The organism is Polaromonas sp. P1_F1 (genome assembly GCF_056405795.1).
Map to the genome: position 1 here is coordinate 1 of NZ_JBFUBJ010000012.1, position 103,390 is coordinate 103,390.

At 62.7% G+C, this 103,390-nt stretch carries 88 protein-coding genes, 1 other RNA gene, 1 pseudogene and 1 riboswitch; of the genes and pseudogenes, 44 read left to right on the top strand and 46 right to left on the bottom strand.

Features of this window, described 5'->3' with window-relative positions; genetic code table 11:
• A pseudogene (locus tag AC1DZE_RS22170) lies at window positions 1-222 on the top strand (porin); the annotation flags it as partial.
• A gap of 115 nt (window positions 223-337) precedes the next feature.
• Here AC1DZE_RS22170 and AC1DZE_RS22175 read toward each other — a convergent pair.
• A complete protein-coding gene (locus tag AC1DZE_RS22175; RefSeq protein WP_477670497.1) occupies window positions 338-1,015 on the bottom strand; it encodes a TetR/AcrR family transcriptional regulator in 678 nt (225 codons plus the stop codon).
• Between the two features lie 147 nt (window positions 1,016-1,162).
• On the opposite strand from AC1DZE_RS22175, the gene AC1DZE_RS22180 reads away from it, so the two are divergent.
• From AC1DZE_RS22180 to AC1DZE_RS22200, 5 genes are read left to right on the top strand one after another with little or no spacing between them, the layout of a single operon-like run.
• Window positions 1,163-1,636: a VOC family protein gene (locus AC1DZE_RS22180; protein WP_477670496.1), complete on the top strand. Its 474-nt coding sequence runs from the start codon at window positions 1,163-1,165 to the stop codon at window positions 1,634-1,636.
• Window positions 1,637-1,686: 50 nt separating this feature from the next.
• On the top strand, window positions 1,687-2,091 hold the full coding sequence (locus tag AC1DZE_RS22185; RefSeq protein ID WP_477700573.1) for a VOC family protein: 405 nt from the start codon (window positions 1,687-1,689) through the stop codon (window positions 2,089-2,091).
• Between the two features lie 39 nt (window positions 2,092-2,130).
• On the top strand, window positions 2,131-2,562 hold the full coding sequence (locus tag AC1DZE_RS22190; protein ID WP_477673697.1) for a VOC family protein: 432 nt from the start codon (window positions 2,131-2,133) through the stop codon (window positions 2,560-2,562).
• 13 nt (window positions 2,563-2,575) lie between these two features.
• Window positions 2,576-2,923, top strand: a complete 348-nt coding sequence (locus tag AC1DZE_RS22195) for a YciI family protein (protein WP_477673698.1) — start codon at window positions 2,576-2,578, stop codon at window positions 2,921-2,923.
• Between the two features lie 24 nt (window positions 2,924-2,947).
• The gene (locus tag AC1DZE_RS22200) at window positions 2,948-3,568 is read left to right on the top strand and encodes a glutathione S-transferase family protein (protein ID WP_477670493.1); all 621 of its coding nucleotides are present in this window, start codon (window positions 2,948-2,950) and stop codon (window positions 3,566-3,568) included.
• A 77-nt stretch (window positions 3,569-3,645) separates the two neighbouring features.
• On the opposite strand, the gene AC1DZE_RS22205 is transcribed toward AC1DZE_RS22200, so the two are convergent.
• On the bottom strand, window positions 3,646-3,987 hold the full coding sequence (locus AC1DZE_RS22205; protein ID WP_477673699.1) for a collagen-like protein: 342 nt from the start codon (window positions 3,985-3,987) through the stop codon (window positions 3,646-3,648).
• 395 nt (window positions 3,988-4,382) lie between these two features.
• Between AC1DZE_RS22205 and AC1DZE_RS22210 the strand changes: the two genes are divergently transcribed.
• From AC1DZE_RS22210 to AC1DZE_RS22230, 5 genes are all read left to right on the top strand, one after another.
• Window positions 4,383-5,174: an SDR family NAD(P)-dependent oxidoreductase gene (locus tag AC1DZE_RS22210; protein WP_477700561.1), complete on the top strand. Its 792-nt coding sequence runs from the start codon at window positions 4,383-4,385 to the stop codon at window positions 5,172-5,174.
• 115 nt (window positions 5,175-5,289) lie between these two features.
• The gene (locus AC1DZE_RS22215) at window positions 5,290-6,240 is read left to right on the top strand and encodes an ABC transporter ATP-binding protein (protein ID WP_477700562.1); all 951 of its coding nucleotides are present in this window, start codon (window positions 5,290-5,292) and stop codon (window positions 6,238-6,240) included.
• A complete protein-coding gene (locus tag AC1DZE_RS22220) occupies window positions 6,237-6,998 on the top strand; it encodes an ABC transporter permease (RefSeq protein ID WP_457281963.1) in 762 nt (253 codons plus the stop codon). The genes AC1DZE_RS22215 and AC1DZE_RS22220 overlap by 4 nt, the downstream gene beginning before the upstream one ends.
• Before the next feature lie 204 nt (window positions 6,999-7,202).
• A complete protein-coding gene (locus AC1DZE_RS22225; protein ID WP_477700563.1) occupies window positions 7,203-8,261 on the top strand; it encodes a pirin family protein in 1,059 nt (352 codons plus the stop codon).
• Window positions 8,262-8,459: 198 nt separating this feature from the next.
• Window positions 8,460-8,906 carry a hypothetical protein gene (locus AC1DZE_RS22230; protein ID WP_477670488.1) on the top strand — a complete coding sequence of 149 codons (447 nt, stop codon included), beginning with the start codon at window positions 8,460-8,462 and terminating at the stop codon, window positions 8,904-8,906.
• Window positions 8,907-8,914: 8 nt separating this feature from the next.
• Here the strand turns inward: AC1DZE_RS22230 and AC1DZE_RS22235 are convergent, their stop codons facing one another.
• From AC1DZE_RS22235 to tkt, 3 genes are all read right to left on the bottom strand, one after another.
• Window positions 8,915-9,151, bottom strand: coding sequence for a hypothetical protein (locus AC1DZE_RS22235; protein ID WP_477667081.1), 237 nt, complete (start codon window positions 9,149-9,151; stop codon window positions 8,915-8,917).
• 89 nt (window positions 9,152-9,240) lie between these two features.
• Window positions 9,241-10,239 carry a type I glyceraldehyde-3-phosphate dehydrogenase gene (gene gap, locus AC1DZE_RS22240; RefSeq protein ID WP_457281959.1) on the bottom strand — a complete coding sequence of 333 codons (999 nt, stop codon included), beginning with the start codon at window positions 10,237-10,239 and terminating at the stop codon, window positions 9,241-9,243.
• 64 nt (window positions 10,240-10,303) lie between these two features.
• Window positions 10,304-12,346 (bottom strand): transketolase, encoded by a 2,043-nt coding sequence (gene tkt / locus AC1DZE_RS22245; RefSeq protein ID WP_477672174.1) that lies wholly within the window; start codon window positions 12,344-12,346, stop codon window positions 10,304-10,306.
• Window positions 12,347-12,479: 133 nt separating this feature from the next.
• Here tkt and speD point away from each other — a divergent pair, with 133 nt between their 5' ends.
• A complete protein-coding gene (gene speD, locus AC1DZE_RS22250; protein ID WP_477672175.1) occupies window positions 12,480-12,857 on the top strand; it encodes an adenosylmethionine decarboxylase in 378 nt (125 codons plus the stop codon).
• A 6-nt stretch (window positions 12,858-12,863) separates the two neighbouring features.
• Here speD and AC1DZE_RS22255 read toward each other — a convergent pair whose 3' ends face one another.
• Entirely contained in the window at window positions 12,864-13,679 is an 816-nt protein-coding gene (locus AC1DZE_RS22255) for a nucleotidyltransferase domain-containing protein (RefSeq protein ID WP_477672176.1), read from the bottom strand.
• A 31-nt stretch (window positions 13,680-13,710) separates the two neighbouring features.
• Between AC1DZE_RS22255 and AC1DZE_RS22260 the strand changes: the two genes are divergently transcribed.
• Complete coding sequence (locus tag AC1DZE_RS22260) at window positions 13,711-14,475, top strand: nucleotidyltransferase family protein (RefSeq protein ID WP_477672177.1); 765 nt, start codon at window positions 13,711-13,713, stop codon at window positions 14,473-14,475.
• A 12-nt stretch (window positions 14,476-14,487) separates the two neighbouring features.
• On the top strand, window positions 14,488-15,891 hold the full coding sequence (locus AC1DZE_RS22265; RefSeq protein WP_477670483.1) for an aminopeptidase P N-terminal domain-containing protein: 1,404 nt from the start codon (window positions 14,488-14,490) through the stop codon (window positions 15,889-15,891).
• Between the two features lie 25 nt (window positions 15,892-15,916).
• Here AC1DZE_RS22265 and AC1DZE_RS22270 read toward each other — a convergent pair whose 3' ends face one another.
• The 11 genes from AC1DZE_RS22270 to AC1DZE_RS22320 all read right to left on the bottom strand — a co-directional run bounded on the left by AC1DZE_RS22270 (window position 15,917) and on the right by AC1DZE_RS22320 (window position 39,599).
• Window positions 15,917-16,345, bottom strand: coding sequence for a hypothetical protein (locus AC1DZE_RS22270; protein ID WP_477670482.1), 429 nt, complete (start codon window positions 16,343-16,345; stop codon window positions 15,917-15,919).
• Window positions 16,346-16,433: 88 nt separating this feature from the next.
• Window positions 16,434-17,513, bottom strand: coding sequence for a hypothetical protein (locus AC1DZE_RS22275; RefSeq protein WP_477670481.1), 1,080 nt, complete (start codon window positions 17,511-17,513; stop codon window positions 16,434-16,436).
• 94 nt (window positions 17,514-17,607) lie between these two features.
• Complete coding sequence (locus tag AC1DZE_RS22280) at window positions 17,608-19,242, bottom strand: FAD-dependent oxidoreductase (protein WP_477670480.1); 1,635 nt, start codon at window positions 19,240-19,242, stop codon at window positions 17,608-17,610.
• Window positions 19,221-20,771, bottom strand: coding sequence for a polyamine aminopropyltransferase (locus tag AC1DZE_RS22285; RefSeq protein ID WP_477672180.1), 1,551 nt, complete (start codon window positions 20,769-20,771; stop codon window positions 19,221-19,223). The genes AC1DZE_RS22280 and AC1DZE_RS22285 overlap by 22 nt, the downstream gene beginning before the upstream one ends.
• A gap of 62 nt (window positions 20,772-20,833) precedes the next feature.
• Window positions 20,834-20,909, bottom strand: a non-coding RNA gene (locus AC1DZE_RS22290) — sX9 sRNA.
• Between the two features lie 53 nt (window positions 20,910-20,962).
• Complete coding sequence (locus AC1DZE_RS22295) at window positions 20,963-21,184, bottom strand: DUF350 domain-containing protein (protein WP_007871890.1); 222 nt, start codon at window positions 21,182-21,184, stop codon at window positions 20,963-20,965.
• A gap of 48 nt (window positions 21,185-21,232) precedes the next feature.
• Window positions 21,233-22,750 carry a DUF4178 domain-containing protein gene (locus tag AC1DZE_RS22300; RefSeq protein WP_477700564.1) on the bottom strand — a complete coding sequence of 506 codons (1,518 nt, stop codon included), beginning with the start codon at window positions 22,748-22,750 and terminating at the stop codon, window positions 21,233-21,235.
• Between the two features lie 119 nt (window positions 22,751-22,869).
• Entirely contained in the window at window positions 22,870-23,907 is a 1,038-nt protein-coding gene (locus tag AC1DZE_RS22305; protein WP_477700565.1) for an SPFH domain-containing protein, read from the bottom strand.
• Window positions 23,908-23,971: 64 nt separating this feature from the next.
• The gene (locus tag AC1DZE_RS22310; RefSeq protein ID WP_477700566.1) at window positions 23,972-36,052 is read right to left on the bottom strand and encodes a YDG domain-containing protein; all 12,081 of its coding nucleotides are present in this window, start codon (window positions 36,050-36,052) and stop codon (window positions 23,972-23,974) included.
• A 32-nt stretch (window positions 36,053-36,084) separates the two neighbouring features.
• The gene (locus tag AC1DZE_RS22315) at window positions 36,085-37,824 is read right to left on the bottom strand and encodes a ShlB/FhaC/HecB family hemolysin secretion/activation protein (RefSeq protein ID WP_477700567.1); all 1,740 of its coding nucleotides are present in this window, start codon (window positions 37,822-37,824) and stop codon (window positions 36,085-36,087) included.
• Window positions 37,825-38,483: 659 nt separating this feature from the next.
• A complete protein-coding gene (locus AC1DZE_RS22320; protein WP_457281944.1) occupies window positions 38,484-39,599 on the bottom strand; it encodes a 5-methyltetrahydropteroyltriglutamate--homocysteine S-methyltransferase in 1,116 nt (371 codons plus the stop codon).
• 144 nt (window positions 39,600-39,743) lie between these two features.
• Between AC1DZE_RS22320 and AC1DZE_RS22325 the strand changes: the two genes are divergently transcribed.
• From AC1DZE_RS22325 to AC1DZE_RS22375, 11 genes are all read left to right on the top strand, one after another.
• Window positions 39,744-40,838, top strand: a complete 1,095-nt coding sequence (locus AC1DZE_RS22325; RefSeq protein WP_477670474.1) for an aromatic ring-hydroxylating dioxygenase subunit alpha — start codon at window positions 39,744-39,746, stop codon at window positions 40,836-40,838.
• 15 nt (window positions 40,839-40,853) lie between these two features.
• Window positions 40,854-41,648 (top strand): GntR family transcriptional regulator, encoded by a 795-nt coding sequence (locus AC1DZE_RS22330; protein ID WP_477670473.1) that lies wholly within the window; start codon window positions 40,854-40,856, stop codon window positions 41,646-41,648.
• 110 nt (window positions 41,649-41,758) lie between these two features.
• Entirely contained in the window at window positions 41,759-42,745 is a 987-nt protein-coding gene (locus AC1DZE_RS22335; protein WP_477670472.1) for a PDR/VanB family oxidoreductase, read from the top strand.
• Window positions 42,746-43,010: 265 nt separating this feature from the next.
• Window positions 43,011-44,183, top strand: coding sequence for an ABC transporter substrate-binding protein (locus AC1DZE_RS22340; RefSeq protein ID WP_457281940.1), 1,173 nt, complete (start codon window positions 43,011-43,013; stop codon window positions 44,181-44,183).
• A 96-nt stretch (window positions 44,184-44,279) separates the two neighbouring features.
• Window positions 44,280-45,152 (top strand): branched-chain amino acid ABC transporter permease, encoded by an 873-nt coding sequence (locus AC1DZE_RS22345; protein WP_477670471.1) that lies wholly within the window; start codon window positions 44,280-44,282, stop codon window positions 45,150-45,152.
• Complete coding sequence (locus AC1DZE_RS22350; protein WP_477670470.1) at window positions 45,153-46,121, top strand: branched-chain amino acid ABC transporter permease; 969 nt, start codon at window positions 45,153-45,155, stop codon at window positions 46,119-46,121.
• Window positions 46,118-46,897 (top strand): ABC transporter ATP-binding protein, encoded by a 780-nt coding sequence (locus AC1DZE_RS22355; protein WP_477670469.1) that lies wholly within the window; start codon window positions 46,118-46,120, stop codon window positions 46,895-46,897. The genes AC1DZE_RS22350 and AC1DZE_RS22355 overlap by 4 nt, the downstream gene beginning before the upstream one ends.
• The gene (locus tag AC1DZE_RS22360) at window positions 46,890-47,606 is read left to right on the top strand and encodes an ABC transporter ATP-binding protein (protein WP_477670468.1); all 717 of its coding nucleotides are present in this window, start codon (window positions 46,890-46,892) and stop codon (window positions 47,604-47,606) included. Before AC1DZE_RS22355 ends, AC1DZE_RS22360 begins: the two co-directional genes overlap by 8 nt.
• 241 nt (window positions 47,607-47,847) lie before the next feature.
• On the top strand, window positions 47,848-50,178 hold the full coding sequence (locus tag AC1DZE_RS22365) for an NADP-dependent malic enzyme (protein ID WP_477670467.1): 2,331 nt from the start codon (window positions 47,848-47,850) through the stop codon (window positions 50,176-50,178).
• A 178-nt stretch (window positions 50,179-50,356) separates the two neighbouring features.
• Window positions 50,357-50,752: a guanyl-specific ribonuclease gene (locus AC1DZE_RS22370; protein ID WP_457282089.1), complete on the top strand. Its 396-nt coding sequence runs from the start codon at window positions 50,357-50,359 to the stop codon at window positions 50,750-50,752.
• 54 nt (window positions 50,753-50,806) lie between these two features.
• Window positions 50,807-51,256 (top strand): barstar family protein, encoded by a 450-nt coding sequence (locus AC1DZE_RS22375; RefSeq protein WP_348050784.1) that lies wholly within the window; start codon window positions 50,807-50,809, stop codon window positions 51,254-51,256.
• Window positions 51,257-51,522: 266 nt separating this feature from the next.
• Here AC1DZE_RS22375 and AC1DZE_RS22380 read toward each other — a convergent pair whose 3' ends face one another.
• The 4 genes from AC1DZE_RS22380 to AC1DZE_RS22395 form a co-directional block, all read right to left on the bottom strand.
• Window positions 51,523-52,224, bottom strand: a complete 702-nt coding sequence (locus tag AC1DZE_RS22380; RefSeq protein ID WP_477674066.1) for a glycosyltransferase family 25 protein — start codon at window positions 52,222-52,224, stop codon at window positions 51,523-51,525.
• A 17-nt stretch (window positions 52,225-52,241) separates the two neighbouring features.
• Window positions 52,242-53,021 (bottom strand): 16S rRNA (adenine(1518)-N(6)/adenine(1519)-N(6))-dimethyltransferase RsmA, encoded by a 780-nt coding sequence (rsmA, locus tag AC1DZE_RS22385; RefSeq protein WP_477670465.1) that lies wholly within the window; start codon window positions 53,019-53,021, stop codon window positions 52,242-52,244.
• A gap of 127 nt (window positions 53,022-53,148) precedes the next feature.
• Window positions 53,149-54,567, bottom strand: coding sequence for a peptidylprolyl isomerase (locus tag AC1DZE_RS22390; RefSeq protein WP_477670464.1), 1,419 nt, complete (start codon window positions 54,565-54,567; stop codon window positions 53,149-53,151).
• Window positions 54,560-57,016, bottom strand: coding sequence for an LPS-assembly protein LptD (locus tag AC1DZE_RS22395; protein ID WP_477670463.1), 2,457 nt, complete (start codon window positions 57,014-57,016; stop codon window positions 54,560-54,562). Before AC1DZE_RS22395 ends, AC1DZE_RS22390 begins: the two co-directional genes overlap by 8 nt.
• A 117-nt stretch (window positions 57,017-57,133) precedes the next feature.
• Here AC1DZE_RS22395 and AC1DZE_RS22400 point away from each other — a divergent pair, with 117 nt between their 5' ends.
• From AC1DZE_RS22400 to AC1DZE_RS22410, 3 genes are all read left to right on the top strand, one after another.
• Window positions 57,134-58,324: an aminoglycoside phosphotransferase family protein gene (locus tag AC1DZE_RS22400; protein WP_477670462.1), complete on the top strand. Its 1,191-nt coding sequence runs from the start codon at window positions 57,134-57,136 to the stop codon at window positions 58,322-58,324.
• Window positions 58,325-58,426: 102 nt separating this feature from the next.
• On the top strand, window positions 58,427-59,191 hold the full coding sequence (locus tag AC1DZE_RS22405; RefSeq protein WP_477670461.1) for a 16S rRNA (uracil(1498)-N(3))-methyltransferase: 765 nt from the start codon (window positions 58,427-58,429) through the stop codon (window positions 59,189-59,191).
• Window positions 59,188-60,357: an MFS transporter gene (locus AC1DZE_RS22410; RefSeq protein ID WP_477670460.1), complete on the top strand. Its 1,170-nt coding sequence runs from the start codon at window positions 59,188-59,190 to the stop codon at window positions 60,355-60,357. Before AC1DZE_RS22405 ends, AC1DZE_RS22410 begins: the two co-directional genes overlap by 4 nt.
• A gap of 152 nt (window positions 60,358-60,509) precedes the next feature.
• Here AC1DZE_RS22410 and AC1DZE_RS22415 read toward each other — a convergent pair whose 3' ends face one another.
• Window positions 60,510-61,439: a lysophospholipase gene (locus AC1DZE_RS22415; protein WP_477673400.1), complete on the bottom strand. Its 930-nt coding sequence runs from the start codon at window positions 61,437-61,439 to the stop codon at window positions 60,510-60,512.
• A 73-nt stretch (window positions 61,440-61,512) separates the two neighbouring features.
• The gene (locus tag AC1DZE_RS22420) at window positions 61,513-62,988 is read right to left on the bottom strand and encodes a M20 family metallopeptidase (protein ID WP_457281927.1); all 1,476 of its coding nucleotides are present in this window, start codon (window positions 62,986-62,988) and stop codon (window positions 61,513-61,515) included.
• A gap of 209 nt (window positions 62,989-63,197) precedes the next feature.
• Here AC1DZE_RS22420 and AC1DZE_RS22425 point away from each other — a divergent pair, with 209 nt between their 5' ends.
• Window positions 63,198-64,064, top strand: a complete 867-nt coding sequence (locus AC1DZE_RS22425) for a DUF72 domain-containing protein (RefSeq protein WP_477670458.1) — start codon at window positions 63,198-63,200, stop codon at window positions 64,062-64,064.
• Here the strand turns inward: AC1DZE_RS22425 and asd are convergent.
• The gene (asd, locus tag AC1DZE_RS22430) at window positions 64,061-64,915 is read right to left on the bottom strand and encodes an archaetidylserine decarboxylase (RefSeq protein WP_477670457.1); all 855 of its coding nucleotides are present in this window, start codon (window positions 64,913-64,915) and stop codon (window positions 64,061-64,063) included. The two genes, AC1DZE_RS22425 and asd, sit on opposite strands and share 4 nt — an antisense overlap.
• 74 nt (window positions 64,916-64,989) lie before the next feature.
• On the bottom strand, window positions 64,990-65,178 hold the full coding sequence (locus tag AC1DZE_RS22435) for a heavy-metal-associated domain-containing protein (protein WP_477670456.1): 189 nt from the start codon (window positions 65,176-65,178) through the stop codon (window positions 64,990-64,992).
• 167 nt (window positions 65,179-65,345) lie between these two features.
• Here AC1DZE_RS22435 and AC1DZE_RS22440 point away from each other — a divergent pair, with 167 nt between their 5' ends.
• The 4 genes from AC1DZE_RS22440 to alkB all read left to right on the top strand — a co-directional run bounded on the left by AC1DZE_RS22440 (window position 65,346) and on the right by alkB (window position 69,702).
• Window positions 65,346-67,787, top strand: coding sequence for a heavy metal translocating P-type ATPase (locus tag AC1DZE_RS22440; protein ID WP_477670455.1), 2,442 nt, complete (start codon window positions 65,346-65,348; stop codon window positions 67,785-67,787).
• Window positions 67,780-68,193 (top strand): Cu(I)-responsive transcriptional regulator, encoded by a 414-nt coding sequence (gene cueR / locus AC1DZE_RS22445; RefSeq protein ID WP_477670454.1) that lies wholly within the window; start codon window positions 67,780-67,782, stop codon window positions 68,191-68,193. The genes AC1DZE_RS22440 and cueR overlap by 8 nt, the downstream gene beginning before the upstream one ends.
• 101 nt (window positions 68,194-68,294) lie before the next feature.
• Entirely contained in the window at window positions 68,295-69,038 is a 744-nt protein-coding gene (locus AC1DZE_RS22450; protein ID WP_477674185.1) for a 2OG-Fe(II) oxygenase, read from the top strand.
• Between the two features lie 10 nt (window positions 69,039-69,048).
• Window positions 69,049-69,702, top strand: a complete 654-nt coding sequence (gene alkB, locus AC1DZE_RS22455) for a DNA oxidative demethylase AlkB (protein ID WP_477670452.1) — start codon at window positions 69,049-69,051, stop codon at window positions 69,700-69,702.
• Between the two features lie 15 nt (window positions 69,703-69,717).
• Here the strand turns inward: alkB and otnI are convergent, their stop codons facing one another.
• From otnI to AC1DZE_RS22505, 10 genes are all read right to left on the bottom strand, one after another.
• Complete coding sequence (otnI, locus tag AC1DZE_RS22460; protein ID WP_477670451.1) at window positions 69,718-70,551, bottom strand: 2-oxo-tetronate isomerase; 834 nt, start codon at window positions 70,549-70,551, stop codon at window positions 69,718-69,720.
• A 5-nt stretch (window positions 70,552-70,556) separates the two neighbouring features.
• Window positions 70,557-72,434: a SulP family inorganic anion transporter gene (locus tag AC1DZE_RS22465; RefSeq protein WP_477700568.1), complete on the bottom strand. Its 1,878-nt coding sequence runs from the start codon at window positions 72,432-72,434 to the stop codon at window positions 70,557-70,559.
• Between the two features lie 103 nt (window positions 72,435-72,537).
• Complete coding sequence (locus AC1DZE_RS22470; protein WP_477670449.1) at window positions 72,538-73,575, bottom strand: Cj0069 family protein; 1,038 nt, start codon at window positions 73,573-73,575, stop codon at window positions 72,538-72,540.
• An 18-nt stretch (window positions 73,576-73,593) separates the two neighbouring features.
• Window positions 73,594-74,520: an amidohydrolase family protein gene (locus AC1DZE_RS22475; RefSeq protein WP_477670448.1), complete on the bottom strand. Its 927-nt coding sequence runs from the start codon at window positions 74,518-74,520 to the stop codon at window positions 73,594-73,596.
• A 10-nt stretch (window positions 74,521-74,530) separates the two neighbouring features.
• Window positions 74,531-75,439 (bottom strand): Fe-Mn family superoxide dismutase, encoded by a 909-nt coding sequence (locus AC1DZE_RS22480; protein ID WP_477672232.1) that lies wholly within the window; start codon window positions 75,437-75,439, stop codon window positions 74,531-74,533.
• Window positions 75,440-75,449: 10 nt separating this feature from the next.
• Entirely contained in the window at window positions 75,450-76,799 is a 1,350-nt protein-coding gene (gene chrA, locus AC1DZE_RS22485; RefSeq protein ID WP_477670446.1) for a chromate efflux transporter, read from the bottom strand.
• Entirely contained in the window at window positions 76,796-77,740 is a 945-nt protein-coding gene (locus AC1DZE_RS22490) for a chromate resistance protein ChrB domain-containing protein (protein ID WP_477670445.1), read from the bottom strand. Before AC1DZE_RS22490 ends, chrA begins: the two co-directional genes overlap by 4 nt.
• A 217-nt stretch (window positions 77,741-77,957) precedes the next feature.
• On the bottom strand, window positions 77,958-78,566 hold the full coding sequence (metW, locus tag AC1DZE_RS22495; protein ID WP_477672231.1) for a methionine biosynthesis protein MetW: 609 nt from the start codon (window positions 78,564-78,566) through the stop codon (window positions 77,958-77,960).
• Window positions 78,563-79,726: a homoserine O-succinyltransferase MetX gene (metX, locus tag AC1DZE_RS22500; protein ID WP_477672230.1), complete on the bottom strand. Its 1,164-nt coding sequence runs from the start codon at window positions 79,724-79,726 to the stop codon at window positions 78,563-78,565. The genes metW and metX overlap by 4 nt, the downstream gene beginning before the upstream one ends.
• A gap of 254 nt (window positions 79,727-79,980) precedes the next feature.
• The gene (locus AC1DZE_RS22505; RefSeq protein WP_477670442.1) at window positions 79,981-80,544 is read right to left on the bottom strand and encodes a TMEM165/GDT1 family protein; all 564 of its coding nucleotides are present in this window, start codon (window positions 80,542-80,544) and stop codon (window positions 79,981-79,983) included.
• A gap of 5 nt (window positions 80,545-80,549) precedes the next feature.
• Window positions 80,550-80,736, bottom strand: a riboswitch (yybP-ykoY riboswitch).
• Between the two features lie 159 nt (window positions 80,737-80,895).
• On the opposite strand from AC1DZE_RS22505, the gene AC1DZE_RS22510 reads away from it, so the two are divergent.
• The 4 genes from AC1DZE_RS22510 to AC1DZE_RS22525 all read left to right on the top strand — a co-directional run bounded on the left by AC1DZE_RS22510 (window position 80,896) and on the right by AC1DZE_RS22525 (window position 84,197).
• Complete coding sequence (locus tag AC1DZE_RS22510; protein WP_477672228.1) at window positions 80,896-82,098, top strand: ammonium transporter; 1,203 nt, start codon at window positions 80,896-80,898, stop codon at window positions 82,096-82,098.
• A gap of 157 nt (window positions 82,099-82,255) precedes the next feature.
• On the top strand, window positions 82,256-82,837 hold the full coding sequence (locus AC1DZE_RS22515; protein ID WP_477700569.1) for a sigma-70 family RNA polymerase sigma factor: 582 nt from the start codon (window positions 82,256-82,258) through the stop codon (window positions 82,835-82,837).
• A gap of 1 nt (window position 82,838) precedes the next feature.
• On the top strand, window positions 82,839-83,090 hold the full coding sequence (locus tag AC1DZE_RS22520) for a zf-HC2 domain-containing protein (RefSeq protein ID WP_477673903.1): 252 nt from the start codon (window positions 82,839-82,841) through the stop codon (window positions 83,088-83,090).
• 639 nt (window positions 83,091-83,729) lie between these two features.
• Window positions 83,730-84,197: an RNA recognition motif domain-containing protein gene (locus AC1DZE_RS22525; protein WP_457281904.1), complete on the top strand. Its 468-nt coding sequence runs from the start codon at window positions 83,730-83,732 to the stop codon at window positions 84,195-84,197.
• Window positions 84,198-84,348: 151 nt separating this feature from the next.
• On the opposite strand, the gene AC1DZE_RS22530 is transcribed toward AC1DZE_RS22525, so the two are convergent.
• The 4 genes from AC1DZE_RS22530 to AC1DZE_RS22545 form a co-directional block, all read right to left on the bottom strand.
• The gene (locus AC1DZE_RS22530; protein WP_477673902.1) at window positions 84,349-85,125 is read right to left on the bottom strand and encodes an SDR family oxidoreductase; all 777 of its coding nucleotides are present in this window, start codon (window positions 85,123-85,125) and stop codon (window positions 84,349-84,351) included.
• 31 nt (window positions 85,126-85,156) lie between these two features.
• A complete protein-coding gene (lptC, locus tag AC1DZE_RS22535; RefSeq protein WP_477673904.1) occupies window positions 85,157-85,822 on the bottom strand; it encodes an LPS export ABC transporter periplasmic protein LptC in 666 nt (221 codons plus the stop codon).
• A 77-nt stretch (window positions 85,823-85,899) separates the two neighbouring features.
• Window positions 85,900-86,496 (bottom strand): KdsC family phosphatase, encoded by a 597-nt coding sequence (locus AC1DZE_RS22540; RefSeq protein ID WP_477700570.1) that lies wholly within the window; start codon window positions 86,494-86,496, stop codon window positions 85,900-85,902.
• A gap of 38 nt (window positions 86,497-86,534) precedes the next feature.
• The gene (locus tag AC1DZE_RS22545; protein WP_477670437.1) at window positions 86,535-87,527 is read right to left on the bottom strand and encodes a KpsF/GutQ family sugar-phosphate isomerase; all 993 of its coding nucleotides are present in this window, start codon (window positions 87,525-87,527) and stop codon (window positions 86,535-86,537) included.
• A 116-nt stretch (window positions 87,528-87,643) separates the two neighbouring features.
• On the opposite strand from AC1DZE_RS22545, the gene AC1DZE_RS22550 reads away from it, so the two are divergent.
• Window positions 87,644-89,638: a cation:proton antiporter domain-containing protein gene (locus AC1DZE_RS22550; RefSeq protein ID WP_477670436.1), complete on the top strand. Its 1,995-nt coding sequence runs from the start codon at window positions 87,644-87,646 to the stop codon at window positions 89,636-89,638.
• An 81-nt stretch (window positions 89,639-89,719) separates the two neighbouring features.
• Window positions 89,720-90,292: an adenine phosphoribosyltransferase gene (locus AC1DZE_RS22555; RefSeq protein WP_457281899.1), complete on the top strand. Its 573-nt coding sequence runs from the start codon at window positions 89,720-89,722 to the stop codon at window positions 90,290-90,292.
• Between the two features lie 117 nt (window positions 90,293-90,409).
• Here AC1DZE_RS22555 and AC1DZE_RS22560 read toward each other — a convergent pair whose 3' ends face one another.
• The 7 genes from AC1DZE_RS22560 to rpmH form a co-directional block, all read right to left on the bottom strand.
• Entirely contained in the window at window positions 90,410-91,201 is a 792-nt protein-coding gene (locus tag AC1DZE_RS22560) for a hypothetical protein (protein WP_477670435.1), read from the bottom strand.
• 248 nt (window positions 91,202-91,449) lie between these two features.
• Window positions 91,450-91,941: a Crp/Fnr family transcriptional regulator gene (locus AC1DZE_RS22565; RefSeq protein ID WP_122954706.1), complete on the bottom strand. Its 492-nt coding sequence runs from the start codon at window positions 91,939-91,941 to the stop codon at window positions 91,450-91,452.
• Between the two features lie 185 nt (window positions 91,942-92,126).
• On the bottom strand, window positions 92,127-93,539 hold the full coding sequence (mnmE, locus tag AC1DZE_RS22570; RefSeq protein ID WP_477672669.1) for a tRNA uridine-5-carboxymethylaminomethyl(34) synthesis GTPase MnmE: 1,413 nt from the start codon (window positions 93,537-93,539) through the stop codon (window positions 92,127-92,129).
• A gap of 119 nt (window positions 93,540-93,658) precedes the next feature.
• On the bottom strand, window positions 93,659-95,377 hold the full coding sequence (gene yidC / locus AC1DZE_RS22575; protein ID WP_477672670.1) for a membrane protein insertase YidC: 1,719 nt from the start codon (window positions 95,375-95,377) through the stop codon (window positions 93,659-93,661).
• Window positions 95,374-95,691 (bottom strand): membrane protein insertion efficiency factor YidD, encoded by a 318-nt coding sequence (yidD, locus tag AC1DZE_RS22580; RefSeq protein ID WP_477670432.1) that lies wholly within the window; start codon window positions 95,689-95,691, stop codon window positions 95,374-95,376. The genes yidC and yidD overlap by 4 nt, the downstream gene beginning before the upstream one ends.
• Window positions 95,688-96,107, bottom strand: coding sequence for a ribonuclease P protein component (locus tag AC1DZE_RS22585; protein ID WP_477650022.1), 420 nt, complete (start codon window positions 96,105-96,107; stop codon window positions 95,688-95,690). The genes yidD and AC1DZE_RS22585 overlap by 4 nt, the downstream gene beginning before the upstream one ends.
• Window positions 96,108-96,158: 51 nt before the next feature.
• A complete protein-coding gene (gene rpmH / locus AC1DZE_RS22590; RefSeq protein WP_007862708.1) occupies window positions 96,159-96,293 on the bottom strand; it encodes a 50S ribosomal protein L34 in 135 nt (44 codons plus the stop codon).
• Window positions 96,294-96,717: 424 nt separating this feature from the next.
• On the opposite strand from rpmH, the gene dnaA reads away from it, so the two are divergent.
• The 5 genes from dnaA (at window position 96,718) to AC1DZE_RS22615 (ending at window position 103,149) form a co-directional block, all read left to right on the top strand.
• Window positions 96,718-98,112: a chromosomal replication initiator protein DnaA gene (dnaA, locus tag AC1DZE_RS22595; RefSeq protein WP_457281893.1), complete on the top strand. Its 1,395-nt coding sequence runs from the start codon at window positions 96,718-96,720 to the stop codon at window positions 98,110-98,112.
• A gap of 318 nt (window positions 98,113-98,430) precedes the next feature.
• Window positions 98,431-99,537 (top strand): DNA polymerase III subunit beta, encoded by a 1,107-nt coding sequence (dnaN, locus tag AC1DZE_RS22600; protein ID WP_457281892.1) that lies wholly within the window; start codon window positions 98,431-98,433, stop codon window positions 99,535-99,537.
• A 114-nt stretch (window positions 99,538-99,651) separates the two neighbouring features.
• Window positions 99,652-102,276: a DNA topoisomerase (ATP-hydrolyzing) subunit B gene (gene gyrB / locus AC1DZE_RS22605; RefSeq protein WP_477700571.1), complete on the top strand. Its 2,625-nt coding sequence runs from the start codon at window positions 99,652-99,654 to the stop codon at window positions 102,274-102,276.
• 27 nt (window positions 102,277-102,303) lie between these two features.
• Window positions 102,304-102,561 (top strand): DUF3297 family protein, encoded by a 258-nt coding sequence (locus AC1DZE_RS22610; protein ID WP_092129824.1) that lies wholly within the window; start codon window positions 102,304-102,306, stop codon window positions 102,559-102,561.
• 132 nt (window positions 102,562-102,693) lie between these two features.
• Complete coding sequence (locus AC1DZE_RS22615; RefSeq protein ID WP_477700572.1) at window positions 102,694-103,149, top strand: DNA cytosine methyltransferase; 456 nt, start codon at window positions 102,694-102,696, stop codon at window positions 103,147-103,149.
• The last annotated feature ends 241 nt before the right edge of the window (window positions 103,150-103,390 follow it).

Here is a 103,390-nt window from a genome sequence, read left to right on the forward strand (position 1 = left end):
TCGTGGGACATCACGCCCAGCAGCAAGGTCATGGCCAACTACATCCGCAAGGATGTCCAGAGCGATCCTGCGGCCAAGCTCAAGCGCTTCCAGGCGGGCTACTCCTACAAGATGAGCAATCGCACTTCGCTGTACGGCTTCTATGACCGCTCGGACCCGAACAACCGCGTTGCCAATGACGTGATCCGTGTTTACGGGGTCGGCATTCAGCATAACTTCTGAGCGCACAAAGGCACGCGATCAGTATCTCGTCCGCAAAGCCCGCCTCCGGCGGGCTTTTGTCATCAATGCACCGGCCAAGCCTTAGGCAAATTCAATCAATGGGTGTCAACTCCCCTTAGTCCCCGCACAGGCCCTTTTCAACCATGTCCAGCAGGCGCTCGCCGATCTGCTGCATCTGCGGGCCGATGAGGGGGCCCAGCGGGCCGTCAATCACCAGCATGGCCAGGCCGTGTACCGCCGACCAGGCGAGGAACTCAGCCCCGGGGCGGCGCTCGGGCGGCAACACGCCGGCGCCCACAAGTTTGTCGAGCGCGGCACCCAACAACTCGAAGGGGTCCAGGCCGCTTTCCCCTTTGCGCTCGGTGTCTGCCGGCGCGCCCTGGGCTCTTTCTTTCAGATCATCCGAGGGGCCAAAGGCCGTACGGAACAACCCGCTCTCTGCCTGCGCAAACCGCAAATAGCCGGCGCCAACCGCGCGCACGTTGGCGCGGGCGAATTCGGCTGGCGGCAAACCCTGGGGCAGCGCAGCCAGTTCGGCCTCCATCGCGCGGGCCACGGCCGCCAGCGCGGCTGAACGAACCGCATACAGCAAAGCTTGGCGGTTTTCAAAATGGCGGTAGGCCGCATTAGGCGCAACGCCCGCGCGGCGCGTGGCTTCGCGCAACACCACAGCCTCGGGCCCGCCGGCGCGGGCCAGTTCCACCCCGGCCTCCAGCAAGGCACGCCGCAGGTCCCCGTGGCGGTAAGTGCTGCGGGGCGGCGGGACTGGCTGGGAGGGAGGCGCGGTCGACATGGCTTGTTACTTATTTATGTGGACAGTGTTCATTATCTTTGCTATTCTTTTGTGGACGGTGTACACAATACTGCTGATTTGGCCACCGCACAAGGCCCGCAAGCCTTTAACGATTCTTTAAACGCTCTTCTTTCAAGGAACCAGACCATGCAGAAAATCACCCCCTTCCTGTGGTTCAACGACCAGGCCGAGGAAGCCATGAATTTTTATGTTTCGATCTTCAAGAACTCGAAGATCACCATGCTCAGGCGCTACGGCAAGGAAGGTCCGGGCCCGGAGGGTTCCGTCATGACCGGCAGTTTCCAGCTCGAAGGCCAGGAATTCATGGCACTCAACGGCGGCCCGCACTTCAGCTTCACACCGGCGATTTCGCTGTTCGTGGACTGCAAGACGCAGGAAGAGGTGGACGAGCTCTGGGACAAGCTCTCGGCCGGGGGCGCGCCCAACCAGTGCGGCTGGGTCCAGGACAAATTCGGCCTGTCGTGGCAGATCATCCCCACCGCGCTCGGCGACATGCTGGGCGACAAGAACCCGGCCAAGGCCGGCGCCGCCATGAGCGCCATGCTGAAGATGCGCAAGATCAATATCAAGGAACTCCAGGAAGCCTATGACAGGGCCTGAAGAAGCACCTACTCATTCAATCATTCAAGGAGAAACCCGTGACGACCAAGATGTTTGTGAACCTGCCCGTGAAAGACCTGGGCAAATCAGTGAAGTTTTTCACCGCGCTGGGCTTCAAATTCAACCCGCAATTCACCGATGAAAACGCCACCTGCATGATCGTGAGCGAGGAAAGCTTCGTCATGCTGCTGGTCGAGAAATTTTTCAAGACCTTCACGCCCAAGCCGGTGAGCGACGCACGCAAAAGCACCGAGGTGCTGATCTGCCTCTCATGCAACAGCCGCCAGGAAGTTGACGAGATGGTCAGCAAGGCCGTGGCCGCCGGCGCGACCACGCCCAACAAGGCGCAAGACCACGGCTTCATGTACCAGCACGGCTTCGAAGACCTGGATGGTCATCTCTGGGAACTCGCCTGGATGAACGTTGAAGCCCACGCTGCGCAAATGAGTGCCTGAAAAATCCCCCAGCCTTATCAACCCACGAAGGAGTCAATCATGCTGATCCAGTCTTATCTCTTTTTTAACGGCCGCTGCGAAGAGGCCATCGAGTTTTACCGCAAGGCGCTTGGCGCCGAAGTGAAGATGATGATGCGCTTCAAGGAGAACCCGGAACCCATGACCGAAGGCTGCGGGCCGGACGGCGGTGCCATCCCGGGTGAGAACATCATGCACGCCAGCTTCAGGATCGGCGAAACGGAAGTGATGGCCTCTGACGGCATGGGCAACGGCAAGCCGGAATTCAAGGGCTTCTCGCTCTCGTTGACTGCGGCCAGCGACGCCGAAGCACAGCGCCTGTTCAAGGCATTGAGCGACGGCGGCAAGGTAGAGATGCCGATGATGAAGACCTTTTACGCTTCGTCTTTCGGCATGGTGGCCGACCGTTTCGGCGTGTCGTGGATGGTCATCAAGCCGCTGCCTATGCCTTGAGAGGGAAAAGCCCATGCAATTCCTGCTGATCATTTGCCACGACGCGGCCTTCGCGCCCACGCCGGCGCTGGTGGCCGACATAGGCGCCTGGGTAAAGGACATGGGGAGCCGCGGCATCCTCAAGCACGGCAACCCGCTGCGACCCCCCGACGACGCCATGACGGTTCGGGTGCGCGGCGGCAAGCGCGCGGTAACCAACGGCCCTTTCACCGATAGCGCAGAAAAAATGGCGGCCTACGGGCTGATTGAATGCGCCGGCATGCAGGAGGCGATCGACATTGCAGCCGGCCATCCCATGGCCAGGGCCGCAACCATAGAGGTCAGGCCGGTGTGGTCCGACCTTCCCCGCATGGCGGCCTGAAAATTAACGATGAAGTGAGTCAGCATGAAGCTTTATTACTCGGACACGCTGAACCCGCGAAAAACCTGCGCCGTCGCCAGGCACTTGAAGCTGCCGGTGGAGTTCATTTACGTCGCGCTCGAAAAAGGCGAACACCGTACGCCACAGTTCCGCGCAATGAACCCCAATGCCAAGGTGCCGGTGCTGGTGGACGGCACCACGACCTTGTGGGAGTCGAATGCCATCATGTGCCACCTGGCGGAGAAAGCCGGTTCTGACCTGTGGCCACGCGACCAACGCCAGACCGAGGCGATGCGCTGGCTGATGTGGGATGCCACCGAGTTCGCGCCAGCCGCCGGGACTTTTTATTTCGAACACATCATCAAGCCGCGCTTCCTGCAGCGCGAGGCCGACCCGGCCGAGATTGCGAGGGTGACACCCGACTTCGAGCGCTACGCCAGCGTGCTCGAAGCGCACCTGAAGGGGCGCGAATACCTCGTCGGTGACGCACTGACGGTAGCCGACTTTGCGGTGGCCATCACCTTGCCATACGCTGAAAAGGCACGCTTGCCGCTGGACAATTTCCCGGAAATCCGGCGCTGGCACGACCGGCTTAATCAGCTGCCGGCGTGGCGTGAGCCCTTTCCGGAATTGCGGGCCGGTTAAACGCCTTGTCCCCGCCGCTGAAAACAAAAAAGGCCGGCGAGCATTCACGCGCTCGCCGGCCTGTACAGCCGAAAACCTTATCGTGCGGGCGCGGGAACGATCACGACCGTATCGCCCGTGGCACCGGTCCTGCCGGTCTTTCCGGTGTCGCCTGTGGCGCCGGTAGCACCGGTTGCGCCCTCATAACCGGTAGAGCCCGTCGCTCCAGTCGCACCGGTAGCGCCGGTCGGGCCTGGAATACCGACGCCAGCGCCCGTGGCCCCCTTGGCGCCGTCAGTGCCGGCGGCACCCGTGGCGCCCGCAGGACCTGCAGGCCCGGGCACGGTGACAACTGCCGCAGGCGGCGCGACAACCGTCCGCTCGCAAGCAACAAGGCCCAACGTTGCGACCAGTGTGGATAAAAGGAATGCGTGTTTCATTGTCATAGTGATCCTCTGGGAAAATTCGCACCAAGGTGCGTCAACAGTTCGTTCCTGCCTTGACCGTGAACTGTTTTTTTTACGGATCATGTGCATGAAACCGATACCAGCCACAACGCTTTTGCTGAAGGTCACACATTCGAAAACCGCAAGCGGTTGTCGCATGCCTGGCCATCTTGAAAGAATCATTTCTGATGCAGACAACAGGATGAGTGCTCAAGGTACCCATTGGCGAGCGCGCATGCTGTAGGACGGGCCCACGACAGCGTGTCCCGAATCGGCAGCATCGCAAACGCGCGTAAACACGTCCAATAGTGCAAACTTCAACCTGAACTTTCGCCCACACCGCCAAAGCCCTTTCTTCATTCACACCAGACAACAAGGCAAGGACATCCATGACCGCAACTTCTTCAACCAGCCCCGTGGCCGTCGTGACAGGGGGTGCTCGCGGCATTGGCCTTGCCATCGGGAAATGGTTTCTGGCCAACGGGTACCGTGTGGCGCTTCTGGATATCGACAGCGACACGCTGCTCCCAGCCGCTGGCGCCATTCAGGATGCAGGCCGCGTACTGGCGGTGCATTGCGACGTGGCCGACCCGGCGCAGGTGCAATCGGCCATGGAGGAGGTGGACGCCCGCTTTGGCCGTATCGATGCGCTGGTCAATAACGCCGGCATCGCGGTATTCAAGCCTATCGGTGAGACAACATTTGAAGAATGGCGCCGGGTTTTGGGCGTCAACCTGGATGGCGCGTTTTTGTGCAGCCAGGCTTGCGTGCCCATCATGAAGCGTACGGGCGGTGGCAGCATTGTCAACATCGCGTCGATCTCGGGCTTGCGTGCAAGCACGCTTCGCGTGGCGTACGGCACCAGCAAGGCCGCGCTCATCCAGCTGACCAAGCAGCAGGCGGTTGAGCTGGGCACCCTCGGCATCCGGGCCAACGTGATCGCGCCCGGGCCGGTGGACACGGAAATGGCCAAGCTGGTTCACAGCGTGGCGATCCGCTCGGACTACCACGACGTGATTCCGCTGGGGCGCTACGGCACCGTGGAAGAAATCGCGTCGGCCGTGGGCTTTTTGTGCAGCCCGGCAGCCAGCTATGTCAATGGCCAGGTGCTGGCTGTGGATGGTGGCTTTGAGTCTGCCGGTGTCGGCTTGCCGACGCTGAGAAAAAACCAGACGGCCTGAGCGCACCGTCCTGAAAACCCTAGTCCCGGCTTTTTCACGAGCGCTCTATAGAATGATTCGGGTCTCTTCTGGCGCCGAAGAATCTTCCGGCGCCACTTTCACATCAGGATGCCGCGTGCAACCCATTATTTCCATCCAAAAACTCAGCAAGACCTACGCTTCGGGCTTTCATGCGCTCAAGTCGGTGGACCTGGATATCCAGCGCGGCGAGATTTTCGCCCTGCTCGGCCCCAACGGCGCAGGCAAGACCACCTTGATCAGCATCGTCTGCGGCATTGTCAATCCCAGCTCGGGCAGCGTGACGGCCGATGGACACGACGTCGTGCGTGACTACCGCGCCGCTCGCGCCAGGATCGGGCTGGTCCCCCAGGAGCTTTCGACCGATGCGTTTGAAACCGTGTGGTCCACCGTGAGCTTCAGCCGGGGCCTGTTCGGCAAGCCGCCGAACCCCGCCTACATCGAGAAAGTACTGCGCGACCTTTCGCTGTGGGACAAGAAGGACAGCAAGATCATGGCGCTCTCCGGCGGCATGAAGCGCCGGGTATTGATTGCCAAGGCGCTGTCGCACGAGCCCACCATCCTGTTCCTCGATGAGCCCAGCGCGGGCGTCGACGTCGAGCTGCGCAAGGGCATGTGGCAAATGGCGCGGGAGCTGCGCGACAGCGGCGTCACCATCATCCTGACCACGCACTATATTGAGGAAGCCGAGGAGATGGCCGACCGCATTGGCGTCATCAATAAGGGCGAGCTGATTCTTGTCGAAGACAAAACGGTGCTGATGCGCAAGCTGGGCAAGAAGCAACTGAGCCTGCAACTGCAAACACCGCTGCAAAGCATTCCGGATGCGCTGGCAGGGCTGCCGCTTGAGTTGACGAAAGAGGGCCACACGCTGGTCTACACCTTCGATACACAAACCGAGGAGACGGGTATTGCGGCGTTGCTCAAGCAGCTGGCCGAACTCGGCATTGACTTCAAGGACCTGCATTCAAGCGAGAGTTCGCTCGAAGACATCTTCGTGAGCCTGGTGCATGCCGACAAACCTGGCGCCCAGAAGGAGGCCGCATGAACTGGCACGCCATCCGCGCTATTTACCGCTTTGAAATGGCGCGCACCTTCCGCACGCTGATGCAATCCATCGCCTCGCCGGTGATCTCGACCTCGCTGTACTTCGTGGTGTTCGGGGCGGCCATCGGTTCACGCATGGGAGACATCGACGGCATCCGCTACGGTGCCTTCATCATTCCCGGCCTCGTCATGCTGTCGCTGCTCAACGAGAGCATCTCGAACGCCGCCTTCGGCATCTACATGCCGAAATGGTCGGGGACAATTTACGAGCTGCTGTCGGCGCCGGTGTCATCGATGGAGGTGGTGATGGGCTATGTGGGCGCCGCGGCGAGCAAATCCGTCATGCTGGGGCTACTGATTCTGGCAACGGCGCGCCTCTTCGTGCCTTATGAGATCGCGCACCCTTTCTGGATGCTGTGCTTCCTGCTGCTGACCGCGCTGACCTTCAGCCTGTTCGGTTTCATCATCGGGCTGTGGGCCGACAACTTCCAGAAGCTGCAGATTGTGCCGCTGATGGTGGTGACGCCGCTGACTTTCCTCGGTGGCGCGTTTTATTCGATCAACATGCTGCCTCCGCTGTGGCAGAAGGTCGCCCTGTTCAACCCGGTGGTCTACCTGATCAGCGGATTTCGCTGGAGTTTTTACGGGGTGGCCGATGTCAACGTAGGCATCAGCGTGGCGGCCATCATGGGCTTTCTGGGGCTGTGCCTCGGCGCGGTGTGGTGGATCTTCCGCACGGGCTGGAAACTGAAGGCCTGAGGAAGGGGCAGGCGGCTGGTGGAGAGCGTCCTGCAAATGCTATTGATTTTATAGCTGCTTGCGCTCACCACATAAGGGCTACAGGCATATTTCCCTTAAATCTCCGAGGCCAGGCCCGCCGCATGGGTTGGCGGCGCAACTTGAAAGGACAGCGGCCAACCTCATATGTGTTCTTTGAAAGTTTCACGCCAGAAAGGCCTCCTCATGCCTGCCGACCTCGCCGCAAGCCCCACCACTCATCCCGTCCTCCAGATCAAGCCACTCGGCTTTCCGTGGGCAACGCTCGACCCGTTCCTCTTTTGCGTGTATCACGACGACGCCTATCCCAAAGGCAATGCGCAGATGGGCCCGGATGCTTCATTCGCGGGGCGCAACATCGGCCAGGACTTTGCCCGCAAGGACGGCTGGAACATGTACCACGGCAGCACGGTGCCGGGCTTTCCCGCGCACCCGCATCGCGGCTTTGAAACCGTGACCATAGTGCGCAAGGGACTGATCGACCATTCCGACTCCCTGGGCGCGACAGCGCGCTTTGGCCGCGGCGACGTGCAGTGGCTGACGGCCGGCAAGGGCGTGGTCCATTCCGAGATGTTCCCTTTGCTGGACCAGCAAAATCCCAATCCACTGGAGCTGTTCCAGATCTGGCTGAACCTGCCGGCGGCCGGCAAGATGAGCGAGCCGCATTTCACCATGTTCTGGTCGCAGGACATTCCGCGCCTGGACATCAAGGATGCCGAAGGGCGCGGCACCGAAGTGGCCGTGATTGCCGGCCGTATTCAAAATACCCAAACCGCGCCGCTGGCGCCGCCGCCGGATTCGTGGGCCTCGCAGGCCGAGGCCGACGTGGCGATCTGGACGATTCGCATGGTGCCCGGCGCCCGCTGGACGCTGCCCGCCGCAACGGGCGAAGGCACGCGGCGCCAGCTCTATTTTTTCAAGGGGCAGTCGGCGACGCTGGGCGGTCAGGCGGTGAGTGTGGACAGCGCCATCGAGCTGCGGGCCGGCGTGGACGCAGAGATCATCAACGGCAGCGAGGAGGCCGAATTCCTGATGCTGCAAGGCAAGCCCATTGGTGAGCCGGTGGTGCAGTACGGCCCGTTTGTCATGAACACGCAAGCCGAAATCGCGCAAACCATGGCGGACTACCAGCGCACGCAGTTTGGCGGCTGGTCGTTTGGCGATGACGCGCCGGTGCATGGGCGGGAGCCGGCGCGCTTTGCGCGGCACCCGGGCGGACGCGAAGAGCGGCCGACGGGCGACTGACGGCCGAGCAGCACCTCGCTGCTATATTTTTAATAGCTGCCCGCGCTTGTTCTTAGCTGCTCCGGGGCACTTTTCGCATAACTCCGGCATTACCAGTCAACCTCCCCGCAGTACCCCCAGGCAATATCGGGTTTCGCAAACGCCGCCTGTGGGGTGCGGCAGCAGACGCCTACACTCCCGCCAACACAAGGAGATGCCATGAGCCAGGAGCCCAACTCCCAGGCGGTCAAAAACGAACTGAATGCGCTGGCGCAGGCGTTCTTTCGCGCCGTCTCGTTTGAGCCGGGCAGCGTGCCGTCGTACGATGACATTCACGCGCTCTTCATCGACGCAGGCCTCCTGATCAAGAACACAGGAACCGCACCCGAGATTTCCAGCGTGCGCGAATTCATCGCGCCGCGGCAGGCTCTGGTGGACAGCGGTGCACTGACGCGCTTCAGGGAATGGGAGCTGTCGGAAACCACACAAATCTTCGGCAACATTGCCCATCGCTACAGCGCTTACGGCAAGGCCGGCACGATGAACGGCGAGGCATTCGAGGCGCGCGGCATGATCTCGACGCAGTTCGTCAAAACGCCTGAAGGCTGGAAGATGAGCGCGATGGCCTGGGACGATGAACGGCCCGGCCTGCACTTGCCTGATTGACCTGCCACTCAGGGAGGCATCAGCCCCGCATTGACCACCACCTCGTCCAGCGCGGCGAAAGTCATGTTGTGGCGATCCGTCAGCGGCCCACCGCCGGGCACTACATGGCCGTCTGCGGTGTAGCCAATGGCCTTGAACTTCCACACGCCGCCAATCAGTTTGAGCTGGCCCACCAGCTCGCCGCTGCTCAGATGAACACTCACCACTTGTTCGTTGAGTTTTTTGAACGTCAGGGGCATCAGCATGAACCTTTCAGGGCGACTGGTCGCCGAGTATTGCACTGACAATAAAAAAGCGCCCGGAGGCGCTTTTTTATTGGCGATGTTGAAGTGAATTACTTCGCCACCACGCGGACCATTTCGAGGCACTTGTTGGAGTAGCCCCATTCGTTGTCGTACCAGGCGACGACCTTGATGAAGGTGCCGTCGAGCGCGATGGACGCATCGGCGTCAAACACGCTGGTGCAGGTCTCGCCGCGGAAGTCGGTGGCAACGACCTTGTCTTCGGTGTAGCCCAGGATGCCCTTGAGTGCGCCTTCGCTTTGCGCTTTCATTTCGGCGCAGATTTCCTTGAGCGTGGCTTCCTTGTTGAGCTCGCAGGTCAGGTCAACCACCGACACGTCGGAGGTGGGCACGCGGAAGGACATGCCGGTCAGCTTCTTGTTGAGCTCGGGGATCACCACGCCCACAGCCTTGGCAGCGCCGGTGCTGGAGGGAATGATGTTTTCCAGGATGCCGCGGCCGCCGCGCCAGTCTTTGTTCGACGGGCCGTCCACGGTTTTCTGCGTGGCAGTGGCCGCGTGCACGGTCGTCATCAGGCCGCGCTTGATGCCCCACTTGTCGTTCAGCACCTTGGCGATAGGCGCCAGGCAGTTGGTGGTGCAGCTGGCGTTGGAAATGATGGCCTCGCCCTTGTAGGTCTTGTCGTTGACGCCGAAAACGAACATCGGGGTGTCGTCTTTCGACGGTGCCGAGAAGATGACCTTCTTCGCGCCGGCGGCCAGGTGCTTCTCACCGGAAGCCTTGTCGAGGAAGAGGCCCGTGGACTCCAGCACCACGGTGGCGCCGATATCGCCCCACTTGAGGTTGGCGGGGTCACGTTCCTGCGTCAGGCGGATCTTCTTGCCGTTGACGATCAGCGTGTTGCCTTCAACGGACACGTCGCCTTCGAAGCGGCCGTGCACCGAGTCGTACTTCAGCATGTAGGCCAGGTACTCAGGCTCGAGCAAATCATTGATGCCGACGATTTCAATGTCGCCAAAGCTTTTGATGGCCGAGCGAAACACGTTGCGGCCGATACGGCCAAAACCATTAATGCCAAGTTTGATAGTCATCTGCTGTTGCTCCTGGAAGTTGAAATCTTGTTGAATTGGGCGGCCGTGTCCGTTATCCGCGTGTTTACTTGCGCAGCACCTTGCGCACGGTGTCGGCCACGTTCTCGGCGGTAAAGCCAAAGTGCTTGAACAGCACTGGCGCGGGCGCCGATTCACCGTAGCTGTCGATGCCCACCACGGCGGCACAGCCGTATTTCCACCAGCCGTCCGTCACGCCCATTTCCACCGCGATGCGGGGGATGCCTTCGGGCAGCACTTCGGATTTGTACGCCGTTTTCTGTTTGTCAAAGGTCGTGGTGCTGGGCATGGAAACCACGCGCACAGCGATCTTGTGAGCGGCGAGCAGCTCTTGCGCCTTGAGCGCGAGTTGCACTTCAGAACCCGTGGCGATGATGACGGCCTGGGCCTTCTTGTTCAGGCCCACTTCGGCGGGCTCGGCCAGCACATAAGCGCCCTTGCTGATTTCACCGAGGTCGTTCTTCGGTGCGTAAGGCAGGTTCTGGCGGCTCAGCAGCAGCGCCGTCGGCTTGTTCTTGTTCTCGAGCGCGACGGCCCAGGCAACAGCCGTTTCAGCCGTGTCGCCCGGACGCCAGACGTCGAGGTTGGGAATCAAACGCAGGCTCGCGGCGTGCTCGATGGACTGGTGCGTCGGGCCGTCTTCACCGAGGCCGATGGAGTCGTGCGTGAAGACGTGGATGACGCGGATCTTCATCAGCGCGGCCATGCGGATGGCGTTGCGGCTGTAGTCGCTGAAGGTCAGGAAGGTGCCGCCGTAGGGAATGAAGCCACCGTGCAGCGCAATGCCGTTCATGATGGCGGCCATGCCGAATTCGCGCACGCCGTAGTTGATGTGGCGGCCACCGGCGCTCACGCCTTCGGCATTGGCCGTCAGCACGACTTCGCCGTTCATGTCAAAGCGCAGGTTGGGCGTGGACTTGGTGTTGGTGAGGTTGGAGCCGGTCAAATCGGCCGAGCCGCCCAGCAACTCTGGCAGGCCGGCGGTGAAGGCTTCGAGTGCGAGCTGCGAAGCCTTGCGCGAGGCCACGGTTTCGGCCTTGGTGTGTGCGCCGATGACAGTGTCGACAGCCAGTTGCGAGAAGCTCTTGGGCAGGTCGCCCTTCATACGGCGGGCCAGCTCGGCGGCCAGTGCGGGGTGCGCGGCCTTGTAGGCAGCGAATTTCGCGTCCCAGGCGGCCTCAAGAGACAGGCCCTTGGCCTTGGCGTCCCAGGCGTCGTAGGTTTCTTTCGGCACTTCAAACGGTGCGTAAGGCCAGTTGAGGGCTTCGCGCGTGAGCTTGATTTCTTCGGCGCCCAGCGGCTCGCCGTGGGCCTTGGCGGTGTTGGCGCGGTTGGGCGAACCTTTGCCGATATGCGTCTTGCAGATGATCAGCGTGGGCTTGTCGTTGGACTTCTTCGCGCCTTCGATGGCCTGCGAGACCAGCTCGGCGTCGTGGCCGTCGATGGGGCCCAGCACGTTCCAGCCGTAGGCGGCAAAACGCACGGCGGTGTTGTCGATGAACCAGGGCGCGACCTGGCCGTCGATGGAGATGCCGTTGTCGTCATACAGCGCGACCAGCTTGTTGAGCTTCCACGCACCGGCGAGCGCGGCCGCTTCGTGGCTGATGCCTTCCATCAGGCAGCCGTCGCCCATGAACACATAGGTGTTGTGGTCGACGACGGTGTGGCCTTCGCGATTGAACTCTTTGGCGAGCAGCTTTTCAGCCAGCGCCATGCCGACCGCATTGGTCAGGCCCTGGCCCAGCGGGCCGGTGGTGGTTTCAACGCCGGGGGTGTAACCGTATTCGGGGTGGCCGGGGGTTTTGCTGTGGAGCTGACGGAAGTTCTTGAGTTCGCCGATGGGCAGCTTGTAGCCGGTGAGGTGCAACACGGCATAAATCAGCATGGAGCCGTGGCCGTTGGACAGCACAAAACGGTCGCGGTCGAACCAGTTGGGGTTGTGCGGGCTGTGCTTGAGGTGGCTGCCCCAGAGGGCGACTGCCATGTCGGCCATGCCCATGGGGGCGCCGGGATGTCCGGAATTGGCTTGTTGAACGGCGTCCATTGCGAGTGCGCGTATCGCATTCGCCATCATTTGCGTATTGGCCATGTAGGCAGCTCCGGGAGGGGGAAAGATCAGGGGTAACCCGGTATTTTACCGTTTGGGCCCTGCCCGCCGGTTTGGCGGGGGTTTGAACCCGATTTGGCTGGACAGCACCCCGCCATGCACTAAAGTCAGGGGCATGCAAGGCCTTCACCTGACCGCCGACCTTTACAAATGCCGCTGCGACCCGGCCTGGCTGACCGACGCCACCCGGCTGGGCGACTGGTGCGTGCAGGCTGTGCGGGCGGCCGGCCTGCAGGCCGTTAACCAGCTGTTTCACACTTTTCCAGACACCGTGCACGGCCCCGGGGGCATCACGGCTACCGTGCTGCTGGCCGAGTCGCATGTGTGCGTGCACACCTGGCCTGAGCAAAAAGCAGTAACGCTGGACGTCTATGTGTGCAACTTCGGCGGCGACCACTCCGCCAGGGCGCGCGGCCTGATGGACGCGCTGGTGCGGCGCTTTAATCCGGAATGGACCGAGCAGCGGTCGCTGGACCGGGGAGATACGCAGTAGGCCGGCTCACCACTTCTCGCGCACGGTCGTCAAAAAGAGCGCGTTGAGGGTCGGCAGCACGGGCCGAAGATCATCGCGTTCCGGGATCGCCGCATCCAGCCTGGCAAGCTCAACCTCAATAAAGGCATTGACTCGCGGGAAAGGCGCCGACAGGCCCAATTCAGGCGCGCCGCGTTTTTTCTCCAGCATTTCGTCGATGTCGGCGAGCAGGTCCGTCTCACCCTCGATCAGGTGCAGCAGGCTGGCGAACTCGATAGGCGCGGCTGTGCCGTAGCGCTCGAGCCAGCGCACCGCGAGCAGCGGCCGCAGCACATAAAAATACTTCTTGAGCCGCACCATCTCACCCTGCAGGTGTTCGCGGTAGTTGCCCTTGGCCGAACTGCGGTAATGGTGTATGCCCCGCTCGCACGAGTAGACCAGGGGCAACAGCCGCCTCGCCTCTTCGGCAAAGGGACCGTTTTCCATATATTTGATCGGCGACTGGATCCACTCGACAAATTCCGGATTCGACTTCCAGAACAGGCGCAGCGCTTTACGCAGGTCCCAACCGTTGAGGTCGATGTCGTCGACGATGGGGTACTCGATGACGTCACGGCGGTCCTCAAGATCAAGCGAGAGGTAGTCGTCGGCCGGCCGCGCGTAAATAAAGCGCACGTCGAAATCACTGTTCGGCGACGCAAAGCCCCAGGCCCGGCTGCCGGACTCGATCGCCATCAGGATGCGCACACCGTGCTCCCGTTCGGTGGCCGCGAGGCGGCTCATGATTTCAGCGTGGATCTCGGGAGGAATCATCGGCAGGCTTTCGAATTTTGGTTCATCCATTCTGCATGAGCGGCCCCGTTAAACTGCCGTCATGCCCTCTGCACCCATCAAAGCCATGATCATGGCCGCCGGCCGCGGCGAGCGCATGCGCCCGCTGACCGACACCACGCCCAAGCCCCTGCTGCCGGTGCGCGGCAAGCCGCTGATTGACTGGCAGGTTACTGCGCTGGTGCGCGGTGGTTTTACCGGCCTGGTCATCAACACGGCCTGGCTGGGTGAACAGGTTCCGGCCCATTTTTCGGCGCTTTCTTCAAGCCATTTCGGGCTACAGCCCAATAAGGACGGGCGCAAGCAGCTATCAATTTCATACTCACACGAAGGCGTGGATTTTGGCGGCGCACTGGAAACCGCCGGAGGCATTGCGCGTGCGTTGCCGCTGCTGGGTGACATTTTCTGGGTGCTGGCGGGTGATGTGTTTGTGCCCGGCTTTGAGTTCACCCAAGCCGCCGTTGCCCGGTTTGCCGCCGGCAACACGCTGGCCCACCTCTGGCTGGTGCCCAACCCCGCACACAACCCGAAAGGCGACTTTGGCCTCAGCCCCGACGGCCTGGCGTTGAACCTGCCCAAGGACAACCCGCAGCCCAAATTCACCTACAGCACCATCGGCCTGTACCGGCGCGAGTTGTTCGACAGCCTGCCCTTCGGCAACCCCCAGGGCCTGAAAGCCCCGCTGGCACCGCTTTTGCGTACGGCGATGGACAATCAGGCCGTGAGCGCCGAGCTGTATGAAGGCGCCTGGACCGATGTCGGCACACCGGCGCGGCTGCACGAGCTGAATCAAACCACCACAAACTGAAGCGGAACGCATATGAGCACCACCACGATCTACGAAAAACGCCGCGCTGCCATTGCCCGCGCCCTGAAGGCGGCCGGCGGCGGCATCGCCCTGCTGCCCACCGCGCCCGAATACCCGCGCAACCGCGACAGCGACTTTCCCTACCGCCACGACAGCTATTTTTATTACCTGACCGGCTTCAGCGAACCCGACAGCTGGCTGGTGATTGAGGCCAGCGGCAAGACCACGCTGTTTTGCCGGCCCAAGGACCTGGAGCGTGAGATCTGGGACGGCATTCGCCTGGGCCCCAAGGCCGCGCCCGCCGCGCTGGGTGTGGACGCCGCCTTCAGTGTGGAAGCGCTGGAAGAAAAAATGCCTGGGCTGCTGAGCAACCAGAGCGCCGTGTGGTTTCCATTTGCCACACACAAGGGCCTGGAAACCCAAGTGGACGGCTGGTTGAACAAGGTGCGCGCCCGCGTGCGTTACGGCGCCGAGTGCCCGCAAAGCCAGCACGATTTGTGCAAGCTGCTCGACGAAATGCGGCTGGTCAAAGACAGCCATGAAGTCGCCATCCTCAAGCGCGCCGGCAAGATTTCAGCCGGTGCCCACGTACGCGCCATGCAGACCTCGGCAGCGATGCTGCGCAACGGTGCCAACGGGAAACTGAAGGGCGGCCTGCGTGAATACCACCTCGAAGCTGAACTGCTGCACGAGTTCCGCCGCCATGGTTCGCAGTTTCCGGCTTACGGCAGCATCGTCGCGGCCGGCGCCAACGCCTGCATCCTGCATTACCGCGCCGGCGATACGGAACTCAAACCCGGCCAGCTGTGCCTGATCGACGCCGGCTGCGAACTGGACGGCTACGCCAGCGACATCACCCGCACCTTCCCGGCAGACGGCAAGTTCACGCCGGCCCAGCGCACGCTGTACGACATCGTGCTGGCCGCGCAGGTCGCCGCGGTGAAAGTGACAAAGCCCGGCAAACGCTTTTTAGATCCGCACGATGCTGCGACGCGTGTACTGGTGGAAGGCATGCTGGACACCGGCCTACTCGACAAAAAGAAGCACGGCAAGGTCGACGACGTGCTCGAGTCCGGCGCCTACCGCCAGTTTTACATGCACCGCACGGGCCACTGGATGGGCATGGACGTGCATGACTGCGGCGACTACACCGAGCCCGGCAGCAAGCCGCGCGAGGAAAAAGACGCCCTGGGCCAGACCGTGATGCGCAAGCCCTCACGCATCCTGCGGCCCGGCATGGTGCTGACCATCGAGCCCGGTATTTATGTACGCCCCGGCAAGAACGTGCCCAAGGAGTTCTGGAACATCGGCATCCGGATTGAGGACGATGCGCTGGTGACCGCCAAGGGCTGTGAGCTGATGACGCGGGGTGTGCCGGTGGATGGGGATGAGATTGAGGCGTTGATGAAGGGGTAAGAGCGCTTTGGGAATAGCGTTTCGCTCAGGGGCAATCGCTTGCCTCTATCGCCGAACCTGGTTCCACCAACGTGTTGGTCATCAAGGGATTGATGCTTTTCCAGGCACGCATTTTTTCGGCCGTCAGGTAGACCTTCACACAACTGCCAACGGCAAAATTCTGACTGGTCCGAAAAAAGAGCTGCTCGGTATTGGTCTGGCGTATCAAGAAAAGACACTCTCGCGGTGCCAAGGCCTTGTCGATTGGCTTGAGCAGAGGCTCCATTGCCCTGCCGATGGCCGCTATGCCGGGTGGCTGCTCAACATTGGCCGTGAAGTTATTGGTCAGGGATTGGGTGCAGGGGTCATAGACCTTTTCCACGCGCCCCGTCAGCACCACTGTATCGGCCGCCTGTTTGTTGACCGCACAGGATGCAAGCAGCGTTGCCAGTACACCGCACGACAACAAAGACATGGGCCTTGCCCGGTAAACCACAAAGTCCGGCATGAGTTTCCTTCTGGATTAGCCATTTGCCATGGCGCAACGAGATTATCCGGCCTGCCTACTTAGCCTCAACGGCTGGCCGCACAAGTTCTCCCCGCAAGGGTAGCGCGCCCATCGGCAACTGAAACGTGATACTGACCTTCTGCACCACTCCCTCGTCCGGCCACCCCACACGACGGTAGCCCTGCATCAGGCAGTCGTTCTGCGACGTCTCCCCCGGTTGCAACGGATTGAGCATATTGGTGTACATCGTGCCATCCCGCTGAAGAATGCCCAGGTAGGCGCGCACGCGGGGAATCGGCGCCACCGGGTCAAACCCGTCGGGACGAAAAGCGATTGAAAACTCAGGGGTGTCTGCGGACGCCGTCCGAGGGTCCGCAAAAAACTCTCCCTTCACACGCCGGCCGTCTGCTTGCACCCAGTGCAGGCGCAATTGCGGCGCCGGCTCGCTCGCTGACCACATCAAGTGCAAATCCTCGCCCTGTCTGCAGAACACCGGATGCGTGGTGCCCCGCGTGTCGTACCAGGGCCCGTTGCGTCTGTCATCGACCCGCTCCAGCCGGATGCCGACCGGGGCGGTCAACGACTGCGCGTAAACCTCGCCGGCCCCCGGCACCGTAAAACGCCGGAGAGGGCCGGCCGTATGCGCAAGCGGCGTGGAGCCAGGTGCTTTCTGCCGCTGGGTTGCCAGGCGCCGCGCCGCATCTTCCATCGGAAATTGCGCGGCCATGAATGCGGTGGCGGGAATCGCCAGGATGCCGATGCCCACAATGGCGAGCACCATGCATTCGCTGGTCGTCAAGGCGGGCCGCAAGCCGCGGCCCACCAGCAGATGGCCGCCAAACCATAAAAGCGGCACGGCAGTGAAAAGGGCTACATAAAAAACAGCAAGGGCTTCCATGCCCGATACAGACCGGGCCGGAACCACCACGGCGGCAAAGGTGAGCGGCGCCAACAACGCCGATGCCAGCCTCAACGCGATCCAACTGCCGGTTCTCTGGCTTCTTTTGAAGTAGCGGCGCTCAACAAGGAGCACCAGCGCCATGGTGGCGAGAACGCCCAGCACGGCCAGCGCCCACTGCCGTTGCTCCGCGGCCGGCAAGGCGGCCAGGGTTTCAAACATCTGGTCGAATTCCATCCATACCTCCCACCGGGTCACGCCTGGCTGGCTCTCATGCTAAGCCAAGTTGCCATCCGGTCCAAGGGCCTCCATCCATCTGGCCGACACGCGGTCAGGCCAGTGAAGTCCCTCTGTGATGCCCCTGCGTAAAAGCCTCCTCAAACACCGAATACCCCGATAAATCACTGTGCGCAAAATGCAGCCGCTGCCAAGGCGCCTGCAAACGCCCTTGCAGCGCCCGCAAAGCCGCACTGTTGCGCACACCCGGCACCGGCGTGCTCATCGCATGGCCATAACGCATGATTTCCATGCGCGTGACCTTGCCGGGCAGATCAGGATGCGGCGCCGACAGCTCGGCCAGCACGCTGTCACGCCAGTGCGTCCAGGGCTTCTCGTACAAGGCTTTGCGGCCCGCCGGTTCAATGCCAAAGGCGCGGTAATACGTGAGCACCGTGGCGCCGGGCACGGCCTGCAGGCTCTGGTGCATGGCGTCGACGTAACCCAGGCCTGCCTGCGCAACGCTGCCTGCTGCGTCCCCGCCGTAGATGACGTTGTCCCAGCTGGGTGCGGCACCGGGCCGGTCGTGCAGCGCGGCCTTGATGTGCAGGTTGGCCACCAGCCAGGGTGCGTAACGCAGCTGGCCGGCGGCTTCGCGCAATGCGGGCGGCGGGCTTTCCACCACACGCGCCGCCACAAACAGCGGCATCGCCAGGATGCATTGCTCAGCCTGCCAGCGCTCGACGGTCTGGGTCGCCGCATTGAAGGCATCGACCTCTACACCATGACGGCCCGCAGCCACGCGAACCACGGTGCGGCCGGCGTACAGGCGTTCACCGAGTGGTGCAGCCAATTGGCGGGTAAGCCAGCCGTTGCCCTCGGGCCAGGTGAGCACACCCGCTTCGCGCTCCGCAGAAGCTGCGTCGCCGGGCGCTTGAAAACCATGCCGGCTGGCGAAGTAATGGATGCCGGCCCAGGCCGATACCGTGTCCAGGCCCGCGCCGTAATCGTCGCGGCAGCAATAGTCGAGGTACCAGCGCAGTGGCGTACTGGTGAGTTGCTGCTGGTCCAGCCATGCCTTGAACGTCACGGCATCCAGCGCGCGGTGTTGCGGTGCCAAGGGCACTCCGGCAACAGGAATCGGGAATGCGGCTGCAGACGAGGTCTGCTGCACCAGCACCGCAAAGCGCCGGTACTCGGCCAGCACGGCAGCACCGGCATCCTGCAGGGGCAGCAGCCCTTCCTGCCACTGGCCATTGATGAACAGCCGCTCCTGCGGGCTGTGGCACAAATGGCGTTCGTCATACACCCAGCGGCCGGCCACGCGCTGGCGCAGTGAAAGTTCTTCGAGCAAATCCTGCACATCACGCGCCGCATCCCCGGGCACCGGCAGGTAGTGCGCGCCCAGCGGGCAAGGCACGCCATTGACCACGCCTGCGCGGCTGTTGCCACCGGCCTGGTCTTCCAGCTCCAGCAGCGCGAAGTCCTGCATGCCGCGCAGGCGCAGCGCACGCGCCGCCGCCAGGCCGGCGACACCGCCGCCGGCAATTAGTACGCGGGTGCGCCGGGTGACGGAAGGGGCCGGCCAGGCACGGGCTCTGCCGGTCTCGTCAGGCCGAAGCAGATGGCCGCGCTCATGGTTCGCACCCACAAAACCGCCTTCGACATGCGTGGCCTCCTTGCAGCCCAGCAGCGGAAGTGCGGAGGCGGCCAGGAAATCCCGGCGCTTCAATGCAGCACCTTGCCCCATTCCTGCTCGTAACTGTGCACCAGTTCCTGGCTGGAGAGCCGGTTGACGGGCGCCGGCACGCGTGCCATGTCCACAGGGAAATCAAACAGCAAGGGCAAGGTCTGCGGGTCCAGAAAACGCAGGCCGGCGGGCAAGGCGCCGCTTTGCGTCGTGGGGCTGAAAGGCCGTCGGCTGGCGACCACAAAACCCCATTCGCCAAAACTGGGCACATTGGCGTGATAGGGGGCGGCCTTGAGCCCGACGGATTCCAGCGTGCTCACCACCGTCCAGTAGCTGCGCCGCGCCACCAGGGGAGACGTGGTCTGGATGACCGCATAGCCGCTGGCCGAAAGGTGCTGGTCGAGCAGCGCATAAAACGAGTTGGTGTAGAGCTTGCCGATGGAAAAATTGGTCGGGTCGGGGAAGTCCACGATGATGATGTCGAACATGCCGGCGTTTTTGTCCAGCCACTGGAAGGCGTCGGCATTCACGATGCGCACCTTGGGCGACAGCAGCGCATCGCCGTTCAGGCGCTTCAAGGCGGGCTGCTGGCTGAACAGCTGCGTCATGGCCGGGTCCAGCTCTACCAGTGTGACGCTTTCCACACTCGGGTATTTCAGGACTTCGCGCACCGCCATGCCGTCGCCGCCGCCCAGCACCGCGACTTTTTTCGGCGCACCGTGCGCGCTCATCACCGGGTGCACCAGCGCTTCGTGATAACGGTATTCGTCGCGCTCGGCGAACTGCAGGTTGCCGTTGAGGAACAGGCGGTGGCCGGCGCGGCCGTTCGTCACCACGATGCGCTGGTAAGGCGTGGTGGCGGTGAAGATGACACGGTCCTGGTAGAAATGGTCTTCGGCCAGTGTGGTGATCTGGTTCGCACCCGCAAAGCCGGCGCCCAGTGCGCACAAGACACCCAGGCAAGCCAGGGCATGCGACTTGACGTGCCGCAGCTCATGGCGGAACAGCCACAGCGCCCACACCGCGACAGCCGCGTTCATGAGGCCAAACAGCAGGCCGGTGCGTATCAGGCCCAGATGCGGCACCAGCACCAGCGGAAAAGCCAGCGACACGGCCAATGCGCCCAGGTAGTCGAAGGTGAGCACCTGCGACACCAGCTCCTTGAGCGCCACGTTGCGCCGCAGGATGCGCATAACCAGCGGAATCTCCAGCCCCACCAGCGTGCCGACCAGCAGCACCAGAGCGTAAAGTAGAAAGCGAAAGGCGCCGGGCACATAGGCATTCGCCAGAAACAGCGTGGCCGGCAGCGCACCGCCCACCAGCGCCACCATCAACTCAATGCGCAAAAAATGGGCCGGCAATTGCCGCTCGAAAAACCGCGACAACCAGGACCCAATACCCATGGCAAACAGATAGCTACCGATGATGGTGGAAAACTGCAGCACCGAATCGCCCAGCAGATAAGAAGCCAAAGCCCCTGCCGCCAGCTCATACACCAGCCCGCACGCCGCGACCACAAAGACGCTGGCCAGCAGCGCGACCTCAAGAGGGCGCGGTGTGGCAACGGTGGAGGGGGGTTTAGTGTTCAAAACGAGGGTGCCGATGGATGGGATATGCAGAACTGCGATGCGAAGCGAGCCGGTATCACGACGGCGTCAAGGGCGTAGCGAGCGAGCTGCGGGCAAGGCGGACGGCGCGCAGGAACCGGAATGTACCTGCGGGTACATGAGGATTCCGAGCACCGGCCAACGCCGCCCCCAGTTCGCGCAGTAGCCGGGAACTACCCGTGGATGGCGGCGGCTACTATTACGCAGATGCCCAGCGCCATCGCGGCAACCACCAGCGCCAGCGCCACGTTCTGCTTCTCGACAATCTCCAGCCACAGGTCGTACGGCGTCATTTTGTCAATGATGACAAAGCTCAGCCAGAAGATGATCACGCCGATCAGCGCGAACAAAATCGAGCCGAGGAAAGCGGCGGGTTTAAGCCATTCAAGTCCCATGATGTTCTCCAGAAAAAATCTGCCAGGTTGAATAGAAAGGGGCCGGCTTCATTTATGGCCGCCTCCGCCGGAAAATCCACCGAATGAGCCGCCTGAACTGCGCGAGCTGCTGGACGAAGAACAGTTCTCGACATTCGGGTCGCAGCGCGAGCAGCGCGTGACCAGCAACAGAACCACCAGTATCACCAGAACCACCACAACAATGGTGCCGCAACCCATGCCCGACGCACTGCTCAGGGGCTTGGCATCCGCGCGCTTGAAGAGGTCTTTCTTGCCTTCAAGCTTGAAGGCCCTGGCCACCAGGCCGCCGTCCAGCTTGCTGCCGCTGGACCAGGTGACTTCGTTCGGCGCCTCTTCCTGGGACAGCAGCGCGCTGCCGCTGGCGAAATCGCGGTTAAAGGTTTTTTGCCCGCGCTGAACCTGCCAGTAGAACTCGCCGGCGGCATACGTGGTCTCGGCGCGGTAGCTGCTTTGCAGGCGGTAGGTGGTCTTGAGGTAGGTGGCGCTGTCGCCACCCGTCTTGAAGGTGGGCGCGCCGGTCAGGGGCTTGACCACGCTCCAGCCGTCGGTGGCGTCCACCAGAAAGGTAAAGCCGCGCTTGCGGTTGTAGAGCAGGTATTCATCCCAGCCGAAGTGCTCGTCCGGGTCGTCGGGCTCGTACCCCATGCGGTGCTGGAACCCAACGACCTGCCATTGCGTGCCCAGCAACTGGCCCGTGCTTCCCAGCGTGATCAGCGGGGCAACCGGTTCGTCCTGGATCGCATGCTGAAGCGCGGCGCCTGTGCCCTGGCTCAGGTCGATGAGGCTGTTGCAGGAACTGCAGGTGATGCTTTTGCTGGCAGCCAGCGTAACCGCCACCGTCGCTCCGCAGTTGGGGCAGCTGAACTGCCTGCCGCTTTCTTCCTTGGCAGACTCGTCCTTCAGGCCAGCCAGCTTCAGCTCGTCAAGCAGCACCGAACGGCCCAGCGAGAGTGCCGGCGCGCCGCCACCAGATGCCGTGCCGTAGTCAACACTGAGCACATCGCCATCCGTGCTGCGCAGTTCGACCACAGCAAAAGGCATGCCCAGCGCTGGCAGGCGCGGCAGCTCGCCCTGTGCCGACAGCAGCACAACGCTCTCGTTGGAGGCCACACTGAATGGCTTGGCATTGATCGCCGTGGTGGCGCCGATGCGAAAGTTTTCTGCGGGCGGTACGGCGCGCTGCAGGCTGGTGGGCCGGCTGAACACATACGCGCCGTTGTCCTCGCTCAGGAAGGCCGCGCTGCCGTCATCCAGAATGGCATACCACTCGGTCCAGGTTCCCTGGGCGTACTTGTATTGCAGCCGGCCGACCAGCGTGAAGTTGCGGCCCTGCCAGACCCCGGAGGCCTGCAGCTGCAGGGGACTGAAATCGTTGAACAGTTCGGCCATCTTGCCGATGCGCGATAGTGTGTCACCATCGCGCACGACAGTGCTCTGGCAGTAGCCGCACACCGCATGGGTGGACTGCGCGCTGCGGAATTCAACAGGCGCACCGCAGCCGGGACACGGCGCGCGGTAGGCGCGTTGCTGGGTGACGTCAGTCACAGCAGATGAAGCTCAGTGCCGGACAGAAGGCACGCGCAGCGAAGGGCCGCCCCGAGCAAGCGACGGCCCCCTCGGGGGGCAGCGCAGTACACGAAGTGACAAGCGTGGGGGCCACATACTTAAACTAACTTTTTGAGCAACTCGGCCTTCTTGGCGTCGAACTCTTCCTGCGTGAGGATTCCCTTGGCCTTGAGTTCCCCCAGCTTCTCGAGCGTTGCCATGACATCGTCTGGCTTGACCGCCGCGGCGGCGGCAGCCGAAGCCGCCTGGGCTGCGCCGCCCTGCAGGCCCTGCTGCAGGTTTTGCGCCAGCACCTGGCCCAGCGCCACACCAGCACCCAGGCCCATGGCGTCGCCGGCAATGCCGCCGCCCGACCCGGCACCCTCGGCGAACTTGGGAATGGCCTGCGCCGTCTGGTACTGCATGAACTTGCCCATGTCGTTGCCGACCATGCCCATGCCGATTTTCTGGTCGAGGATTTTTTGCAGCTCTTCGGGCAGCGAGAGGTTCTGCACCGTCATGCCCTCGAGCTTCAGGCCGATCTTGGCAAATTCGGGCACGAGCTGCGCCGCCAGCGCCTGTGCAAACACGAGCTGGTTCGCGGCCAGATCGAGGAAGGCAATGTCGCTGGCTGCAATGGCGGCGGAAATGTTCTGCAGCACCAGGCCGCGCAGCTGTCCGTCAAGGTCGGCCGTGGTGTAGCGGTCGCGCGTGCCTGAAATTTCGGTGTGGAAAAGCTTGGGGTCGGCAACACGGAAGTTGTAGTTGCCGAAGGCGCGCAGCCGGACAGCACCGAAGTCCTTGTCGCGAATGGTGATGGGCTGGGGCGTACCCCACTTCTGGTCGATCTGCTGGCGGGTGCTGAAGAAGTAGACGTCGCTCTTGAAGGGAGACTCGAACAGCTTGTCCCAGTTCTTGAGGTAGGTCAGCACCGGAATGGTCTGCGTCGTCAGCTTGTACATGCCGGGACCGAACACGTCGGCGATCTTGCCCTCGTTGACGAAGACCGCCATTTGCGATTCGCGCACAGTGAGCGAGGCGCCGTACTGGATTTCCATGTCGGCCATCGGAAAACGCCAGGCCAGTGTGCCGTCGTCGTCCTCGGTCCACTGGATGATGTCGATGAACTGTTTCTTGATGAAGTCCATTAAGGCCATAGCGCGCTCCCTTGAGTGGTTGTCGGCCACATGATACCCGCCGATAACGACTTTTTTACGTTATTTACTGGCCCTGACCGCCTCCAGTGCAGTTCAGGCCGCGGCCCTGCTCCGCGCAGTCCTGCGGGACCAACCCGGCACTGCGCGGATCAGGGAACCCTGCCAGGCGGAAAGTCGGCCCATCGGCCGCAACGCCGCCTTCATCCTTGATGCCGAAGGCGCGCAGGGACTGCTGACGGCGCTCATCGCCTTCCAGGACTGGCAGCGCCGTACCGTTCACAATACGCGCGTCACCGGTACGCTCCGCGGTACTGGCCGGGGCAGGCGTGATATTGGCTGTCGTGACGGCCGCCGTATTCTGCAAGGTGTAGTTGCCCGCGTCGGCGCCTGACAGGGTGATACCGGTAATGCTGACGGGCTTGCCGTTGCCGACGGCGGGTGTGTCGAAGTTGCCGGTCGCGGCGCCCACCGTCAGCACGTCCGCGCCTATGCGGCCGGCAAAGGCCGCGCCGCCGGTCGCCAGCGTGGCTGATGTGGTGCCGTCCTGCACCTTGTTCGCGGCGGTGATGCCGCTGACATTCGCAATCGAAGCCGGCGTGATGCTGGCCGTGGTGGCGGCCGTGCTGTTGACGCTGTAGTTGACCGCATCGGTGCCGGTGATGGCAATGCCGCCGACGTTGACGGTTTTACCCACGCCTGCATTCTTGTCGGCAAAGCTTGCCGACGTGTTGCTGGCCGCGAGTACATCGCCGGCAACCCGGTTGTCGGCCAGTGTCACGGTTGCGGCAGTGCCGCCGTCGTACACCTTGTTTTGGGCCGCGGCGCCCACGGTGAGCGCGCGCTGGGTGATGTTTGCCGTGGTCGCCGTCGTCGTGTTGAACGTGTAATTGCCAGCATCGGTGCCGGTGATGCCGATGCCGCTGACGCTGACGGCCTTGCCGGTGCCCACGTTCTTGTCGCCAAAGCTGGCCGCCGTGTTGCTGGTGGTGAGCACGTCACCGGCGACGCGGTTATCCGCCATGGTAACGCCGGCTGCCATGTTGCCGTCGTAAACCTTGTTGGTTCCCGTGGCGCTGACCGTGAGAGCGCGCTGCGTGATGTCGGCCGTGGTGGCAGCCGTGGTGTTGGCCGTGTAGTTCCCGGCGTCAGTGCCGGTGAGAGCGATTCCGGTGACGTTGACCGTCTTGCCGATACCCGCGTTCTTGTCGGTGAAATTCGCGGCCGTATTGCTGGCGGTCAGCACATCACCCGCGATGCGGTTGTCGGAAAGCGTCACGGTGGCAACGGTTCCGCCGTCATACACACGGTTCTGGCCGGTGGCGCCGACCGTGAGCGCGCGCTGTGTGACGTTGGCCGTGGTGGCTGCCGTGGTGTTGGCGCTGTAGTTGCCCGCATCGGCGCCGGTGAGGGCAATGCCGCTGACGTTCACGGTCTTGCCGGTGCCGACGTTCTTGTCGATAAAGCTCGCGGCGGTATTCGTGGCGGTCAATACGTCGCCGCTGAGGCGGTTGTCGGTGAGCGTGACGGTGGCTGCGACGCCGCCGTCATAGACACGGTTCTGGCCGGTGGCGCTGACCGTCAACGCGCGCGGCGTGATGGTCAGCGCGCCATTGGTCAAGGCCAGGGTGTAGTTTTCGCTGTTGGTACCTACACCGGCAGTGATAGCCACCGGTCCGGCCGCCACGGCTGTCCGGTCAACGGCTGTGGTGGTGTAGTTCACGCCCAGGCCGGCGATCGTGTCACCGTCGATCAGCCCGCTTACCACGCCCGTCAGCAGCGGGTTGGTGTCGCCATACACCTTGGTCTTGTTGTCGGCCGTAACCGTCAAGGTCGGCGCGACGCGGTAGAGGAAAGTATTTGCGCTGCCGGCCGGTACATAGCTGGCGTCGCTGTTGTAGCGCTTGCTGTAGCCGGCAACGCCCTCAAGCGTGGTGCCGGGGTCGCCGCTGTAGACCAGGTAGCGGCCGGATGCGGCCACGATGCCGCCCGCGCCCACATTGTTGACGAGCTGGCCGCCGGTGCTGACGCCGGCCGCGTTGGCGCTGCCGGCCTTGAGGACCACGGCATCGCCGGTGGCGGAAGAATTCACGGCATTGTTCAACGTGAGATTTGACGCCGCGCCGGTGGTTTCAATTTTGACCGCGCCTGTGGCGGTTACGCCTGCTGTCGCGCCGACCGTGCCCACAACCATTGCGCCGGCCTGCCTGTAGTCGACGCTGCCGGTGCTGGCGGCGAGCGTGGTGACGGCATTGCCCGCGTTTGCCAGGGTGTAGGCGCCGGCGGCGCCCGTCAGCGCAAGTCCCGAGGCCGCGATGGCGCCAGACTGGCTGACAGCACCGCCTGCAGACAGGGTGACGTTGCCGGTGGTCGCAATGGCTGCCACGTCGAATCCGGCCGCGCTGCTGTACTGGATGGCCCCCGCCGCATTGGCCGTGTCTGCGGCATTGCGGGCCTGCAGGTTGATGGCGGTGTTGGTGTTGCCGCTGTTGTTGAGCGTGATGCCACCGCCGGCGTTGACCAGCGTTTTGACCTGCAGCGTGCCGGCCGTGATGTTGCCGGTACCTGCAGTCTGGGTGACCGCGCCCAGTGCTGTCAGGTTCAGTGTGCCGCTGCCGACGTTTGAGGCCGTGCTGCCCACACCCAGGTTGACGGCGCCCGTGCTGCGCACGAAGGCGTTGGCATTACCGGTGGTGTTGACACTCAGGTTGCCGGCCGCCACGTCGATGCCGTTGCTGGCGTCGGTGCCGATCTGGCCGTTGGCATTGAGGGTGAGGTTCTGCGCGGTGATGGTTTGCACACCCACATCGGTGATGGAGCCGGCATTGAGCGTCAGGGTCTTGCCGGCCAGGCCGACCGCGCCGCCTATGGTCATGGCGCCAGTGCTGGCCGTATCGCCGATGATGATGGGGCCGGTGGCACCCGTGGCGAAGGCGCTGACTTCCGCGGCCGTGAGGTCAAAGCCCGAAGCGCCCGACAGTGACATGGTGCGGCTCGCGGTTTTCGCCTTGAGCGTCAACGCGCCACTGGTCGCCAGCGCGTTGTTGCCGGTGTTCGCGGCGATGGCGACCGTGTCGGCCGTGATCGTGATGGGCCCGCTGCCGGCAACCACGTCGACGTTGTTCTGCGTGTACGCGCCGGTGCCGGTGTCTATGGCGACAGCGTTGTTGACGGTGCTGATGTTGCCAGCCACCGTTGTGCTGTTGTTGCCGTTATTCAGTGTGAAGCCGCCCGCCGCCGTGATGGCATTGAGGGTGGCGATGTTGTTGGCCTGGGTGCCAAGGTTCAACGAGCCTGCGCCCGTGCCGGCCACTGCCAGCGAGGCCGTCGTCACAGCGCCCGACTGCGTAATGTTGCCGCCGGATTGCAGCGTCAATGCCCCTGTGGTGTTGACAGCGGCCACGTCGAAGCCGGTGGCGTCGCGATAGCTGACTGCCCCATTGGCATTGGCTGTGTCGGTGGCATTGCGGGCACGCAGATCGACCGTGGCGACCTCGTTGGCGGCATTGTTCAATGTGATGTTCGCCGTGCCTGCGGACAGCGTTTTGGCCACCAGCGTGGGCGCGGTGATGGCACCCGTCTGGGTGATGGTCGCGCCGGCCACCACTGTCAGGCTGCTATTGGCAACGGAGGTGCCCAGCACCACGGCATTGGCATCGCGCAGCGAGACGTTGTTGCCGCTGGTGATGGCCACGCTGGAGAAATTGTTGGCGGCATTGGCCAGCGTGATGTCGTTGGCCGCGCCGGCGGCCAGCGTGGTGGCGCCGGTGACCGTCACCGCGCCGGTCTGTGTGATGGCGCCGGCCGTATTCAGCGCCAGAGAGCCCGACACCACTGAGGTCCCCATCACCAGCGCATTGCTATCGGTGATGCTGACGTTATTGCCCGTGGTAACAGCCACCGCCCCCGTGAAATCGTTGCCGGCGTTGGTCAGCGTGATGTTGTTGCCGGCGCCGGCCGCCAGGGTCGCAGTGGTTGCCTTGATGGCGCTGGTTTGCGTGAGCGCGCTTCCGGCCGTCAGGGCCAACGCACTGACGTTGAGCGCGCCATTGAGGCTGATGTCGCCGGTGTCGGCGCCGGCGGTAGTGGCCGTCAGGGAAGTGGCGCCTGTGACGCCCACCGAAGCACCGCCCATGGCGCCCACGGCGATGTCGTTGGCGGTTACGGTCAGCGCCGACAGGGCCAGGCTGGCGCCCGTGGCGCCGGCAATGCTCACGTCGCCGTTGCCTGCCTGCAGGATCAGCGTACGGCCCGAGGCCTGGCTGTTGACCGCTCCGTCGAACTGGATATTGGCGCCGGCACCCGCGCCGGCATTGCCGCCGCGCGAGTCCACAGTGATGCTGGCCGTATTGAGCAGTGCGTCATCCTTGATACGGATCGCACCGCCAGCACCGGAGACCGCGCCGCCGACCTGGTTGCCACCTAACGCTGTAAGCCCGCCGGCAAGGGTGATGGTCGGCGTGGCGCCCGCTGCGTCGAGTGTGATGGCGCCTGCGTTGCCGCCCGCCGCCACGCCTGCGCCGCCGTTGCCGCCGGTGGTGGTGATGGCGGCGACCGATACATTGCCGCCGGTGGAAGCCATCGACACCGCGGCGCCCTGCCCGCCAGCCTGGTTGACGCCCGCGCCGTTGCCGCCAATGGCGCTGATCACGCCGGTGCTGCCGATGGCTGCCGTGGAATTGACTGTGACCGCACCACCGTTGCCGCCGGCACCCGCGGTGCTGGCGTTGGTGCCGTTGGCCGTGATGGCCGCCGTGGTGACGCCTGCGCCGGAGATGTCTACCGTGCCGGCATTGCGCCCGTTGGCCGTGCCGGCAGTCGTGCCGCCGCTGGTGACTATGGCGCCGACCGCCACTGCGCCGCCGGATCCGCTGACGCTGACATTGCCGCCGTGGCCCGAAGTGCCGCCCGTAGTGGTCAGCGTACCCGCCGTGAGGTTGCCAGCCGTGTTGCTCAGGGTAATGCTGCCTGCCGAACCGCCTGCGCCCGTGCCGGCTGCATTGCCGCTTTGCGCAGCCAGTGCACCCACCGTGACAGCACCGGCAACGGTGTTGGCCACGCCGATGCTGCCCGCGTTGCCGCCGTCGCCGTTGGTGGTTCCGCCTGCCCCCCCGCTGGCCGTCATGCCTGCGGTAGTGACCGCCCCCGTGGAGGTGATGCTGACGGCGCCGCCGCTGCCGCCCTTTTGACTGGACGTGGCCGCTGCCGCACCGCCGCTAGCGGTGATGATGCCGGTGCCCATGTTGAGGCCGGCGCCGCTGATGGTGACTGTGCCCGCATCACGGCCAGCCAGACCACTGACCGTGGTGCCGCCGCTGGTGGTGATGTTGTTATTGACGATAGCTACCTGGCCCAGCGCCGAAAGGCTGACGTTGCCGCCGTTGCCCTTGGCACCACCGGTGGTGGTGACAGCCGCAGTGGACAGTGTTCCCGCAGCGGCGGTGTTGCTCACGGAAACACCGCCGGCCGTGCCGCCCGCGCCGGTGCCCAGCGCGTTACCGGTTTGCACCGTCAGCGTTCCGGTGGTGATATTGCCGCTGCCGCTGTTGTTGACGGTGATGCTGCCGGCATTGCCCCCGGCCGCATTGGTGCCGACCGCTGCGCCGCCGCTCGCCACGAGATTGGTGACCGTGATGCCGTTGTTGCCGCTAATGGAAATCGCCGCACCGTTGCCGCCGGCCTGGTCACCCGTCAGCGTGCCATTCGTGCCGCTGGCAGTCACGGTGGTGCCGGTCAGCAGGCCTCCTGTGGCCTGCAGCGTGACGGAACCTGCGTTGCGTCCCGTCGTGCCCGCGTTGGCGGTGCCGCCGCTGGAAACAACCGCGCCTGTCGTCAAAACACCGCCCGTCGAGGTGACGCTGATGTTGCCGCCGTTGCCGTTGGCGCCACCCGTGGTGGTAAGCGCACCGACTGTCAGCGCCGTTCCGTTCAGCGTGATGCTGCCGGCCGTACCGCCGGCGCCCGTTCCGGTCGCGCCACCCGTTGAGGCCGTCACTGCCGCGGTGCCCAGCGTACCGCTGCCCGTGATGCTCACCACACCGGCATTGCCGCCGGCCTGGTTGGTGCCCAGGCCCGCGCTGCCACTGGCGCTGACCAGACCCGTGACCGAGCGGTTGACGCCCGTCACCGTAATATTGCCCGCATTGCGGCCAGCGCCGGTGCCACCGGCCAGCGCCGTGCCGCTGGTGTTCAGCGTGCCGGTAACCGTCACGCCGCCCTGCGAGGCCAGTGCGACCGAGCCGCCGTTGCCGCCTGCCGTGCCGCTGCTGTCTATCGCGCCGGTTCCGATGTTGGCGCCGGCCGCGTTGTTGGTCACGCTGATGCCGCCGGCCGCGCCGCCGGCACCTGTACCCACTGCCGCGCCCGTACGTGCCGTAAGCCCACCCAAGGCAATCGCGCCTGCCGATGTGGAATTGTTCTGCACCGTGATGCTGCCGGCATCACCACCGTCACCGTTCGTGGTGCCACCCGTGCCGCCGCTGGCGGTGAGCGCGCCCGTGGTCACGGCATCGGTGGTCGTGATGCTGACGGCCGCGCCGCTGCCACCTTTCTGGTTCGACGTGGCAGCTGCCGCGCCACCGCTGGCCGTGATGGTGCCCGTTCCCATATTGAGGCCGCCGCCGCTGATGGTGACGGTACCGGCATTACGGCCGGCCAGGCCACTGACCGTGGTGCCACCGCTGGTGGTGATGTTGTTGTTGACAATGGACACCTGACCCAGCGCCGACAGATTGACATTGCCGCCGTTGCCCTTGACACCACCGCTGGTGAGGATGGCCGCGGTGGACAAGGTACCGCCGGCCGCCGCGTTGGCCACGCTGACGCTACCGGCCGTGCCGCCTGCACCTGTGCCTACCGCATTGCCGGTTTGCGCCGTCAGCGTTCCGGTGGCGATATTGCCGCTGCCGCTGTTGTTGACCGTGATGCTGCCGGCATTGCCGCCGGCCGCGTTGGTACCCACGCCTGCGCCGCCACTGGCTGTGAGGTTGGTCACCGTGATGCCGCTGTTGCCGCCAAGGGAAATCGCCGCGCCATTGCCGCCGGCCTGGTCGCCTGCCAGCGCGCCATTGGTACCGCTGGCCGTAATGGTCGTGCCGGTGAGCAGGCCGCCCGTGACCTGCAAGGTGACCGCCGCTGCGTTGCGACCCGCCGTGCCGGCATTGGCCGCGCCACCGCTGGTATTGATGACACCGGCTGTCAAAACGCCCGCCGTGGACGTGACACTGACGGCGCCGCCGTCGCCGTTGGCGGTGCCTGTGGTCGTCAGCGCGCCGGCTGTGACGGCGCTACCTGTCAACGTGATGCTGCCGGCGTTGCCGCCGGCACCCGTTCCTGTTGCGGCACCTGTTTGGGACGTGATGCCGGCCGCGCCAAGTGTGCCGCTGCCGGTAATGCTCACCACGCCGGCGTTGCCACCCGCCTGGTTGGCACCCAGCCCCGCGCCGCCGCTGGCGGTGATCAGGCCCGTGACCGAGCGGTTGACGCCACTCAGGGTGATGTTGCCGGCGTTTTTTCCTGCGGCGGTCACCCCGGCGCCGATAGCGCCGCCGCTGGTGTTGATCGTTCCGCCGACCGTGAGAGCGCCTTGCGAACTCAGGACGACGTCGGCGCCGGCGCTGTTGGTGCCGCCATTGGCCGTCACAGCCCCTGCGATGGCGAGGGCTTGCCCGGCCGCGTTGTTGGTCACCTGCACAGCGCCGGCGGTGCCGCCCGTGCCGGCGCCGAAAGCAGCCCCGCTGTTGGAGCTCAGTGCTCCCAGCGAGATGGCGCCGGTGGTGGCCGAATTGTTGATGACGGTGATGCTGCCCGCGCTGCCGCCGTTGGCCGGCGTGGCAATGCCCGCACCGCCCGTGGTGTTGATGGCGCCTGCGGTGATGCCGCCCGCGGCAGCCGTGATTTGCACATTGGCGCCGTTGCCGCCGCTTTGGCCGGCGCCTATGCCTGGCGTGCCGTTGGCCGTGATGTTTCCGGTACCGGTGCTCACGCTTGCGCCTGAGAGCGTGACGGTGCCGGCATTGCGGCCTGCATTGCCCGCCAAGGTGACGCCGCCGGCCGTATTGATCGCGCCTGCAGCACCAGTGGACAGCGCACCCAGGGCACTCAGGGTGACGGCACCGCCGTCGCCTTTGGTGCCGCCGGTGGTGGTGATGCCTGCCGTCGTGACATTGCCGGCCGCTGCCGTATTCGTGACGGCGACGCTGGCCGCGGTGCCCCCTGCGCCCGTGCCGATTGCATTGCCGGTTTGGGCCGCCAGGGTTCCGGTGGTGATGTTTCCGCTGCCGCTGTTGTTGACCGTGATACTGCCGGCATTTCCGCCGGCAGCATTGGTGCCCACACCCGCGCCGCCGCTGGCCGCGAGATTGGTGACGCTGATGCCACTGTTGCCGGTAATGGAGATCGCCGCACCGTTGCCGCCGGCCTGGTCGCCCGTCAGAGTGCCGTTCGTGCCGCTGGCGGTCATGGTGGCGCCGGTCAACAGACCACCCGTGGCCTGCAGCGTCACCGTTCCGGCATTGCGCCCGGCCGTTCCCGCATTGGCTGTGCCGCCGCTGGAAACGATCGCGCCTGTCGTCAAAACGCCGGCCGTCGAGGTGACGCTGACAGTGCCGCCGTTGCCGTTGGCGCCGCCCGTGGTCGTCAGGGTACCAGTGGTCACTGCCGTGCCGTCCAACATGATGCTGCCTGCTGTGCCGCCCGCGCCGGTACCCGTCGCTGCACCGGTTTGTGTTGCGATGTTGTTCGTGCCCAGGCTGCCGCTGCCGGTGATGCTCACCACGCCGGCATTGCCGCCGGCCTGGTTGGTACCCATCCCTGCACCGCCGCTGGCGGTGATGGCACCGGTGATGGCGCGGTTGACGCCCGTGATCGTGACGTTGCCGGCGTTCTTGCCTGCTGCGGTCATACCGGTACCCAACGCGCCGCCGCTGGTGGTGATCAGCCCGCTGACGGTAAGGGCACCTTGTGAGCTCAGGGTGACATCGGCACCGGCGCTGTTGGTGCCGCCGTTGGCCGTGATGGCCCCCGTGGTGAGGCCTTGCCCGGCCGCATTGTTGGTCACCTGCACGGCACCGGCCGTGCCGCCAGCGCCGGTCCCGAAGGCCGCTCCACTGCTGGAGCTCAGCCCTCCCAGTGAGATGGCGCCCACCGTCGCCGAGTTGTTGATGACGGTGATCGTGCCCGCATTGCCGCCGCTGGCCAGGGTGGCAATGCCCGCACCGCCCGTTGTATTGATGGCACCGGCAGTGATGGCGCCCGTGGCCGTGACTTGCACATTGGCGCCATTGCCGCCATTTTGGCCAGCGCCTATACCCGGCGTGCCGTTGGCGGTGATGTTGCCCGTGCCGGTGCTTACGCTTGCACCCGAGAGTGTGACGGCGCCGGCATTGCGGCCGGCATAGCCTGCCAGCGTGACGCCACCGGCCGTGTTGATGGTGCCAGCAGCGCCGGTGGACAAAGCTCCCAGCGCACTCAGGTTCACGGCGCCGCCGTCGCCTTTGGCTCCGCCCGTCGTGGTGACTCCCGCGGTCGTCAGGTTGCCCGCGGCAGCCGTATTCGTCACCGAAATGGTGCCGGCCGCACCGCCGGTACCGGTGCCCGTGGCCGTGCCGGTCTGTGCGGCCAGCGCGGCGGCAGTGATGTTGCCGGCACCGCTGTTGGTAACCGTGATGGTTCCTGCATTGCCGCCCGACGCATTGGCGCCCACACCGGCCCCGCCACTGGCGGTCATGGCTGCGCCTGCGATGCCGCCCGCGGCGACTATGGAGACTGCGCCCGCGTTGCCGCCGTTGCCGGCCGTGTTGCCGGCCGTGCCGTTGGCCGTTACGGCGCCCAGCGCGGTGATGGCGCCGGCCGCCGTGATGTTGATTGCACCGGCATTGCGGCCTGCAGTGTTGGCCAATGCCGTGCCGCCGGTGCTGGTGACGGTGCCCGCGCTCAATGCACCGGCGGAATTGAGCGTGATAGCGCCACCGTCGCCATTGTTGCCGCCCTGGGTGGTGATGTTGCCGGCGCCCAGGCTGGCGCTGGCCACGCTGTTGGTCACGGAGATGCTGCCAGCCGTGCCGCCAGCGCCGGTGGTGACCGCATTGCCGGTGCTGGCGGTCAACCCGCTCACAGCGACGTTACCGGTGCCGCTGTTAGCCAGGATGATGCTGCCCGCGTTGCCCCCGGCCGCGATGCCCGTCGTGCCAGCGGCACCGCCACTGGCCGTGAGGGTGCCTGTGCTGGAGATGCCGCCGGTGGAGGTAATGCTGATACTGCCGCCCGTACCACCTGCCTGTCCAGCCCCCAGCCCGGCGGAACCGCTGGCGGTGATGGCGGCGGTGGAGACACCGGCGCCCGAGATGCTGACGGCCCCGCCGCTGCGGCCCGGGTTGCCGGTGGTGGCAGTGCCTCCTATGGCGTTGATGGCCCCGAGCAGGTTGACAGTCCCTGTGGCGTTGAGGGTGACGTTGCCGGCATTGGTATTGCCGGCGCCGGTGGTGGTGATGCTACCGGCCGCGGTGCTGGTGATATTGGCCGCCGAAAGGTTCACGCCGCCGGAAGCCGTTAGCGCGGCATTGAGCACAATCGTGTTGCCCGCTTCAAAGCGGACCTTGTTACCCGCCGCCATGGCCAGCGCGCTGGCCAGCGTGATGTTGCGCGAGGCCTGGAGGTACAGCTCGCTGTAGCCGGTGATGTCGGCGATCTGGATGGTGTATGTGCCCGTCGGGCTCGGCGGATCGAGGAGGGCCACGTCGGGCGTGCCATCGGCATTGTTGGGTGGTGAGGGCTGTATGGTGGTGTTGATGTCGATGTCCTGCGGGTCCAGCAACACCCTGCCGCCAGTACCGGCCGGCGCGGCCACGTCGATACTGCCGCGCAGGTCCAGCTGCTGCTTGCCCGAAACCTCGACAAAGCCGCCGTCGCCGCCGTTGGCACCGCCGCGCGCGCTGACAGCGCCGCTGTGGCGCGTGTCACCGTCGGCCCAGACCACCACTTTTCCGCCTTTGCCGCTGTCTGTCGCGTCGGCCCGTATCGATGCGCCTGCGGCCACATAAGTGCGTGAAGCATTCTGGACGGCCGCATTGCCGCCCTGGTAGTCGCCGCCCACCAGCGCGGTGCCGCCGCCGGCCGGGCCGGACACGTCAATGGATGCGCCGGTGTTCAGCGCCACCTTGTCGCCAAGCACCTGCACCGTGCCGCCGCTCTGGCCCGGGGCGGTGCCGCTGGCATCGAGTGTGCCGGAGACCTGGACAACACCTGTGCCACCGCCGCTCAGCACAATCGTGCCGTTGCGCTCCACGGCGGAGTTGGCGCGGATGACGCCGGACTGGTTGATGACGGTCGCCATCGCATCGCCCATGGCGCTGGCCAGCACGGCAACCCGGCCGCCCGTGGCCGTGATGCTGCCGCTGTTGGTGATCGCGGCCTGTGCCGCCGCCGCATCCACCGAGAAACGCACCAGGCCTGTGCCCGAAGTGTCGACCGACACGCGGGAGCCTGCCAGCAGGCCAACCGAACCAGCGTCTGCGGTGATGGCACCGGTATTGCTGACCTGGGGCGCGGCCAGCAGCACGTAACCGCCGCGCGCGACGTTGATGCTGCCGTGGTTGTCCACCCGGCCGGAGGCGTTGCCGCTGAAGGTGTAGCGACCTGCCATGAAGTCGCCGTTGCCGATGTCGAGACTGGAGGCGACGAGCCCGCCCACATTGACTTGCGCCCCAGGAGCGAACATCACACCCGCCGGGTTGATCAGGAAGACCTGGCCGTTGGCGCTCAGCGAGCCGAAGATGGATGAGGCACCGTTGCCGATGACGCGGTTCAGCGCGACGGACGAAGCGCCGGGCTGCACGAACTGCATCGATTGCCCCACGCCGATGTTGAAGCTTTGCCAGTTCAGCACCGCCTTGTCGCTGGTCTGGTTGACCACCATGGCGTTGGCCGACGGCGTGCTGACGCTGGCCTGGCCTCCCACCACCTGCGCGCCTTCAGGCAAGGCGGTGGCCCAGGGCGAGACAACCGCCAGCAGCGTCGCAAGCAGGCGCGACAGCCTGCGGTCGCTGCGGATGCGGTAGGTGGCCGAGAGCTTGCGAGACAGGCGGACCACCACCGTACGCACGGACCAGGGGCTATAGGCGGCGCGGGCGGAAGAAGTGTGGGCGGTCATGATGGGCATGCAGAGCGGGGAGTGGGGCCGGGCTAGAACCAGGTTTGGACCGACAGCCATGCGCGCGGCGCACGGTCCGGGTCGCCGGTGGACGGCAGCGCTGTCGTCGTGCGCCAGGCCAGGTAGGTCTTGACCAGGAATTTGCCGGGCTGCCCCAGCGTCGCGCCCACACCGACGGAACCGAGGCTCAGCGTGTTGGCATTGCCCGGCACAGTGGGGCCGTTCTGGTTGAAGCGAATGCGCCCATGGTCATAGAAAGCCAGCAGGGTCAAAGGCTCACCCCAAACCGTTGGCGCGAGCTGGTAACGCGACTCCAGGTTCAACAGGAAACCGGCGTCGCCGACGCCTTCGCCCACTGGGTAGCCGCGCACGCCATTGGGCCCGCCCAGAACCATTTTTTCGGCCGAGCTGAGGTTTTTCGACGCCAGCTGGGCCTGTGCCGCGACGTGAAAGCTGTAAGCGGCATCAAAAAACTGGGAGCGCTGGAATTCCAGGTTCAGCTTGCTGAAACCGCCCGCTGTGCGCAGGCCGCCGAGGCCATCGTCAAGCGCCTGATCGGCCGCATTCAACGTGAGGCGGCCAAAGGTGGCGTTCACGGCATAGTTGTTCAGGCTGCTGCCGCCTGCCAGTTCGTCGATGAAGTTGCCCGCCAGCCCCAGCCTGAGCGCGGCGATGTCGCGCTCGCTTTTGAGTGCGGGTGTGCGCGTTTCGTCAACGAGCTTTTTTTGCTCTGCACTGATGAGGCCGTACAAATTGCTGGCGCGCCCGCGCAGCAGGGGGTGGGACAGGCTGAGGCCGAGAATGTCGGCCCGGCCGCTGGCCCCCAGCGGCTCGAACTGCTTGCCCAGCGCGTAATCCAGGCGCACCGCGCTGACCCCCACCCTTGTGCCGTAAGCGCCGACCGGCACGGTGTAGCCGGCACGGTATAAGGTCGAACCAGCCTGGTCGCTTTGCTGGGTGCTCAAGGCCAGCACGTCACCGCGCCCCAGCAGGTTGTTGAGATTGGCACTTAACGTGACACGCGCGGCACCAGCGGCGCGCGCACCATGGTTGTCTACGCTGACCGAGCCGTCGGCGCGCGGCCCTTTGCCCTGCACGGTGATCAGGACATCCGCCAGGCCCAGGCGATCTCCAGGCTCGACCGTAGCGCCGGCGTCGTACCCCGCCAGGTCGCGCAACAGCAACACCGGCTTGTCGAGTGCGTATTCGGTAACGGCGTCACCGGACCGCAGCTGGCCGCCCACCAGTTCTTCCGCGAACGTCTTTGAGATACCAGCGCCGTCGACACGCACAGTGACGCGGCCGACCCGCGCTTCGATGATGGTGATGGCGACAGTCCCGCCTTCTGCGGGAAACGCCTGCTCGGGCAGGTACGCCTGCGTGAGCAGATAGCCGTTCTGCCGGTAGAGCGCGCTGACGGCATTGGCGGCGTCTGTGAGGCCAGCCAGATCCGTGGACCGGTGGAGCCGGCTCGACAGCAAAGCCGCAAGTGCTTCACTGGAGAAAACGCTGTTGCCGGAAAAACTGAACGCCGCTGGCGTGATGCGCGCCGTTCCCGCCGCTGGCTCCGCAACCCGGGGTGGTGTCAGTTCAGGTAGTGGGCCGCTACGCGGGGGTAGCAGCGGTAACGAACCTTGCGGCTCCAGCAGCGTACCGGCATCGGGCCGCACGTCCACGCGGGCCTGCGCCAGCGCAGGGACGTTCAGGGCGATGCATGCGCCCAGAACCCCCCAGGCAAAAAGCCTGGATGCCAGAAAGACTGAACTGCGCAAGGAGCGACCCTTTCGGTGTACAAATGAAACAAAATGTTTTATTGGTTGTAGCGCTTTACCCTTACGCTGTCCAATATTTTCCGCTAAAGAACCTTTTATTTTCGCTGTAAGTGTTTGTTTTTACACGATTATTTTAGGATTTTGAGAAAATAAACGGGCACGCTCAATGTTCTTGGTTAAATGTAAGTAAATGTTGGAGCATTATTCCCACCGGCAGGCAGACAGAAGTGGCCGTCGGCCGCATGAAGAAGCGCCGGTCAATAGGAATAAGAAGAGAGAAGAGGAGGCAAAGAAGGGGGCGGCACTCATGGATCTGTGCCGGCCGGCAGCGCCAGTACTGGCGAGGGTTGGGCCAAAAGCCTGCGGGCAGCAGGCTCAGGCCCATGATTGCTATCTTTTTGAGAGCTGCTTGCGCACGCTCAGCAGGGATGACGAGTCATTTTGATGATCAACCAAGCGCAATTAATGGAACCGGTCCATCCGACCCGTTGAACGGCTTGCCTCGTGGACGGCTGCGACGGGAGTGCACAGCCGAAAAAGTCAGCGCCGCAGCCCGGTTGAGCGGCCTCGAAAAGGCCGGGGCTGGGGGTCCGTTGGGACTCCCCCTCGCTAAAGAAAAGAGAAGGGGAGGACGACATGCGCCAGTCCCGGGGGTCAGATCAGGCTGTGCCCCATACCTCGCGTGCGGTTTCGACCACCAGGCGCAGCTTGTTGCGTTGCGCTTCCACGGCGATGTTGTTGCCGTGCACTGTGCTGCTGAAGCCGCATTGCGGTGACAGCGCGAGCTGCTCCAGCGGTGCGTATTTCGCAGCGTCTTCAATGCGGCGTTTCAGGTCGTCCTTGCTTTCCATTTCACCGAACTTGGTGGTGACCAGGCCCAGCACCACGGTCTTGCCCTTGGGCAGGTAGCGCAGGGGCTTGAAATCGCCGCTGCGGCTGTCGTCGTACTCGAGGAAATAGGCGTCCAGGTCCATCTCCTTGAGCAGCGCCTCGGCCACCGGCTCGTAGTTGCCGGCCGCGGCGTGGGTGCTCTTGAAGTTGCCGCGGCACAGATGCATGGCCAGCGTCATGCCGGCGGGCTTTTGCGCGACCACCTTGTTGATGAATTTGGCGTAGCGGTGCGGCAGCTCATTGGGGTCGTCGCCGCGCTGGCGCGCCGCCTCACGCATTTTCTCGTCGCACAGGTAGGCCAGGTTGGTGTCGTCCATCTGCACATAAGTGCAACCGGCCGCGGCCAGGCTGCGCAACTCGTCGCCATAGGCTTTTGCCACGTCGTCGTAGAAAGCCGGATCGAGTTCGGGATAAGCCTCCTTGCTGATGCCGGCGCGGCCGCCGCGAAAGTGCAGCATCGTGGGCGAGGGAATGGTGACCTTGGGCGTGTTGCCCGCACTGACCTGGCTTTTCAGGTACTGGAAGTCGGCGAGCTGGATGTCCTTGACGTGGCGCACCTTGTCAATCACGCGCATCACCGGCGGCGCCAGTTCCATGCTGCCGTCGGGCCGCTGGATGGTGACCGGGATGTCGGTCTTCACGCCGCCGATCTGCTCCAGGAAGTCGATGTGGAAATAAGTGCGGCGGAATTCGCCGTCGGTAATGCTTTTGAGGCCCACGTCTTCCTGGAACTTCACGATTTCGGTGATGGCCTGGTCTTCGACCTTGCGCAGTTGTTCGGGCGTGATCTGGCCCTTGGCTTTTTGCTCGCGGGCTTCCAGCAGGTACTGCGGGCGCAGAAAGCTGCCGACATGGTCATAACGGGCGGGTAGCTTGGCGGTCATGGGAAAGTCTCCATCGGTTGCAGGCACAAACCCCCATGGTATTCCAGCAAAATCACCCCTCATTGAATACAGAAACTCCGTATTTTCCCTGAATTTCTCTATTTTTCTTGGCATTTTGGCAATTTATGTATACATTAAGTATCCATGAATGCCCAGAAATCGACTTTCCCCCTGAACGCTTGGTATGCCGCCGCTTATGACGTAGAGGTGGGCCGCACGCTGCTGGCGCGCACGATCTGCAAACAGAAGGTGGTGATGTTCCGCCGCACCGACGGCCAGGTCGCCGTACTGGAAGACGCCTGCTGGCACCGGCTGCTGCCGCTGTCCATGGGCACGCTGAACGGCGACGAGGTGACCTGCGGTTACCACGGCCTGGTCTATAACGCCCAAGGCCGCTGCACCCACATGCCCAGCCAGGAAACGCTGAACCCCTCGGCCTGCGTGCGCGCGTTTCCGGTGGTGGAAAAGCACCGCTTTGTCTGGATCTGGCCCGGCGACCCGGCCAAGGCCGACCCGGCGCTGGTGCCCGACATGCACTGGAACGACGACGCAGACTGGGCCGGCGACGGCAAGCTGATCACGGTGAAGTGCGACTACCGCCTGGTCGTCGACAACCTGATGGACCTGACCCACGAAACCTTTGTGCACGGCTCCAGCATCGGCCAGCGCGCCGTGGCCGAGGCGCCCTTTGTAGCCACGCACGGCGACCGCACGGCCACCGTCACGCGCTGGATGGAAAAAATCGACGCACCGCCGTTCTGGGCCGGGCAGATCGAGCATGCGCGCGGCTACAGGGGCAAGGTGGATCGCTGGCAGATCATCAAATTCGAAGCGCCCTGCACTGTGAACATCGACGTCGGCGTAGCCGAAGCCGGATCAGGCGCGCCACCCAAGGACGGCCAGCCGGGCGACCGCAGCAAGGGCGTCAATGGTTTTGTGCTGAACACGGTGACGCCAGAAACAGACGGCAGCTGCCACTATTTCTGGGCTTTCGCACGCAACTACTGCCTGGGTGAGCAGCGCCTGACGCACCAGCTGCGCGAGGGCGTGGCCGGCATCTTCCGCGAGGACGAACATGTGCTGGAGGCCCAGCAAATCGCCATCGACGAACACCCGGACCACCAGTTCTACAACCTCAACATCGATGCCGGCTCGATGTGGGCACGCCGCCTGATAGACGGACTGATCGCGAAAGAAAAACCACCAGCGCCTGTCATCGCTATCCGGCTGGCGGCCTGAGGCGGGGTCATTTTTATGCGAACCACAATCAATGCTATCAATTCAGTAGCTGCCGGCGCAGATTCTGACAGGGGTACAGGCCAAAACAGCCTTGAAAGTGCCCAGGTGCGGGCGCAGCTTCAGCTTCGCGAGATGATCCTGGCCGGCGAGTTGCCCGGCGGCGCGCGCATTGCCGAGCTGTCCATCGTTGAAAAGCTCGGCTTCTCGCGCACACCGATCCGCGCGGCATTGATGCGGCTGGAGCAGGAAGGCCTGCTGGAGTCGCTGCCCAATGGGGGCTACGCCGTGCGCACGTTTTCCGAACGCGATGTGTCCGAAGCGATCGAACTGCGCGGCACCATTGAAGGACTGTCGGCGCGGCTGGCCGCCGAGCGAGGCGCACCCACCGTGGTGCTGAACGAAGCCCGCGAATGCCTGGGCAAGATTGATGCGGTGCTCAGCCAGCCTGCGCTGGACGATGAGGCTTTCTCTTCCTACGTCGCGCTGAACGAACGGTTTCATGAACTGCTGGGTGAAATGGCTGGCAGCAGCGTGATTGCCAAGGAACTCGAACGCGTGTTCAGCCTGCCCTTTGCGTCGCCTTCGGGTTTCGTGGTGGTGCAGGCCAATTCCCCGGGCGCGCGCGACATGCTGGTCGTGGCGCAAGACCAGCACCGCCAGGTGCTCGACGCCATTGAGCAGCGCGAAGGCTCGCGCGCCGAAGCGATCATGCGCGAGCACTCACGCCTGGCCCAGCGCAACCTGCGCGCTGCCGTGGCCAGCCACAACCTGGACCAGATGCCTGGCGTGCGTCTAATTAGAAAGAAATGACGTTCCCCCCGAAGCGGCCTGCGGCCGCCTCCCCCCAGGGGGCGCCACCAGTGGCCCGGCAAAGCCGGTTCCACGGCGACCCTCGAATTGAAGAGATCACGGAAAACTGAATGAAAGCCACCTCCAGCTGGACCGATGCGGTCATTGAATCTTTTGAGGACCTCACGCCCACCGTGCGCGAGTTTCGCATCCGGCCCACGGGTGACGCAGCCACCGTGCAGCGCCACGAACCCGGCAGCCACCTGCAGGTGCAGCTGCTGGTGGACGGCAAGCCGCAGCTGCGCTCTTACTCGCTGGTTGGCGAGACCGATGCGCAAACGTATCGCATCGCCGTGAAGCGGCTGGACGACGGCCGCGGCGGTTCGCGCGCGATGTGGCAGCTGGCCGCCGGCGACCGGCTGCAGGTGAGCGGCCCACGCAACCATTTCCCGCTGGACTTCAACGCGCCAGCCTACCTGCTGGTGGCCGGCGGCATAGGTATCACGCCGCTGGTCGGCATGGCCGAAGTGCTGGCCGCCCGCTGTGCGCAGTCGGGCCGGCCGCTGCGCATGCTGTATGGCACGCGCAGTGAATCTGAACTGGCTTACGGCGAAACACTGCGGGCTTGCCTGGGCGAACGGCTTCATGTGGCCGTCGACGCGCGCATCGACTTTGCCGGCGAGATAGCGGCGCTGCCGGCGGGCGCGCAAATGTACGTCTGCGGCCCGGTGCCCATGCTGGACGCCGCGCGCCATGCCTGGGAGGCCTCGGGCCGGCCAGCGACTGACCTGCGTTACGAGACCTTCGGCAACAGCGGGCGGTATGCGCCGCAGGCTTTCCGGGTGCTGATTCCGCGCCACGCGCTGGACATCACCGTGCCGGCCGGTTGCAGCCTGCTGGACGCGCTGGAGCAGGCGGGCGTGGAAGCGGTGTCCGACTGCAAGCGCGGCGAATGCGGCCTGTGCACGCTGGACGTGCTGGCGGTGGACGGCGAGATCGACCACCGCGACGTCTTTCTGAGCGAGCACGAGAAACAGCAAAACACGCGCTTGTGCGCCTGTGTCTCGCGCGTGGTCGGTTCGGTGACGCTGGATTCTTCCTACCGGCCCGACGCGTGAGGGGACAACTTGTGTGCGATCACCGGGTCATGCGCGCGATGATCGCACAATCGACCGCGAACCAGCAGTGACCCCGTGAGCGGCAACCCACACAATGAAGCCATGGAGGGCATGGAGGTCATGGCCGATGTGTTCACATATCGAACATTTGTGCTGATACCGCACTCATACTAGACTCGCACCGGTTTGCAACCCGATGCCGGCAACCTGAACTCCGCCGCGTTTGACGCAGCAGCAAGAACTGAAAACCACCCAGGAGACAAGCATGAAAAAACGTACCTTCCTCACCGCCGCCGCGCTGTCGGCCGCGGCACTTGCCGCCGCCCCGGCACTGGCCCAGGACAACACCTTCAAGATCGGCCTGATCCTGCCGATGACGGGCCAGCAGGCCACCACGGGCCGGCAGATCGAGGCGGCCGTACGGCTTTACATGGCGCAGAACGGCGACAGCGTGGCGGGCAAGAAAATCCAGCTGATCGTGAAGGACGACACCTCGCTGCCGGACACCACACGCCGCCTGGCGCAGGAGCTGGTGGTCAACGACAAGGTCAACGTGCTGGCAGGCTTTGGCATCACGCCCTCGGCCCTGGCCACCGCGCCCATTGCGACGCAGTCCAAGACACCCATGGTGGTGATGGCCGCGGCAACATCCAGCATCACGCAGGCCTCCCCCTACATCGTGCGCAGCAGCTTCACCTTGCCGCAGGTTTCGGTCGCGCTGGCTGACTGGGCGCCCAAGAACGGCATCAAGACGGTGGTCACGCTGGTGTCCGATTACGGCCCCGGCATTGATGCCGAAAAATTCTTCAAGGACCGCCTGACCTTCAACGGCGGCCAGGTGACCGACGCGCTACGCGTGCCGCTGCGCAATCCCGACTTCGCGCCCTTCCTGCAAAAGGTGCGAGACAACAAGCCCGATGCGCTCTTCGTCTTTGTGCCCTCGGGCGCGGGCGCCGCGGTAATGAAGCAGTTTCTCGAACGCGGCCTGGACAAGGCCGGCATCCGGCTGATCGCCACCGGCGACGTGACGGACGACGACCAGCTCAACGACATGGGTGACGGCGCGATCGGCGTGGTGACCTCCCACCACTATTCGGCGGCGCACCCCTCGGCCATGAACAAAAAATTCGTGGAAGCGTTTGCCAAAGCCAACAAGGGCCTGCGCCCCAACTTCATGGCCGTGGGTGGCTATGACGGCATGCGGGTAATTTACGAGGCGCTCAAAACCAGCAAGGGCCAGGGTGGCGGCGACGCGCTGCTCGAAGCCATGAAGGGCCAGCTCTTTGAAAGCCCGCGCGGCAAGATCTTCATCGACGCACAGACGCGCGACATCGTGCAGGACGTCTATCTGCGCAAGGTCGAGAAGAAGGACGGGCAACTCTACAACGTGGAGTTTGACGTGATCAAGGACGTCAAGGACCCAGGGAAGAACAAGTAACCCCCCGAAGCGCCGCTTCGCGGCGCCTCCCCCCCTGCTGGGGGCAACCTCTGCGGCCCGGCAAAGCCGGTTCCGCGCCGTTCCTTGCGAAGATAAATGCTCACGATTCTTTTCGACGGTATCGCTTACGGCATGCTGCTGTTCATTCTGGCGGTGGGACTGGCGGTGACCATGGGCCTGATGAATTTCATCAACCTCGCGCATGGTGCTTTCGCGATGGCCGGCGGCTACATCACCGTGTTGCTGATGCAGCACTTCGGCGTGCCTTTTTTGCTGTGCTTGCCTCTGGCCTTCGCCGGCTCGGCGCTGCTGGGCGCTGTACTGGAGCGCACGCTGTACCGGCCGCTGTACAACAAGCCGCATCTGGACCAGGTGCTGTTTTCGATCGGCCTGGTGTTCATGGCGGTGGCCAGCGTGGACTACTTCGTCGGCTCGACGCAGCAGATCGTGCAGCTGCCCCAATGGCTCAAGGGCCGCACCGAGATTGGCAGCGGCGCCTGGATGCTGGGCATGGGCCACTACCGGCTGTTCATCATTGCGGTGTGCGCCGCGCTCACGCTGGGCCTGCAATTCGTGCTGACTCGCACACGCTTCGGCAGCCGCTTGCGTGCCTCGGTGGACGACCAGCGCGTGGCGGCCGGCCTGGGCATCAACGTCAACCTGGTGTTCCTTTCGACCTTCGCCGTCGGCTCGGGACTGGCCGGCCTGGGCGGCGCGCTGGGCGCCGAAGTGCTGGGGCTGGACCCGAGCTTTCCGCTCAAGTTCATGATTTACTTCCTGATCGTGGTGGCCGTGGGCGGCACCACGTCGATCACTGGGCCGCTGCTGGCCGCGCTGCTGCTGGGCATTGCCGATGTGGCGGGCAAGTACTACATCCCCAAGCTGGGGGCCTTCATCGTTTACAGCCTGATGATCGCGATCCTGATCTGGCGGCCGCAGGGCCTCTTTGTGCGCAAGGGTGGCAGATAAATGAACACTCAAACGTCCCTGCTCAAAAACAGCCGCTGGAAGCTCTGGGAACCGGTGCTCTGGCTCGCCGCCTTCGCCGCGCCGGTGGTGATGCCCAGCCACGCGTCCATCATCAATGAGATCGCCATCGTCGCGCTGTTCGCGGTGTCGCTGGATCTGGTGCTGGGTTACACCGGCATCGTCTCGCTGGGCCATGCAGCCTTCTTCGGCATAGGCGGCTATGCGGCGGCGCTGTTCGCCAAGCTGGTGATGCCGGACCCGCTGGTGGGCCTGGCGGTGGGCATCGCCACCGCCACGCTGCTGGGTGCTGTGTGTTCACTCACCATCCAGCGCGGCAGCGACCTGACACGGCTCATGGTGACACTGGGCGTGGCGCTTATCCTGCTGGAGCTGGCCAACAAACTTGACTGGCTGACCGGTGGCGCCGATGGCCTGCAGGGCGTGGTCATGGGCCCGCTGCTGGGCCGCTTCGAGTTTGACCTGTCGGGCCGCACCGCCGCCTATTACTCGCTGGCCGTGCTGCTCATTTTGTTTGTGCTGATGCGTCGCCTCGTGCATTCGCCGCTGGGCGCGACACTCAAGGCGATACGCGACAACCGCCTGCGCGCCATGGCCATCGGCATTCCAGTCGCTTCACGGCTGGCGGTGGTCTATACGGTGGCGGCCGGCGTCGCGGGCGCCGCGGGAGCGTTGATGACGCAAACCACCGGCTTTGCCTCGCTGGATTTGTTTGAGTTTCATCGTTCGGCCGATGTGCTGCTGATCCTGGTGGTTGGCGGTGCGGGCTGGCTGTACGGGGGTGTGGCCGGGGCGATTGTGTTCAAGCTGATGCAGGACGCGCTGTCGTCCATCACGCCGCAGTACTGGACCTTCTGGATAGGCCTCTTCCTGGTGGTGCTGGTGCTGGTGGGGCGCGAGCGCCTGGTCCGGCCCTGGGCATGGCTGCCTAAGCGCGGAGGCCAGCCATGAGCGCGGCGCCGCACAGCGACGCGGTACTGTCCGCGCAAGGGCTGGTGATGCGCTTCGGTGGCATTGCCGCCACCAACAACGTGAGCCTGAACCTGCGTCGCGGCGCGCGCCATGCGCTGATAGGGCCGAACGGTGCGGGCAAGACCACGCTGGTCAACCTGCTGACGGGCGTTCTGCAGCCGACCGAAGGCCGCATCTTCCTCGATGGCGAAGACATTACGCGGCTGGCGCCGCACCAGCGCGTCAAGCGCGGGATGGTGCGCACCTTCCAGATCAACCAGCTCTTCGATTCGCTCACGCCGCTGGAAACGCTGGCACTGACCGTATCGCAGCAAGCGGGGCTCGGCGCGAAATGGTGGCAGGCGCTGGGGCGCAACCAGCGCGTGGCCGAGCGCTGCGAACAGTTGCTGGAGCAGTTTCACCTGACCGGAGTGATGGACCAGCCGACCCGCATGCTGGCCTACGGGAAGCGCCGCCTGCTGGAAATCGCCGTGGCGCTGGCCTGCGAGCCGCGCGTGCTGCTGCTCGACGAACCCGTGGCCGGTGTGCCGGCCGGCGAGCGCGAAGAACTGCTGCAGACCGTGGCCGCACTGCCCGCTGACGTGTCGGTACTGCTGATCGAGCACGACATGGACCTGGTGTTCAGCTTCGCCACCACCATGACGGTACTGGTCAACGGCACGCTGCTGACCGAAGGCACGCCTGAGGAGATCGCGGCCGACCCTCAGGTCAAGGCGGTCTATCTGGGCCATGGCGAAGAGGTGGCTCATGGCTGAACTGCTCAAGGTCGACAAACTGCGCGCCGGCTACGGTGAGGCGGTGGTGCTGCACGAGGTGTCGTTCACGCTGGGCGAGGGACAGACGCTCGCGCTGCTGGGCCGCAACGGCACCGGCAAAACCACGCTGATCAACACACTGGCAGGCGCGACGCGGCAGCACGGCGGCGCCATCTCGTTCGGGGCGGGCGCATCCATGGTCGCGTTGCACCATTTGCCCTCGCACGAACGCGCGGCGGCCGGCATAGGCTGGGTGCCGCAGGAGCGCAATATCTTCAAGTCGCTGACGGTGCACGAGAACCTGACGGCGGTGGCGCGCCCGGGCAAATGGAACCCCGATGGCGTGTACGCCATGTTCCCGCGCCTGGCCGAGCGAAAGGGCAACCTGGGCACGCAGCTGTCGGGCGGCGAGCAGCAGATGCTGGCTGTGGGTCGTGCGCTGGTACTCAACCCGAAGCTGCTGCTGCTCGACGAACCGCTGGAGGGCCTGGCGCCCATCATCGTGGAGGAGCTGCTGCGCGCCATACGCCGCATCACGCGCGAAGAGGGCCTGAGCGCCATCATCGTGGAGCAGCACCCGCAGGCCATTCTGGCGATTTCCGACAGCGCCGTGGTGCTGGACCGCGGCATGGTGGTCCACACCGGAACGGCCCAGGCGTTGCGCGAGCAGCCCGAGCGCCTGGACCATTTGCTGGGTGTTGCGCGCTGAGCGGCGCAGGCCCGCCAACCTGGCTTTTTTTATTTCGCGCTTAAAGCGCTCAAAAAACGGCTACGCGCCGCCATCGTGAATGAGCTACGCGGCAAAGCGGCTTTCTGTGCTGAAAAGTCAAAAGCAAAGCACCTTTTTGCGTAGATTCACTTACTAGGGTTTTCCCCTCCGACGGCCTACAATCGCAGACCTTACAAGAAATTGACGGTCGACCCGACCGTTTCCGCTGGAGACCTTGCTGATGCCGACACCCCCCACCGCGACGCCCAATAGCACTGAAGCCAATCGCGAAGAAAAACGCGCCGAATTGCGCAGCGCCGCACTTGAATACCACGAGTTTCCGACCCCGGGCAAGATCGCCATCGCAGCGACCAAACAGCTGACCAACCAGCGCGACCTGGCCCTGGCTTATTCCCCAGGCGTCGCGGCACCTTGCGAAGAAATCGTCAAGGACCCGAACAACGCCTTCAAGTACACCAGCCGCGGCAACCTTGTGGCTGTCGTGACCAACGGCACCGCCGTGCTGGGGCTGGGCGACATCGGCCCGCTGGCCTCCAAGCCGGTCATGGAAGGCAAGGGCGTACTGTTCAAGAAGTTCGCCGGCGTGGATGTTTTCGACATTGAGATCGACGAAAAAGACCCGGCCAAGCTGGTCGACATCATTGCTTCGCTGGAGCCGACCTTCGGCGCCATCAACCTTGAAGACATCAAGGCGCCCGACTGTTTTTATATCGAGCGTGAGCTGCGCAAGCGCATGAAGATCCCGGTCTTCCATGATGACCAGCACGGTACCGCCATCACCGTGGGCGCGGCCGTCCTGAATGCGCTCAAGGTTGTCGGCAAAGGTCCGGGGCAAGTCAAGCTCGTGACGTCCGGCGCGGGCGCGGCCGCCCTGGCTTGCCTGAACCTGTTGCTCAAGCTGGGCATCCAGCGCGAAAACGTGTTCGTGACCGATCTGGCTGGCGTGGTCTACGAAGGCCGCACCGAGCTGATGGACGAAGACAAGATCCAGTTCGCGCAGAAGACCGATGCACGCACGCTTGCCGACGTCATCGCTGGCGCGGACATCTTCCTGGGCCTTTCCGCCGGCGGCGTGCTCAAGAAAGACATGGTCGCCAAAATGGCCGCCAAGCCCATCATCCTGGCGCTGGCCAATCCCAATCCCGAGATCACGCCGGAGGACGTCCGGACCGTGCGCGACGACGCCATCATGGCGACCGGCCGCACCGACTACCCGAATCAGGTCAACAACGTCCTGTGCTTTCCCTACATCTTCCGCGGCGCACTGGATGCCGGAGCATCCACCATCACCGTCGAGATGGAAATCGCGGCTGTACACGCCATAGCCGAGCTGGCGCAGGCCGAGCAAAGTGAAGTCGTGGCAGCCGCCTACGTGGGTGAAAAGCTGGCGTTCGGGCCCGAATACCTGATTCCCAAGCCTTTCGATCCGCGCCTCATGATGAAGATCGCGCCCGCCGTCGCACAGGCGGCGGCCGACAGCGGCGTGGCCCTGCGGCCCATTCAGGACATGAACGCTTACCGCGAACGGCTGCAAAGCTTTGTCTACGCCTCGGGCACGGTGATGAAACCGATTTTCGCGGCCGCCAAGGCCGCCAGCCGCAAGCGTGTGGCCTATGCCGAGGGTGAGGAAGAACGCGTGCTGCGTGCCTGCCAGATCGTGGTGGATGAAGGACTCGCACGCCCGACACTGATTGGCCGACCCGCCATCATTGCCCAGCGCATCGAAAAATTCGGCCTGCGCCTGAAGGAGGAGCTCGACTACGACGTGGTCAATGTCGAGCAGGATCATCGCTACCGCGACTTCTGGCAAACCTATCACCGCCTCATGGAACGCCGTGGTGTGACGGTGCAGATCGCCAAAATCGAAATGCGCCGCCGCCTCACATTGATCGCCGGCATGTTGCTGCACAAAGGCGACGTGGACGGGCTGATTTGCGGTACCTGGGGCACGACGGCCCATCATCTGGACTATCTGGATCAGGTCATCGGCAAGCGCGAAGGCGTCAACACCTATGCCTGCATGAACGGCTTGTTGCTTCCGGGGCGCCAGGTGTTCCTGCTCGATACGCACGTCAACTGCGATCCGACTGCGGAGCAGCTCGCGGAGATCACCACCATGGCGGCCGAGGAAATGATGCGCTTTGGCATCAAACCGAAGGCGGCTCTGCTGTCGCATTCGAATTTTGGATCTTCCAACTTGCCCAGCGCCCTGAAAATGCGCCGCACGCTGGAGTTGCTGCGCGAAAAAGCGCCGTGGCTTGAAGTTGATGGGGAGATGCATGGCGACATGGCACTGGACGCCGATGCGCGCGCCCTCATCATGCCGAACAGCACCCTGACGGGTGAGGCCAACCTCCTGGTACTGCCCAATATTGATGCAGCGAACATTTCCTACAACCTGCTGAAAACAGCGGCGGGTGGCAATATCGCCATCGGCCCGGTTTTGCTGGGAGCAAACAAGCCCATGCACATCCTGACTGCTACGGCAACGGTGCGCCGTATTGTCAACATGACCGCATTGACGGTCGCGGATGCCAATGCGAGTCGATAAGCAAAAATTAGATAGCTAGCACTAACTTAGTGTATCAATGACCTCTCTCTTTACTGCCTAAATTTTCAGCATCCACTTGCGTTTTTTAGCCACATGCGGCAAACTACCTCTCTTGAAATTTAAGGGTTAACCCGAAAAATCGGCGGGTAACTCTGGATTCGAGAAAAAGGTTTTTTTCATGTTGCGCAATGGGTGGGCGGCCAAAACGGCCATGTTGCTGGTTTTGGCAACCGGTCTGGCCGGGTCAATCCCCAGCATGGTGCAGGCAAAGGGCCCGGTTCCGATCGGGACCATAGCGACCGTCCAATTGCCCCCCCAGGGACGCGACATGATGGTGCTGATCTACCAAGGCGGGCCTTTCAAGCATGAAAAGGACGGCGTGGTGTTTGGGAACCGGGAACGACTTCTACCGGCTCAAAGTCGCGGTTACTACCGTGAATACACCGTCAGAACGCCCGGTGAGCGCAGCCGGGGAGCCCGGCGCATCGTTTGTGGTGGCTTGAAACCTGTCGCACCTGATGCCTGTTATTACACCGACGATCACTATGCGAGTTTTCGCAAAATCGTTCAATAAATTGAACTGTGATCGTTATTTTGAGTTTTTGACTTAAGAGAAAGAGTAGCGGAGATGGATACACCACTTCGTCGGGACAACGAAACGCCTTTGCGCAAGGACGGTGAAACGCCCTTGCGCGGCGTACGTCCCAATATCGTTCAATCCATACGGGCCTTCCGGGTGCAAGACCTGCAGGATGCCGCGACACATTTAAACCAGCATTTCCTGTACGCCAACCTGGGCAACGCCCAGAGCAAGCAGGACGTGCTGGACATGATTGCGGCGCAGTACACCTTTCCGGCGCATTTCGGCAAAAACTTCGACGCACTGTACGACTGCATGACGGACCTGGTCCACAAGTCAGGCCCGCAGCCCGGCTTTATTGTCGTGCTCGAGCAAATTCCGGCCAACGCCAAATTTGACAAGGAAGCGCGCGAGCAGTTGCTCGACATCTTCCGGGATGCCTCTGATTACTGGGCGGATCGCAAGATACCGTTCAGATGTTTCTATTCTTTTCTGTAGCCCGCTCCCCAGACATTGGCCAAGGGGATCGGGCGAATGAGGCCCAGCAAGCAACCGCGGAAGGCGAAGAAGTCATGCCGACCGACAAATTGGTAGACGTGTCGCCACTGGCGTTGCGCATGAGCAGCCCGTTTAATGCGGGTTACTGGCTGGCAGCTGCCTGAAAAAAGGCACGCTGTCCGGTTCACAAAAGGCCCGCTTGTTGCGGGCTTTTTTTCGCCAGGCCGGAAGTTAAAGACAACGGCCGCATCCGACGGCGCCGCGACTTAAAACATGTAGTAAAGAATGCGGTGAAAATATTTGCTGATATCAATCGGGATGCGCACCAGCATCAGCTGAAGACGCGCGATGCCGGACAATCGCGGTCGAACCCGATGGCCGATTTGCGTGTCGGTTCCCGCCTGGCGGACCGGATAGGGCAACAAGGCATAGGTATTGATACCGTGTAAATGCCTCGCCTCCATAAAGTCGTCAACGGCCATGTAAAACCGCGCTGATCGCCGTATCAACTCCGCGGCCTCCAGCGGTCCCAGCACATAAGCCGCCGCGCCGGAAGGGTCACCCCAATACTTTGCGTACGGTGTGTCGCCGATGAATTTGTGCCGTTTCTCAAAAACGCCTGCGAGCCTGACCATTGGATACGGTGCCAATTCAAGCTGGGCGAGCAACGCCGTACTTAGCGTTGGAATTAATACGTCATCTTCCAGCACCAGGCATTTTCCGCCCTCGGCCAGCACTGCTCTCCAGGCATCCCGATGCGCGAGAAAACAGCCGACCTCCCCCGGCGACATGCTGTAACCATAACGAATCAGGCGCGCACTTTCGCTGTAACCAACCTCGGCCAGCCGTCCTGGGTCGACTCGCACACCATCAATCAGGCTATAGCGCAGCCCCAGCGCCATCATTTGCCGGTCAATAGTCGCTCGCCTGGTGGTCGCCTCGGGAAGTGAGATGACAAATATCTTCATATCAGGTGTACCGACAGCTAATTGCGCAGTTGCGCTACGCTCCGCGCCAGGGCCACATACTCGGTCACCCCGACTTCTTCAGCGCGTCGCTTGACATCAAACTGCCCGCCAAAACCGTGGCTGTCCAGCCACTTTCCCAAGGTGTGACGCAGCAACTTGCGGCGCTGGCTAAAGGCGACCTGCACCAGCTCACTCAGGAGTTTGACGTCCAGCGCCACAGGCGCTGCATGCGGCACCATGCGCACCACGGCGCTATCGACCCGCGGCGGCGGATCGAAACTGTGCGGCGGCACGAACAGCACATTTTCCATCGCGTAGCGCCACTGCAGCATCACGCTGAGCCGGCCATAATCGCTGGTAGCTGGCACCGCCACCATCCGGTCTATCACTTCTTTTTGCAACATGAAGTGCTGGTCTTCTATGACCTCCACGGCATCCAGCAAATGAAACAGGATGGGTGTAGAGATGTTGTAGGGGAGATTGCCGACCACCCGAAGTTTTTGCCCTTCGGCACAGGCCGTTCGCGCCAGCTGGCGGACATCCACTTTCAACACGTCGGACTCAACCACGGCAAGCTGGGGGTGCAATCGCAACTGACGGGCAAGATCGCGGTCCAGCTCAATGACCGTCAAGTGCCCCACCCGTTCAACCAGGGGTTGGGTCAGCGCAGCCAATCCAGGCCCGATCTCCACCATGGCCTGTCCTGGACGTGGAGCAATCGCCTGCACAATCCCCTCAATGACGCCTTGATCCGTCAGGAAATGCTGGCCAAAACGCTTGCGCGGAATATGTTTCACATTGGGGGCGACCTAAAGCCGCCAGACTGGCATACAAACAAGGCTGCCGTTTCTTGGAGAAGTCACCCGGAAAGTTGACCCGCCCACGCAGCGCGAATGGAACCTTAAGGAAGGCCTGAGGCGATCTTCACAGCTGCGGTGCGTCACGGTACTCCACATAGGCGCGGCCCCGAATCTCCTGGATCCACAGTGCATAGGCTTCGTTTTGCTTTTTCTCGCGCAGCACACCGCGTGCCATCTCCCGCTGTTCACGTTGCGATAGCTGGGTCTCGCGGCGTTCAAGTACCTGAATAAGATGGACGCCAAAACGGGATACCAAGGGATCCGAGACCTGATTGGGTGCCAGCCCGTTCATGACTTTCTCGAACTCAGGCACAAACATGCCGGTGCTTGCCCAGCCGAGGTCACCGCCTTCCTTTGCGGAGGCATCGTCGCTGTTCTCACGTGCGAGTGCCGCGAAATCAGCCTGCCCGGCCTGGATGCGTCTTTTAAAACCCGCCAGCTTCTCCACCGCGGCGGCTTCACTGAGCTGTGGCGTCAACCGGAGCAGGATATGCCTGGCATGGGTTTGTGCCACCATCATGCTGGGCATGCCGCCTTGCCGTTTTTCGATGACTTTGAGGATGTGAAATCCCGCCCCGCTTCGAACCGGCCCCGCGAGACCTCCCGCCTGCAATTTGCTTGTCGCCTCAACAAAGAGATCAGGATAGCGGTCTGCAGTCCGCAGCCCCATCAGGCCACCTGAAGCGCGCGTGGGAGACGCTGAAACTTCGGCGGCCAGCGCCGTGAAGTCGGCACCGTTGCGGGCACGGTCCATCACCTGCTGGGCCTTGGCCTGCAGTGCTGCGACTTGATCGGGCGTGGCATTTTCCGGCACGGCCACCAGAATTTCCGCGAGGTTGAGAGCCAGCGAAGACGATGGGGTGCCGCCATCCTGATCACGCAGAAATTGGTCGACTTCCTGCTCCGTAACCGTCGCACGCGCCTCCAGTTCTCGCTGGCGCAGGCGGCTGACCAAAAGCTCGTCCCTCAATTCCGAGCGGAATTGGGCATAGTCAATCCTGTCCGCTTTCAGGCGGTTGCGCAGCTCGTCGACCGTGATCTGGTTTTGGCTGGCGACGGTCTGGACCGCAGCTTCGACGGCATTGTCATCGACCCGCAGGCCCGAATTGCGCGCCATTTGCAGCTGCGCCTTGTCGCTGATCAGGCGTTCCAGAATTTGTCCGACCATTTCACTGCGCGGCGGCACTGTCGCGCCCATCTGAAGCATTTGTTGCTCGGTCCGAATCAACTTGCTTCGAACCTCATTATTGGTAATGGGTTCGGAGTTGACCACGGCAACAATGAAGTCAGCCTGCCGCTGCGCGCTTCCTTGCGCCGACGCAGTCCGGGAGCCCGTGGCCGCGTCGGGCAGGCGCAATGTACCCGATGGCCGCAACCCCTGCGCCTGAGCACCCACCATCAGCACAATCGACAATGCCAAGGCCGTTGTGGCGGCTTGAATGGAGTTCAAAAGGAATCTTGAGACGGCGCGGTTATTAGTCATAAGTAGTAAAGCGGCTTGGCGTGCTGGTATTCTCACGCAGATATTGGTAACGTGGAACATTCGACTTCAGGGTTTCCAGGGGGTTGGAGCCGAGGCGCGAAAACCCCACAAGTTCAAGCTGGAACAGGATTTTCGTATCCGAGCTTCCGGTCCCGGTTTGAGAGCGCTGCAGAACCACGCGCCCTATCCAGCAGCAACCATCGTATTCAACACCGATGATCGAGTCGACCAGTTTTTTGTCCAGCACGCTGTAATTCAGGCGCCCAACGGCATAGTAGCGGCCGCCTCCCTGGCCCTGCCCAGCGCCCAGATCTTTTCCTTTGTCGCCCCACAAATCATTGATAGGCCACTGCCAGCCCACGTCAATTTGCTCGCTGACATTGCGCTGGCGCCGGAATGCGGCACTGATGACGCGGTAATTGCTGGGGTTGTAGCGCACGCCAATCGATGCACGCTCAGATTGCTTGGTCTTCGGGTTGTACTGAACCGTACTGTCGAAAGACCACTGCGGCACCCAATTGACGGAAGCCCCGACCAGCAAGTCGCTGATGCGGTCGGTGACCGGCAATACACCCGGCAGGGTCACCTTCTGATCCTCAAAACGAAAGCGCTGCGCAATGCCGACACGCACAGCTTCAGCACCGGTCGCAGGATCCAGCAGACGCGAGGTAACGCCCAGGGTCAGCAGGTTAGCGTCTGAAATACGGTCATTGCCGACAAATGCGTTTTCGGTAAAGACCGTGGCGAAGTTGAAGTCGTTGGACCCGGAGTCGTAGTTGGGCAGCAGGCTCTGGTCGCGATAGGGTGTACGCACATAAAAGGCCCGGGGCTCCAGTGTCTGGGTAAAGTTCCGGCCCAGGAACCCGGCATTACGTTCAAACTGCACGCCGCTGTCCAGGCTGAAGGTAGGCACAACACGCGACGCCGTTGTCGCACCATTGGGCAACGCTGAATCAAATTTGTAACTCGTGGCATGCAGCTGCACTTTGGGGGTGATGTACCCCGCAGGCAGCAGCCAGGGGCGGCTCAGTTGCAGCCGCGTGAATGCCCGGTCACTATTGGGCTGGTTGGTGAGCTGACGATCTGCGGAAAAACGGGTGAAGTCGCCCTCCACCGACCAGTCAAAGCCATTGCCCAATCCCACCACCGGCGCATCCACACGGGTGTACGCCGCTGCAAACTGGGGCAGGCGGTCGTAAGGCGGAACGATGGGCGAAGTGACATCCTGCAATGTCTGCCATTTGAGCGTTCGCATGGACGAAGAAAAGAACCCGCGGGTCCACGACAAACTCGCGTCCTGGGGCAGAAGGCGCTGGGTGGTCGCCCCCTTGAGAGCTGGAAAGTCACGCCAATAATCGTTGTCACTCACCCGGTTCATGTTGAGGTTGATGCCCAGGTCGCCGACGGATGACAGGCCGCTGCTGAAGGCACCAACGTGTTGATAACTGTAGGACCAGCGGTCACGATTGCGCAACTTGTCGCCGGGCAGGAAGTTTCCCTGCAGTTCGCCTGTGTACTTCGGCTCCAGGTAGCGGAATTCGCCGGCGAGGTCCACCCCGCGTTTGGTCATGATCGCCGGTGAAAATGTCGCGTCCCGATTGGGCGCAATATCAAAGTAATAAGGTTGCCGATACTCAAACCCGTTGATTGAGCCCATGCCGATGGAGGGCGGCAGAAGACCCGACTTGCGCTTGTCGCTCAACGGAAAACTCACCCGGGGGAAAGCCAGGATAGGCACATCCTTGAAACGCACAACGGCTCCATTGGCAACGCCAACTTCGCGGTCCAGGTCAAACTCGAAGCTTCTGGCGCGCAATACCCATGAGGGCTCCCAGCTGGCCTCGTCATTGCGCTCGCAGGTGGTGTAGCTGGCGCGCTGGGCCGTCAAATGGCCTTCATCGATGAAATCGATCCGCTCCGCCTGGCCGTTTCCGCTGTTGCTGAGGAAGCGGTAGGCCGGCGTCGTGAAAAAGCCTTCAAACCGGTCCAGCTTGATCTCCAGCTCGGGACCCTCAAACCTGTTGCCCGCCCGGTTGATGCGAACATTGCCGCGGCTTTTAAGTTGGTCTTCGGGCTGGTAGTACTCAATGCGGTCCGCGCGGATGGCGGTAGACCCGCGGCGCAATTCCGCATTGCCGTCAATCACGGTCTCAAGATCGGGGCGGCCGGAAATCCGGTCGCCAAAAACAAATGTGGGGCCCTTGTCCTGCGGGTCGCTGGAAACCTGCTCGGCCAGCTGGGGCGAAGACTTGAGTTTCGGGGTGTCGCCTGCGGGCGGGTCTGCGGAGGGGACGGCGGAAGCGCCCTGAAGAGGAGCAGGTGACGCAGCCGGAGTTTGGGCGAGCGCCGTCCCGGCACCGGTCATCCCCAGTGCTGCGCAAACCACCAGCGTGGAGACAGCTTGAGCTATCGGGGAAAGAATAAAGGGCGAAGGGGATGCGCGGCGCATCGTTTATGTGAGATAAACCCGTTTGTAAAATCAGGCCTGATTATCCATGACCCTCCACCCCGTCCCCACAATGTCGAACCAGCGCCCAATTGCAGGGCTGGCAGGGACTCCAGAAACATGACCACTCCCTCCATTGCCTGGGCCGACCCGGCACGTGCCATGGCTTTCGAAGCCTGGCTGACCGCCGCTGCCCGCCAGCACAACCTGCGGGTCGACACCATCAGGCCGGCATCAGCTGACGCAAGTTTTCGGCGCTACTTCCGGGTGGACGCCGCAACAGGCGATGGCAGTTACATCGTCATGGACGCACCACCTGCACAGGAAGATTGCAAACCTTTCGTCAAGGTCGCCGGCCTGATGAACGGCGCCGGCTTGATTGCCCCGCGCGTACTGGCCTGGGATGAACCAATGGGCTTCATGCTGCTAAGCGACCTGGGTGCGCAGACCATGATGGAAGCAATTAGACCGCCCGCCGAGGTTGACGCTATCGCCAGCCCCACTCCGGCGCACTACGACCTGTATGTGGATGCGGTGGAGGCCCTGGTGCGCTGGCAACTCGCCTCCACGCCCGGCGTGCTTCCGCCCTATGACGACGCACTTCTGTCTCGCGAGCTATCGCTCTTTCCAGACTGGTATGTCGCCAAACATCGCAGCCTGGCGCTGGACTCTGGCCTTCAGGACAAGCTGAACGCCATCTTCGAACAGATCAAGGCCAGCAATCTGAATTCGCTGGATGGCGCACGGGTGTTTGTGCACCGCGACTTCATGCCTCGCAACCTGATGATCACCCGGCCCAGCAACGCAGGGGGCATGCAATTTTCCGACGGGCCGCCCCTAGGGAACGAGCCCCGCAGCGTATCGAAACGGGGCAGCGCAGTACGCGAAGCGACAAGCGTGGGGGCTCCACCTTTGGGCGTGCTGGACTTTCAGGACGCGGTCTACGGCCCCATCACCTACGACATCGCCAGCCTGATGCGCGACGCCTTCCTGAGCTGGGAAGAAGATTTCGTACTGGACATCACCGTGCGCTATTGGCAAAAAGCCCGCAAGGCGGGCCTGCCGGTCGGCGACGATTTTGGCGAGTTTTACCGGGCCGTGGAATGGATGGGCCTGCAGCGCCACCTCAAGATTCTGGGCATCTTTGCGCGCCTCACGCTGCGCGACGGCAAGCCCAAATACCTGGCCGACACACCCCGCTTCATCAAATACGCCCGCAACACCGCCGCGCGCTACCGGCAACTGGGGCCGCTGATGGTGCTGCTCGACGAGATTGAGGGTAACGAAACCCGTGTGGGCTACACCTTTTGATGCACAATCGGGCTGTAGCGCTTGCTGGTTCTGCGCCAGCAGCTATTATTTTTATAGCGTTCACGGCAAAGTCCTAACAATGCATCTTCCTGCACCAGCACCATGACCGCCCGGTTTTTCGCTGACATCGCACTGGCGCCCGGCAGCGTCGTCAGCCTGCCGCCGTCCACTGCGCGCCACGTCCAGGTCTTGCGGATGCAGCCCGGCGACGCCCTGACAATATTCAACGGCCAAGGCAACGGCCAGCCCGGCAGCGAAGGGGAATTTGCAGCCACCGTCGAGCGCATGGGCCGCAGCGATGTGGAGGTCCTTATCGGCGGCTACACCGCCACGGCACGCGAAGCCAGCCGCTCCATTCACCTGGCCGTCGGCATGCCCGCCAATGACCGCATGGACTGGCTGATTGAAAAAGCCGCCGAATTGGGCGTGGCCAGCATCCAGCCCTTGATGAGCGAGCGCAGCGTGCTGCGCATCAAGGGTGAGCGAGCCGACAAAAAAATCGCGCACTGGCGGGGCGTCGCCGTCGCGGCCTGTGAGCAATGCGGCCGCAGCCGCATACCACCCGTTCACGACGTCGCTAACCTGTCTGACTGGCTCAAAGGCGCGGGGCAGGGCGCAGCTGGCGGCACCCGGCTGCTACTCTCATTACAAGACGGCAGCCGGCCGCTGGCCGAAGCGGTGGCCGCAGCTGATGCCGGCGCACTGACCTTCCTGAGCGGTCCCGAGGGCGGCCTCAGCGCGGCTGAAGAGGCTGCGGCCATGGCTTGCGGCTTTGCGGCCGTCACCCTCGGCCCGCGCGTGCTTCGGGCCGAAACCGCACCGCTCGCCTGCCTGTCGTTTCTCGCACTGACAAGCGGCACGCCATGAACCGCAATCTCTGGCTGCTGGCCGTCTGCCAGGGCCTCTTTCTCACCAACAACGTCACCTTCATCGCCATCAACGGCCTGGTCGGCCTGAACCTGGCGCCGCTGGGCTGGATGGCGACACTACCCGTCATGGGCTACGTGGTGGGTGGCGCGCTGTCCACGTCCGTGGTGGCGCGCACGCAAATGCGCTTCGGGCGCAAGATTTCCTTCCAGCTGGGCCTGCTGGTGGCCGCCGCCTCGGCCCTGCTGTGCTGCTATGCGGCTTACAGCAAAAATTTCTGGCTTCTGGTGGCCGCCACCGTGGTGGCGGGCTACTACAGCGCCAATGCGCAGCTCTACCGCTTTGCCGCGGCCGAGCTCGCCCAGCCTGCTTTTCGCGAAAAAGCCATTTCCCTGGTCATGGCAGGCGGCCTGCTGGGCGCCGTCGCCGGGCCCAACCTGGCGGCCTCTACGCGGGGGCTGACCGACGTGCCCTTTGCAGGCGCCTACCTGGCGCTGGCCGGCGTGGCGCTGCTGTCGATGGCGCTGCTGGCATTCATCCGGTTTCCGCCGCCGCCCGAGGCGCATGCCAGCCGCGGTGGCCGGCCGCTTCGCGAAATCATGCGGCAGCCGATCTTCATCGTGGCCGCCGCAGCCGGTGCCCTGGGCTTTGGCGTGATGAACCTGCTGATGGCGGCCACGCCAATTGCGATGCAGGTTTGCGGCCTGCCGTTTTCCAGCGTCGCGCTGGTGCTGGAGTGGCACGTGATCGGCATGTTCGCACCCGGTTTTTTCACCGGTCACCTGATCCGGCGCTTCGGCACTTTGCCCATCATGGCGGTGGGTCTGGCGCTCAATGGGGTGTGCGTGCTGATCGCGCTCTCGGGCGTGGAGCTCAAGGAATTTCTGGCGGCGCTCTTTTTACTGGGCCTGGGCTGGAATTTTCTTTTCACCGGCAGCACCACCCTGGCGCTTGAGACCTATCGGCCGGAAGAAAAAGACAAGGCGCAGGGCGCGCTCAATTTCTGTATTTTTGCCGTGCTGGCGGTTTCCTCGCTGGCCTCCGGCGTGCTGGTGACCACCCAAGGCTGGGCGCTGCTGAACCTGGGGTCGCTGCTGCCGCTGGGGCTCACCGCCGCCGCGCTGGCCTGGCTTGCAGTCGGCCAACGCAAGGGACAGAAGGCCTGAGAACCTGGTTACGCCTCGCACCGTGTCCGACATTGCGGCCAGGCTGGGCATGGAACCCGGCGATGCCGCCAGTTATTGCTATTGTTTTTATAGCTGTTTGCGCCCGTTCTTATTGGGCTGAAGCCGAATTTCTCTTGAGATTTTCTTAACCGCTAGAAGCGGGCGTCCAGCCAGGCCTTGAGCGTGTCAAACACCGGCTCCGACTCGACTTCATTGAATATCTCGTGATAGAGGCCCTCAAAGCACCGCGACGTCACCGTGCCGGCGGTCACGGCCGGTGAGTTGGCCGCGTTTTCCGCGAAAGCGCGGCTGCCGGCCGGATTGACAAGCCGGTCCGCACCCGCATACATCAGCAGCGTAGGCGTGCGCCATTGGGCGGCGGCCGCCACCGTCGCGGGACCCGCTGTTGCGATGAATTTGCCCAGGCGTGGCGAGATTCTGTCGTGCACCAGCCGGTCGGTGAAGTATTTTTTGACCACCTCTTCATCGTGCGAGATGTAGCGCGCGTCCAGGCCGTTGCCTACACACAGGTCGGGTGCCAGCCTCGGCATAAAGGCCAGCAGCAGCTTTTGCAAGGCGTTGAGCCCCGGATCCAGCGCGGGAGAAGACATCACGAGGCCATCCACGGGGCGAATGCCCAGCGCGACAAACCGGCTCACCACCAGACCGCCCATGCTGTGGCCAAGCAGAACCAGGGGAAGATGCGCAGGCGGCTGCGGGCTTCGTCCGTCCGCGTTGACCTCCTCCAGAAGGCGCACGCAACGCAGGCGCGTGTCGTCGACTATTTCGGCCAGGTCGTCCAGCAGTGCAGTCTCATTGGGCAGCACACCACGGAACCCGCCCGATTCGCCATGGCCGCGCTGGTCGTAGGCACGCACGGCAAAACCCCAGTCGAGCAATTGGCTGGCGACATGGTCGTAGCGGCTGGCGTGCTCGCCCAAGCCATGGACCAGCAGCACCATGGCGCGCGGCGGCAACGCATGTTGACCCATTTCGATGGCCAAAGCATCCAGTGGCCACTCATAGAGAGCCAGGTTCTCGCCGTCGCGGGCGGTGAAAGGCGCTAGGACGGTGGAATGCATGCGGCAGCAAAAGCCTGGCTTGAAACAAGCGCTGCCGGCAAACCGCGGCGCAAAGAAGGGTAGCTCACCCGCATCAACCGGGAACGCGGGCCATCACATGCGCGACCGCGGCGGTCAGCTTCTTGGCGTAAGGCACGTTCAGGAACTCGTTGGGGCCGTGCGCATTGCTCTTGGGGCCGAGCACACCGCAAACCATCATCTGCGCCTTGGGGAAGCCCTTGCTCAGCATGTTCATCAGCGGAATGGTTCCGCCCTGGCCTATGGTGCCGCAGGGCGCGCCGAAGAAGCTTTGCGACGCATCGTTGAGCGCGTTCTCAAACCAGGGTACGGTGCTGGGCGCGTTCCAGCCGGTGGCGCCGCCGTTGCTTTCAAACGTGACTTTGGCCTGGTAAGGCGCATTGTCTTCCAGCAGTGTCTTGAGTTCCTGCACCGCCGCGCCAGCGTCGATCAGCGGCGGAAAACGCAGCGAGAGCTTGAAGGCGGTGTAGGGGCGCAGCACATTGCCCGCATCCTTGAGGGCTGGAAAACCTTCGGCACCCGTCACGCTCAGCGTCGGGCGCCAGGTGCGGTTGAGCAGGGCTTCCACCGGGTCAGTCGTGGTGGGCAAGGCAAATGCGCTGGAGCCTTCGCAGTCGTAGTGCGCCCACGGAAAACGCTTGTAGATTTCCTCGCCGAGGATTTTGGCCGTGGCCTGCGCCTGCGCCAGCCGGTCAGCCGGAACCTCACAGTGAAAGCTTTGCGGCAGCAGGCGACCGGTCTTGCTGTCTTCCAGGCGGTCCAGCACCTGGCGCATGATGCGAAAGCTCGACGGCACCAGGCCGCTGGCGTCGCCGGAGTGCACGCCTTCGGTGAGGATTTCCACCTTGAGCACGCCCGCCGCGTTGCCGCGCAGGCTGGTGGTCAGCCACAGCTGGTCGTAGTTGCCCGCGCCGGAATCCAGGCACACCACCAGCGCGACGTCGCCCAGGCGCTCACGCAACGCATTGACGTAAGGCAGCAAATCATAGGAGCCGCTTTCCTCGCAGGTTTCGATCAGGCCAACGATGCGCGGGTGCGGCACGTTCTGCGCTTTGAGCGCCTGCACCGCGGCAATGCTGGCGTAGACCGCATACCCATCGTCGGCGGCGCCACGGCCATAAAGCTTTCCGTCTTCGTACTTGGCCATCCAGGGGCTCAAATCATTGCGCCAACCGGTGAATTCGGGCTGCTTGTCGAGGTGGCCGTACATCAACACGGTTTGCGTCGAATCGGCGCGCGTGGCCGGGATCTCAAAGAACAGCACCGGGGTGCGGCCTTCGAGGCGCACGATCTCCAGCTTGAGGCCTTCGACCTTCTGCGCCTCGACCCAGGCCGCCGCATTGCGCATGACGGTGTCGATGAAGCCGTGCTGCGCCCAGTCGCTGTCAAACGTGGGGGACTTGGCTGGGATGGAGATGTAGTCGGTGATCTGTTTGACGATGTCGCCGTCCCATTGGGCCGTGACCTGGGACAGGGCCTGGGCGGCGTTAAGGATGCTGGCGGGGATTTCGCGGTGCAGTGGGGCGTTCATTGGAAAGGCTCCGGGAACAAGGATATCGGCTTTTAGGGCAGCATTTTGCTACGGCACCTGCTACTGTACGCTTCCGACACAGACCGCGCCACCGGCCACGGGAAGACCCGCAATTGGAGAATTCAACCTACAGCGCATCGCGGGCGGCGTGGACAAAGATAACTCCTCCAATTGGACGAGAAAGCAGACAAGTACGCCACGGAGCCGCCATGACACCAGCAAGCCGCGCACACACGCCATCTTCCGCCGCCACGCCAGCCACGGTAGCCGATTCCCGCATCCGCGCTGGCGTGGGCGGCTGGACCTTTGAGCCCTGGCGCGACAACTTTTTCCCAGCCGGCCTGGCGCACAGCCGCGAACTCGAATACGCAAGCCGCCGGCTGAGCGCCATCGAGGTCAACGGCACCTACTACGGCACGCTGAAGCCGGCCAGCTTCAGGAAGTGGCACGACGAGACGCCGGACAACTTCATGTTTTCCCTCAAGGCCTCGCGCTACGCGACCAATCGCCGCGTGCTGGCCGAGGCGGGCGAGTCCATCCAGCGCTTCACTGAAAGCGGCATCAGCGAACTGGGCGACAAGCTGGGCCCCATCGTCTGGCAATTCATGCCCGGCAAGGTGTTTGAGGCAGGGGATTTCGAGGCGTTTCTGTCGCTGCTGCCCAAACAGGTGGACGGCCGGGCGCTGCGCCATGTCGTCGACGTTCGCCACGAGAGCTTTATGTCGCCCGATTACCTGGCGTTGGCGCGCCGTTACAAGGTCGCCACTGTATTTACCGACGCTGACAAATTTCCGTCTTTCGCCGACCTCACGGGTGACTTCGCCTATGCCCGCCTCATGATGAGCGAATCAGGCCTGGAGACCGGCTACGAGGAAAGCGCGCTGAACGCCTGGGCTGAGCGCGCGCGGCAATGGGCTGACGGCTCCGCGCCGGCCGACCTGCCGACGCTGGAAGAAGCCCCGGCACAGGGCAAGCCGCGCGACGTGTTTGTGTATTTCATCAACGGCGCCAAGGAAAGGGCGCCGGCGGCAGCGATGGCGTTTTTAAACCGCCTGGGCTTCACACCCTCTGCTTAACCGTAGACCGCCATGGCTTCGCCGAGCCGTATTTCGCGGCCGGGCGCCCACTCGGCATTGAACTGCAGCGGCCCTTTGGGAAACAGCATGACGACGGTGGAGCCCAGCAGGAAGCGGCCCATTTCCTCGCCCTGCTTGAGGCGGATGGCGGAGGTTGGCTCGTCGGGGTAATCCCATTGCCGCACCACCTTGCCGCGCGGCGGGTTCACCACGCCGTGCCACACCGTGGCCATGCTGCCAACGATGGTCGCGCCGACCAGCACCAGCACAAAGGGCCCGCGCGCCGATTCGAAAACGCAGACCACGCGCTCATTGCGCGCGAACAGCCCCGGCACGCCGCGTGCGGTAACGGGATTGACGGAAAACAGGTCGCCCGGCACATAAATCATGCGCGTCAGCCGACCGCCTGCAGGCATGTGGATGCGGTGGTAGTCCCGGGGGCTCAGATAGAGCGTAGCGAAATGGCCGTCCTGGTAATGCGCCGCCAGCGCCGCATCCCCGCCCACCAACGCAGTAGTCGAATAACTGTGACCCTTGGCCTGAAAGATCTGGTCCTTCTCGATCGCACCGAACTGGCTGATCGCACCGTCCACCGGCGAAATCAGCTCGGCATCAGCCAGCGGCCGCGCGCCGGGCTTGAGCGCACGCGTGAAGAAGTCGTTGAAGGTGAGATAGCTCGCAATGTCGGAGTTGAGCGCCTCGTCCATGTTGACCTGGTACTTGGCGACAAAGCGGCGGATGATTTCGGTGGTGACCCAGCCACGCTCGCGCGAAGCTACAAAACCGGCAAAGTTGGTCAGCGCCTGCTTGGGAAACAGGTATTGGGGGAGGACGGCGAGTCGGTCGGACACTAGGCGGCTTGAATGGAGGGAGGAAGGGCCATTCTATCGACGCCGAAACGTCTTTCCCGCCGGATATCGGCGCACTACTGTGCGGGATAACCCGCCTCGGCCAGCGCAGCCGCCACGGCTTGCCTGTCTTGCGAGGATTGCACCACAACCTTTTTGCCGGGCAAGTCCACACTGACCTGCGCCGCTGCATCCAGCGATTTGATGGCCTGGGTGACGGCGCCAACGCAGTGGCCGCAGCTCATGGCGGGGATATTGAATTCCATAAAGACTCCTTGGAAGCTGTCTGAGAGATTGGTACAGGGATTACCCAGAAGTCTGAACCTTCCCATGGGGGCAGGGTCAAGCGTAGCCCGGCAAGTCCTGCCTCGATTCAGGGCTATTACACCAAGGCGCTTGACCCTCCCATGGTGGTAAGGTTGAGACTACAGGCATGAACACCCCATCCACGTTAAAAACATCTCCCGTCATGCCGGCGCTGACCGAGTGGCAGTTTCCCGTCCAGGGCATGAGTTGCGCGTCCTGCGTGGCGCGTGTGGAACGTTCGCTGGCCAACGTCCCGGGCGTTGAGGACGTGAGCGTCAATTTCGCGACCGAACAGGCCAGCGTCAAGGTGCGCGCCGGTGTCGGCATGGACGCCCTGAAGACCGCCGTCGCCAAAGCCGGCTACAGCGTGGCCGAACAATCCTTGCGGCTCAAAATAGACGGCATGACCTGCGCCTCCTGCGTGTCGCGCGTCGAGAAAGCGCTCAAGCAAATGCCAGGGGTGCTGTCGGCCAGCGTCAACCTGGCGACCGAGACCGCCGAAGTCCGCGTCGCGGGCAACGCCGCGATGTTGCCGGCGCTGGTGGCGGCAGTGGCCAAAGCCGGTTATCAGGCGAGCGAAATCCCCGCTTCGGGCACCCCCGTGGACAAAACTGGCGCGCCCTGGTGGCCTATCGCGCTGGCAGCCGTCCTGTCTGCGCCGCTGGCGCTGCCCATGGTGGGGGCGCTGTTCGGCAAGGACTGGATGCTGGGCGGCTGGTGGCAATGGCTGCTGGCCACGCCGGTGCAGTTCTGGCTGGGCGCACGTTTTTACCGCGCCGGCTGGAGCGCCTTGCGCGCCCGCACCGGCAATATGGATTTGCTGGTCGCGTTGGGCACCTCAGCTGCCTACGGCCTGAGCGTCTATCAATTGCTGCGGCATGGCGGCCATGGCATGGCGCACCTGTATTTTGAAGCCTCGGCAGTCGTCATCACACTGGTGTTGTTGGGCAAATGGATGGAAGCGCGCGCCAAACACCAGACGACCGCCGCCATCCGCGCGTTGCAGGCGCTGCGCCCCGACACCGCGCGCCGTCGGCGCGATGGAAAGGACGAAGACGTAGCCTTGCAAGACATACAGCTCGGCGACCTGGTGGTGGTGCGCCCTGGCGAACGCATCTCGGTTGATGGCGAGATCGTCGAGGGTTCCACGCAGGTGGACGAATCGCTGATCACCGGCGAGAGCCTGCCAGTTGCCAAGTACGCAGGCGACCACGTGACTGGCGGCGCAGTCAATGCCGAAGGCCTGATCGTGGTGCGCACCACGGCCGTAGGCGCGGAGTCCACGCTGGCCCGCATCGTGCGTATGGTCGAATCGGCCCAAGCCAAAAAAGCACCCATACAACGGTTGGTGGACCAGGTCAGCGCCGTGTTTGTGCCTGTGGTAATTGCCATTGCCCTGGTGACGCTGCTGGGCTGGGGCCTGGCCACGCAGGACTGGGAGGCGGCCATCCTCAATGCGGTCGCTGTGCTGGTAATCGCCTGTCCCTGTGCACTCGGTCTGGCCACGCCTACCGCCATCATGGTGGGCACGGGCGCCGCCGCACGCCAGGGTATCCTGATCAAGGACGCGGAGGCGCTGGAAGTGGCGCACGGCGTCAAGGTAGTGGCTTTTGACAAGACCGGCACGCTGACCGAGGGCAAACCCGAACTGGTGGCGCTGGAGCCCAGCGCAATCGCTGCCAACGAGTTGCTGGCCTGGTCGACCGCCATCCAGTCGGGCAGCGAACACCCGCTCGCCCGCGCGGTCACACGGCGCGCGGCGGAGCAGCAGCTTGAGATTCCCGCAGCGACGGAGTTGCGCGCCGTCGCCGGCCGCGGCATGGCCGCCGTGGTGGCAGGCCGCGAACTGCGGCTCGGAAGCCCGCGCTTTATGCAGGAGCTGGGCCTGGACCTGAACACCTTCGCCACGCTGAATGCACGCGCCAAAGAACTCGAAGCCCAGGGCCGCACGGTGTCGTGGCTGGCCGAAGTCACCGGAACACCGCAGCTTCTCGGGCTGATGGCGTTTGGCGACATGCTCAAAAGCAGCGCGGCGCCGGCGATTTCCCGCCTCCACGCACTGGGCATTCAAACCGCTTTGGTGACCGGCGACAACCGCGGCAGCGCCGAAGCCGTGGCGCAGCAACTCGGAATAGACCTTGTGCACAGCCAGGTGTTGCCGCAAGACAAAGCCGCCATCATCGGCCAACTCAAGGCCGCTGCGCAAGCGCAAAGCGGGCGTGTGGCCATGGTGGGCGACGGCATCAACGATGCACCCGCCCTCGCCGCGGCCGATGTGGGCATCGCGATGTCCACCGGCACCGACGTGGCCATGCACGCCGCCGGCATCACGCTGATGCGCGGCAACCCGGCGCTGGTGGCGGACGCCATCGATATTTCGCGCCGCACCTACGCCAAGATCCGCCAGAACCTGTTCTGGGCTTTTGTTTACAACGTGGTCGGTATTCCGCTGGCTGCGCTGGGGCTGCTCAGCCCCGTCATCGCCGGCGCCGCCATGGCGCTGAGCAGCGCCAGTGTGGTGATGAACGCCCTGCTGTTGCGCCGCTGGAAAGGGAGCACCCATGACTGACACATTTGATATTGGTCCGCTCAACATCGGCCAGGCCGCTGCGCACACGGGCGTGTCCGCCAAGATGATTCGCCACTACGAGTCGCTGGGCCTGCTGCCCACCGTGCACCGCACCGATGCGGGTTACCGCCAGTACGGCGAAAAAGAAGTGCACACGCTGCGCTTCATACGCCGCGCCCGCGCGCTGGGGTTCAGCATGATCGAGATCGCCGAGTTGCTCAAGTTATGGCAGAACAAGCGCCGCGCGAGTGCCGACGTCAAGCGCATCGCGCTGGCCCATGTGGCCGACCTGGAGCGCCGTATTGCCGAGATGGAAGCGATGAAGCAGACCCTGGGCCACCTGGCGCACTGCTGCCAGGGCAACAGCCGGCCTGATTGCCCCATCCTCTCCGAGCTGGCTGCTTGACCAAGGTCGAATGAAATGTCCGATTCCGGCGAGCGTTAGCGAGCCGCCGGATTTATCCTGAATGCGTTGATGGATGCCCCATCGCCTCAAAGGATTTCCGCATGCCGCCCGTTTCCGATGCCCCCAGCCTGTTGCCCGAATCCGCCGACACGGATGCCGGAACAGGCGGCTGGGCGCACATTACAGCCACACTCAACCGCTACGGCAGCGCCGTGCTGCCGCAGCTGCTGGGCGCGCAGGAATGTGAGGCCGTCACCGCGCTCTATGCCGATGCGGGCCGCTTTCGCAGCCGGGTGGTGATGCAGCGCCACGGCTTCGGCCAGGGCGAATACCAGTACTTCCGCTACCCGCTGCCGGACATCGTGGCGCGGCTGCGCACCACGCTTTACCCGCGGTTGGTCGGCGTGGCCAATGCCTGGAACCAGGCCATGGGGATTGACGTGCGCTATCCGCCGGTCCATGCCGATTTCCTCGCACGCTGTCACGCGGCAGGCCAGCAGCGGCCTACACCGCTGCTCTTGCAATATGGTCCTGGAGACTACAACTGCCTGCACCAGGACCTGTATGGCGAGCACGTGTTCCCGATCCAGGTCGCCGTGCTGCTGTCGCGCCCGGGCGAAGATTTCACGGGCGGCGAGTTTGTGCTGACGGAGCAGCGCCCGCGCATGCAGTCGCGGCCCGAGGTGGTGCCGCTGCGGCAGGGCGACGCCGTGGTGTTTGCCGTGCATCACCGGCCGGTGCAGGGCAGCCGCGGCTTTTACCGGGTCAACATGCGGCACGGCGTGAGCACGGTGCGTAGCGGCCGCCGGCACACGCTGGGCATTATTTTTCATGATGCTGAGTAAAGGAGATGGTGTGACCCTGGGGCTTTTCGATGAGGTGCCGGCGCCATACACCGCGCCCGAGGTGATGGCACCAGGCGCCATGCTGCTGCGCGGCTTTGCCTGCGAGGTGGACGAAGTGTTACTGCAAGCTGTGCAAGACGTCACCGCGGCCGCGCCGCTGCGCCACCTGGTCACGCCGGGCGGCTACACCATGTCGGTCGCGATGAGCAATTGCGGCGCGCTGGGCTGGGTGTCCGATCACAGCGGTTACCGCTATGACGCGAACGACCCGCTTTCAGGCCGACGCTGGCCGGCCATGCCAGCCTGCTTTGCCGAACTGGCACTGCACGCCGCAGCGGAAGCGGGTTTCGGCAATTTTCGGCCGGACGCCTGCCTGATCAACCGCTATGAGCCCGGAGCGCGCCTCTCGCTACACCAGGACAAGGATGAAGGCAGCATGGAGGCGCCGATTGTGTCGGTGTCGATGGGCTTGCCGGCGGTGTTTTTGTTCGGCGGCCTGAATCGCAGCGACCGCCCCGCGCGATACCGCCTGGTGCATGGCGACGTGGCGGTGTGGGGCGGCCCGTCGCGGCTGGCTTATCACGGCGTAGCACCGCTGGCCGAGGGCGAACACGCGCGCCTGGGCAGGCAGCGCATCAATTTGACGTTTCGTTGCGCGCGCTGAATGCTGCGAACGCGCTCAGGCGCATTCGCGAAGTCTTTTCAGCCAGCCCAGCCCGGCCTGCGTAGCGCCGGCTTCTGCGCCGCGCAGCGGCTTGTATTCACACCCTACCCAACCGCTGTAGCCGAGCTCATCGAGCAGCGCGAACAGATAGGGGTAGTTGATCTCACCGACATCTGGCTCATTGCGGCCGGGTGCGCCCGCGATCTGCAGATGGCCGACGTGGCCCGTGGGCAGGTATTTGCGCAGTTTCATGGCCAGGTCGCCTTCAACGATCTGGCAGTGGTAAAGATCCATCTGCACCTTGACGTTGGGCGCACCCACTTCGCGGATGATTTCATGTGCGTGGTCTTGCCGGTTCAAAAAGAAGCGCGGAATGTCGCGGGTGTTGATAGGCTCGATCAACAGGTCCACACCCACCTTGGCCGCCAGTGGGGCCGCCTCGCGCAGGTTGTTCACATAGGTCGGTTGCACCGCCTCGCGCTCCACCCCGGCGGGCAGTACGCCCGCCATTACGTGGATGCGCGGGCAGCCCAGCGATTGCGCATACTCCAGCGCAATCGCGATACCGGCACGGAACTCCGCTTCATGGCCCGGCAGGCAGGCCGTGCCTTTTTGCGAGCTTGCCCAAGCCTTCTCGATGCTGGCCACATCGACGCCACCGGGCGGTGCGTTGAACAGCACCAGCTGCTGGCCGTGTTGCTGCAGGATGGCTTTGAGCGCCGCGGGTTCCCATGCATAGGGCGAGAGGATTTCCACGGCCGTGAAACCGTCACGAGCGGCTGCGGCAAAGCGTTCGGCCATGGGAAGCTCGGTGTACATCCAGCTAAGGTTGGCGGCGAATTGGGGCATGGGTTTCAGGGGGTGGGTGTGTCGGGGCCTGGCGCAGACTGGCATTCCCAGAATATCCGCGCGGTGCAGTGGCGGCAAATTTCAGGGTCCAGCTTATTGAAGATGGTGGAGATCGCGGTGAACTTGTCGGGGAACTGGTGCTCTGGCCCCAGCACGCTGGTAAAGCCCGTTTTGCGCCACATGCGGATGACTTCAGGCCGCGGCCGGTGGAAGTACAGGTCACCGCCCATGGCGCGGCGCGCGGCGAGCTCGGCCTCCCACAGCTCGGCGCCGGCCAGATCAATGAAGTTCATGCTCTTGCCCATGACAAGCAGGTGTTTTTGCGGCTGAGGCTGGGTGCGCAGCGAATGCAGGATGTCGGCGACGTGCTGTGTCGCGCCAAAGTAGACCTCGCCTTCCATTCGCAGCAATTTGAGCTGCGGGCATTCAGGCAAGGCCTGGGGCGTCGCTTCCGACGACGCTTCGGCCTTCTGTGCGGAAACGACGTCAACCCCCGCATCAACGCTGTTGTCGATCACCACAAACTGCCGGTCCAGCCCGCGGCTGTCAAAACCCATGGTGCGCATCGCAGGCTTTGACGTGCGGTAGAGGAAGGACATCAGCGACAAAATCATGCCCAGCAAGATCGCGATCTCCAGCCGTATGGTGACGGTCGCCACCATGGTGGCCATCGCCACGCCAAAGTCGCTGCGGCTCAAGGTGAACAGCTGGCGCCAGCGTGCGAAGTCCAGCAGCGCGAACGCCACCAGCACCAGCAGCGCCGCCAGCGCGGCCATGGGGATTTGCGCGAGTAGCGGCGCGCTCACCGCCACCAGCGCCAGCAGCAACAAAGCCGAAAATACCGAGGCCAGCGGGGTGCGCGCACCGGCCTCCAGGTTGGGCATGGAGCGGTTCATCGAGCCGCAGGAAACGTAGCTTGAGAAAAACCCGCCGACGATGTTGGACAGGCCCTGGCCGCGGAACTCGCGGTTGGCGTCTACGCGTTGGCCCGAGCGCAGCGCCACCGTCTTGGCGATCGAGATCGCCTGGCCCAGCGCGACGATGGTCAGCGCAAACGCCAGGCCGATAAGGTCGGCGGCCTGCGCCCAGCTGATGCGCGGCACTTCGAACCTCGGCCAGGGTACGGGGATCTGGCCCACAGTACGCAACGAGGCGGAAGGTGCGGCACCGGGATGAAGAAGGCCGCTCCACACCCAGGCCAGCGCAGTGGCCACCGCCAATCCGATCAACATGTACGGCCAGTTGCGGCGCAGGTGGCGCAGCAGCAGCGCGACACCCAGGGTGATGGCCGCAACACCCAGCGCCATGGGCTGGGCGGAAGTGATCTGCGTGAGAACATGTCCAAGAACGGCGGCCGCGCTGTGCTCAGGCGCAGCCGCCAGGCCCAGCAGGTCGGGCAACGCATGCACAGCGATCAGCAGCGCCGCGCCCGAAGTAAAACCAAACAGCACCGCCGGTGAAATGAAGTTGGCCAGCACACCCAGGCGCAACGCGCCAATCAGCCACTGCATGACGCCCACCATCACGGTGACGGCCAGCGCCAGCTGAATGTAAAGCGGGCTGAAGGCCATGGCCAGCGGCGAGAGCATGGCAAACAGGGCCAGCGAGTTGGCGTTGGTGGGGCCCGACATGACATGCCGGCTGGAGCCGAACAGCGCGGCGATGATGCAGGGAATCACCGCGGTGTAAAGGCCGTAGGCCGGCGGCAGGCCGGCCAGCGTTGCGAAGGCAATGCCTTGCGGCAGCACCAGCACTGCGCCCAAAAGACCCGCCATCGCATCGGCCCGCACAGTAGCAGGCGACACCTCGCGCACCCAGTCACCAAAAAGGCGTTCCAGGAGGAGGGTCGATGACCGGGATTCGCTGGGGGCTGAGGGTTCCATCACGAGGGCCTGAGCATACCGCGCCCAGCCCCCGGTCATCCAGAGCGGCGATCAGGTCAGGTCGGACAAACGCAACAGCAAACCGGCAAGCGCCGACAAGCGATCAAATCTGCTCTAGACGACGTTGCACAGCCAAAACCAGTGGCTGGATTGCGGAGTCCGGGAATGGCGCTACGCTGCTGACGTTAATCTCGCAAAGCACATAGTACTCAGAGGCATCGACGAGAGGCTCGCCGAACATGAAATCGCAGTCCCACAAGAAGGGAAGCCGCTCGCGCGCGAGGCCGACGCGTGCACGAAGCAACTCGACCCACTCGGTCTCCAGTCGTTCCTTCAGGTACCGGAATTGCGGCAGGTCCGCGGCGTAGTACAGCCTCGGGCCGGATTGCGGCGCTGGCTGGCCAGGCGCGGCGGGGTAGAGCGCATTCACCGACTGGTGTCCGAACCCCTCGACCCGGTCCTCCACCAAATAGGCCCGAACCATGCCTTCCACCAACCGTGGTTGCCATGCCTGGTCGATCATGTGCCCGCCATTCGCCGGCTCGAAGTACGGAGCCAGTCTTGCCAGCAGCGCCGGGAGCTCCATCAGCTCCTCGTCGCTGCCGCGCTGGGCGTGGCGCACACGCAGGCACGCGGGTGTGCCAATGGGACTCACCAGTTCCACACGCCAGACACCGATACCACTATGCCCCCGGTATTGCTTGAGCACCCGCGGGCCCTTGCGGAGCCGTTCCGGCAATTCTTCCTCAAGCTGTTTGAGGCTTTCGACTCGGCAAACGTCGCTGCCGAACGGGAGATCGCGCGTGTGAAGCAAGACGTCTTTGGTTCCCAGCTTCAGGATGGTCTCGGGGTGCGCGCTGACCACAACCCCCGAGTCGGCAACCCGCCGCAGCATGGCGTCCAGGACGTCCCGTCTTCGTCCGCCCTCGATGGGGTTGCACCATGTCAGCACAAGGCGGCAGTCGCGCACCTGCGCCTCCACTTCCTCGGCGAAGGCATCGTTGTACACGGCCGGGACGGCGCTTACTCCGGCGCTCGCAAACGCCTCGAACAAAGCGGCAAAGCGGCTTTCAGCTGGATCCGCGCGGTCCCGCATGGCGCGATCGCCAGGATAGAGCAATGCGACGGAAGGTCTGGGCATGATCAGCTCCTTGAAGGCTTACGCGTGCAGCAGGCGCCGCGCATTTCCGTTGGCGATCAGCTCCCGGCCGGCTTCGCCTAGGCCACACTGGTCGAACAGGCTGGTGAGCCGGGCCGGCAGATCCGTTTCAGTCACGACCGGCCAATCCGTGCCGGTGACGACATGGTCCTCCCCGACAAGGTCGATGGCCGCACGCAGCATGACCGGATGCGTGCCTGTCGTGTCGATGTAAACATTGCGCCGCGGCGACGCGTGTTTGCCGATCCGCGCGCCATCCGCCAGGCATTCCCCGAGCATCAAACCCCCAAGCGCAAGCGCAGTGACGACGACGTTCAGATGGGGCATCTCTTCGAACATGCCGGCGTGCACCATGGCAAGCAAGGCGGCGCTGTTGATCGCGCCGCGCGAAAGACGTTCGCTGAACTTTCCTGTGTGCCCAAACTTCTGGCGCAGAGCCGCATCCGGCACCGGGTGCAGGAACACGGGAACGTCCAGCTCCGATGCCGCAAGAAAGGTCGCCCTGGCTTCCGGTGCATCGGGCAGCAGATCCCCTTTCGCGCTCTCGATGAACACGCCTTTCAGGCCCAGCTCCTTGACTGCTCGCGTCAATTCGCGGCCTGACTCCTCGCCACGGTAGGCGTCCACGGTGGCAAGTCCGTGCAACACACCGCTGTGGCGGTGCACCACCTCTGCCATCGAATCGTTTATTTTGCGGATGGTGTCAATGTCCGCCTCCTCGCCTGGGGCCAAGACGAACTCGAGGGACGTGTTGATGACTCGACTCGTCACGCCTGCCGTCTGCAGCGACGCAAGCAATGCCGCCTCTTGCGTCAGCCGCCTGCTTACGCCGTCCCAGAATTCCTTCTGGGCTGGTGGACTGCCTCTGGACGCATCGACCGGAATGCCCGCTCCGGCGAAGTGGCAGTGAAAGTCGATCACGTCCATGGATCACGCCTCAGGTTTGCTTTGCCGCGAGCGGCCGGCCCGCGGCTTTCCAGCCGTCAATACCGCCGCTCAGGAACCTGGCATCGACCCCTGCTGCACGCAGGCGCATGGTCGTGGATCGTCCGACCTCGTGCCCGTAAACGCAATAGACCATCACGGGCTTGTCCTTGGGCAGCTGCGCCGACCAGGCGTTCACCTGGGCCGGGTCTCGCCACTGCGCACCGGGAATGAGCGAGTCCGCCTGGTCGAAGACCCCTGCCCGCCGCACATCCAGAACATGGGCACCGGCGAGGTCGTCGGCAGTGGCTGCGAACGGCTCGCTTGAAGCCTCCACCGCGGCCTGGTAGCGCTCGTACACGCGCGTCCAGTTGATGTTCTCCATGAAGGCATCGACATACTGGCCGGCGGCCGCGCCGAAATCCAGGTGGTAGGCGTGCTCGTACATGTCGAGCGCCAGGATGGGGATGCCACCCGCCACCGCGTGCGTGTGGTCCGCGGCCCACTGGTTCACAAGGGTTCCCTCGCGCGGCTGGAATACCAGCAGCACCCAGCCGGATCCGCCGGCCAGGGCCTTGCCCATCGCGACGAACTCCTCGCGCCATCGTTCAACGCTGCCGAAGTTCGATTGCAGCGCGAGCACCGCCGCCGGTGTCAGCGGCTCGCCGGTGGCACCCAGGCAGTCGAAGTACAGCTCGTGCAACAGCATCGAGTTGGTCGCGATGAGTTCTTCCCGCTTGAGACCATTGAGGTCGAAGCCGGCTGTAGTCGCGAAAGGCATCTCCCGCAACCGGCCGCGGATGGCATTCAGCCGCTTGACGGCGCCGCTGTAGTTGTTCTGGTGGTGGCTGCGCAGCAATTTCTCCGAAAGGCCATTCATGCCGGCAGGGTCGAAGGAGAGGTCGTGAATTCGAGCGTCCATGGGTGCACCTTTAAATAATGTTGCTGAGCCGCAGCGCCAGCCCGACGACGCCGGAGACCAACACGACGGGAATGACACTAACTTTGAAGCGAAACAGCGCCACGGCGGCCGCTACTCCGATGACGAATGAAGCCCACTCGAAGCGGCCCGAGAGGCCTTGCGGCCAGAGCACGTGGTAGGCAAAGAACACAGCGAGATTCAAGATCACGCCCACCACCGCGGCTGTGATGCCGGTCAGTGGAGCCGTGAACTTCAGGTTGCCGTGCGTGGACTCGATGAAAGGCCCGCCGAGCAGGATGAAGAAGAACGACGGCAGAAAAGTGAAGAAGGTGACCACCGTCGCCGCGGCAGCACCGGCCAGGAACAGGGACTCGGGGCCGAATATGGCCTTGGTCCAGCCACCGACGAAGCCGACAAACGCGACGACCATGATCAACGGGCCGGGCGTGGTCTCGCCGAGCGCCAGGCCGTCAATCATCTGGGGGCCGGTGAGCCATTGGTAGTTGTCCACTGCGCCCTGGTAGACGTAGGGCAGCACCGCATAGGCACCGCCAAACGTCAGCAGCGCAGCCTTGGTGAAGAACCATGCCATCTGTGTGAGCACCGCGTCCCACCCGTATGCAGCCGTGAGAGCGCCGATGGCGGCTATCCACAGGCCCAGGCAGACGACCAGCACTTGCCTGGCGCGCTTCCAGGTGAAGAACGCGTGGGCGGGTGTGGGCGTGTGGTCATCGATGAGGGCCGGACCGAACTGCTTGGTGGACGCGCCGTGGCCGCCGGTCTTGAACTTGTCGGGTGCGTACTTCCCGCCGAGGTAGCCGATGGCGCCCGCCGCGAGCACGATCAACGGGAACGGTATGTTGAATGCAAAGATGGAGATAAACGCCGCCGCCGCGATGCCCCACAACCAGCCGTTTTTGAGGGCGCGGGAGCCAACCCGGTAGGCGGCATGCACGACCAGTGCGGTGACGGCTGGCTTGATGCCGTAGAACAGGCCCGCGATGGCCGGGACGTGGCCGAAAGCCATGTAGACCCACGACAGTGCAATCAGCAGAAACAGCGACGGCAGGACGAACAGCCCGCCGGCGACAATGCCGCCCCACGTGCGGTGCATCAACCACCCGATGTAGGTCGCGAGTTGCTGCGCCTCCGGGCCGGGCAGCAGCATGCAGTAGTTCAAGGCGTGCAGGAAGCGGTTCTCGGAAATCCAGCGCCGGCGCTCTACGAGCTCCTCGTGCATGATGGCTATTTGCCCTGCGGGCCCGCCGAAGCTGATGAAGCCAAGCTTCAACCAGAAGGAGAACGCTTCCCCGCGAGTGATGGGTTGGGGCCCTGTCTGGTCGACGGTATCAGTGGTCATTTGGCGGCCTTCAGAGCGGCGTGCAGGGTGTCAAAAAATGCGAGCGCCGCCTCAAGCAGCTGGTCGTCGTCCGCGTGCTGCGCTTGCAAACCGCGAACGATCATTTCGATGCCCGGCGCTTCGTCGAGCGGAATGCCCCCGACGTCGATGTAATGCACAAGCTGACCGAGCCGCGCCAGGGCGGGCTTCTCGTCAAGGCCGAAGCTCCTGGCGACGACCTCAAAGGTCACCAGTTCACCCACGTGCGTGAAGGCCGCTCCGTCGAAGTCGTAGCCGAGAGCCTGTTTAGGGCACTTCTTCGGCTCCGCCAGCCAGATGAAGTTCGGGGACTTGTCGATAAAGCGGCGCACCAGCCAGGCTGTGGCCAGGCGGTCTACCCAGGGGCGCTTGCGGGTGGCCCAGGTGCGGCCCTGGTAGTCCTTGATGGAAAGCGCGGGGACAACGGCCCTTGTAGGCGACGGCTCGTCCGGCGAGAGGTGAAGTTCCATCTCACGCCGCAGAGCCGAGACGGCCTCAACACACCCTGCGCTCTCCTTGCCCGGGAAGAAATCGCTTGCCTGGACCTGCTGCAATTGCTGCTCAAGGCTGCGCAGTGTCTTGTGGAGTTCCGCTTCGCTGGCCGCCACTATGCTCTTGCGGGCATCCTTCACGGCCTGCACGAGCTCTGCATAGTGCTCGGAGCGGTCGAACAGGGCGCGGAACGCCTGTTCCTGGGCGTCATCGCGCGCGCGCAATTCGAGCAAGTAGGCGTCAGCTCCAGCGTCGGCAATCGTCTTGGCGAGCTCCCGCAGAGCAAGGGCGGAGGGCGCGGTGGCCGGAAGGACATAGACCCCCTCCCGAAGCGTTCCCGCACCTGTAGCCTTGAGTGCACGCCACACCCGGACCCGCAGGCCACTTGGGGTGGTCGGCAGTGTTGCGGTAAGGATCAGCCAGTCAGTCATGAAGCAATCATCTCATGACGTGATGAACGTTACAAGAGGGCTCGGCAGATTTGTGCTGAAAACGTACTGTTGACAGCTTTCGAACGCGTCGCAACATGCTCCAGCACGACTTGGAGGCGCGGGGGCGCCAGGTCGGAATTCCGGCCGACCCATTCGGAATTGCGGGTTATGTCTGCTTTTTGGCCGAAGCCGCGTTAGCGATCAGACAGCGCCGGCGCTACTCACGCTTGAACTTGAAAACCGCCCGGCTGGCGCGGGCATTCGGCCAAAAGCGGACTTCGCGGCCATCCTGCAAGCCGAAGGAATCCAGGATCTGCAACTGGTTTTGCAGCGCCAGCGCTTCAAAATCCTGCAGTGTGCCGACACGGATGTTGGGCGTGTCATACCACTGGTAAGGCAACACCTTCGTTACCGGCATGCGGCCGCGCGCAACCGCCAGGCGGTTGGGCCAGTGGCCGAAGTTGGGAAACACGACGATGCCGGCGCGGCCTACACGCGCGGTTTCACGCAGCATGGTTTCGGCGTTGTGCAGGTGTTGCAGCGTGTCGATCTGCAGCACCACGTCAAACGAGCGGTCGCCGAACAGCGCCAGGCCCGCTTCCAGGTTGAGCTGGATCACGTTCACGCCGCGCGCCACGCAGGCCTGCACGTTGGCGTCGTTGATCTCGACGCCGTAGCCCGAGCAGCCGCGCTCACGGATCAGGTAGTCCAGCAGCTCGCCGGTGCCGCAGCCCAGGTCAAGCACGCGGGAGCCGTGGGGCACCAGCCGCGCGATGGACAGCAAATCAGCCGAGGGCTGAACATTAAGTTCGACAGGCAGGTTCATACAGCAGCCACCTTGCTCTGGAAATAGGAGCGCACCACGCCCAGGTAGCGGTCATCCTCCAGCAGAAACGCGTCGTGGCCGTGCGGCGCGTCGATCTCGGCATAGCTCACGTCGCGCTGGTTGTCGAGCAGCGCCTTGACGATTTCGCGGCTGCGCGCGGGGGAAAAGCGCCAGTCGGTGGTGAAGCTCACTAGCAGGAACCTGGCTGTCACATGGGCCAGCGCCTGGGTGAGGTTGCCGCCGTACGCTCTGGCCGGGTCGAAGTAGTCGAGCGCCCGCGTGATCAGCAAATAGGTATTGGCGTCGAAGTACTCGCTGAACTTGTCGCCCTGGTAGCGCAGGTAGCTTTCGATTTCAAACTCGATGTCCTGCGTCGTGTATTTATAGGGGGCATCGGCATTCACCGTCTCGGCTACTGCTTGCCGTAACTGACGGCCGAACTTCTCGTTCATTACGTCGTCGCTCAGGTAAGTGATATGGCCGATCATGCGGGCGATGCGCAGGCCGCGTTTCGGCAACACGCCGTGGCGATAGAAGTGGCCGCCGTGAAAATCGGGATCGGTCACGATGGCGCGGCGGGCGACTTCGTTGAAGGCGATGTTCTCGGCGGTGAGGTTGGGCGCGCTGGCCACCACCACGGCGTGGCGCACGCGGTCGGGGTATTGCAGCGTCCAGGCCAGTGCCTGCATGCCGCCCAGGCTGCCGCCCATCACGGCGGCCAGCGTCTGGATGCCCAGGCGATCCAGCAGGCGGGCCTGGGCGCTGACCCAGTCCTGCACCGTGACGACGGGGAAGTCGGCGCCGTAGAGCTCCTGCGTGTCGGGGTTGGGCTGCATGGGCCCGGTAGAGCCGAAGCAGGAGCCCAAATTGTTGACACCAATGACGAAGAAGCGGTCAGTGTCGACCGGCTTGCCGGGGCCGATCATGGTGTCCCACCAGCCTTCGGATTTGGCTATCGGCTGGCCCTGCGCATCGAGGTACACGCCCGCCACATGGTGCGAGGCATTGAGCGCGTGGCAGATCAGCACGGCGTTTGATTTGTCCGCGTTGAGCTCGCCGTAGGTTTCATAGCTCAGGTCGTAGGCGCGTATCGACGCGCCGCTCTGCAGAGGCAAGGCCTCTACAAAGTGCATGCTGAGCGGGGTGGCAATAAGTGTCAAAAAATCACCTGCAGAAACAAAAAACCCGGCATCGCTAAAGCGAGTCCGGGTCGTTGGAGTTCGTCTTTAGCTGTACTTTTTAAGCGCCCGCAAGCTGAGCAAATCGGCGCTAATGAAAGTATACCCCGATGGATGTGGCCCCCACGGTCGTTCGCTTCGCGTAACTCCCTGCCCCCCGAGGGGGCCGCTGCGCCTGAGGCCCGGCAAAGCCGGTTCCTCGGCCCCTGCTGGGTGGGGAGTGCTGTTTGTCTCTTTTATGCTTTCATCAGCAATGCCGCCAGCCCCAGCCCGGCAAAAATGAGCGCCGAGACGATGTGCACCGCACGCAGCGGCACCAGGCGGGTGACGCGCTCGCCCAGCCAGACCACCGGCGCATTGGCCAGCATCATGCCCAGCGTGGTGCCGGCGACCACGCTGACGATGGCGTCGTAGCGCGCGGCCAGCATCACGGTGGCGATCTGTGTCTTGTCGCCCATTTCCGCCAGGAAGAACACCAGCACGGTGGTGAAGAACACGCCGTAACGCGGCGGCTTTTCCTCTTCGTCCGCGTCCAGCTTGTCGGGCACCAGCATCCACGCCGCCATGGCCAGAAACGAGGCGCCCAGGATCCAGCGCAGCATTTGCGGGCCGATCAGTGTGGTGACCCAGGCGCCGGCGGCGCCGGCCAATGCGTGGTTGACCAGGGTCGCGACAAAGATGCCGGCGACGATGGGCCAGGGCTTCTTGAAGCGGGCAGCGAGGATAAGCGCGAGGAGTTGCGTCTTGTCGCCCATTTCGGCGAGGGCGACGATGCCCGTGGAGACGAGGAAAGCTTCCATTCAAAAAGACTCCGGCCGAAAACCCATGACTGCACGGCATCCCCGGCCTGAAGCGGAGGCTGTGCAGTCAAAGGTCTCGCGTGATCCGAAGACCGCTTGCGCCATGTCCGAAAGAACAGGTTCCAAGGACAAGTCTGTTGACGCAAGCCCCTTTCAGGATTGAAAGGCTGGCTACTCCCCAATGACAGCTTTCATTATATCGCCAGGCGTCCAGGCGCTTTCAGGCTGAAATGGTGCACCCAGCTGTTCATTCGCACACTTGAGGCGCATTTCTTGCTTGTATTTGGTGCGGTTATGGGAATTTCTCTGAAATCGCACCAACAAATAGCAATTTCATCTGAAGAGGGACTTATGGAAGCACTAAAACAGGGCTCAGATGCCTTGTTCATCCTGCTGGGCGGCATCATGGTGCTCGCCATGCATGCCGGTTTTGCCTTTCTGGAACTGGGTACGGTTCGCAAAAAGAACCAGGTCAATGCCCTGGTCAAGATCCTGGTGGACTTCTCGGTGTCCACCGTGGTGTATTTTGTGGTGGGCTATGGCGTGGCCTACGGCACCCATTTTTTTGTCGGCGCAGAGCAGCTGGCGGCTAGAAACGGCTATGAGCTGGTCAAGTTCTTCTTCTTGCTGACCTTTGCCGCAGCCATTCCGGCGATTATTTCGGGGGGCATCGCCGAGCGGGCGCGTTTTTACCCGCAGCTCATCGCGACCGCCGTCATCGTCGGTTTTGTCTACCCCTTCTTCGAAGGCATCGTCTGGAACCAGCACTTCGGCGTGCAGGCCTGGATCAAGTCACTGACCGGTGCGGAGTTTCATGATTTCGCGGGCTCCATCGTGGTTCACGCCGTGGGCGGCTGGCTGGCCTTGCCGGCGGTGATTTTGCTGGGCGCGCGCAGCAACCGCTACCGCAAGGACGGCGCCGTGTCGGCGCATCCGCCTTCCAACATTCCCTTCCTGGCGCTGGGCGCCTGGGTCCTCACCGTGGGCTGGTTCGGCTTTAACGTGATGAGCGCACAGACCATCGACAAAATCTCCGGCCTGGTTGCCGTCAACTCCCTGATGGCCATGGTCGGCGGCACGCTCGCCGCACTGGTGTTTGGCAAGAATGACCCGGGGTTTGTGCACAACGGGCCGCTGGCCGGCCTGGTGGCGGTATGCGCAGGCTCAGACCTGATGCATCCGCTGGGCGCGCTGGTGACGGGCGGCATCGCCGGTGGCGTGTTCGTCGTGATGTTCACGCTGACACAGAACAAATGGAAGATTGACGACGTACTGGGCGTCTGGCCACTGCATGGCCTGTGCGGCCTGTGGGGTGGCATCGCTGCCGGCATCTTCGGCAACCAAGCCCTGGGGGGGCTGGGCGGTGTGAGCTTTGGCGCCCAGTTGCTGGGCAGTGCCATGGGTGTGGCCTGGGCACTGTTGGCGGGCTTTGCTGTCTATGGTGTCCTCAAGTCCACGATGGGCCTCCGGCTGAGCCAGGAAGAAGAATTTGAAGGCGCGGATTTGTCCGTCCACCGCATTGGTGCCACGCCCGACCGCGAAGTCAACTGGTAGCGGTGGCATAGAGACCCCATTTTGCTATCTATTTGATAGCTGCTTGCGCATAGCCTTATTGGGCGCGAGCCGGTTTTTCCTTAAATTCCGGCCAGCGGACGTAAATTTCCGCGCGTTCCAGCCCACAAGCGCCAAAGCAGCCGCTAGACTTTCGGCCATGCCTACTTTTGAAGAGCAGCTGGTTGAACACCGCGTCTATCTCCTTCGTTTTGCGCGCCTGCAGCTGCGCAACGATGAATGGGCCGAGGACGCCGTGTCGGAAACGTTGCTGGCGGCTTTGTCCAAGCCGCTGTCTTTCGGCAACCGCTCCCAGCTCAAGACGTGGCTTGTCGGCATTCTCAAGCACAAGGTCATTGACCTGATCCGCAGCAATGCGCGCATGGTGGCCGTGCCGGACGCCCGCGGCGATGAAGAGGGTGACGAGCTCGACCGGCTCTCTTTCCAGGCTGACGGGCATTTCACCGAACCGCCCAACGACTGGGGCAATCCGGACCAGACCCTGCAGCAGGTTCAGTTCTTCCAGGTACTGGACGCATGCATGGAACGCCTGCCGCCTGCACTGGGGCGGCTGTTCCTGATGCGTGAGTGGCTGGAGCTTTCCTCGCAGGAAGTCTGTAAGGAACTCTCACTGACACCGACCAACCTGTATGTCCAGTTGCATCGGGCCCGCCTGCGCCTGCAGGAGTGTCTGAATATCCACTGGTTTGGCAAAACAGCACCTGATACGGCCGGCCCTTAACATGAAACCCAACCTGACCCTGTTAAGACGCACCTGCCGCGAGGCTGCGGCATTGCTGATCGCGCGGGAAGACCGCGCACTCCGTTTGCCCGACCACATTGCGCTCAAGCTGCATCTTCTGGCCTGCGATGCCTGCCCGAAGTTTGAGAACCAGATTCTGACCATGCGCGCCGCGATGAAGCAGTGGCGCAACTATTCGGATCTTGCCGAGGCTGGCTCCACCGAATTGCCGCCCGATATTCGTCCCAAATAACGCGCCGCCGAACGGGCGAAGGCGGTCGCCATCTCATCGAATAAATATTGATTCGGATTGAATCATTGCAATTTTTTGTAACTATTTTCCTTCCGCGCGCGCGTCAACTGTCCTGCTTATGGCTTTTAACGGACACATCCTCGCTTCCAGCATCAGGGCTGTCCGGAGAGAACTTACGACTCTGATTTCTTCGCGCCGGTAGCCTCTATTCATTGGTAAATCCATAAACAGTAGGCGCTAACTTATTAAGCAGAGCCGTAAATTCGGGCTACTAATAACGCTTTATTGTTAAACACCCGCGTAGCTGGGGTGAAAACCTCATCCCGGGCTTTTTGTTGCGTCATCTTCAATAGAAGTGCTTTAGGTTACCCTGCGCGGCCTTCAAGTCAGCGGGCAAGTCGATACAAAAATCGTAAACAAGCCCGGGAAGCCCCTGTTTATGCGGGCTTGCGAGGCCCAGGCGGTAACGCCAGCTGGTTGTCTTTTTGATAACTGACGCATAATATGCCGGTGCGAGTATCACTATTCGCACACGTTAGGTGATCGGTCAGTTTCGCGCGCTACAGCGGTACGTATCAAGATTTGTTGTGCTTTCGGGACCCCATCGCTTTTGTTTTTGTGTTTTAGAGGAGTCCCTTCATGGGCAACAAACTTTACGTCGGCAACCTGCCGTACTCGGTCCGCGACGAAGACCTGCAACAATCTTTTGGCCAATTTGGCGCTGTCACCAGCGCTAAAGTCATGATGGAACGCGACACCGGTCGCTCCAAAGGCTTTGGCTTTGTCGAAATGGGCAGCGATGCAGAAGCCCAGGCAGCTATCAACGGCATGAACGGCCAGCCTCTGGGCGGCCGTAGCGTTGTCGTGAACGAAGCACGTCCCATGGAGGCACGTCCTCCACGTAGCGGCGGCTTCGGCGGCGGCGGTGGTGGCGGCTACGGTGGTGGCGGCGGCGACCGTTCCGGCGGTGGTGGCTACGGCGGTGGCGGCGGTGGTCGCTCCGGCGGCGGCGGTGGCGACGGCGGTTTCCGCAGCCCCTACGGCGGCGGCGGCAGCGGCGGTGGCCGTTCCGGTGGTGGCGGCGGCGGTGGACGCGGCGGCTACTAAGCCCTGCAGAACCCCCTCTTCAGCCTCTGGTTGAAGAGCGCTTAAAAGGCTTCAAGACTTCGGTTTTGAAGCCTTTTTGCTTTGTAGCGCCCAACTCACGGGCGCGAGCAGCTCCCGTTTTGATAGCGCAGCGCGCAAAAGCGCCCGGCTCTCAGCCCTCGCCCTGGCGATGCTTGCGTGCGCGGCCAGACAAAGCCTTGTCGAACACCGCATTGGGCAGCAGGCGCAACAGCTTGGCCACCACACCCATTTGCCAGGGGATCACCCGGTAGCTGCACCCCGCCTGGATGGTGGCAAACGCTTTTTCGGCAAATACCTCGGCCTTCATCAGAAACGGCATGGCATAGCGGTTTTCGCGGGTCAGCGGCGTGTCGATGTAACCTGGGCAAATCGTCACCACCTTCACGCCACTGGGGCGCAGTTCCCCGCGCAGGCTTTCGCAATAGGCGATGACTGCAGCCTTGCTCGCGCAATAGGCGCCATGGCCGGGAAGGCCCCGTATGCCGGCCACGCTGCCAATACCAACCAGTGTTCCTGTGCCTCGCGAAACCATGCCGGCGATGAACGGATGAAAGGTGGCTGCGACACCGATATTGTTGGTCGCAAAAGTCCGGGCCATGACCTCAAGGTCAGCACGCACCGCGGAGTCCATGCCGATGCTGATACCGGCATTGGCAATCACCACATCGGGCACGCCCTGCGCCGCGATGCAAGCCTCGCCGGCGGACACAATGCTGTCGATGTCGGATACGTCTGCGCCGTAGACCTGGTAGCGGCTCGCACTGATGGCGTGGGTCTCCGCCCAGGCCTGGACCTCGGCGGTTCTGCGGGCAGCCAGCGCCAGCCGATAGCCTGCAGAATAAAAACGCAGTGCCAATGCCTGCCCGATACCGCTGGAAGCACCGGTGATGAATACGAGTCTGGACATGGTGGGCAGTCGTTGATTAGAGAGTGCCGTGCTAGCGGCCCGCCGGCGCGCTGCTTGCCGGATTGACGGGTGGTGCAGGCGTGAGAGTGGGCAAGCTACCAGCACCTGCAGCGCTGGCCGCAGAACGCGGGACGAGAATGCCGCGGACACGTCCTTTGAGGTCAGCCACCTGGTCGAGGTTGTCATAGGCAAAGGTGTCACCGGTGAACTGGTCGGTGCCGCGAATCAGCAGCACCGGTTTGTGCGACTTCACGCGCTCGTCATTCAGGAAGGCATGAAGAAACTCACCGCGAAATTCCATGCGCGGCGTTTCCTTCCCATTCGCATCCTGGCTCGCCTCCCTGACCACCACCGCATTGCCCGTCAACTGCACTTCCGATCCATCACCGTTGGTGTAGGCCCGGTTGGCGGTAGCCGTCGTGATGCGCTTTTCCACATTAATGCTGCGGATGCGCACCTGGTCAATTTCCAGGATGTCGGTGTCGGCGAAATGCCGGGCCTCTGTCCCATAAATTTCGCTCTTGAGCTGGCCCCCGTCGTCAAACGTCTTGACGGTGAACTTGCGCATGAAATAGTCCACATCGTGGCTCGCCTCCCTGGCCACTTCCGGCGTGCTGAAGATCGGGGTGTTGCGCACAAGCCAGTAGGTACCCAGCGCCAGCACTCCCATCATCACCAGCGGCATGTAAATGGCCATGCTGTCCCACACGCGCAGAAAGCGTCGCCACACGTTTTTCAGGTGCAGCAAGGCGCCGCCGCTTTTCACCGCAGTGCTCACTGGCTGTACTCCTGAAGCAGCCCGGTATAACGTCCGCTGGCAACCAGCAGCACATCACAGAACTCGCGTGCGGCGCCATGGCCACCAGGTGCTTGTGTCACGTGGTGGACCATCGCGCGAACCTCCGCGTGCGCATTGATCGGCGCGCAGCTCAATGCCACACGGGAGAGCACGGGCAGGTCGGGCCAGTCGTCACCCATGGCTGCGGCAGCGCTCCAGTCCAGCCCCAGGGCCTGCAGCGTGAGCTCGGCGGCCGGGCGTTTGTCCTCCGTACCGAAATGGGCATGGGTGATGCCGAGTGCCTGCAAACGTGCGCGCAGCACGTGGCTATCGCGCCCGGTGATGACGGCGGGAGTAATGCCGGCCCTCTGGAGCAGCTTGAGGCCATGGCCGTCCAGCGTGTTGAACCGTTTGACGATCTCGCCCGAAGCGCGATAACCACCCGACACCACAGCCAGTTCATGGCCGTCGGGGTATTCGGAAAAATACAGGCCACCATCCGTGAGTACACCGTCGACGTCAAAAAATGCCACCTTGATGCCCTGCGCGCGCAGCAGCAGTTCAGGCGGAAAGCTCAGTGTTGGAGTAAGCATCTATCGTTTCACCGCAAGCCAGATAACGGGTGCGAGCGTCATATCACTTTTGCGCGCATCAGGTCGTTGGTATTCAGCGCCCCGCACAACACCCCTGCGTCGTCCACAACCAGCACGCTGGTGATGCGGTACTGCTCCATCAATGCCACAGCCTCGACAGCCAGCGAATCCGGCTGTATCGTGCGCGGATTGGCGCGCATCACGTCGCCCGCCTTGCTGCTACGCAGGTCCACGCCTTTTTCGACCAGCCGGCGTAAATCGCCGTCGGTGAATATACCGAGCACCCGCCGGCTGCCGTCCACCACCGCAGAAGCCCCAAGTCCCTTGGCGCTCATTTCACGCATGAGGTCGGTGAAGCTGGTGTCGGCCAGCACTTGCGGCACCGCATCGCCGCTGCGCATCACGTCACTGACATGCGTGAGCAGCTTCCGGCCGAGTGCACCGCCCGGGTGGGAGCGCGCAAAGTCTTCTTCCTTGAAACCGCGCGCATCCAGCAGGGCGACGGCCAGCGCATCACCCAGGGCGAGCTGCGCGGTCGTGCTGGCCGTCGGCGCCAGATTGAGCGGACAGGCTTCCTGCGCCACGCTGCTGTCAAGCGTCACCCGTGCTTGCCGGGCAAGCGTGGACTGTGCGCCCCCGGTAATTGCCACCAACGGTACGCCCTGACGGCTTAACACCGGCAGGATCATCGTCAACTCGGCGCTCTCGCCGCTGTTGGAAATTGCGAGCACCACGTCGATGGCCTTGATCATGCCCAGGTCGCCGTGGCTGGCCTCGGCCGGATGCACAAACATGGCAGGTGTTCCGGTGGAGGCGAGTGTGGCGGCAATCTTGCGGCCTATATGGCCGCTTTTTCCCATGCCCATGACAACCACGCGGCCGCGGCATTGCAGCATCAACTCCACGGCCTGGGCAAACTCATTGCCCAGCCGTCCCACCAGGCCCAGCACAGCGGCGGCTTCTATTTCAAAAGTCTTCCTGGCAAGGCTCAGCACCTGTTCGGCATCAAAATTCACGGCGTCAAGGCTCATGGCTGCATTCTATAGAGGCGGGCAGGCCCCATCCCGCCGGCCAACCCCCGCGCGAATGGGCCTTTGCCGCCTGCAATTGGTCAAGGCCATGCAATATCCTCGGCTACCATCAACGCATGAGCGCGCTTGAACTGACCCTGCTGTACCTGCTGGCTGCTGTGCTGGGTGTGGTGGCATGCCGTTCGCTCAAGCTGCCGCCCATGCTGGGTTACCTGGCGGTCGGCGTGGTCATCGGGCCCAACGCGCTGGCGCTGGCACAAAATTCCGACGGCGTCAGGCATTTGGGCGAGTTCGGCGTGGTGTTTCTGATGTTCGTGATCGGGCTTGAGTTCAACCTGCCCAAGCTGCGCTCCATGCGGCGTCACGTCTTTGGCCTGGGCCTGCTGCAGGTTACGCTGACCATCGTGCTGGCCACGGTGGGCTCGCTGTTCCTTGCCAGCATGGCCCCCGGTCTCTGGAAGATGGGCTGGCAGACCGCGCTGGCGCTGTCCGGTGCCATCGCCATGAGCAGCACCGCCATTGTGGTCAAGCTGCTGTCGGAGCGACTTGAACTCGAATCCGAACACGGCAAGCGCGTTATGGGCGTGCTGTTGTTCCAGGACTTGGCCGTTGTGCCGTTGCTCGTGCTGATTCCGGCACTGGGGGCGCCCGCCGATGCGCTCCTGATGGCGCTGGCGATCGCGGGGTTGAAGGCGGCCGTGCTGGTGGGGCTGCTGCTCACCGGCGGGCAGCGCATCATGCGCTGGTGGCTCACCATCGTGGCACGGCGCAAAAGCGAAGAACTGTTCGTGCTCAACCTGCTGCTGGTCACGCTGGCGCTGGCCTGGCTGACCGAGCGCGCCGGGCTGAGCCTGGCGCTGGGCGCGTTTATCGCCGGCATGCTGATCTCCGAGACGGAATACAAGCACCAGGTCGAAACCGACATTCGGCCCTTCCATGATGTTTTGCTGGGCCTTTTCTTCATCAGCATCGGCATGCTGCTGGACTGGCGGCTGGTGCTGGAACGATGGCCGCTGGTGCTGTTGCTGACGACGTTGCCTGTTCTCTTCAAGCTGGTGCTGGTTACCGCGCTGGCGCGTTCGCTGGGTGCAACAGCCGGCGTATCGCTGCGCACCGGCCTGTACCTTGCCCAGGCGGGCGAATTCGGCTTTGTGCTGCTCACGCTGGCCCAGCAGGGCAACCTGGTGCCCCCCGCGCTGTTAAACCCCATTTTGGCCAGCATGGTGCTGTCCATGCTGGCAACGCCTTTCATCATCATGTACAGCAACCGCATTGTGATGAAGCTGGTTTCCAGCGAGTGGCTGCAGCAATCGCTGCAAATGACCACCATCGCGCGCAAGTCCATCAACGCCAACAAACACGTGATCATCTGCGGCTATGGCCGCTGCGGCCAGAACCTGGGTCACATGCTGGAGCGCGAAGGCATCCAGTACATGGCGCTCGACCTCGACCCCGACCGGGTACGGCAGGCCGCAGCCGCAGGCGATTCGGTGGTGTTCGGTGATGCAGTGCGGCTCCAGGCCCTGATGGCCGCCGGGCTGGCCCGGGCCAGCGCCGTGGTGGTAACTTATCTCGACACAGCCAGCGCCCTCAAAGTGCTGGCCAACACACGCGCCCACGCGCCGACCGTGCCGGTGATTGTGCGGACGGTAGACGACCACGACCTGGAAAAACTCCAGGCAGCCGGCGCGACAGAGGTCGTGCCGGAGGCCATCGAAGGCAGCCTGATGCTGGCCAGCCATGCGTTGGCGCTGGTGGGGGTGCCCATGCGCCGTGTGATCCGCGTCGTGCAGGATCAACGTGACGCCCGGTACAACCTGCTGCGAGGCTACTTTCGCGGCGCCGACGACGACACCGTGAACGAGCTCGAGCAGGAGCGCCTGTCAAACGTCACATTGCCGCTGGGCACCAGGTCTGCCGGGAAACCCCTGGGTGCGGTGGCACTGGGCGCCGGCGGCGTGCGTGTGGTCAGCCTGCGCCGCAGCAATGGCAAGGCCGTGGCCGCGCATGACGAAACATTGCTGGAGGGCGGGGATACGCTGGTGCTGTCAGGCAAGCCCGAGGCATTGGCCATGGCCGAAGAGAAGCTCCTGCGCGGCCGTATCAACTGAGCAGGGGGCCGCCCGTCGCGTGAAGCGTTCGGCGCAGGCACTGACGGCACAATATGGGCGCCACCCACCCCTGGACACGCCATGCCTGACCTGCACAGCCTCACTCACCAGACCGTCGGCCAGTACCTGAAGAACCATATCCGCACCGTGCCCGACTGGCCGGCCCCCGGCGTGCAGTTTCGCGACATCACGCCGCTGCTGCAGAACCCCAAGGTCTTTCGCGTGCTGATCGACGCTTTTGTGCACCGCTACATGGACGGCAAGCTCCGTCCCGACATCGTGGCAGGGCTGGATGCGCGCGGGTTCATCCTCGGCGCCGTCATCGCCTACGAGTTGAATGTTGGCTTTGTGCCGATACGCAAAAAAGGCAAACTGCCCTTCACGACCGTGCAGGAAACCTATGAGCTCGAATATGGAAGCGCCACCGTGGAGCTGCATACCGATGCGGTCAAACCCGGCGACCGGGTGCTGCTGATCGACGACCTGATCGCCACGGGCGGCACCATGATGGCCGGCAAGAAACTGCTGGAGAAGTTGGGCGCCACCGTCACCGAAGGTGCGGCGATTGTTGACCTGCCCGAACTCGGTGGGTCAGAAAAATTGCGGGCAGCAGGGCTGCCGCTGTTCACCTTGATCGACTTTTCGGGGCATTGAGCCGCCGGATGCAGTTCTGGAAACTGCCCGGAGAGAGCGGACTCAGCTATAACTTTTATAGCTGCTTGCGCCCGCTGCCATTGGGTTGAAGCCGATTTGTCTTAAATTTGAAGCTGCCTAGTTCAAATCGCCATACTGCGTGCTGCTCAGCGCTGGTGACGTGCTGAATTCCGGTGGCATTTCGGTGTCTTCAAAGCCCGTCAACAGGGTGTATGAACGTGAGCGCGGGCCGCTTTGCACTTTGACCCCTTTTTCCGGCGCAACTGCGGGGCCTTGTGCAGACGCAGCAACCAAAGCTTGTTTAAAGGCGGCAACCTCGTCGGCCTGGATAGGCTCATACCGTGGTGTTGCGGGTTTGACGGGCACGGGCGCGCGGGTTTCTACATTGGCTTCAGCGTGTGCTACTACGGGTGCATGTACAACGGGTGCTGGTACAACAGGTGCTTGCACGGCCTGCGGTGGCGTCGGGGCCTGTTTGACCACGACCGCCATTTCCTCCAGACGCCAGTACACAGCGGGTACCGTGATCTCAAAGCGCGCTTTGGCGTGCTGTGTGATCGATGCCTCAATTCCACTCAATTGCTCGGACGTGCCGCCGAATGCTTTTGCCAGGTCCATCATGACCAGGAATTCATTGCCGCTCTGGTCGAGCGAAAGAACTTTGAATTTGTAGCTGGCCGAGAGCACGCCGGAGCGGGTCATGGCCTCACGAATTGCTACGTACAACTGCTCGCGGCGGGCGTGACGCTTGAGCTTGCCGGAATCGGCGGGAGCAGGTTGTTCGGGGGAGAGTCGCTGGGGTACGGACGCAGCGCCTTTGTCACGTGCGGCGGACGCGCGTCTTTGTTCGTCATTCGCAGCCGCACCGGCTTGCTGCGGTTTATCGGAAAACCAGTTTAAAAAAGACATGGGCAATGTTCTCGTGATGAATCTTTATTTTCCGTCAATGCACGGAGTGAATCTGTAAGCAATAGCGCAAACGGTTCAGCTGTTGTTTAGCAGCAAATCCTGTGGCCGACTTTATCGAAACACCCGTACAACTGTCTGGTAAAAAATCACGCCCGTCACGTTTTTGAGAACACCTGTGACGCCCGAAAGTATTACGGCAGGGAGTCAGTTGTCTGATGATGCCAATGGACCCGAGAAAGGGTCGACACTCAGGTCACCGCGACGCGCTTGGGACGGTTATAAAGTCGTTTGGCCATGACCGACCCCATTGCCATGGTCAGCTCCAATGCAATGGGGCTGTGGCGGTTTGCCAGCTCAAGGAACCGCATCGGGGTGAGGCACCAAAGCTTGCAGGGTGTAGACGCATGGACCGTGGCGCTACGCGGCATGTGCGAGAAGAACGCGCCTTCACCGAGCACGGTACCTGCACCCACCAGTGCCATTCGCACGCGGGCTTTTTCATCTTCGTAATGAACGCTCAGCGTGCCGCTTTCCACAAAATACAGCGTGCGATCCAGCGCGCCCTGTTCCATCAGCACCTGGCCACTGTTGAGGGCGAAAGGCTGCATGTAGCTGGCCAGGATGTCCCAATGCGGCTGGTTGAATTGACAGCGCAATGCGTCACTGGCGTGGCAGTGAAGAATTGCTTGGGCAAGGCCCTGAATGTCAAAACGGATGGCGGCAGGTAGTGGAGCGTTCATAGTGGGACGGAAGATACCTTCGCACTACACGGCCCGCAAGAGATGTTAACGGCCCCTTACACCTGATACAGGAAATCCGGAGTTGTAATTTCCCCTCGACAGAAGGCCTTTTTTGACCGTTTTGGTGCGTTTTTCGCGGCATGGCGCCGCTTGTCCCCAGACGGGGCCCGCCTGTCGCCGGTTTACTACTTTCCAATACAGAATCTGGAAAAAATTTCGCCCAACAAGTCGTCCGGTGTGAACGCACCGGTGATCTCGCTGAGGTGAAGTTGCGCCTGGCGCAAATCTTCGGCCAGCAGGTCCAGGGCAGGGTGCCCCGCGCGAATCTGCGCATGGGCTCTCCCGAGTTGTTCGGCGACCTGCTGCAGGGCACGCACGTGGCGTTCGCGGGCCATGAACACACCTTCAGGTGCGGCCTGCCAGCCCACGACGTGCAGCAGTTGCCTGCGCAGCGCCTGCAGGCCGTCGCCGGTTTTGGCGGAGATCAGAACACCGCCGCTGATGGTGCCCAGCACGTCCGCGCCAGCCGCGTCCGACTTGTTCCAGACGTCGATGATGGGCGTGTTGCGCGGCAGTTCACGGCTCAATACTTCTGCGATGTGTGCGTCGGCGGCCAGGTAATCGGCGGCATGCCGGGTCAGGTCATGCAGGAAGAGCACCGCGTCGGCACTGGCGATTTCAGCCCACGCGCGTTCGACGCCGATTTTTTCCACTTCGTCGAGTGCCTCGCGCAGGCCAGCGGTGTCCACCACATGCAGCGGCACGCCTTCAATCTGGATCAGCTGCGAAACCTTGTCGCGTGTGGTGCCGGCAATCGGGGTAACGATGGCGAGTTCAGCACCGGCCAGCGCATTGAGCAGCGAACTTTTGCCGGCGTTCGGCTGGCCTGCGATCACCACCTTGATGCCTTCGCGCAGCAAGGCGCCCTGCACTGCGCGCTGCATCACGCCGGCCAGCGTCACCTGCAGGCGCTCAAGCTGGCCCTGTGCGTCTGCCTTCTGCAGGAAGTCGATGTCTTCCTCCGGGAAGTCCAGCGTGGCTTCGACCAGCATGCGCAGATGGATCAGCTGCTCCAGCAGCGTGTTGACCGCCAGCGAGAATTCACCCGACATTGAACGTGCGGCCGATCGCGCCGCGGTTTCCGTGCTCGCGTCGATCAGGTCGGCAATCGCCTCAGCCTGCGCCAGGTCGATCTTGTCGTTGAGGAAGGCACGTTCGGTGAACTCGCCCGGCTGCGCCACGCGCAGCCCCGGTACGGCCGCTGAGCCTGTCACCGGGTTGAGTGCCGCACCGGCCTCAAGGCATCGCGCCAGTAACAGCTGCAGCACGACAGGGCCGCCGTGCGCTTGCAGCTCCAGCACGTCTTCGCCGGTATAGGAATGCGGCGCGGGGAAATGCAGGGCGAGGCCCTGGTCAATGGCTACGCCTTGCGCATCCCTGAAGGGTAGGTAGGTCGCCTGACGCGGTTGAAGCTGGCGGCCGCAAATCGCCTCCATGACGGGCGCGATGTGCTTGCCGGACACCCGCACAATGCCCACCGCACCGCGCCCGGGCGCGGTGGCGATGGCAACGATGGGGTCGTGATGTCGGGCCAGCATGGTGGTAGATGTTAAGGGGCAAACCGGATATTGGCGCCTGGGTAAGAAGCGCCGCCGCCAAAGCCGGTTTCCCAAGAAAAAGGGCCGCGAAGCGGCCCAATTTTTATTCCGTGTCCGCCTTATTTGAACTTCGGCAGGTTGAACTGCGGCGGCACACCCATGCGAGTGTTAATGACCCACTGCTGGGTGATGGACAGTATGTTGTTGGTGATCCAGTACAGCACCAGGCCGGCCGGGAAGGCGAAGAACATCACGCTGAAGATCAGTGGCATAAACCACATCAGCTTGGCCTGCATCGGATCGGGCGGAGCGGGATTGAGCGCCGTCTGCAGCAGCGTTGTCAGTGTCATGAGCACCGGCAGAATGTAGAACGGATCCTTGGCAGAGAGATCGGTGATCCACAAGATCCAAGGCGCATTACGCATTTCCACGCTGGACAGCAGCACCCAGTAAAGCGCAATGAACACCGGGATCTGGATCATGATGGGGAAGCAGCCGCCCATCGGGTTGACCTTTTCTTCCTTGTAGATTTTCATCATCGCCTGCTGCATTTCCTGCGGCTTGTCCTTCAGGCGCTCCCGCATTTCCATGATCTTCGGATTGATCGCCTTCATCTTGGCCATGCTGGCATACGCTTTGGCATTGAGCCAGTAGAACGCGATTTTCAGCAGCAGCACCAGCGCCACGATGGACCAGCCCCAGTTGTGGATAAAGCTGTGCAGCTTGTCGAGCAGCCAGTACAAGGGCTTGGCCAGGATTTTCAGGTAGCCATAGTCCTTGACCAGTTCCAGCCCTGGTGCGATGGCCTCCAGGGTTTTTTCTTCCTGCGGGCCGATAAAGAATTTCGAGTCAATGGATTTGGTCGCGCCGGGCGCGATCGCGTCCAGCGGCGTGATCATGCCGACGGCGTAGAGATTGGTGTCGACCTTGCGGAAGAACAGGTCGCGCTTGATGCCGTCGCCCAGAATCCAGGCCGAGGCAAAGTAATGCTGCACCATGGCCGCATACCCATCATTCGACTGCTTCTCGACGTCAACCTTGTTGTTTTCGATCTCCTTGAACTCGACTTTCTGGTACTTCTTGGCATCGGTGTATATCGCCGGACCGGTGAAAGTGGAATAGAAGGAAGACTCTCCGGGCGGCTTGTTGCCGTCGCGCACGAGCTGCAAGTACAGCTGCGGCGAAATGGCGGCCGTGCCAGTGTTAATGACGTCGTGGCGCACGGCGATGTCATAGGCGCCGCGCTTAAGGGTATAGATTTTGACCAGCTTCACACCGCCGACGTCGGCGGACTCGAACTTGACTTGCAGCTCATTCAACCCTTCCTTCAGCGAACGCTCGCCAGGGACGACCGTCATCAGGGTCTTGTGCGTGGGGAGGCTGCCGCCGCCGATCAGGCCGGTCTGAGCCACGTAAACGCGGTTGGCGCTTTCGTCGAGCAACACAAAATCTTGGTCCTTGTGATCCTGGTCTTTGTATTTGGCAAAAGCCGAGTGCACAAGCGTGCCGCCTTCGCTGTCAAAGGTCAGCGTGAGCACGTCGGTGTTCACCACCACGCGCTCCTTGGTGGCCGCGGCGGCGATGACTGGGGCACCTATGGGCACAGCGCCAGGCGTTGCCGGCGATGCACTGGCCGCCTGAGGCGTGGGCACCGAAGAAGCGGCCGCGCCGGCGACTGGTGCAGACGCAGGTGCCCCAGCGGCCGGCGCCTTGGCGCTTTGCGTGGCTGACGGGAAAAAGGTCGCCTTGTGGCCGTTATATACCTGCCACTGGTCCCACAAAAGGACCATGGAAAAACCAAAAATCACCCACAGGATGGTGCGGCGGATGTCGTTCATGACGGCGTCTTTTTAGAAGGGGTGGAGGCCACAGGGGTGGCCAGGCGGGAAAAGAGGGGAACAGGCGGCACCGGGTCGTGCCCGCCATCGCACCAGGGATGGCAGCGTACCAGCCGGCGCAAGGTGAGGTAGCTGCCGACTGTTGCGCCGTGCTGCTGCAGGGCCTGCAGTGAATAGGCGGAACACGTCGGCTCAAACCGGCAGGCTGAGCCCAGCCATGGGCTGAGCAACAAGCGATAGCCTTTGACCAGGCCGATCAGCAGGGTTTGCGGCAAACGGAAAAGAGGTGCCAGTGCAGCAAAAACGGAGCTCATGGCGCCTTGGCTCCTGCCTGCATCAGCGCCAGCACTTCGGTGCGTACCGCCAGCTTGAGCTGCTCGGACGTCGCACTGATGAATTCCTTGCGCGAAAAATCACGCCGCAAGCGGACCACAAAAGCAGCCTGAGGATACTGATGCGAAAAATCAGCGCTCACGGTGTAGATCTGTCGTTTGATGGCGTTACGTGTGACGGCGCGTTTGGCCCAGCGTTTGGGAACCATGGCCCCAAGCCAGACATCCTGTACGGGAAACAGCGGCTTTGCCGCGATCACATCAGCCAGCTTGCCTGGCTCAGCTTGCACGGGCTTTGCGTCCAGCGCATTGCGGTGCAATGCGAAGTGCGTTGTTTTTGCAACAATGGCGCCGGCAAGAACTGCCTGGAACTGGGGTCGGGTTTGAAGCCGTTGCACAAGCGCCAGGCGTCAGTTTAAAAAACTGCGAATGGCCAGCAGGAAACAGGCTTATACGGCCAGGCGCTTGCGGCCTTTGGCGCGGCGTGCAGCAATCACTGCGCGGCCGCCACGCGTTTTCATGCGGGTCAGGAAGCCGTGCGTACGAGCGCGTTTGACTTTGGATGGTTGGTATGTGCGTTTCATGATTGAGTCCTACTAGCCGGTCAGCTACAAAGCTTTCCCCTTTGCCGTTACCTTGCCTTAGTTATAAGACACACTGCTTTGGGCGATTCGAATGATCTTGGTGGCCGTACAACACAACCATCTCTGCAAGTCTTCAAGGCAGGCAAAACCCGCCGCGAATCAGGGAAACCCATGATTATCGCAGATTTCCTAACACTGGCAACAAGTTAGCCCGCCCATTTGGGGTAAAGGCTGAGATGCGGCGAACCGGGTCGCTACATACCCCAAACCAGTGCCCAAAATAGGTTGAAACCCGGATCAATTATTTTGTGGATAACTCCTCGTCCGGACTACAATTGCCGGTGCTCAAAATTAACAATATCCACAAGCAGCTCACCGCTGCCGGGCGCCTCTTGCCAGGCCAGCAACCCAGCCAAAACCAGCCATGAGTGAGGCATCCGTCCAAAATCTGAACCAGGACTTGTGGCAGAGCTGCGTCGACCACCTGGCCCAGGAATTACCTGAACAACAGTTCAATACCTGGATCCGCCCCCTGCTTGTCGAGGTCGCTCCCGACCTCACCAAAGTCACCGTTTTAGTGGGTAACCGGTTCAAACTGGACTGGGTTCGCGCCCAGTATGCCGGCCGCATTTCGGCCCTGCTTGAGAAAATTTCCGGGCAAAGCATCCCTCTTGAGTTAGCACTTGCTCCGCGCGAAGCGCCCGCCAAGTCTTCTTCTCTGGTTCGCAGCTTTGAAGGCTCCGGCGTTCCTGAACCCGTCGGCCTGGGCGTTCCCGAAGAAGCCGCCGGCGCGCCGTTCAAGAATCGGCTCAACAGCGCGCTGACCTTCGACACCCTGATTGAAGGCACGGCCAACCGCATGGGCCGGGCCGCGGCGTTACATGTTTCCAGCAGCCTGGGCCAGCTTTACAACCCGCTTTTTATCTACGGCGGCGTAGGTTTGGGCAAGACCCATTTGATGCACGCGATCGGCAATAAATTGCTGTCGGACAACCCCGCCGCCAAAGTTCTCTACATCCATGCTGAACAATTTGTTTCAGATGTGGTTAAAGCTTACCAACGCAAGACTTTTGATGAATTCAAGGAGCGTTATCACTCCCTGGATTTGCTGCTGATTGACGACGTCCAGTTCTTCGCCAACAAGGACCGCACCCAAGAAGAGTTTTTCAACGCTTTCGAGGCCTTGCTGACCAAAAAGTCGCACATCGTGATGACCAGCGACACTTATCCCAAGGGTTTGACGGATATCCACGAACGCCTGGTCTCGCGCTTTGATTCCGGCCTCACAGTCGCCATCGAACCGCCCGAACTCGAAATGCGCGTCGCCATCCTGATCCGCAAGGCCGAAGCCGAGGGCGCCTCCATGCCCGAAGAAGTCGCCTTCTTCGTCGCCAAGAACGTCCGCTCCAACGTGCGTGAGCTCGAAGGCGCCTTGCGCAAGATCCTGGCGTACTCACGCTTCAATCTCAAGGAAATCTCCATCCAGCTGGCCCGTGAGGCCCTGCGTGACCTGCTTTCCATCCAGAACCGGCAGATCAGCGTCGAGAACATCCAGAAGACCGTCGCCGACTATTACAAGATCAAAGTGGCCGACATGTATTCCAAGAAGCGGCCTGCCAGCATTGCGCGGCCGCGGCAGATTGCCATGTACCTGGCCAAGGAACTCACGCAAAAGAGCCTCCCCGAGATCGGTGAGCTCTTTGGCGGGCGTGACCACACCACCGTGCTGCACGCCGTGCGCAAGATGTCTGCCGAGCGCCAGCAAATGACAGAGCTCAACCAGCAGCTGCATGTGCTTGAACAGACCCTGAAAGGCTGAGGAACAGCCTCGATGCATCCCATGAACCCCACGAACCCTCTAGCGTCCGGTTTTCACGGTGTTTTACAGAGCCCAACCACCCTCACAATAACTTTGGGGACAACTTTTGAACAACCCATGGCTTATCCACAGAAGCAGATGACAATCGAAAGTTGTTCATATTCAGCAGTGCAGTTCAGGGGCGTCTGAACACATGGTTAAACAAACGCCAAGTGGTTGATCAAAAAGGGGAAAATGGCACTATCCACAGATGGGCGCCACCCTTATCTACTACTACTAATTTGAATTAAAGAATTAAAGATATATACAGAGGAAGTCATGATCGTTCTGAAAGCAACCCAGGATAAAGTTTTGTCGGTACTGCAGTCGGTGGCCGGCATCGTTGAGCGCAGGCACACCTTGCCCATCCTTGCCAACGTGCTGATCCGCAAAACTGGCGCCCAGCTGCAGCTCACCACGAGCGATCTTGAAATCCAGATCCGCACCACCGCCGAGCTCGACGGCGACGCCGGCAACTTCACCACCACTGTGGGTGCCCGCAAGCTCATCGACATCCTGCGTTCCATGCCCAGCGACCAGACCGTCTCGCTCGAGTCGTCGCAGAACAAGCTGATCCTCAAGGGCGGCAAAAGCCGCTTCACGCTGCAAACCCTGCCGGCTGAAGACTTCCCCCTGGTGCAGGAAGCCGCCAATTTCGGCCCCAGCTTCTCTGTGCCGCAAAAGGTTTTGAAAGAGCTGCTCAACCAGGTTTCGTTTGCCATGGCGGTGCACGACATTCGCTACTACCTCAACGGCATCCTGTTCGTCGCCGAAGGCAAGCAGTTGAGCCTGGTGGCCACCGACGGCCACCGCCTGGCGTTCTCCTCGGCCACGCTCGACGTTGAAGTGCCCAAGCAGGAAGTGATCCTGCCGCGCAAGACCGTTCTGGAAATGCAGCGCCTGCTCAGCGACAAAGAAGGCGCCATCGAGATGCAGTTCGCCGGCAACCAGGCCAAGTTCAGCTTTGAGGGCATGGAATTCGTCACCAAGCTGGTTGAGGGCAAGTTCCCCGACTACAACCGCGTGATTCCCAAGAACCACAAAAACATCATCACCCTGGGCCGCGTGCCCCTGCTGGCCAGCCTGCAGCGCACAGCCATTCTGACCAGCGAGAAGTTCAAGGGCGTGCGCCTCAACATCGAACCCGGCACCCTGCGCGTGGCCTCCAACAATGCCGAGCAGGAAGAAGCCGTCGACGAGCTCGACATCGACTACGGTGGTGACGCCATCGAAATCGGCTTCAACGTCACCTACCTGATCGACGCGCTGGCCAATATGGACCAGGACATGGTGAAGATCGAACTGGCTGACTCCAACAGCTCTGCGCTGCTGACCATCCCCGACGACGCAGCCTTTAAATACGTGGTGATGCCGATGCGCATTTAACGCGCCGACCACACGCTAACCAACAACCAGACCCGCGACTCTCCGCGGGTTTGGTCATTCAAGAGATTGAAGAAATCGAAGCAATTCGAGAAAAGATCGGAAATAAAGCTGGCTATGACTGAAGAAAACACACCGAACGAAGCCGATCAGGTAAACGTCAACGACGGCGCCGCAGGCGAGGGAAGCTCCAATTTCCAGCCCAAGATCGACACCAACCAGGCCGGCGCGTCCGAAGCCTATGGTGAAGGCTCCATCCAGATCCTGGAAGGCCTGGAGGCCGTGCGCAAGCGCCCCGGCATGTACATCGGCGACACGTCTGACGGCACCGGCCTGCACCACCTGGTGTTTGAGGTGGTTGACAACTCGATTGACGAAGCACTGGCCGGCCATTGCGACGACATCGTGGTCACCATCCACACCGACAACTCCGTCAGCGTCACCGACAACGGCCGTGGCATCCCGACCGGCATCAAGATGGACGACAAGCACGAGCCAAAACGCTCAGCTGCCGAGATCGCGCTGACCGAGCTGCACGCTGGCGGCAAGTTCAACCAGAACAGCTACAAGGTGTCAGGCGGCCTGCATGGCGTGGGCGTGAGCTGCGTGAACGCACTCAGCAAGATGCTGCGCCTCACCATTCGCCGTGACGGCAAAGTGCACGTGATGGAGTTCTCTCGCGGCTTTGTGCAAAACCGAATCATCGAACAAGTCAACGGTGTTGATGTGTCGCCGATGAAGGTCATGGACGACACCGACAAGCGCGGCACTGAAGTCCACTTTCTGCCCGACACCGACATCTTCAAAGAGAACAACGATTTCCATTACGAAATCCTGAGCAAGCGCCTGCGCGAGCTGAGCTTTTTGAACAACGGCGTGCGCATTCGCCTCAAAGACGAGCGCAGCGGCAAGGAAGACGACTTTGCCGGCGCCGGCGGTGTGAAAGGTTTTGTCGAGTTCATCAACAAAGGCAAAACGGTTCTGCACCCCAACGTGTTTAACGCTATGGGCGACCGCCAGAGCGACCAGGGCACCAACATCGGTGTTGAAGTTGCCATGCAGTGGAACAGCGGCTACAGCGAACAAGTACTCTGCTTCACCAACAACATTCCCCAACGCGACGGCGGCACCCACCTGACGGGCCTGCGCGCCGCCATGACCCGCGTCATCAACAAGTACATCGACGACAGCGAACTGGCCAAGAAAGCAAAAGTTGAAGTCACCGGCGACGACATGCGCGAAGGCCTGTGCTGCGTGCTGAGCGTGAAGGTGCCTGAGCCCAAGTTCAGCAGCCAGACCAAAGACAAACTCGTTTCCAGCGAAGTACGCGGCCCGGTGGAAGACATCGTGAGCCGCCTGCTGCACGACTACCTGCAAGAGCGCCCCAACGACGCAAAAATCATCGTCGGCAAGATCATCGAGGCCGCCCGCGCCCGTGAAGCTGCCCGAAAAGCACGTGATATGACCCGCAGAAAAGGGGTTCTCGACGGCATGGGCCTGCCCGGCAAGCTGGCCGACTGCCAGGAAAAAGACCCCGCCATGTGCGAAATCTACCTGGTCGAGGGTGACTCCGCCGGCGGCTCTGCCAAGCAGGGCCGCGACCGTAAATTCCAGGCCATCCTGCCCCTGCGCGGCAAGATTTTGAACGTTGAAAAAGCCCGCTACGAAAAGCTGTTGACCAGCAACGAAATTTTGACGTTGATCATCGCCCTGGGCACCGGCATCGGCAAGGCCGGCGGCATTGGCGGCACGCCAGGCACCGACGACTTCAACGTTGCCAAGCTGCGCTACCACCGCATCATCATCATGACCGACGCCGACGTTGACGGCGCCCACATCCGCACGCTGCTGCTCACCTTCTTCTACCGCCAGATGCCCGAGCTTGTTGAGCGCGGCCACATCTACATTGCGCAGCCACCGCTGTACAAGGTCAAGGCCGGCAAGGAAGAGCAGTACCTCAAAGACACCGCAGCGCTTGACGGCTTCCTGCTGCGCATTGCGCTGAAAGATGCGTCTGTGCAAACCGGCGCTGAAGGCAGCACGGTATTGACGGGCGAGACGCTGGCGGAACTGGCCCGCAAGCACCAGCTGGCTGAATCCGTGATTGCCCGCCTGCGCGGCTTTATGGACGCAGAAGCCCTGCGCGCCATTGCCGACGGCGTGAGCCTGAACCTCGACACCGTGGCCGACGCTGAAGTGTCTGCCGTGACGCTGCAGGCCAAGCTGCGCGAGCTCAACACCACCGGCGCCCCCGCCGAAGTGGCCGGCGAGTTTGACACCCGCACCGACAAGCCCATTTTGCGCATCAGCCGCCGCCACCACGGTAACGTCAAGAGCAGCGTGCTGACACAAGACTTTGTGCACGGCGCCGACTATTCCACCCTGGCCGATGCAGCCGCCACCTTCCGCGGCCTGATCAGCGAAGGCGCAAAAGTCATGCGCGGCGAGGGCGAGCGCCAGAAGGAAGAAAAGATTGGCGACTTCCGCCAGGCCATGGCCTGGTTGATAGGCCAGGCTGAAAACGCCACTGCACGCCAGCGCTACAAGGGCCTGGGCGAGATGAACCCCGCCCAGCTGTGGGAAACCACCATGGACCCGACCGTGCGCCGCCTGCTGCGCGTACAGATCGACGACGCCATCGAAGCCGATCACGTCTTCACCATGCTGATGGGCGACGAAGTGGAACCACGCCGCGAGTTCATTGAACAGAACGCCCTGCGCGCCGCCAACATCGACGTCTAAGCGACCACTCAGCCCTTACTTGACACCATGACCGAAGAAACCAAAACAGCAGAGCGCCCAGCGCTGCCTGACCACCTCTCGACCGACGAGCGCAGCCCACACTTCGTCAGAGCGATCTTTGAGCACGACATCGGCATCCGCTTTAATGACAAAGAGCGCAACGACGTCGCCGAGTACTGCATCAGCGAAGGTTGGATCAAGGTGCCCGTGGGCAACAAGGTCGACCGCAAGGGAAACCCGCTGATGATCAAGCTCAAAGGGCGGGTTGAGTCGTTTTACAAGTAGTGCGTAGTTGCATGTGAATGGGTGTACGAAGAAACTAACTACAGATGAAATCGTCCAAAGAAGGTTATAGAAACAAGAAATTTTCCGTCAGCTTCTTGCTTGAGGGAAGTACCTATCTTTTGGTACTCTGATATGAGCCGCTTTATTAGCCTGTTTTCTGGATGTGGAGGATTGGACCTTGGATTTACGCAGGCAGGACATACAGGAAAACTGGCTATAGATATCGACGCCACGGCGTTGGCAGTTCACAGCGCGAACATTGCTTGTCCTACTCTTCAAGCGGACTTAAGTTCAGCTGAGCTACCGCGAGGCGCGTTTAGCTCTTTAGACATCTTGCTTGCTGGTTCCCCTTGTCAGGGGTTCTCCACGGCAGGCAAACGAGACGTAGATGATCCTCGAAATAAGCTGTTGTATGTGACAGCGCAAGTAGCGGACGAGTTCAAGCCAAAAGTTGTTGTTGCCGAAAATGTTCCGGCAGTTCGTGCCGGTGCGCATAAGAAATTTTGGGATGGACTACATGCGCAACTTCGTCGTAGTGGTTATGCAACTCACGATCTTTTAGTTGATTGTTCAGAGCACGGGTGTTGAATTGCACCGAAGTCTGACCCGAGTTTTCCATCGAATTTTGACCCACACTCTTTGTGAGCAGAAGGTGCTCACGATGTGGATAAGTTCTTGGTTTTCTCCTTTTTGGGCTGAGTCTGTGTGGATCTGCCTCAAAGTGCGCCGCTGTTTCCGCGATTTTGTTGCCTCGATTCCCAGCCAGGTGGCCAGCTTCTCAGCGTAGGGATCGAGCTTAGTTGAGCTGACCCGCCTTGGGTACTTGGGC

Excerpts from the sequence above, each read along its gene's own strand:
- AC1DZE_RS22175 (WP_477670497.1), bottom strand. The coding sequence starts at position 1,015 with ATGTCGACCGCGCCTCCCTCCCAGCCAGTCCCGCCGCCCCGCAGCACT.
- AC1DZE_RS22180 (WP_477670496.1), top strand. The coding sequence starts at position 1,163 with ATGCAGAAAATCACCCCCTTCCTGTGGTTCAACGACCAGGCCGAGGAA.
- AC1DZE_RS22185 (WP_477700573.1), top strand. The coding sequence starts at position 1,687 with ATGTTTGTGAACCTGCCCGTGAAAGACCTGGGCAAATCAGTGAAGTTT.
- AC1DZE_RS22190 (WP_477673697.1), top strand. The coding sequence starts at position 2,131 with ATGCTGATCCAGTCTTATCTCTTTTTTAACGGCCGCTGCGAAGAGGCC.
- AC1DZE_RS22195 (WP_477673698.1), top strand. The coding sequence starts at position 2,576 with ATGCAATTCCTGCTGATCATTTGCCACGACGCGGCCTTCGCGCCCACG.
- AC1DZE_RS22200 (WP_477670493.1), top strand. The coding sequence starts at position 2,948 with ATGAAGCTTTATTACTCGGACACGCTGAACCCGCGAAAAACCTGCGCC.
- AC1DZE_RS22205 (WP_477673699.1), bottom strand. The coding sequence starts at position 3,987 with ATGAAACACGCATTCCTTTTATCCACACTGGTCGCAACGTTGGGCCTT.
- AC1DZE_RS22210 (WP_477700561.1), top strand. The coding sequence starts at position 4,383 with ATGACCGCAACTTCTTCAACCAGCCCCGTGGCCGTCGTGACAGGGGGT.
- AC1DZE_RS22220 (WP_457281963.1), top strand. The coding sequence starts at position 6,237 with ATGAACTGGCACGCCATCCGCGCTATTTACCGCTTTGAAATGGCGCGC.
- AC1DZE_RS22225 (WP_477700563.1), top strand. The coding sequence starts at position 7,203 with ATGCCTGCCGACCTCGCCGCAAGCCCCACCACTCATCCCGTCCTCCAG.
- AC1DZE_RS22230 (WP_477670488.1), top strand. The coding sequence starts at position 8,460 with ATGAGCCAGGAGCCCAACTCCCAGGCGGTCAAAAACGAACTGAATGCG.
- AC1DZE_RS22235 (WP_477667081.1), bottom strand. The coding sequence starts at position 9,151 with ATGCTGATGCCCCTGACGTTCAAAAAACTCAACGAACAAGTGGTGAGT.
- gap (WP_457281959.1), bottom strand. The coding sequence starts at position 10,239 with ATGACTATCAAACTTGGCATTAATGGTTTTGGCCGTATCGGCCGCAAC.
- tkt (WP_477672174.1), bottom strand. The coding sequence starts at position 12,346 with ATGGCCAATACGCAAATGATGGCGAATGCGATACGCGCACTCGCAATG.
- speD (WP_477672175.1), top strand. The coding sequence starts at position 12,480 with ATGCAAGGCCTTCACCTGACCGCCGACCTTTACAAATGCCGCTGCGAC.
- AC1DZE_RS22255 (WP_477672176.1), bottom strand. The coding sequence starts at position 13,679 with ATGGATGAACCAAAATTCGAAAGCCTGCCGATGATTCCTCCCGAGATC.
- AC1DZE_RS22260 (WP_477672177.1), top strand. The coding sequence starts at position 13,711 with ATGCCCTCTGCACCCATCAAAGCCATGATCATGGCCGCCGGCCGCGGC.
- AC1DZE_RS22265 (WP_477670483.1), top strand. The coding sequence starts at position 14,488 with ATGAGCACCACCACGATCTACGAAAAACGCCGCGCTGCCATTGCCCGC.
- AC1DZE_RS22270 (WP_477670482.1), bottom strand. The coding sequence starts at position 16,345 with ATGTCTTTGTTGTCGTGCGGTGTACTGGCAACGCTGCTTGCATCCTGT.
- AC1DZE_RS22275 (WP_477670481.1), bottom strand. The coding sequence starts at position 17,513 with ATGGAATTCGACCAGATGTTTGAAACCCTGGCCGCCTTGCCGGCCGCG.
- AC1DZE_RS22280 (WP_477670480.1), bottom strand. The coding sequence starts at position 19,242 with ATGGGGCAAGGTGCTGCATTGAAGCGCCGGGATTTCCTGGCCGCCTCC.
- AC1DZE_RS22295 (WP_007871890.1), bottom strand. The coding sequence starts at position 21,184 with ATGGGACTTGAATGGCTTAAACCCGCCGCTTTCCTCGGCTCGATTTTG.
- AC1DZE_RS22305 (WP_477700565.1), bottom strand. The coding sequence starts at position 23,907 with ATGGCCTTAATGGACTTCATCAAGAAACAGTTCATCGACATCATCCAG.
- AC1DZE_RS22310 (WP_477700566.1), bottom strand. The coding sequence starts at position 36,052 with ATGACCGCCCACACTTCTTCCGCCCGCGCCGCCTATAGCCCCTGGTCC.
- AC1DZE_RS22320 (WP_457281944.1), bottom strand. The coding sequence starts at position 39,599 with ATGACCGCCAAGCTACCCGCCCGTTATGACCATGTCGGCAGCTTTCTG.
- AC1DZE_RS22325 (WP_477670474.1), top strand. The coding sequence starts at position 39,744 with ATGAATGCCCAGAAATCGACTTTCCCCCTGAACGCTTGGTATGCCGCC.
- AC1DZE_RS22330 (WP_477670473.1), top strand. The coding sequence starts at position 40,854 with ATGCGAACCACAATCAATGCTATCAATTCAGTAGCTGCCGGCGCAGAT.
- AC1DZE_RS22335 (WP_477670472.1), top strand. The coding sequence starts at position 41,759 with ATGAAAGCCACCTCCAGCTGGACCGATGCGGTCATTGAATCTTTTGAG.
- AC1DZE_RS22340 (WP_457281940.1), top strand. The coding sequence starts at position 43,011 with ATGAAAAAACGTACCTTCCTCACCGCCGCCGCGCTGTCGGCCGCGGCA.
- AC1DZE_RS22345 (WP_477670471.1), top strand. The coding sequence starts at position 44,280 with ATGCTCACGATTCTTTTCGACGGTATCGCTTACGGCATGCTGCTGTTC.
- AC1DZE_RS22350 (WP_477670470.1), top strand. The coding sequence starts at position 45,153 with ATGAACACTCAAACGTCCCTGCTCAAAAACAGCCGCTGGAAGCTCTGG.
- AC1DZE_RS22355 (WP_477670469.1), top strand. The coding sequence starts at position 46,118 with ATGAGCGCGGCGCCGCACAGCGACGCGGTACTGTCCGCGCAAGGGCTG.
- AC1DZE_RS22360 (WP_477670468.1), top strand. The coding sequence starts at position 46,890 with ATGGCTGAACTGCTCAAGGTCGACAAACTGCGCGCCGGCTACGGTGAG.
- AC1DZE_RS22365 (WP_477670467.1), top strand. The coding sequence starts at position 47,848 with ATGCCGACACCCCCCACCGCGACGCCCAATAGCACTGAAGCCAATCGC.
- AC1DZE_RS22370 (WP_457282089.1), top strand. The coding sequence starts at position 50,357 with ATGTTGCGCAATGGGTGGGCGGCCAAAACGGCCATGTTGCTGGTTTTG.
- AC1DZE_RS22375 (WP_348050784.1), top strand. The coding sequence starts at position 50,807 with ATGGATACACCACTTCGTCGGGACAACGAAACGCCTTTGCGCAAGGAC.
- AC1DZE_RS22380 (WP_477674066.1), bottom strand. The coding sequence starts at position 52,224 with ATGAAGATATTTGTCATCTCACTTCCCGAGGCGACCACCAGGCGAGCG.
- AC1DZE_RS22390 (WP_477670464.1), bottom strand. The coding sequence starts at position 54,567 with ATGACTAATAACCGCGCCGTCTCAAGATTCCTTTTGAACTCCATTCAA.
- AC1DZE_RS22395 (WP_477670463.1), bottom strand. The coding sequence starts at position 57,016 with ATGCGCCGCGCATCCCCTTCGCCCTTTATTCTTTCCCCGATAGCTCAA.
- AC1DZE_RS22400 (WP_477670462.1), top strand. The coding sequence starts at position 57,134 with ATGACCACTCCCTCCATTGCCTGGGCCGACCCGGCACGTGCCATGGCT.
- AC1DZE_RS22405 (WP_477670461.1), top strand. The coding sequence starts at position 58,427 with ATGACCGCCCGGTTTTTCGCTGACATCGCACTGGCGCCCGGCAGCGTC.
- AC1DZE_RS22410 (WP_477670460.1), top strand. The coding sequence starts at position 59,188 with ATGAACCGCAATCTCTGGCTGCTGGCCGTCTGCCAGGGCCTCTTTCTC.
- AC1DZE_RS22415 (WP_477673400.1), bottom strand. The coding sequence starts at position 61,439 with ATGCATTCCACCGTCCTAGCGCCTTTCACCGCCCGCGACGGCGAGAAC.
- AC1DZE_RS22420 (WP_457281927.1), bottom strand. The coding sequence starts at position 62,988 with ATGAACGCCCCACTGCACCGCGAAATCCCCGCCAGCATCCTTAACGCC.
- AC1DZE_RS22425 (WP_477670458.1), top strand. The coding sequence starts at position 63,198 with ATGACACCAGCAAGCCGCGCACACACGCCATCTTCCGCCGCCACGCCA.
- AC1DZE_RS22435 (WP_477670456.1), bottom strand. The coding sequence starts at position 65,178 with ATGGAATTCAATATCCCCGCCATGAGCTGCGGCCACTGCGTTGGCGCC.
- AC1DZE_RS22440 (WP_477670455.1), top strand. The coding sequence starts at position 65,346 with ATGAACACCCCATCCACGTTAAAAACATCTCCCGTCATGCCGGCGCTG.
- cueR (WP_477670454.1), top strand. The coding sequence starts at position 67,780 with ATGACTGACACATTTGATATTGGTCCGCTCAACATCGGCCAGGCCGCT.
- AC1DZE_RS22450 (WP_477674185.1), top strand. The coding sequence starts at position 68,295 with ATGCCGCCCGTTTCCGATGCCCCCAGCCTGTTGCCCGAATCCGCCGAC.
- otnI (WP_477670451.1), bottom strand. The coding sequence starts at position 70,551 with ATGCCCCAATTCGCCGCCAACCTTAGCTGGATGTACACCGAGCTTCCC.
- AC1DZE_RS22465 (WP_477700568.1), bottom strand. The coding sequence starts at position 72,434 with ATGGAACCCTCAGCCCCCAGCGAATCCCGGTCATCGACCCTCCTCCTG.
- AC1DZE_RS22470 (WP_477670449.1), bottom strand. The coding sequence starts at position 73,575 with ATGCCCAGACCTTCCGTCGCATTGCTCTATCCTGGCGATCGCGCCATG.
- AC1DZE_RS22475 (WP_477670448.1), bottom strand. The coding sequence starts at position 74,520 with ATGGACGTGATCGACTTTCACTGCCACTTCGCCGGAGCGGGCATTCCG.
- AC1DZE_RS22480 (WP_477672232.1), bottom strand. The coding sequence starts at position 75,439 with ATGGACGCTCGAATTCACGACCTCTCCTTCGACCCTGCCGGCATGAAT.
- chrA (WP_477670446.1), bottom strand. The coding sequence starts at position 76,799 with ATGACCACTGATACCGTCGACCAGACAGGGCCCCAACCCATCACTCGC.
- AC1DZE_RS22490 (WP_477670445.1), bottom strand. The coding sequence starts at position 77,740 with ATGACTGACTGGCTGATCCTTACCGCAACACTGCCGACCACCCCAAGT.
- metW (WP_477672231.1), bottom strand. The coding sequence starts at position 78,566 with ATGAACCTGCCTGTCGAACTTAATGTTCAGCCCTCGGCTGATTTGCTG.
- AC1DZE_RS22505 (WP_477670442.1), bottom strand. The coding sequence starts at position 80,544 with ATGGAAGCTTTCCTCGTCTCCACGGGCATCGTCGCCCTCGCCGAAATG.
- AC1DZE_RS22510 (WP_477672228.1), top strand. The coding sequence starts at position 80,896 with ATGGAAGCACTAAAACAGGGCTCAGATGCCTTGTTCATCCTGCTGGGC.
- AC1DZE_RS22515 (WP_477700569.1), top strand. The coding sequence starts at position 82,256 with ATGCCTACTTTTGAAGAGCAGCTGGTTGAACACCGCGTCTATCTCCTT.
- AC1DZE_RS22520 (WP_477673903.1), top strand. The coding sequence starts at position 82,839 with ATGAAACCCAACCTGACCCTGTTAAGACGCACCTGCCGCGAGGCTGCG.
- AC1DZE_RS22525 (WP_457281904.1), top strand. The coding sequence starts at position 83,730 with ATGGGCAACAAACTTTACGTCGGCAACCTGCCGTACTCGGTCCGCGAC.
- AC1DZE_RS22530 (WP_477673902.1), bottom strand. The coding sequence starts at position 85,125 with ATGTCCAGACTCGTATTCATCACCGGTGCTTCCAGCGGTATCGGGCAG.
- lptC (WP_477673904.1), bottom strand. The coding sequence starts at position 85,822 with ATGGCCATTTACATGCCGCTGGTGATGATGGGAGTGCTGGCGCTGGGT.
- AC1DZE_RS22540 (WP_477700570.1), bottom strand. The coding sequence starts at position 86,496 with ATGCTTACTCCAACACTGAGCTTTCCGCCTGAACTGCTGCTGCGCGCG.
- AC1DZE_RS22545 (WP_477670437.1), bottom strand. The coding sequence starts at position 87,527 with ATGAGCCTTGACGCCGTGAATTTTGATGCCGAACAGGTGCTGAGCCTT.
- AC1DZE_RS22550 (WP_477670436.1), top strand. The coding sequence starts at position 87,644 with ATGAGCGCGCTTGAACTGACCCTGCTGTACCTGCTGGCTGCTGTGCTG.
- AC1DZE_RS22555 (WP_457281899.1), top strand. The coding sequence starts at position 89,720 with ATGCCTGACCTGCACAGCCTCACTCACCAGACCGTCGGCCAGTACCTG.
- AC1DZE_RS22560 (WP_477670435.1), bottom strand. The coding sequence starts at position 91,201 with ATGTCTTTTTTAAACTGGTTTTCCGATAAACCGCAGCAAGCCGGTGCG.
- AC1DZE_RS22565 (WP_122954706.1), bottom strand. The coding sequence starts at position 91,941 with ATGAACGCTCCACTACCTGCCGCCATCCGTTTTGACATTCAGGGCCTT.
- mnmE (WP_477672669.1), bottom strand. The coding sequence starts at position 93,539 with ATGCTGGCCCGACATCACGACCCCATCGTTGCCATCGCCACCGCGCCC.
- yidC (WP_477672670.1), bottom strand. The coding sequence starts at position 95,377 with ATGAACGACATCCGCCGCACCATCCTGTGGGTGATTTTTGGTTTTTCC.
- yidD (WP_477670432.1), bottom strand. The coding sequence starts at position 95,691 with ATGAGCTCCGTTTTTGCTGCACTGGCACCTCTTTTCCGTTTGCCGCAA.
- rpmH (WP_007862708.1), bottom strand. The coding sequence starts at position 96,293 with ATGAAACGCACATACCAACCATCCAAAGTCAAACGCGCTCGTACGCAC.
- dnaA (WP_457281893.1), top strand. The coding sequence starts at position 96,718 with ATGAGTGAGGCATCCGTCCAAAATCTGAACCAGGACTTGTGGCAGAGC.
- dnaN (WP_457281892.1), top strand. The coding sequence starts at position 98,431 with ATGATCGTTCTGAAAGCAACCCAGGATAAAGTTTTGTCGGTACTGCAG.
- gyrB (WP_477700571.1), top strand. The coding sequence starts at position 99,652 with ATGACTGAAGAAAACACACCGAACGAAGCCGATCAGGTAAACGTCAAC.
- AC1DZE_RS22610 (WP_092129824.1), top strand. The coding sequence starts at position 102,304 with ATGACCGAAGAAACCAAAACAGCAGAGCGCCCAGCGCTGCCTGACCAC.
- AC1DZE_RS22615 (WP_477700572.1), top strand. The coding sequence starts at position 102,694 with ATGAGCCGCTTTATTAGCCTGTTTTCTGGATGTGGAGGATTGGACCTT.